Below are 115,343 nucleotides of genomic sequence, written 5' to 3' on the forward strand. Positions count from 1 at the left end.
GGTGTTGGGTTGGGGTGTGGTGATATACACAAAAGAAAATAAGCAGTGTTCCTCTACACACGTGTGTAGAGGAACACTGCTTAAAAGTCCGGCAGCGTCCTAGTCTCCCACAGAGTCCCCCCTGCAGTACAATCGGCGCTGAAAGGCTTAACTACCAGGTTCGGAATGGAACTGGGTGTTTCCCTCTCGCTATGGCCACCGAAACACTCTTCAGAATATCACCACAGATACCCTCAAAATCATACAGTGAACGCGTAACATCTTTGTAGGACAAGCCCTCGGCCTATTAGTATCGGTCAGCTCCATACATTACTGCACTTCCACATCCGACCTATCAACCCGGTGGTCTACCGGGGGCCTTACCACACAACGTGAGGGAACCCTCATCTTGAAGCGTGCTTCCCACTTAGATGCTTTCAGCGGTTATCACTTCCCAACGTAGCCAACCAGCCGTGCTCTTGGCAGAACAACTGGCACACCAGAGGTTAGTCCGTCCCGGTCCTCTCGTACTAAGGACAGCCCTTCTCAAGATTCCTACGCGCGCAGTGGATAGGGACCGAACTGTCTCACGACGTTCTGAACCCAGCTCGCGTGCCGCTTTAATGGGCGAACAGCCCAACCCTTGGGACCGACTCCAGCCCCAGGATGCGACGAGCCGACATCGAGGTGCCAAACCATGCCGTCGCTATGAGCGCTCGGGCAAGATCAGCCTGTTATCCCCGGGGTACCTTTTATCCGTTGAGTTCTGGCGCTTCCACACGCCACCAGAAGATCACTAATCCCGACTTTCGTCCCTGCTCGACATGTCTGTCTCACAGTCAAGCTCCCTTGTGCATTTACACTCAACACCTGATTACCAACCAGGCTGAGGGAACCTTTGGGCGCCTCCGTTACCTTTTAGGAGGCGACCGCCCCAGTCAAACTACCCATCAGGCACTGTCCCTGATCCAGATAATGGACCCAAGTTAGATAACCAGAACGACCAGAGTGGTATTTCAACGACGACTCCACAACCACTAGCGTGACTGCTTCACAGTCTCCCACCTATCCTACACAAATCGTCCCGATCACCAATACCAAACTATAGTAAAGGTCCCGGGGTCTTTCCGTCCTACTGCGCGTAACGAGCATCTTTACTCGTAATGCAATTTCACCGAGTCCGTGGTGGAGACAGTGCCCAAATCGTTACTCCATTCGTGCAGGTCGGAACTTACCCGACAAGGAATTTCGCTACCTTAGGATGGTTATAGTTACCACCGCCGTTTACTGGGGCTTAAGTTCACTGCTTCGCAAAAGCTAACAGTTCCCCTTAACCTTCCAGCACCGGGCAGGAGTCAGTCCGTATACATCGTCTTACAACTTCGCACGGACCTGTGTTTTTGGTAAACAGTCGCTTGGGCGTGGTCTCTGCGACCCTCAAGGCTCTTCACCCCTCAGGTCCCCCTTATCCCGAAGTTACGGGGGTATTTTGCCGAGTTCCTTCACCACGATTCTCTCGATCGCCTCAGTATTCTCTACTCATCCACCTGTGTCGGTTTAGGGTACGGGCGGCTCACAACTCGCTCACGAAGCTTTTCTTGGCACCATAGGATCACTGAATTCAACACAACATGTCTATGCATCACGCTTCACGCACACGCCAGGCGGATTTACCTACCCAACACGCCACACGCTTACCCCCGGAAACCATCACCGGGTACAGCTACCTTCATGCGTCCCTCCGCAGCTTGCCTACTACAAAATCGGTTCACACACTCACCAGAAACCAAACCCCGAAAGGAAAGGAAACCAACTCACATGCTTAGCATCATCTGATTCAACACGGACGTCGTTTCGCCGGTACGGGAATATCAACCCGTTGTCCATCGACTACGCCTGTCGGCCTCGCCTTAGGTCCCGACTTACCCAGGGCAGATTAACTTGACCCTGGAACCCTTGGATATTCGGCGGACGGGTTTCTCACCCATCATTCGCTACTCATGCCTGCATTCTCACTCGAATGCACTCCACAACCAGTCACCCAGCTGCTTCACCACACACTCGACGCTCCCCTACCCATCCAACAAAACATTGAATGCCACAGCTTCGGCGGATAACTTAAGCCCCGCTAAATTGTCGGCGCAGAATCACTTGACCAGTGAGCTATTACGCACTCTTTCAAGGATGGCTGCTTCCAAGCCAACCTCCTGGTTGTCACCGCAACTCCACATCCTTTTCCACTTAGTCACCACTTAGGGGCCTTAGCTGATGATCTGGGCTGTTTCCCTCTCGACTACGAACCTTATCGCCCGCAGTCTCACTGCCACGCTCTCACTTACCGGCATTCGGAGTTTGGCTGATTTCGGTAAGCTTGTAGGCCCCCTAGACCATCCAGTGCTCTACCTCCGGCAAGAAACACGCAACGCTGCACCTAAATGCATTTCGGGGAGAACCAGCTATCACGGTGTTTGATTGGCCTTTCACCCCTATCCACAACTCATCCGCCAGGTTTTCAACCCTGGTCGGTTCGGGCCTCCACGACGTCTTACCGTCGCTTCACCCTGGCCATGGATAGATCACACCGCTTCGGGTCTAGAGCATGCGACTCAACCGCCCTCTTCGGACTCGCTTTCGCTACGGCTACCCCACACGGGTTAACCTCGCCACACACCACTAACTCGCAGGCTCATTCTTCAAAAGGCACGCCGTCACCCCACAAAAAGGCTCCGACGGATTGTATGCGACCGGTTTCAGGTACTATTTCACTCCCCTCCCGGGGTACTTTTCACCATTCCCTCACGGTACTTATCCGCTATCGGTCACCAAGTAGTATTTAGGCTTAGCGGGTGGTCCCGCCAGATTCATGCGAAATTCCAGGAGTTCCGCATTACTTGGGAAAACACACAACGAGTGCGCAGCTTACGTCTACAGGGGTCTCACCCTCTACGCCGTACCTTCCCAGATACTTCAACTTCACCACACATTTCCACTCGCCGGCCAGTCAACAGCCCGACCACGATGCTCCCACAACCCCGCACATGCAACACCTGCCAGTTATCACACACACACGGTTTGGCCTCATCCGCTTTCGCTCGCCACTACTCACGGAATCACTATTGTTTTCTCTTCCTATGGGTACTGAGATGTTTCACTTCCCCACGTTCCCTCCAACTACCCTATACATTCAGGTAGAGGTCGCCGGACATAACTCCGGTAACTTCAAGGTTTCCCTATTCGGACATCCCCGGATCACAGCTCGTTTACCAACTCCCCAGGGCTTATCGCAGGTTACAACGTCCTTCATCGGCTCTTGGTGCCAAGGCATCCACCGATCGCACTTAGTAGCTTGTCGCCTACAAAGATGCTCGCGTCCACTGTACAATTCTCAACATACCCACAACCAAAACCCCCCAGGACACAACCATCCCAGAAAATCAAGGCCACAAGAACCCAAACCACACGGCCTGAACCCTCAAAACCCAACAGTGCGCCCCACAGCCTTCCACAAAACAAACACCACAAAACCACCACAACACGCAGCAGTCAATGGTCCTTAGAAAGGAGGTGATCCAGCCGCACCTTCCGGTACGGCTACCTTGTTACGACTTAGTCCTAATTACCAGTCCCACCTTCGACGGCTCCCCCCACAAAGGTTAGGCCACCGGCTTCGGGTGTTACCGACTTTCATGACTTGACGGGCGGTGTGTACAAGCCCCGGGAACGTATTCACCGCAGCGTTGCTGATCTGCGATTACTAGCGACTCCGACTTCATGGGGTCGAGTTGCAGACCCCAATCCGAACTGAGACCGGCTTTATGAGATTCGCTCACCCTCACAGGCTCGCAACTCTTTGTACCGGCCATTGTAGCATGCGTGAAGCCCTGGACATAAGGGGCATGATGACTTGACGTCATCCCCACCTTCCTCCGAGTTGACCCCGGCGGTCTCCAATGAGTCCCCACCATAACGCGCTGGCAACATTGGACGAGGGTTGCGCTCGTTGCGGGACTTAACCCAACATCTCACGACACGAGCTGACGACAGCCATGCACCACCTGTAAACCGACCAAAAAGGCACACACATCTCTGCATGCTTCCGGCATATGTCAAACCCAGGTAAGGTTCTTCGCGTTGCATCGAATTAATCCGCATGCTCCGCCGCTTGTGCGGGGCCCCGTCAATTCCTTTGAGTTTTAGCCTTGCGGCCGTACTCCCCAGGCGGGGTACTTAATGCGTTAGCTACGGCACAGACCACGTGGAATGTGACCCACACCTAGTACCCACCGTTTACAGCGTGGACTACCAGGGTATCTAAGCCTGTTTGCTCCCCACGCTTTCGCTTCTCAGCGTCAGGAAATGTCCAGAGAACCGCCTTCGCCACTGGTGTTCCTCCCGATATCTGCGCATTCCACCGCTCCACCGGGAATTCCATTCTCCCCTACATCCCTCAAGTCAACCCGTATCGAAAGCAGGCTCAGAGTTAAGCCCTGAGTTTGCACTTTCGACGCAATCAACCGCCTACAAGCTCTTTACGCCCAATAAATCCGGACAACGCTCGCACCCTACGTATCACCGCGGCTGCTGGCACGTAGTTAGCCGGTGCTTCTTCTACCACTACCGTCACTCACGCTTCGTCATGGCTGAAAGCGGTTTACAACCCGAAGGCCGTCATCCCGCACGCGGCGTTGCTGCATCAGACTTCCGTCCATTGTGCAATATTCCCCACTGCTGCCTCCCGCAGGAGTCTGGGCCGTATCTCAGTCCCAATGTGGCCGGTCGCCCTCTCAGGCCGGCTACCCGTCGACGCCTTGGTAGGCCACTACCCCACCAACAAGCTGATAGGACGCGAGCCCATCCCCAACCGAAAAAACTTTCCAACCCAAAAGATGCCTCAAGAGCTGAATATCCGGTATTAGCAAACGTTTCCATCCGTTATCCCAAAGTCAGGGGCAGGTTACTCACGCGTTACTCACCCGTTCGCCACTCGTGTACCCCCGAAAGGGCCTTACCGTTCGACTTGCATGTGTTAAGCACGCCGCCAGCGTTCGTCCTGAGCCAGGATCAAACTCTCCATCGAAAAAACAGAGAACCGAATCACTGACCAATCCAATCCGAAAACTGGACAATCAATCACTCAAAGAAACCCAAACGAAAGAAGAAAAACCTTCCTCCGACAAGGCCAAAAAAATGACTGTAAAGCACACTGTTGAGTTCTCAAAATTCACACCCACCAACCCCAGAACCACAAAAGACCCCAGAACCAGCGACCAAACCAACATTACTCGGCTTCCAACCCTTGTGTCAAGTTCAAAGAATCGGAACCCTCGTAGCTGATCAAGCTTGCCGATCTACTCTAGCAGACTTAGGCCCGCTTGGCAAATCAACGTTTTGTTCCTCATCCTCCCGCCGAACCCGCACAGGCGGAGCGGAAGTAGTTGGAACCGATCACTTCTGATCACACCTCAGAAAACCGCGGAACCCCTTGTCAGCAGCCTGAAATCAATCAGTACCGCCAAGATCCGGATTCCCGTTCAGCCCTCGAAGGCCTGGCCAACGTTACACAGACGAGCAACGGGTCACCAAATCGGGGCTCGGCAACCTGTTGTTGTCGCTGGTCAATCCACGATCACACCGCCGACGGTCTTTTTGCCCCGCCGCAGCACCAAGTACCGTCCAGCCAGCAGATCCGTCTCCTGGACACGGGCCTCGGCGTCAGTAGCCTTTTGGTTATTCAGATAGGCACCGCCCTCTTGGATCGCCCGGCGAGCCGCCGATTTCGAGGAGACTACGCCACTTGCTGCCAGCGCATCAGTGACCAGGGGTAGTTCTCCCTCTCTCCGAGGTAGCAAAGCCGCACCAAGCTCGTCCATCACCGCAGCCAATGTGACACCGGGCAACTCGCTGAGATCCCCACGTCCGAAGATTGCGGCAGCTGCAGCCTCAGCGGATTGGCGCTCCGCGATCCCGTGGACGAGGTCGGTGACGTCGTCGGCAAGGGCCCTTTGGGCTGCTCGCTTGAAAGGTTCCTCCACGGTCTGTCGCTCCAGTTCCTCAATCTCTTTACGAGATCGCCAGGAGAAAATCTTCAGGTAGTCGATAACCTTGCTGTCTTCGGCATTCAGCCAGAACTGATGAAAGGCAAACGGTGAGGTGAGCTGCGGATCGATCCACACAGCCCCGGACTCGGTCTTGCCAAATTTCGTGCCGTCGGACTTAGTCAGCAACGGGGTGACCAAGCCATGGACCGTTGTCCCCTCGGTGCGTCTGATGTAGTCCGCACCAGCAGTGACGTTGCCCCACTGGTCCTGCGCCCCGGTCTGCAGGGTGGCTCCGTAGCGCCGGTGAAGTTCCCGGAAGTCCATTGACTGAAGCAGAACGTAGGAGAACTCGGTGTAAGAAATTCCCGCTTCGAGTCGTCGAGCTACGACATCGCGAGCCAGCATCCGATTCACCGAGAAGTGCTTCCCGACCTCGCGCAGAAAATCCAAGACATTCATCCGGGAGATCCAGTCGTAGTTGTTGACCAGGATCGCGGCATTGTCGCCCTCGAAGGAAACGTACTTGGAGACCTGCTCGCGCAACCCTTCAACCCAGCCCCGGACGACCTCGGCATCGTTCATCACCCGCTCGCCAGTCATCTTCGGATCCCCGATGAGGCCGGTCCCACCGCCAACAAGCAGGATCGGCCGGTGCCCGGCCTCCTGGATACGCCGGGCCAACAGCAATTGGACGAGATGACCAATGTGCAGGCTTGCTGCCGTGGGGTCGAAACCGACGTAGAAGGTCACCGGCCCAGCGTCCAGATGGGCGCCGAGGGCATCAAGATCGGTGGACTGAGCGATGAAACCTCGCCAGGACAGTTCGTCGAGCAGTGCGTTCACGGTCCGCAGCCTAGCAATGGGCGAAGCTGCCGGTATCGGAACTGGCGCTACCAGCAGCAGTCTTCCTGACCGGAATACAGCTATACCGTCGCCCAGCGTAGGACGGCCGGAGCAGTCCCGAACCACCAGCTCTCAGGCCCAATGATGAGATTCATACGCCTTTCCGGGACCAGCTGAGGAAACCCTGCAGCGCCCCGTCGAGCTCGTCAAGCTGTTCGGCGACGCGCTCAGGAGCAGTACCTCCTCGCCCGTTACGGGAGGAGACCGAGCCTTCAATGGTGAGCACGTCCAGCACCTCAGGGGTCAATTCCCCAGCGATGGCGCCCAGGTCATCGGCTGGGATCTGGTCCAATTCGATGTCTCGCTCCTCACAGAACTGTACGGCCATGCCTGCGATGTCATGGGCCCGCGCAAAAGGAACACCCTGGCACACCAACCAGTCGGCCATGTCAGTAGCTAAGGAGAAACCTCGCGGCGCAGCCGCGGCCATGCGCTCGGCATCGAACTGCAGCGTCGCGATCATTCCGGCCACTGCTGGCAGATAGAGATGCAGTTGGTCCACCGAGTCAAACAGGGGCTCCTTGTCCTCTTGAAGATCTCGGTTGTATGCCAATGGCATGCCCTTCAAAGTGGACAACAAGCCACTTAGATTACCGATCAACCGTCCCGCCTTGCCACGAGCAAGTTCAGCCACGTCGGGGTTTTTCTTCTGTGGCATGATCGAGGATCCCGTGGACCATGCGTCATCCAGCTTGGCAAAACCGAACTCGGGAGTAACCCACAAGATCATGTCCTCAGACAGCCGGGACACATCGACGGCTACCTGGGCCATCACATAACTGGCCTCAGCAAGGAGGTCACGGGCCGCGGTGCCGTCGATCGAGTTCGGCACCGAGGACGTGAATCCCAGATCGTGGGCCACGGCCTGCGGATCAAGGCCCAGCGAAGTACCGGCCAGGGCTGCCGATCCGTAGGGGCTCACCGCGGCGCGATCATCGAGATCCACCAGACGATCGATATCGCGCAGCAGAGGCCACGCGTGAGCAAGCAGTTGGTGGGAAAGCAGCACCGGTTGGGCGGTCTGCAGATGGGTACGTCCCGGCATGATGGTCCCGAGATTCCTGTGGGCCTGGTCGCTCAGCGCCTGTACGACCTCGGCGATGTCGGCGGCAAGCAGCCGGATCTCCCGACGCAGCCAGCGGCGGATCAGGGTTGCTATCTGGTCGTTGCGGGAGCGGCCGGCCCGCAACCTTCCTCCCAGCTGTTGACCGACCCGCTCAATGAGCAGGCGTTCGAGTGCACCATGCACGTCCTCATCGGTCGGCGCGGGTCCTACCGCGCCACGAGCCACATCGGCACGCAGTCCCAAAAGCGCCTCGGCCATCGTCTTGTGGTCCTCGGGGCTCAGTAAGCCCGCATCTCGCAGTGCCTTGGCGTGAGCAATCGAGCCGTCCAGATCATCAAGTGCCAATCGCCAGTCGAAGTGGGTAGACACCGACAGCGCGAACATGGCCTCGGCCGGAGTACCGGTGAACCGGCCTCCCCACAAGAGACCGTCAGCATGCTGGGACGTGGATTCAGTCATGAAGTCATTCTCCCATTCCGTGGCAGCATCCATGCCGCCGCTTGTCCGATGTGTGGGTATTCCGGCCCGATGTGATCACAGCGAGATGAGTCCACTAACGGCCGACCGCCGGGATGGCCAATGAGTGGACCCGATAATTCAGTGCGTCTCGCCGTTGGCCAAAGCATTAAACATTCCTGCGAGTTCCTGTCCGCCACCGGGATCCCTGGAGATCACCACAATCGAGTCATCACCAGCTATGGTTCCCAGGATCATCGGGTTGGACACCCGGTCAATCACCGAGGCGAAGTATTGGGCCGCCCCTGGCGGAGTCTTGAGCACGACGAGATTGCCTGAGGCGATGGCCGACACCAGCAGCTCCGTACACACCCGGGCAAGTCGAGCCTCATGAACCGCATGCTCCGAGGCCATCTCCACCCCCGCGGGGGCGTAGACCAGTGCCCCAGATGCGGACCGCACCCGGACCGCACCAAGTTCCATCAAATCCTTCGACAGAGTTCCCTGGGAAACCGCCAGTCCCTCGGCAGCCAGAAATTCAGCAAGTTCTGCTTGGGAACCAATCTGATGTTCCGTGATCAATTCGATAATCCGTCCCCTGCGGGCCACGCGCGAGGCACTGCGAGCAGCATCATCGGTCATTGTTCCTCACCCTTCTCACCATGTCATCGAGGACCTCGACGAATTCCGCAACCGTCTTGGCATCCACAATGAGAGGCGGTGCAAGTCGCAGCACGTCGGGGCGGGGGGCCTGGATGATCCAGCCCGCATCAAGCATCGCATCAACGATCCGTGATCCAGTCTGGTCGCTCAGTCCCACTCCCAACAGCAACCCTCGCCCCCGCACCTCCCGGATCCCAGGGTTGCCCAGCCCAAGCAAGGATTCTTTGATAAGCCGACCCATCGCATGAGCGTTGTCTAGTAACCCCTCGGTAGCAATCGTGTCGAGCACGGCCAGTCCGGCTGCCGCGGCGATCGGGTTGCCTGCGAAGGTGGATCCATGGCTGCCCGGGGTGAACAGTTCACCTGCCGGGCCCGTCGCTAGGCAGGCACCCATCGGGATGCCGTTGCCCAGCCCCTTGGCGACGGTGATCAGATCAGCTTCCACTCCATCCGCAACGCTGGTGAGCCATTCACCGCAGCGACCGATCCCGGTCTGTACCTCATCCACCCACAGCAGTGCTCCATGCACCCTGGTGATCTCCCGGGCAGCAGTCAAAAACTCAGAATTGGCCGGTATCACACCAGATTCACCCTGGATGGTCTCCAAAATCACGGCCGCCGTCGTGTCATCGACCACCGAGGCTAACGCATCCACATCGTTGAACGGGCTGAAGACCACCTCACCGGGCAACGGCTCAAAGGGGGTGCGGTACTTGGCGGTCGAGGTCAGCGCCAGAGCCCCCATCGTGCGTCCATGGAAGGAACCGGTCATGGCGACGATTTTCGTGCGCCCGGTCAGCCTGGTCACTTTGAGGGCCGCCTCGTTCGCCTCCGTGCCAGAATTCGCGAAATAGACCCGGGATGGTTCACCGGTCAACGACACCAGCCGCTCGGCGAGTGCGATCTGGGGTGGGGAAGCATACAGGTTGGAAATATGCCCCAGAGTGCGCATCTGGGAGGCCACCGCCTCAGTGACAGCCGGATGGCCGTGACCAAGTCCGCCCACAGCGATTCCCGAGAACATGTCGGTGAACCGTTTGCCATCAGCATCCCACAGGTGGATTCCTTCCCCCTTGACGAAGACTCGCTTGGGAACACCGAAGTTGCGCATCAACGCAGACTGGTAACGTTCCAGCCATTGTGACTGTGACATGGTTCAATCCTCCTGCGGATCGTGGACCATGGTGCCGATGCCCTCATCGGTGAAGATCTCCAAAAGCAGGCAGTGCGTGATCCGCCCATCAATGATCGTTGCCCTGGAGACTCCTTGGGTGACCGCATGGAGGCAGGCCTCCATCTTGGGACGCATTCCCGACACCAGGGTGGGCATCATCTCGCGCAATTCGGCAACAGCGATCTGCGTGATGACATTGGTCGAGTTCGGCCAGTCGGCGTACAGTCCGGGGACATCAGTAAGCATGACCAATCTTTCGGCTCCAAGGGCCACCGAAAGTGCCGCAGCAGCGGTGTCGGCGTTGACGTTATATACCAACCCATCGGGTCCTGGTGCGACCGATGCAACCACCGGTACCCGGCCAGCATCAATAATGTCCAGCACCGCTTCGGGATTTACTGAAGCGACATCACCTACTTGGCCCAGATCGATCGCTTCGCCATCCAGGTCAATCGTCTTCGGCTCCGCAATGAGTAATCCTCCGTCCTCCCCCGACATGCCGACCGCGAAGGGAGCATGACGGTTAATCAGATTAACCAGTTCCCGGCCCACCTGGCCCACCAACACCATGCGGACCACGTCCATCGCATCCTTCGAGGTAACGCGAAGCCCGCCACGGAACTCGGACTTCACCTCAAGGCGTTCCAGCATGGAGCTGATCTGCGGGCCTCCTCCATGGACGACCACGGCACGAACCCCGCAACGACGAAGGAAGACGATGTCCTGAGCGAAGGCTTTCTTCAGGTGTTCGTCAACCATCGCATTGCCGCCATACTTGATGACGATGGTCTTTCCCGCATACTCCATCAACCAGGGCAGAGCCTCAATCAGCACGCTTGCCTTCTCGATCAGTGGTTCAGCATCTTGGCTGTGTGTGATTACCATCAAGACGAGTACTCCGCATTCTCCTTGACGTATCCGTACGTCAGGTCGTTGGTCCAGATCGTTGCCTCGCGCTGCCCGGCATGCAGATCCACGAGAATTTCGCACTCCCGGGGTGTGAGATCGACAAGTGAGCGGTCCTCCCCCACCCCTGAGGCCCGGCACACTTGGATCCCGTTGATAGACACATCCAGTTCGTCAACCCGGAACGCAGCCTTGGTCACTCCGATGGCACTCAGCACACGGCCCCAGTTCGGGTCGTTGCCGAAGATCGCGCATTTGACCAGATTGGAGCGGCCGATCTCCCGGGCAACCTCCAAAGCATCGGCTTCGCTCGCTGCACCGACCACTCGGATGGCAATGTCATGGCTCGCGCCCTCGGCATCGGCAATGAGCTGCCGGGCCAAAGCGCAGCACACCTTGGTGAGAGCTTGGGTGAACTGCTCGGAATCAACTCTCATCTCGGAAGCACCACTGCTCATGGCGATGACCGTGTCATTGGTGGACATGCATCCGTCGGAGTCAATGCGGTCGAAAGACTGTGCGGCTGCTCTCCCGAGAGCTGTCCGAAGAACCTGGTGGCTGATCACGGCATCGGTGGTGAGCACAACCAGCATCGTCGCCAGGCCCGGAGCCAGCATCCCAGCTCCCTTGGCCATGCCACCGATCGACCAGCCCTGGCCCAGATACTTTGCCTGCTTTGGATGGGTGTCGGTGGTCATGATGGCCTCCGCCGCGGCTGCTCCCCCCTGGATGCTCAATTGTTGGTGGGCGCTACGCACCCCGGCGAGTAGGGCATCCAGGGGTAGTCTGACCCCGATGAGGCCAGTGGAACAGACCGCAACATCAGCCGATTCACAATCGATCAGCTGAGCTGCCTCAAGGGCGGTGGCATAGGCATCTTCGTAACCCGGACGCCCGGTACAGGCATTGGCGCCACCGGAGTTGAGCACCACTGCCTGGAGATTGCCGTCCGCGACCGCGTCCCGTGACCATGCGACCGGGGCCGCGAACACCCTGTTGGTTGTGAACACGGCAGCCGCCGCAGAACTCGGGCCATGATTCACGACCAAAGCAAGATCCTTGCGACCGTTGGACTTAATGCCTGCTGCGACTCCAGCAGCGAGGAATCCCGAGGGGGTGGTAACGCTCACGGGGTGACTCCGCTTCTGTTCAAGCCGGTGGTTTCCGGCAGTCCGAGTGCAATATTCATCGATTGAATCGCCCCACCAGCGGTTCCCTTGGTGAGGTTGTCAATAACCCCGACCGCCACCATGCGACCAGCTTGCTTGTCAGCAATGACCTGTACCTGGAAGGCATTGGAGCCCAGCACCGATTTGGATACCGGCCATGCTCCCGCGGGGAGAACATGGCAGAAAGGTTCATCAGCATAGACATCGGCATAAATTTGTTGGACAGTGTCCGTGTCGTGCTCCTGCAAGGGCGCCGTCACTACGGCGATGATCCCACGCGAGATCGGTGCCAACATGGGGGTGAAGGACACCGTCGGAGCATCGGCACCAAGGTGCCGCATGTTCTGCAGTATCTCCGGAACGTGACGGTGCACTCCGCCGACACCATAAGCGCTCATTGAGTTGAACAGTTCGGATCCCAGCAGGTTTACTTTCGCAGCCTTCCCCGCTCCGGAAGTCCCTGACGCGGCTGCGACGGTCACGTCATGACCGTCTATCAGTCCGGAAACCAGGGCCGGCAGTAGACTGAGGGTGATAGCCGTCGGATAGCACCCGGGGACCGCAACTCGTTTGGTGGCGGCCAGCACATGCCGCTGACCGGGTAGTTCAGGCAACCCGTAGGGCCACCATCCGGGGTAGTCGGTGCCATAGAAGGCGTCCCAGTCTGATTTTTCGGTCAGCCGGAAATCGGGGCCACAGTCGATCACCAGCACATCTGGGCTCAGCTGCGCGACCACCGCAGCCGATGCGCCGTGTGGCAGTGCCAAGAAGACAACATCGTGACCTGAAAGATTATCGATCGTGGTCTCCACCAGCTCCCGATCGGCCAGGTCAGGCAAGGATGGGAGATGCTCCCCCAGCCGGTGCCCGGCATTCGAGTGGGCACACAGTGCACCAATCTCCAGTTGCGGGTGGGTGCTCGCCAGACGCAGGATTTCCCCGCCGACGTAGCCGGTCGCGCCAGCAATGGCCATCGAGTAAAGCATGGCATAATTATGCCTTTACTTAAATAAGTATGCAATAAGGTTCAACTGGGGAGACCAGCCATACCGCCGCGCAGCAGGCCGACTCCGGCTTCGAAGGCAGCATCGTCACGTCCGTCACCGTCACCTACGACAACCCCCAGGCTGATCATGGTGGCTCGCGTCTGCTCCTGCATGACATGGCCCAACACGAAATGGGTCCAAGCACGAGCCAGCGCACGGCTCTTACTCCGGGGCCAGGCAGGATCCAAGTGCTCGGCGATGATGTGGTCAGGGCGCACGCTGCCCAGATCACTGGACAGGGTCGAGGCAACGAGTTCGGCAGCATCGCGGTGCGCCAGCAGCGCATCGCGCAGGGATCGCGCCCATTGCATCATCATGTCGGGAAGCGGGACATCCTCGGCGATACCATGACTGACCGGGGCGAGGATCTCATCGGCCACGGCGGCCAGCAGCGCTTGCTTGTTCGTATAGTGCCAGTAGATCGAAGCGGCCTGCACCCCCAGACCGTCGGCAATCCTGCGCATCGAGAGATCCGCCAAACCCCACGTATCCAGGATCTCAAGAGCACTGGCGACGATACGCTCCTTGGTCACGGCCATGGGCACACCATATCGCTGGTAACCGTCGAATGGATCCGCCCCAGTATCGTGACGTCTCGGTGACCAAAGGTGGACCCGGACGGACGCAGTAGTCCGCAAAGACCGAAATCGATCACAGTGACCGGTCTAGGCTTGCTGCAAAGCAGCTCTTAGGCCCGTAGCACTGCTCCACATCGCTCGGCAGCCATGGCCACCGCGGCATCTCTGGCCGCTGAAGCCTCAGCAGCCTTAAGGGTACGATCCGGTGCCCGGAATCCCAGAGCGAAAGCCAGCGATTTCCTACCCTGCTCGACCTGGTCACCGATATAGACATCGAAGAGCCTGATCGATTCCAGGAGTTCGCCAGCGCCATCCACCAATGCCTGCTGCACGCTGCTAGCGGTGACGTCCTGATCGACCACCACGGCGACATCCTCCTTGGTCATCGGGAATGGAGAAATGGACGAGACCTGACCACCACGCGGAGCCAGGGCGATCAGGGCATCAAGGTTTATCTCCGTCGCACAAGCGCGTGCAGGCAAGCCAAAAGCCTTCGCGACCTTGGGGTGGAGTTCCCCGGCATGACCGACGACAACATCGCCTTCTCTGGTCGTGACGAACAATTCGGCGCATCGCCCCGGATGCCACGGGGCACGCTGTGCGTTGCGACGCCCGAGTTCCACACCAAGTGCGTCCGCTGCGACCAAAACCAAGTGAACGGCATGTCGCCAATCCGCCCGCTGGGCGGGACCCTGCCAACCCGCTGGGAGCCATTCCCCGGCCATCACCCCGGCAAGCATCCGGGGCTGGTCAGGCAGGTTCCCGGTGACCGCCGCAATCTCGTCGGGTCTGGGACGTCGGGAGACGTCCGGCATCAGAGAACCCGGTTTGTCATTGGCCAAGAACACCGACCCGCACTCGAAGACGAAGACATCATCGTTGGAGCGCGAGGTGTTGCGGGCCAATGCCACGAAAAGCCCAGGCAGCAGGGTCGTGCGCATGAACGGCTGCGTGTCGGCCAAGGGATTGGCCAGTCGCACCACGGCCCTGCGCGGATCGTTAGCCTCGCACCCCAGCTTGTCCAGTTCCTCGCCGGAGATGAACGGCAGGGTGATCAATTCGACGAACCCTGCACCGGCGACGGCGTCAAGTACCGCTGCCCGGGAGGATTGCTCGAAGGTGTACCCGCGCCCCATCAGAGGACGAGGTAGCTCGGGACGGACCACGCCGAGCCCGATCTTGCGACCGACCTCCTCCACATAGTCATAGGGGTCGACAAGATCGCTGCGCCAAGTTGGCGGCCTCAATGAAAGCCATTCGCCGGTGACCTCATCCTTGTCACCAGACACCTTGATCCCAGAGGCCCGGAACACCTCGATAACCTGTTCCTCCGAGATCGGGGCACCCAGGATCCTAGCGGGCAGATCGGCTCGGATACGGCAACCGGGCATAGCGGGGATGGAACCGACCATCGTGATTTCCTCGCGGATCTCCGCTCCCCCGAGTTCGTCCATCAGCCGTGCCGCCATGCGTGCCGCGGCCAGCGGAACGGCCGGATCGACGCCCCGCGCAAAACGCATTGAGGCCTCTGAGAGCAGCTTATGCCTGCGGAAGGATCGACCGATGGTGACCGGATCGAAATGGGCAGCTTCGAGCACGATGTCGGTAGTACCGTCAGAGAGTTCGGTGGTGGCCCCACCCATGACCCCGGCAAGACCGATCGGCCCGGAATCGTCAGTGATCAGCAGGTCCTCGGGATCGAGGTCCCTGGTGACACCATCCAAGGTCTCCAGTTTTTCCCCAGGTTCGGCAGTGCGCACCACGATAGGCCCGGACAATTTGCCCGCGTCGTAGGCATGCAACGGCTGCCCAGATTCGAGCATGACGTAATTGGTGATGTCGACTCCCAGACTGATCGGACGCATCCCCGCTGCGGAAAGCCGCGAACTCATCCACAGCGGTGAAGAAGCCTTGGAATCAAGACCGGTGAGAGAGATCGCAACGAAGTTGACACACTTGTCCGAGTCGATCCGCACGGGGTACCCCTCCACTCCCCAAGCGGGAGCGTTCGGCAGATAAGGATCGACGAAGTCAACACCGAGCCCTTGGGCAAGTTCCCGGGCCACACCGCGCATGGAAAGCGCATACCCGATATCGGGGGTAACATCGACCTCCAGCACCTCGTCCCGGACCATCAGAACATCCATCGCATCGGCGCCCAATGCGGGAGGCTCACCGCCAATTGTCTCCGGAAGGATGAGAATTCCGGAATGGTCCTTGCCGATCCCCAATTCGTCGACGGCACAGATCATGCCGTCCGAAACGTGACCGTAGGTCTTGCGAGCCGAGATCTCGAAGCCGCCGGGCAGCACCGCGCCGGGGAGTGCCACCACGACATAGTCGCCGGGGGCAAAATTGTCCGCCCCGCAGACAATCCCACGTGGATCCTGCTCCCCGACATCGACGTGACACCAGCGGATCGTCTTCCCGTTCTTATGGGATTCGGCGGCGAATTCGAGCACCTTGCCGACGACGACCGGCCCGGATACCTCCCCACCGATGTTCTCAATGCGTTCGACCTGGAGACCAGCGCGGGTCAGGGTTTCTGCAACTTGAGCGGTGGTTGTCGACGGGGGCAGCGTGACCAATTCGCGCAGCCAACTCATGGGAACCCTCATCGGGCACCTCCTCGCAAGGAACGTGAGAAACGGACGTCACCTTCGACGAAATCGCGGAGGTCGGGGGCATTGTTGCGGAACATGACGGTGCGATCCACACCCATGCCGAAGGCAAAACCCGAGTAGACCTCGGTGTCGATACCGGCCACGGCCAGCACGCGGGGGTTGACGACTCCACAGCCTCCCCACTCGATCCATCCCTCCGATTTGCAGGTGCGGCAAGGGCACTCTGGGTTGCCCACCGATTCGCCATGGCAGACGAAACATTCCAGATCCATCTCAGCACTGGGCTCGGTGAATGGGAAGTAATGGGGACGCAGCCGGGTGCGCACCTGACCGAAAATAGCCTTGGCCAGATGGTCAAGGGTTCCCTTCAGGTGCCCCATGGTGATCCCCTGGTCGATAGCGAGACCTTCGATCTGATGGAACATTGGCAGATGGGTGGCGTCGTATTCGTCGGCGCGAAAGACCTTGCCGGGGGAGACGACGTAGATCGGCAGTTCCCGTGAGAGCATCGTGCGCATCTGCACCGGCGAGGTTTGGGTGCGTAGCAGCTTGTGATCGGTTATTGGATCAACGAATAGAGTGTCGGTGAGCCCGCGCGCGGGATGGTCGGGGCTGATGTTGAGGGCATCAAAGTTCAGCCACTCGGCCTCGAGCTCCGGACCCTCGACGACCTCCCAGCCCATGGAAACGAAGACATCGGACATGCGCCGCAGCAATGCGGTCACCGGGTGCAGGGCTCCGCGCGGATGCAGGTCGGTCGGAAGGGTCACGTCGACGCGCTCGGCCAGCAAGGAGGCCTCCAGTTCGGCAGCCTCAAGATCCTTCTGTCGGAAAGCCATCGCGGAGTTCACCCGCCCCCTGGCCTGGCCGATGATTTGTCCAGCGGTCTTGCGCTGACCGGGTTCCAAGGAGCCGATCGCACGATTAGCCAAACCCAGCGGTGACCTGTCACCGGTATAGTCGTTGCGCACCTGACGCAGTTGTTCGGTGGTGGCCGCGGCATCGATCGCGGCGAGAGCCGCATCGGCGGCGGACATCACCTCGTCCGGATCCAGCGGATTGGGTGGTGTCGGATCAGCGGTGGCCATGGGCTCCCCTCGAAACGGTGTGTCAGCGTTCCCTCGCGGGTTTCCTCAACCGTCCCTTTTCCGGGACGACGCCCACGACGGCGATCAGCCGCAATCCTACGCCGGGTAATGTGCCCGGTTTACGCCTGCGGTTATCGTGGAATGATTCAGTTAACGACGCGTTGAGCAGTTGACGAAGCATACAGACAGACCGCGGCTGCAGTAGACAGATTGAGCGATTCGGCTTCGCCTGGCATAGGGATGGACACAACCCGCTCCACCCGGGTCAGGAGTTCCGCAGGCAGCCCCCACGCCTCGTTGCCCATGACCCAGGCCGTCGGCGCGCCAAGCACCCCAGCACGATCGAGCCAGTCCAAGTCTTCTCCCCTGGTATCGGCTGCAAACAACTGCATGCCGCGTCCTGTAGCCCAGTCCATTGCCTCGGCAATGCTGACATCTGACACGATTGGCAGGTGGAAGACCGACCCCACCGAAGAACGGATGGTCTTCGGATTGGTCACCTCGACCGAACCGGCGGTAAACAGCACCGCATCTGCACCGAAGGCGTCGGCACAGCGGATGACGGTTCCCGCGTTCCCTGGATCACGGACCTGCACGCAGATCATCACCAATCTCGCCTGCTCCAGCGTGGGCAACTGGACGCAGGGGTTCCGTGCCACCGCGAATATCCCCTGCGGGGTGACGGTATCGGTCAGGTGGCGGGCGTCGTCGCGGGTTATCCGTAGGATCGGTAGATCCGCATCGGCCATCGCCACCAACTCGCGATGAGCGGACAGGTCATCGACAAGCAACGCCAGCACACGCCGTGGTACCCGCAGTGCCTCCCGAACGGCCTGGGCGCCCTCCACCAGGAACTCACCACGCGCCACCCGGTGCTTGCGGGACAGTAACTGACGGGCCGAACGAAGTTGCGCCCTTGAAATGAGGGGAACCTCGTTCAGCCCGTCAAAGACCTTGGCCACGGATCAAGCCGCGGTGGGCTGGTTTGCCTTGGCGACCTCGACCAGCGCTGCGAAGGCAGCCCGGTCAGAGACTGCGAGCTCGGCAAGAATCTTGCGGTCAACCTCGACGCCAGCATTATGCAGACCGTTAATGAACCGGTTGTAGGTCATCCCCTCAGCGCGGGCAGCGGCATTGATTCGCTGGATCCACAGACTGCGGAAGTCGCCCTTCCTGGCGCGACGATCACGATAGGCATAGGTGGCCGAGTGCAGGATTTGCTCTTTGGCCTTGCGGTATAGGCGGGAACGCTGACCACGGTAACCCGAAGCCTGCTCCAGCACCTCACGACGCTTCTTCTGCGCATTGACTCCGCGCTTGACACGTGCCATCTTGTGCTCCTTGTTCGATTCGGGTGACTCAGCCGCGCTGCGACTTGGGCTTGTAGGAGCCCACCAGCTTCTTCATCTTCTTAGCGTCGGCGCCCTCGAGGACTCCGTCAACGCTCAAACGACGAGTGCGCCTAGTCGGTTTGTGCTCGTTCAGGTGCGCCTTGCCTGCGCGGGCATGCTTCAGCTTCCCGCTGCCGGTCAGCTTGAACCGCTTCTTGGCACCGGAGTGAGACTTCATCTTCGGCATGGTGCCTCTCCTTTTGGTTGAATCGTCCCGAACGACTGTCAGCCGTCGGGCTTGGGCTGCACCCGTGAGGTGACAACCCGAGGTCTATAGGTCAATGTCCGAGGTCTATAGGTCAATGTCCGGGTCGAGGTTGTCGGCTGGCCCCTTCTTCTTCTTTGGTTGAGATGCCCCGCGAGCACGCAATTCGGCCTCCACCCGCTTCTCCTCGTCAGCAGCTGCCTGACGAGCTGCGGCGCGCTGCTCACGCTGAGCGGCCTCAGCGGCACGCGCCTCGGATTTCTTTCGGGTGGGAGCAAGCACCATGTGCATGTTGCGGCCCTCTTGACGTGGAGCCTGCTCGACGGTGCCATCCTCGATCACATCCTCCGCAAGCTGACGCAGCAGATTCGTACCCAGTTCGGGACGCGACTGCTCACGACCACGGAACATGATGGTGATCTTCACCTTGTCGCCGCCTCGCAGGAACCGAACGACATGACCCTTCTTGGTCTCGTAGTCGTGGTCGTCGATCTTGGGACGAAGTTTCATCTCCTTGAGCACGGTATTCGCCTGGTTACGACGCGATTCACGTGCCTTTTGGGCGTTCTCGTACTTGAATTTGCCGTAGTCCATGAGCTTGCACACCGGAGGACGTGCGTCCGGCGCCACCTCCACCAAGTCGAGATCGTGCTCGCGGGCAAGCTGCAATGCCTGTTCCACCTTGACGATGCCCACCTGCTCACCCTGCGGCCCGACCAGGCGCACTTCCGGCACCCGGATCCGCTCGTTGATGCGGAATTCGTTGCTGATGATCCACTCCTTGTTCGCCATCTTCATCAACCGGTGCCACATGCAGAAGGCCCCCGCAAAAGCGAGAGCCTGATCACGTGGTCAACGACGCATGAAAGCGCTTCGGCGCCAGGTACCGGTGCCGGACCAATTAACCCGGAACCTGCCCGAGAGCGGCGACGGGTGGAGGATCAGCTCCTCGCTTCACGAGAACGGTACAGCGACCGATCAACACAAGGATTCTAACCCACCACCATTCCGGCACAAAACCTCGGTGCCACCACCTGGCAAGCGTTCACAGCCGACAGGCCGACAATCCAGTGACCAGGATCCCCCTGGCTCCGAGATCATGCAGATTATCCATCAGTCTCTGATGTCCCCTGACTGGCACCAAGGAACGCACCGCTACCCACCCCGGCTTCGCCAAGGGGGATACCGTTGGCGCCTCCAGCCCGGGAGTGAGCGCCGATGCCTGCTCCAACAGGTTCTCAGGGATGTCGTAATCGAGCAGGACATAGGTTCGGGCCACCTGAACCCCAGACAACCGCTGGAGCAGGTGGTCCAGGCCGACCGCGTCGATCTCGTGGTTCCCGATAGTGCGTTGGATGAGGATTCCCTCCGAGGTCAAGATCGGGTCACCAAATAGTTCCAGTCCGGCCTTGCGCAACGTGGTGCCAGTCTCCACGACGTCGGCTATCACATCTGCGACACCCAACCGGATGGAGACCTCCACAGCACCGTCCAGCGGGATCAACCGGGCGGTTATTCCCCTGTCCGCTAAGTATGCGCTGAGCAGACCTGGGTAGGAGGTCGCGATACGGCACCCATCCAGGTCGGCGAGGCTCATCGACGAACCCCCGGGAGCCGCAAAACGAAAATTAGAGCGCCCGAATCCCAATGCCATGATCTCGGTGGCAGCAGCGCACGAGTCGCGCAACATGTCGCGCCCAGTGATACCCAGGTCGAGGGTTCCCTCTCCCACGTAGATAGCAATGTCCCGGGGACGCAGATAGTAAAATTCGACGTTGTTGTCCTCATCAACGAGGACGAGTTCCTTCTGCTCGCAGCGCTGCCGGTATCCGGCCTCGCGCAACAAGGTGGTGGCGGCCTCGGACAGGGCACCTTTGTTGGGGACGGCAATCTTCAGCATGTGGCTCCGCTCAAAGGTATTGGTAGATATCCGCGGGGCTGAGCCCGAGACTCACCATCATCGTGGTGACGTGGTAAATGAGCTGGCTCATCTCCTCGGCGGCCTCCTCGCGGGACTGGTACTCGGAGGCCATCCACACCTCGGCGGCCTCCTCGACGATCTTCTTGCCGATGGCATGCGGCCCGGCATCCAACCTCTCAAGAGTTCCCGAACCCTCGGGCCGCTCCTGGGCGATCCTGACCAACTGGGCGTGAAGTTCGTCGAATGTCTTGCTCACAACTCAACCCTAGTGCAGGTGGTCGTGGCCACGGTTCCCGCGCATCAATCACGGACGGAACGCACCGCCTGCTTGATCTCGGCGACCATTCCGGGGCGAACGCTGAGCTGGGTAATCCCCCTGGCGACCAGTTGAGCCGTAGCCGCTGGGTCGCTGGCCAGGTCTCCACACACACCAACCGGGATCCGGGATAAAGCTCGGGTCGTCGCCGCAACAAGTTCGAGCACGGCCGGAGCATCCTGGCGAGCGAGGTCACGCACCTTGGCATTGTTACGATCAGCTGCCTGGGTGTACTGGGACAGATCATTGGTACCGATGGTGGCGAAGTCCAGCAGATGGGCGAATGAACCGGCCATGATGGCTGCAGCCGGAACCTCCACCATCACCCCGAGGTCAACCGGAATGACCCCTTCCTCCCGGGACACCTGGAACAGCACCTGCCGAGCCCAACGAACCTCGGCCACCGTGGTGATCATCGGCAGCAACACGCGCAGGTGTACCTGTTTGGATGCTATGGCAATAGCCCGTAGTTGATCAGCGAAAACCTCGGGATGATGCTTCATCACCCTCATGCCTCGTTCCCCGAGAGCCGGATTCGCTTCCTTGGCGCTGCCGAAGAAACCCACCGGCTTATCAGTCGAAGGATCCCAAACCCGAATGGTCACGGGACGGTTGCCCATCGTCCGACCGATCGCCACATAGGTGTCCACCTGATCGGTCACGGTGGGAGGATCGGTGCGGGTGGCGTAAAGGACCTCGGTGCGCACCATGCCCACGATGTCGGCACCTTCTCGGGCAGCCAGATCCGCGTCCTCCATGGAGCCCACGTTGCTTCCCACGATGATGCGCTGCCCGCTGAAGGTCACCGCAGCCTCCCCAGCCATCGAGCGAGCCAGTTCCGCAGCCCGGTCGCGGCGAGAGTTACGACGCGCCATCTCGCCCCGGACCGATTCATCGGGTTCGATCCACAACTCATCAGTAACCGGGTCGAAGGCAACTACCGTACCTTCAGCGATATTCTCGACCTCCGGATGACCGGTGAGCACAGGGATTCCCCTAGCCAGAGCCATCAACACTCCATGCCCACTGGCCCCGCCGAAGGTCGTGATCACTCCCAGACAGGAGTCGGCATCCAGTTGCATCGCACCAGCCACGTCCAACTCGTCCAGCAGCCACACACCGGGAGTCGCGAAACTGTGGTCACCGAGTGGACGCTCCCGGAGGGCGAGCCCGAGCAGCCGACGCAGCGACCGCAGATCCTGTCCCCGGGCACGCAGGTATTCGTCATCGAGCAGATCAAACTCCGCTGCAAGGGAACCAATGGTGGTCTCCACCGCATCCATAGCACTGAAACCGGCAGTGATACGGGCGACGATGTCATGCTGCATTTCACGGTCCGCCAGCAGGAGCCGTTGGGCCTCCAGGATCTCCACCTCCGCGCAGTGGGTTGTGCCCAGTCCTGCGAGGAAGTCGTCGACACTGCCCACCGCGGCAGTGAGCCGGTCAAGTTCTGCCTTGGGTTCTTGAGGAACATATCCGTTCTCTGCACCAGTGAGACGACGTTCCACCGGGCCTAGGACACATCGGCGTTCGGCACCCTCAACCCGTGAGCTGCGCGCCACCGGCACCGACGCCGAACTGCGAAGTGCCATGGTACGCCGGACCCGGTCAATGTCTTCCCCAAAATCGTGGGTGGCTAACTCGGCGAGCACGCCTCGGGCCGCTTCGGCCTGAGGCCCGGAGATCCGCGCCTCGAGAATCTGTCCCTCCCGCACCTCGAGAGCAGAAATCCGGCTCAGCGAATCGGCGCACACCGGCCCCTTGCCGGTGCTGGCATTGGCCAACGTCACCTCGGCATCCACGTCGCGCAGAGCCGTAACGATATTCGCGGCCGGCCGCACATGGATGCCGTGCGGGTTGCGCACCGTGACCCGCCATACCAGGCGACGCGGGCGTGGGCGAGCGGCCGGGGTGTGCGGAAGATCCAGCAGCCGCGGGGCATCCTGGTCATGGGCCAGATGAGCCGCTTTGCCAGCCAGCGCAGTATCAGCCTCTCCGGCCACAACAGTCAGTTCAGCCCCACCGGCCGCCGCCACGACCGCCGTCAGTAAGCCCTCCACGAGCGGGGCCGCAGAGACGAGGACCCGCTCCGCCAATGAGGGGTTGAGGAACTCGACGGCCAGCTCGGAGCTGAGAATCGCACTGCCGATGTCGAGCACCACCAGTACCCCATCACCGGAGTCAACCTCCTCAATGGCTTTCGAAATGGCTCCGGCGTCCGTGCCAAATCCACCGTCGGCAGTACCTGCGGCCGTCATGAGACGCGGCCCACCCTCGGAGACCATCTGTTCGGCGAGTTCGACGGCTGCTTCCGCGAGAGCATGTGAATGGGAGACAACCACGATACCGATCATGAGCTAGGCATCACCTCCGCCCCGGCAGCCATGAGCCAGCTCGCACTGGTGGCTCCGGGGTCCACTACACCAAGACTACGAGTGCCCAGGAACGCCGCCCTACCTTTCGATGCGATCATGTCGGCTGTTTGCAGGCGCGAGCTATCGGCTCGCCGGGCTGCCGCACCCCATGGATCAACGAAGTCAGCAGCAAAGGCATCCACCGCGGGAGCCAGCACATCGAAAAGGGTCTTGTCGCCGAGCATGCAACGTCCCCGTTCGGCGACACCTTCTACCCCGGCCTGAAGTGCAGCGCACCACACGGCATGACTGGGCTCCGGCAAAATGGCCAACACCCCGCAGGCCCGCAGGAAGAATGTTCCGTAGAGCGGACCGGCTGCTCCCCCAACATCGCGAATGAGAGTCATAGCGACCTGACGCAGGTATCCGGAAATACCTTGGTCAGGCTCAGGGACCAAGGCAACGACGGCGCTCATACCCCGGACCATATTTGTTCCGTGATCGCCGTCACCAATGAACCTGTCCAATTCGTTGAGCAGTCCCCTACCTGTCTCCACCCGCTCAGCAAAACAAGCCAACCACTCGTGCACCATCTCCGCACTCACCATGACAGCACCGCCGTGTCCACCGCAGCGTCCCAGGCATCCAGTAGATGCTCATCCAGCCCGGCCAGCGTGCAGGTCACCCCATCGGCATCAAGACAGGTGATAAGTTCGCCCACCAAGTGACGCACGACATTAATGTTCCGTTTCGCGAGGAAGTCCATCGCCTTCGCGTGAAAGTGGCTGACCTCAATCAGCGGTGTTCCACCCAGACCGCTGGTAATCAACAGATACGCGTCGGCAGCGGGCAGGGCCTCGACCATCGGGAAGAGCAGCTTCTCGACCGGGTTCGTCTGCGCGATGCGGCATAGCTCGGTTCCGGGTTCACCGTGGATCCCCACACCCAATTCAAATTCGTCATCCTTGGTCGTGAAGGAGGGCCCATTGTCCCCTGTCGACGGCCCGGTCACAGCCATGCCGTGAGAGACACATACAGCTGCGGCGTGCCGAGCCGCCCGGGCCACCTCCTCAAGACCTGCCCCATCGCGGGCCATAGCACCAGCAACCTTCTCCACCAGGATCGTTCCCCCAAGCCCTCTTCGCTGATCCGGGGCCAGGAAGTTCCTGCCCGCGAGGTCATCCGCGATGATGACCAAACTCACCTCATGGCCCTCGGTGGCGGCCAACTCCGCAGCCATCTCGAAGTTCATCACATCGCCCACGTAGTTCTTGACGATGAGTACGACCCCCGCACCCCCATCGGTAGCGGAGATTGCGGCAAGAATCTGTTCCGGGTTGGGTGAAGTGAAGATTTCCCCGACCGCAGCCGCGTCCAGCATGCCGGGACCGACGAATCCGGCGTGTAACGGTTCGTGTCCGGCTCCTCCCCCGGAGACGACGCCCACCCGGCCGCGCTGCCCAGCCGTCGCGGACAGCACCACACGATGGTCCTTGTCGAACACCACACGCCCTCCACCTGCGTGCACCACGCCAGCCAGGCTGTCACGAACCACGTCGTCCGGAGCCATGATCAGCTTCCTCATGAGAAAGATTCAACCACTCCACACCCCGGGCACCAACCGACACCTTCCCGAGTCGCATAGTAACCGCCGATGCATTCAGTCATGCAGGAACGCTGGTGTGGGTGTCTACGATTGACGCGTTCGCACAGGAGGTCCCATGTCCCAGTCACATCCGGCGCAGAATAAAGACGCGACCGAGCACACGAGCGGTGCTCGTCGTCCCAACCGTTCGGATGCACCGTCACGCAGACCGCCGCTGGATGCACCCCGTCCTTGGAAGACCGAGGGACTGCCCACAGATAAGTCTTCCAAGTCCGACAAGGACAAGCAGCATCGCTCGCCCCGGCGATGGATCTTCTGGGTGGTGTCGCTGTTTGCCCTATTCGCCGTGTGGGGTTTCCTCTCCTGGCAGGATGCCCGTTCCGCGCCCCCGGCCATCTCCTATTCAGAGTTCACAGCCCAGGTGAAGGCCGGCAATGTGAAGGAAATCTACTCCCGCGGTGACACCATTGAGGGCAAGCTACGCGCCGAGGCATCGCTTCCCGATGACGGGAACGAGAAAACCGCCAAGCAAGGCAACTACACCCAGTTCACCACCGAGCGCCCGACCTTCGCCCAGGACGATCTGCTCAGCAACTTGGCCCAGCACGACGCCACAGTCTCGGCGACTCCTGTGGTGGACCAGCGCGGCCCGGTGTTCAATCTCATTTTCTCACTGGTGGTGTGGGGGTTGCTGATCGGTGCGCTCGTGTGGATGCTCCGCCGAATCTCGAAGACAACCGGCGGGTTGGGTGGTTTCGGCATGCAGCGCCAAGTGAAACCGGTGGAGAAGACCAAGGTACGAGTCAATTTCGCCGACGTGGCAGGGATCGATGAAGTAAAGGACCAGGTCGACGAGATCGTTGATTTCCTCCGCAACCCCGACAAGTACCGCCGGGTAGGCGCCCGGGCACCCAGGGGAATTTTGCTCGAAGGCCAGCCCGGCACCGGCAAGACCCTACTCGCCAGGGCCACTGCCGGCGAGGCCGAGGTGCCGTTCTTCTCGGCTTCCGCATCAGAATTCATCGAAATGATCGTCGGTGTCGGTGCCCAGCGCGTGCGTCAGCTCTTCGATGAGGCGCAGAAAGTGGCTCCCGCGATCGTTTTCATCGACGAGATTGATGCCATCGGACGTGCCCGCGGTTCATCGAGGGCCTCAGGTTCCAATGATGAGCGTGAGCAGACCCTCAACCAGATCCTGACCGAAATGGACGGTTTCGACGGCACCGAGGGTGTGGTGGTCATGGCGGCCACCAACCGTTCCGATGTCCTCGACCCTGCACTGACTAGGCCCGGACGGTTCGACCGGGTGATCACCGTTAGCGCCCCCGACCAAAAGGGCCGAGAGAAAATCCTTGAGGTGCACACCCGCGAGATCCCGATGGATGCATCGGTGTCGCTGACTTCCATCGCCAAGTCCACGCCAGGGGCGACCGGAGCCGACCTGGCGAATCTCGCCAACGAAGCCGCGCTGCGTGCCGCGCGCCGGGGTGACTCTCAGGTCAACCACTCCGATTTCACCGACGCCCTGGAGACTATCCAGCTTGGCGTGGCCCGATCGGTACTCATCCCCGATGAGGAGAAGCGCCGCACTGCCTACCACGAAGGAGGCCATGCCTTGCTCGGCATGTTGCAAAAGGGGGCCGACCCGGTGCGCAAGGTCTCGATCATCCCGCGTGGCCAGGCCCTCGGCGTCACCCTGTCCACTCCGGATACCGATCGTTACGGCTACGATGAGCAATACCTGCGCGGTCGGATCGTCGGCGCGCTGGGTGGGATGGCTGCCGAGGCAGCCGTCTACGGCGTGGTCACCACGGGGGCCGAGTCCGATCTGCGACAGGCAACGGCGATCGCCCGGCAGATGGTCGGCAAATGGGGCATGTCACAGGCCGTCGGCCCGATCACCGTGCTGTTCGACGATATGGATCCCCACCAAGTTGGCGTCTCGGACGCCACACTAGCGGTGGTCGACACCGAGGTCCGCAAAATCATCTCCGAATGCCATGATCGTGCAGTGGCGATGCTTACTGAGCATCGCCCGAAACTTGATGCGATCGCCGATGCGCTGATGGAGCACGAAACCCTGGATGAGGAGCAAGTCTACCGGGTGGCGGGTATAGAACGCCACGATCCATCTTCATCCACCGGACTGAATACTCCGGTGCCCCATCAGCCAGTCCTCTGATCCAAACACGCAGTGGTGGGGTCACCCTTCGCAGTGGTAATCCCCCCACGTCAATCGAGTCAGGATGGTCAGTCGAAACTGATCCCCAGCAGGGCGTCGACAGCCGCGGCCACCTGCGCGGGTGCGGATACGTCATCGCCGTCACCGGCCAGCACTGCCGAGACCCATTCGTCGACGATGGTCAGAGCCTTCGGGGAGTCGAGATCGGTGCGCATCGCCCGGCGAAGACCGGCGATCATCGGAGCAGCCTGGGTTCCACGCGAAGCCCGGAAGGCCGCCTCCCAGGCGTCGGCCCGGCGTTGAGCAGTGCCGATGTCGGTGGCAAACCATTCCCAGTCGTGACGATAGTGGTGAGCAAGCAGGGCGAGCCTGATGACCGGGGCCGCGACGCCCTTGGCGCGCAGCCGGGACACCAGCTCCAGATTGCCCAACGACTTGGACATCTTCTGACCTTCCAGACCCACCATGCCTACATGGACATAGGCCTCAGCGAAGGGGTTACCGTCATTGGCAGCCCGCCCGATGGATGCGCACATCTCGTGGTGGGGAAAGGCAAGGTCTGCGCCACCACCCTGCACACTGACAGTTCCTGCCAAGTAGTGCTGGGCGATCGCGGTGCACTCCACGTGCCAGCCGGGTCGGCCCTGTCCGAATCTGGACGCCCAGCTAGGTTCGCCGGGACGTTCTAAGCGCCACATCAGGGCATCCAGTCGTTCTTTCTTGCCTTCCCTGTCGGGATCACCGCCCTTGGCCGCAAATTGAGCCAATTGTTCGGCATAGTCCAGATGGGAGACTGCACCGAAGTATGCATCGTGGGCAGTGCGGAAGTACCAGTCCCGGAAGCCGGGATCCTCGACCCGGTAGAGCAGACCGGACTTCTGCAAGCGGACGAGCACCGATTCGACCAGTTCCATCGCATCAGTGGCAGCCACATAGTGCTGCGGCGGCAGTACGCGCAGCGCAGTCATATCCTCACGGAAAAGGTCAATCTGAGAGGCCGCCAGCTCCCGCCAATCGACCCCGGTTCCATCGGCCCGTTCCAGCAGGGGGTCATCGATATCGGTGATGTTCTGCGCGTAGCGCACGGTCAATCCGGTATCGATCCAGACCCGCTGCAGCAGATCGAAGGTCAAATAGGTGAAGGCATGACCCAGATGGGTGGCGTCGTAGGGAGTGATGCCACACACATACAAGGTGGCCTCACCGCTGCGGGGGCCGACCCGACGCAGGGTCTGGGTCTTGGTGTCCCAGACCTGTACCTGGTCGGGAACGTCCCGGCTGGGAGGCAGGGCAGGAACCGCTACAGGCGTCCAGGCTCGCATGGTGCAAATCTAACCTCCCCGGTGATGATCGCCCGCATCGGGACGCGACAACAAATTCACTGCCCCGCCTGCCGACCCCCTGCAGACGGATACTTGCCCTTGCGCCCGGCTGCGTCCAGCAGCAGGGCGAGATAAGCTGACCGACGGATCTTGGAGGGAGAACATCTTGAACTGGGTAGAGGCCATCATTCTGGGCATTGTGCAAGGGCTCACGGAGTTCCTACCGATCTCATCAAGCGCTCACCAGTTGATCGTTGGACAGTTGTTCTTCGACGGCGCCGACCCCGGATCCGCCTTCACCGCAGTCACCCAGTTAGGCACCGAGACCGCGGTCATCATCTACTTCTGGCGCGACATCATGCGCATCATCAAAGCTTGGTGCCTCTCCTTGGTGGGAAAGGTCGATCGCCGGGATCCTGATGCCCGGATGGGCTGGTACGTGATCGTCGGTTCATTGCCCATCGGAGTGCTGGGACTGATGTTCCAAGACGCCATAGACTCCCAGTTGCGTAATCTGTGGATCACCGTGGCGATGCTTGGTGGGGTCGGCCTGCTGCTAGGAGCGGCTGATCGTTACGCAGCTTCCCGCACCGCTGCCAAATCCCTCGACCAGCTAAACTGGCGCGACGGCATCATCTACGGCCTAGCACAGGCAGCCGCCCTCATCCCAGGCGTTTCCCGCTCCGGCGGGACCATCTCTGCGGGCCTGTTCCTCGGCTATCAGCGCCCCGCAGCCACTCGTTATGCCTTCCTGCTCGCCATTCCCGCGGTTTTCGCATCGGGCCTGTACAAATTGAAAGACATCGGTGAGGACACCTGCGTGCAGTGGGGTCCAACCATCGCCGCCACGCTCATCGCAGGAGTGGTCGGCTACGCGGTGATCGCTTGGCTGCTGCGCTACATCCAGACTCATTCTTTCACCCCCTTCGTCATCTACCGGGTGGTCATCGCCTTGGTCATTGCCGGGCTCCTGCTCACCGGAACCATTTCTCCCGACACAGCGCTGGTCAATACCTGCGGAGCATGAGGTGAAACGTCGGCGGGTCGGGGGCTCCGGACTCAGCGTCGGGCGTCTGGGCTTAGGCACCATGACCTGGGGCAGTGATGTCGACGTCGAGACCGCCCGTGGTTTGCTACGTGTTCTTGTCGATGCAGGCGGGGACCTAGTGGACACTGCCCCGGCCTACGGCGGAGGACGGGCTGAGGAACTCATCGGCCGACATATGCGCTCGGACCTGCGCAGAGATGATCTGGTGATCGCCACCAAGGCCGGGTTCGGGGTACGCGGCGGGCAACAGGGAATCGACACCTCACGCCGAGCGATGCTAGACGACCTGGTCGGTTCCTTGCGCCGACTACGCACCGACCATGTCGATATCTGGCAAGTACACGCCTGGGGCCGAGCTCCCTTGGAGGAGACCCTCGCAGCTCTGGACCAAGCGGTCAATTCCGGAATGGCTCTGTACGTCGGAGTGTGCAACCACATCGGTTGGCAGATCGGCACCGCAGCAACCTGGCAGGAAGCGGTTCCGGGGCGGGCCAATCTGATTTCCGCCCAGATCGAGTACTCTCTGCTGGCCCGGCGTGCCGAGGTCGAGGTACTGCCTGCACTCGCCCACCACCGTATGGGTCTGTTTCCCTGGTCCCCGCTGGGCAGGGGTGTGCTGACCGGAAAGTACCGTTCTGGGATCCCCCGTGATTCCCGAGGCGGGCGGGACAACCTGGCCTGGTTTGTCGAGCCATATCTCGATGCCCGCTCCTCAGCAGTGGTGGATGCGGTGATGCGGGCCGCCGATGGGCTGGGCATGACGCCCGCGGAGGTCGCCCTGCTGTGGGTGCGCGACGCTCCCGGGGTCACCGCTCCCCTGCTCGGCACTCGTACCACGGAACAACTGGAGGCCTTGCTCGCCGCCGACGATAAGTCCCTTCCTCCGCCAATCACCTCGGCCCTAGACGACATCACCGGGGGCCCGCACCAGCAGCGTAGGCGCACCACCGAGTGAGTTCACCATCCCGCTATGGGGCTCGCTGTCCCACCGCCAACAGGTTCTTGATCATCTTTCGCCTTGATCGTGCTTCGCGAAACCGATCCGGTTATGAGAGCCGGTCGAACAAGTCACGAAACAGACTCACCCATTCCATCCCATACTTGAGCCTGAGACCGTCTCACGACGCAAACCAAGAGGTGATGTGACTTGTCATGGACTCGCGCATCGACTCTGCGCCCACTTAAGCCGGGAGTGGGCATTGGCTGCCCATCGACGACCACTCCAGTTTCCCAAATCTGCGGGGCAGTGCTATGTTTTTCTGGCGCTCGGGGTTCCGGGCGGTCACCGGTCCGGGTGGCGGAATAGGTAGACGCGCTAGCTTGAGGTGCTAGTGCCCGTTATAGGGCGTGGAGGTTCAAGTCCTCTCTCGGACACTTACAAAGATCAGCCTGACTAGGTAAGTCACAATTTTTCTTCCCCTTGAGGATGCTGACCAAACATATCTTGCGTATGGCTTCCTGCCTTTGAGCGCGCTTTAGCCCGTCCTCCCGGCGGAGCAGGCACCGATGCGCTGCGCAATCTCGTATACCGCCACAATGAGGCAGCGACACGGGATATCCCAGGACAGCCGAGACTTGGCCGTGAGCCCCAGACGCTGCGTTGCTACAAACGCGTTAGCTTGTTCCGAGTACCCCGCGAGCATGCCGACACGGGCGTTATGACGCCATCGAATCACTATCCCACGCAGCCTTCTACTGCTGTTTTCCCCTAGGCACTCAACATAACCTTCGTGACCCGAGAAGGCTTCCGGGCTCACGGCAGTAACGAGTCGACTGAGGCGGAGGAACCCGAACGCTGTCCCTTGAGTGCCGAGCTCGGACAGCTGACACATCTCAAGATCTGTGAGACTGTCCGGCCAGAGTTCGTCCGCGGGAACGGGAAACCGGCACCGCTTCGGGTGCTTGTGGCTTCCAGCTTCTCGGGATCAACCCCTTGCGCACGGCGCCCCAAGGATATGGTTCCTCCCTGCCGCTGGATGGTTTCCCACACTTCCTGGGCCCCGTGAGTCTCGACGAGATGGGCGAGCCTAGGATCAGCGGCAACCTGAAGTGCACAAGGGCCATTCGGGCCCTGCGTTTCGCAATATCTATCACGCAGCCCCTCCTGGACGCCCTGCCTCAGCTGCATGGCCACGCGCAGGGAGGCCGCCGATATCCGGTCCTCCCCGGCCAGGTCGGCAACGGTCCACGCCAATCGCAGCACCTTGTCCACGCCACGGGCACTCAGCAGGCCACGGTTCAACGCCCATTCCAGGGGCGACGGATCCTTCCGGTAGGGCAACTGCGAACGCAGCCACGGACCGGACACCTCACCGTTCGTCCGCCAAAGCGCGTTCCGAAGCCGCCCTGCCTGCCTTTCCCGCGCTTCCAGAACACGCGCGGCGATCACCGTGCTGGACTCGGGTTGTTCTAGGGCTCCGCACAAGAAAGGAACGATGCTGCGGCAACATGTGACCGGATGTCGATTCGGTCCACGATCGGCCCCGACAACCGTTCCTGGTATCTCCGCACCGCCATGGGGGAACAACGGCATTCGCGGCCCGTCACCCCGTGTAAACCGCAAGGGCACGGGTTCGCCGCCAGCACCAGTTGGAATCGTGCCGGATAGCGCACCATCAGAGGACGAGGGGTTGGGGTGAGGTCAATCGGTCAGGCTGACTGCGGTGCAAATGGCGTCGGCGAGCTCTTGTGGGCGACTCCACATGGGCCAGTGCCCGGTCGGCAGGTCGACCACGTCCATCTGAGTGAGCTGGGCCACGGCGCTGAACATGGGGTGGCCTTGCGCAGCCAGTTCGAGGACCTGGGCACTAGGCAGGGAGCAACAGATGAGGGTAGTGGCCACGGCGTGGCGTGCAGCGTTGGTCAACTCGACGGACGCGCGAGCGACTCCGGCGGGTTCGGGCACGGCCTTGGAGTAGAATCAGGCGAGGTGCTGGTCGTTGAGACCTTGTTGTAGTCGATGCTGGTGGCGTAGATGTCGGTAACCTTCTGGTAGAAACGACGCTCAAACAGGCGGATCTCACGGATCTCATCGAGCAGGCGGTGAAGTAGTCCTCACCGAGGAAGGTGCCGTTCTCCATACGTTGGCGGTCGATGACGTAGCCGCGGATGGCGAAATCGCGCAGCACGCTGGTGGCCCACTGACAGAACTGGGTGGCGCGCACCGAGTTAACGCGGTAGCTCGGAGCTTGTCAATTGTGTCTGCGTAAACGATGATCATTTGAATGTTTGATTACAGGTGGGGGTTGAAGCACTCGGGAAAGACCATCGCAATCTCGGCGAGAGCGGCTTCCCACCCGGTCACTGTTTGACCTTCGACGAGTTTGCCGGATGCGATACGGGACCGACCACACTCATCTTGTTCGAACACGCTCCCTCGGAGCTCCGCTCCGGGGCATTTTGCTGATGCCACCGGGACGTGAGGGAAGTTCTCTGCTCCAGTGGCCGTCTCGATGGTCGCAGTGGGGTCAGCTTGGTTTATCACCTCGCCACCGCTTCAGCTGATCCATGTCAGTGCGTGGCCTCTTTGGCCCGCCGCTGCCGATGAACCGGCGCATGTTTCCCACACCTGGACAGCTTGATGTTGCGTACCAGTGCTTTCCATCGACCTCTGAGCAATTCAAGAACAGTGGAACCGGGGACACTTCCACACCTACGACATCGCACGGTCACAAGGGACCCCGCTGCACCACCAAGATCACCCTCTTGACATTCGTTGCCACGGACTCATGAGACCACGCCCCGCGACGCGGACCAGATGCCCCCTCCCCGTGATGTACTTGGCCTTAGCCGCGATGGAGTAGCGGCCTTGCGGTCGGGGTGGGGGTAACAGAAATCGGAGGGAAGCAACATCAAGGAGCATGATGACTCACACATCTAATAAGTGGAAGGTGGCAGCAACAGCCGCGGTCACTGCCGCCCTGTCTCTCGGGCTCGTCTGTGGTACGGCTCAGGCGCGCGCCGACACCGGTTGGCAGACGCTGACAACCACAGAAGCCCGCACAGACAACCCACTGAAAGGCTTCACACCATTCAATGAGAATCTCGACAACAACGCATCCTCCTTTCCGCACACCATGGAGTGGTTCTACATGCCACTCAACGCTGTGGTGAAGGGAGAACGCAGCTACGACTGGGCAGAGTTCGAGAAGCAGCTCTCCTCTATCAAGAGCCGCGGACATCAGGCCGCACTCCGCTTCTATCTCGACTACCCAACCAAGCCCACCGGGGTTCCCGATTACCTCTTGGGACCCGGCGGCGTAGACCAGTCACGAAAATACAATTTCTACGACAACAATGGAACCAGCTTCTCCCCCGACTACAACGACCCCAGAATCCAGTCCCTGATCAAGGACTTCGTAGCTGAGTTCGGCAAGAACTATGACGGAGATCCCCGGATCGGCTACATCACCACCGGCCTCATCGGATTCTGGGGCGAGCAGCACACGTACCCGATGGACGGCAAGTCACACACAGACAATCCCAACAGCGCACAGTGGATGCCGACCCGTGAGGTGGAACTCTCCTATTACCGGGCGTGGGACGCAGCTTTCAACACCACGAAACTCCTGAACAGGAACCCCGGACAGGGCCTGGAGAACATCAAGATTGGCTTCCACGACGATTCTTTCGCAGAATCAACGCTCCCCACCATTGACTGGCACTTCATGGCCCGGATGGAGGCATACCAGTTGACCGAACGCTGGCAGACCGAGGCAATCGGAGGTGAGGTATATCCGCAAGTCCAACTCTGCGTGTTCAACGAGCCAACAGACTGCGATCATGCCGAAGACTTCAGTGAAGCCACCAAACAGACTCACGCCACATGGCTCGTGAATCACAAGGCTTTCTCGGAAGGCTACAGCGGAGCAGCACTCGAGAAAGCAACAAAGGCCCATGCCGCACTGGGATACGACCTCGCGGTCACACAAACCCGCACCGTCGCGACAGACGGAAAAACCCAGGTCAGCATCCGCCTCACCAACCGAGGCGTCGCCCCCTTCTACTACAACTGGCCACTGGAATTTTCCCTCATCAACCCCCAAGAATCCACCCCTGAATCCGCGAAAATAGTGACCTCAACCCAAGCCGACGCCAACCTTCCCTCGCTCCTTCCCGGCCAAACCACGGAAGTAACAGCCACTCTCGAAGGAAACAACGGCCTAGCAGCTCTCCGTATCCCAAACCCCATGGAAGGCGGCGCTCCCCTAAAGTTCGCAAATGCAGAACAGGACACCAAATTCTCAGGGTACCTGATACTGGGCTCCGTGTCGGCGTAGGCAAGGTGAACTGTCATCCCGGTGGCGGCTGTCAGCTTCAGCAACCCCTGACGTCCCAGCCACCGGAATTGCCTCCCTGACTGATCTGAGTAGGGTCGGGAGAGAATCGATTGGCCGGTCCTCACCCCGCAACGGGAACTCCTCCTGAACTCTCAAAAGGGACAACAGGGCCGTCACATCAGCGGCTGACGTGACGAGCATGGCCACCACTTCTCCCGCTACGTGCAGGCAACTGGTGGCCGTTCGCGTCCCGAGAACCGCGACTGCTCGCGGCATCGCCAGCACCGTGGGGCCCCAGCAACCCACAGCCCCAGCGGCCGACCTCCTTGTTCCCCCCTGAAAGGAAACCCAAGATGACAATGTGACCGTGCACCACGATGGGTAGCGCCCAGTCACACAGGCAGATTCGACTCAACGATGGATTCAGCCGAGGACACCGCTGTAGGCAGTCAAATCGAGCACCCCGTTGCCCGATAGCCCAATGACGATAACCTCACCGCCCCGAGCATCGGTTGTCGCGTAACGAAGGGCACCGGCGATGGCATGGGTCGATTCAGGTGCCGGGATGATGCCCTCGGCACGGGCGAAGGTGATGCCGGCACGAAAACAGTCCTTCTGCTCGATTGCGGTGGCACCGATTAGCCCCATGTGGACGGCATGGCTGAGCATTGGCGACATGCCGTGATAGCGCAGCCCGCTAGCATGGATGGCGGGCGGCACAAAATCGGCACCCAGCGTGTACATCTTCAGCTTGGGGGTCAGGCCGGCAACATCACCGAAGTCGTAGCGGTATTCGCCCTTGGTGATTGATGGACAGGCCGCAGGTTCGCAGGCCACGAAACGGGTTGTGGTCCCCTCGCGCAGATTCTGACCCAGCAGCGGGAACATCAGCCCTGCAGCATTCGAGCCGCCGCCCGCGCAACCGAAGACCACATCAGCCTGCTCCTCACCGGCTTGTGTCAACTGGGCGAGCACTTCCTGGCCGATGACGCTCTGGTGCAGCATGACGTGGTTGAGCACCGACCCGAGAGCGTAGTTCGTCTTTGGGTCGCGCATAGCCACTTCGACCGCCTCCGAGATGGCCATGCCAAGGGAACCGGTGGTGTCCGGAAACTCAGCGCGCATGCGCCGTCCGGCCTCAGTCAATTCGGAGGGAGAGGCATGACAGCTCGATCCGTAGACCTCCATCTGCATGTGCCGGTAGGGCTTCTGCTCGTAAGAGGATCTCACCTGCCAAGTCTCAGACTCCAACCCGAACAGTGCGCAGGCGAAGGCCAAGGAGGCTCCCCATTGCCCGGCACCGGTCTCAGTGGTGAGCCGTTCGATGCCCTCCAGCTTGTTGAAATAGGCTTGTGGCACGGCCGAGTTTGGTTTGTGCGAACCCGTGGGCGACACGCCCTCATACTTGTAGTAGATCTTTGCCTTGGTACCGATGGCCCGCTCCAAGCGCTTGGCTCTGTGCAGTGGCGAGGGGCGCCACAGCGAGTAAACCTCACGCACTGCCTGCGGAATCTCGATGAATCGCTCGGTGGAGATCTCTTGGGTGATCAGCGACATCGGGAACAACGCGGCCAAGTCCTCTGGGATCAACGGTTCATCGGTGGCCGGGTTGAGTGCCGGTGGCGTGGGTTCGGGAAAATCAGCATTCAGGTTGTACCAGTGGGTCGCGACCTGAGAGGAGACCTCAATGTCGATGGGCACAATGCCTGTTGTTGACTCGGTCACTTCGACTCCTTCTGGTGAATGGGTGGGTTTCCCGGGTAACCGAGCGTCGCCGCACCGGCCGCCGTCAGTCTAGCGAGGACCCTACCCGTCGAGGAGCGTATCAAAGCCGACGACAGGCAGCATCGCATTGATTCTCACGAGAACCACTCAGCGCTGGATCTGCCAGGATCCATCGAGACGACGCCTCACCAGGCCACGGGCTTCCAACTCGGCCAATCCGGCCATCACCTCCTGGATACCCATGCATCGAATGACAGCCAGTTCCGCCGAGGTGACTCCCCCGCGGGCAGGCATCGCCTCACGAATGCCCGTCAACCGGGCATCCAACCCGTCAAGGGCTCTGGCGACTCCCCTGATCTCCAGCATAGGCGCGCGCCCCATCGGGGCAAGAACGGCCGCCACGTCCCGCGCATCGGTCACCAGCACCGCTTTGCCGTCCCTGATCATCTGATGGCATCCGGTCGAAGAGCTGGAATGCACCGAACCTGGAACCGCCATGACCGGTCGGGACAACTCGATGGCCCAGCTCGTGGTGTTCCTGGCCCCTGATCGCATCGCTGCCTCCACCACGACGACACCTTGGCCCAATGCCGCGATGAGCCTGTTGCGGGCCAGGAAATCCATGCGATGGCATCTCACCCCCGGCGCTGCCTCGGAGATCGCCACGTGTTCGGCGCGAATCGCCTCGAACAAGTTGTGGTTGCCCCGCGGATAGGGTTCGTCCAGCCCACCTGCGTAGACACCGACGGTCGTTCCTCCGGCCGCTATCGCCCCGCGGTGGGCGGCCGCATCAATTCCGTAGGCACCTCCGGAGATAATGACATGCGCCCCGAACTCCTGACATGCTAGGCGATACGTCATGTCGGTGGCTATCGCCTCGCCATAGCGAGTCGCAGCACGAGCGCCAACGACAGCCACCCTAGGCCGACTGTCGATGAGCAGGTAAGGATCGCCTGCAACCCACAGCCCCAGTGGCGCCCCGCCCATGTCGTTCACCTGACCACAGTTGTCTAGGTCGGACAGGACTGACGGGAAGCATTCGTCGCCGGGAATCAGGAACTCCAGGCCACAATTTTCGGCGCGCTGCGCAAGATCTTCTTCGTCGGTCTCAATAGCCCGCGCCGACCACGGTGTTCTTCCCCCGCCGTGTCTCAGAGCAGCCACCGCTTCGGGAGCCGGGTGTTCCTGGAGCAGCCCGACGATGCGACGGTCTCCCGGTGTACAGGCCGCCGACAGCACCGCCCGTGCCCGGTGTTCCTCATCCCAGACCGTCATGCTGCAGCCCTCCATTCATCTTGGCGCAGGCTGAGGGCACCGGCAAGATCTTCACGATCGGGGACCTGTCTGCCCGCAAGATCGGCCAGCGTCCACGCGAGCCTGACCACTTTGTCGTATCCCCGGGCACTCAGTCTGCCCTGCCTCATCGCATCGTCAAGAAGTTCAGTTCCTTGTGGTCGAGGCATACGACGCAGTACCGAACCTGGTACCTCCGCATTGGTGCGACATTTCACCGGGGTGAGTCTGACCGACATTCGTTCTCGGGCCTCGGCCACTCGCTGTGCAACGACGGCCGTCGGGTCTCCGGACAGTGAGTCGACCAGACCCGCCAGATTGGGCATCAGCCGCAGATGGATGTCGATCCGGTCGAGGATCGGGCCGCTGAGCCGGTCGTTGTAGCGGCGAATGCTCATCGGCGCACAGGTGCATCGCCCACCTGGGACACCGCTCATCCCGCATGGACAGGGATTGGCCGCAAGAACTAGCTGAAACCGAGCCGGGTAGCGAACTTGAGCATTAGCCCGTGCGATCGTGACCTCACCGGTCTCCAGGGGCGTTCGCAACGCTTCCAGTACTCGGGGGCTGAACTCTGGCGCCTCGTCCAGAAAGAGCACTCCTCGATGGGCCAGGGAAATCGCCCCCGGAGATGCGACCCGGGAGCCGCCGCCGACCATGGCAGCCATCGATGCATTGTGGTGCGGGTTCGAGAAGGGCGGGGTGCGCACCAACCCACCGCCCACCTCAATGCCTGCCAAGGACCGGACCGCTGAGACCTCGAGAGCCGATTCATCGTCCAACGCTGGCAGCAAACCAGGAAGACGCTGGGCCAACATCGATTTGCCCACACCTGGTGCCCCATGCAAGAACACGTGATGACCGCCAGCCGCAGCAACCTCCAGCGCCCAGCAGGCTTCTGGTTGCCCCTTCACTTCGCACAGGTCACCAACCAGACGCTGTGCCGGAACATCGACCGTATCCTGCGGCATGGACCTTGCCAGGACGGGACGACCATGCAGCACCTCAACCAGATCGGCGAGATCGGCCACCGGCCACACGGTCACTCCCTCCACGAGACTGGCCTCGCGGTACTGCACTGCCGGTACCACGGCGGTGTCAAAACCCACCCGCCGAGCAGCAAGAACTCCCGGCAAGATTCCCCGCACCGGTCTGGTGCATCCGTCAAGACCCAGTTCTCCCATGAACACACACCGCCGACCCACATCGCCAGGAGCCTTCTCGTCGGCCATAAGCACCGCAGCAACGATCGCCAAATCATAATGTGAACCAGATTTCGGCAGCCAAGCCGGAGTGAGGTTGATGGTGAGTAGCTGGGAAGGCCAGCCGAGACCTGCCCCGGCAAATGCGGCACGACATCTGTCACGGGCCTCGTAGAGGGCGGTATCGGGAAGCCCAACCATCACTACCCGCGGCAAGCCACTGGTGATGGAGGCCTCGACCTCCACCGGGCGAGCATCCATCCCGAGCAGGGCAACAGACCAAGCCGATGATGTGGTCATGCGACACCGGCCAGATGGGTCATGTTGGCAGCCAGACCAGGGCGCTTGAGTATCCCGATGGCGTCCACCCGCAGGTCGGATAGTTCCAGCCCGCATTCCGAACGCCACCGGCAAGCCAGACGTCGCAGCCGCGCAATCTTCGCCGAGGTAATGGCCTCCAGGGGATCTCCGTATCCGACACCGTGGCGGGTCTTGACCTCAATGATGACCCCGATGGGTGGCGATCCGTGCACCGGCTCAAGGGCCACCAGATCAATCTCCCCCGCACTACAACGCCAGTTGCGCTCCACAATTTGCCAGCCGAGCCGCTCAAGGTACTCTGCGGCGAGATCTTCTCCCCATGTTCCGAACGACTTGCCCATCTCGTCGACCTCCTTCGTCGAGGAGATATATGGGCGGTATGGGTGAAAACGTTCAGGTTATCCACAACAGGTCATCTCGGGACCGGATGAATCACTCCCGGTCCGGGACCTCCAATTCGCGGTGCTGGATTTCCTCAATGGACACATCCCGGAAGGTCAGTACCTTGGCCGACTTCACGAAACGAGCGGGACGGTACATGTCCCATACCCAAGCATCCCCCATGGACACTTCGTAGTAGACGTCCCCGCCCTCGGTGCGCACCTTGAGATCGACCGCATTACAGAGGTAGAAGCGTCGTTCCGTCTCCACTGCGTAGGTGAAGATATCGACGACGTCCTTGTACTCGCGGTACAGGTCGAGTTCAAGCCTGGCCTCGTAGGCCTCGAGATCATCGGCGCTCATGATGGCTCAACTCTAGCCGCTCGGCGCACGTTGTCGTACGACATGCGGTGGATCGGGGTGGGGCCCAGGGATTCAAGGGCCTTCTGGTGGGCCGCGGTGGCATACCCTTTGTGCACGGCAAAACCGTAACCAGGCCACTGCCGGTCCTGGTCAATCATCCAGCGGTCCCTGGTCACCTTCGCAAGGATCGATGCCGCGCTGACGCAGGCTGCGACTTGGTCACCCTTCCAGATCGCGAGCCCAGGGACATCAAGTCCGGTGACAGGAAAACCATCGGTGATAACGAAAGAGGGTCTAGGTTCTAGCCTGAGCAGGACCCTGCGCAACCCCTGCACATCGGCTTCCTGCATCCCTAGCTCATCGCATTCCTGGTTGGTGATGAACACCACCGACCAAGCGATCGCCGATTCAATGATCCGGTCATGAAGTCGTTCACGGGTTGCGACACTCAGCTTCTTCGAATCGTCCAGTCCCTCAATAGGATGTTCTGGGTCCAAAATCACTGCCGCCGCGACGAGCGGGCCTGCACAGGCACCCCGCCCCGCCTCATCGGCGCCGGCCACCAGGGAAAAACCCGCCTGAACAAGGGCACGTTCGTATCCGTGAGCTCCTGGGCCGGGTCTAATGCTCATCGCGAGCAGGTTCCCTCCCCGAGGACGGGAGCGGCCGGGGCCTCTCCTGCGTCGGGGACCCCGGCGAAGCCGGATGGGGTCTTCAAAGTCGTCATCCTGTCAAATGGCAGGATGATTGCCTTGACCGGGCCAACGACGTTGTCGGTCGGCACAAAGCCCATCGAACCTGGTGGGCTGCCGCTGACCGGCGTCTGACACAAGTGAAGCCGAGAATCCCCGGAACGGTCTCGATGGTCCCCCATGACGAATAAGGAATTGACTGGGACGATGACATCGAAGGGCGTGTCCGAGGGATCGACCATTGTTCCGGTGGAATCGGTATAGAGATATTCCTCGACGAGTTCAACGTCGTTGACGGTGATGTTCCCATTCTGATTGCAGCACACGACATGATCACCAGGCAGCCCGATGATGCGCTTCACCAAGTATCCCTTCGAGGAATCCGGCAACAGGCCGATCCTTTCCAAGGCACCACGCACGGCATTGGTCTGAGTCGGTTGGGGACCCATCCACTGGCCGTTCGGATCCTCGAAGACGATAACGTCGCCACGTTGGTGGTCAACCATCCGCATTGCGGTGATCCGGTCACCCTGTTTGAGAGTGTTCTCCATGGACCCACTGGGCACCTCGAAGATCTGGAAGACGAAAATCCGTAACAGAGCAGTCAGGACCAAGGCTATGACCCCCGCGATGGCAACCTCACCGACGAACCCCAATCCACTACGCAGCGGACCTCTCTTACGGGAGCTGGGGGTTGTCATCTCCTGGTCTTCGCTCATCCGTCCTCCTTCGCGCCCGGCCAATCTTACGTCTTGGTCCACACATAAACCGGGCCCCGGCGCCGTGATGGCAACCGGAGCCCGACCCTGCGTGCGGCGATCAGCGACGCTCCTTGATCTTGGCGGCCTTTCCGTGCAGCCCGCGCAGGTAGTACAGCTTGGCGCGACGCACATCACCACGACGCTCGACTTCGATCTTCTCGATGATCGGCGAGTGCAGCGGGAAAGTACGCTCCACCCCGGTGCCGTAGGACACCTTGCGGACGGTGAAGGCCTCGGAGACACCGGACCCGTTGCGGGCGATCACCACACCGGCAAATACCTGGATACGGGACTTGTTGCCCTCGACAACGCGTACGTGCACCCGCACGGAATCGCCAGGACGGAACTCCGGAACCTCGGCACGGTAGGAGGCCTTGCCGAGTTCGGCGATAACAGGATTCATGTCAGTTCCTCGTCAGTGCCACAGGTCACCTCGGGTCGGTGTCGGTCAAATGGCCCAGCCCCGGACGATCCCCCTGTGGCAGGAACCGGAACAGAGCAACTTGGCAAGTATGCCATACGATGCCCGGCCAAGTCGATTCCGGAATTGCCAAGCACAGCAATGGGGCGGCAGCTCACGTGCCACCGCCCCATTGGCTCTCGATCGATCAACCGAAGAAACCATCCTTGCGGAACAGCGACGAGACGAGGTCGCGGTTCAACTGCGAGATCGAGGCCAGCGGAATGCCCTTGGGGCAGACCGCTGCACACTCACCGATATTGGTGCAACCACCGAAACCTTCGGCGTCGTGCTGCCCAATCATCGTCTCAACACGGCGGTATCGTTCAGGCTGGCCCTGCGGAAGGTTGCCCAAGTGGGAGATCTTCGCAGAGGTAAACAGCATCGCCGACCCATTCGGGCAGGCAGCCACGCATGCACCACAGCCAATGCAGGTCGCGTTATCGAAGGCGGTGTCGGCCTTCAACTTCGGCGCCGGCACGGAGTGGGCATCGGGGGCTGCACCGGTGTTCACCGAGATGAAACCACCGGATGCGATTACGCGGTCCAGAGCAGTACGGTCAACCACAAGGTCCTTGATCACCGGGAAGGCCTTCGCCTTCCATGGTTCGATAACGATGGTGTCGCCATCGTTGAAGGACCGCATGTGCAACTGGCAGGTGGTCGTGGGCACCGGCGAGTTGCCGCGACCGTGCGGGGTACCGTTGATCACGACACCGCATGTGCCACAGATACCCTCACGACAGTCGGAGTCAAAGGCCACCGGCTCAATGCCGGCGACGGTCAGCTCCTCGTTCAGCTGGTCCAGCATCTCCAAGAAACTCATGTCCTCAGCGATGTTGTCGATCTGGTAGTCGACCAGCTTGCCATTCGAAGCGCCAGCGTCCTGACGCCAAACCCTCAATGTCAGTTTCACTTGTAACTCCGTTGCTTGAGCTCGATGGCCTTGTAGACGAGTGGTTCCTTGTGCAGCACGGGTTTGGAATCCTCACCGGTCCACTCCCAGGCCGCGACATAGGCGAACTGGTCATCGTGACGCAGGGCCTCGCCCTCCTCGGTCTGGTGCTCTGTACGGAAATGACCGCCACAGGACTCGCGACGATGCAGGGCATCAATGCACATCAATTCGCCCAGCTCGAAGAAGTCGATCAGCCGACCGGCACGCTCCAAGGTCTGGTTGAAGTCCTCGGCTTCGCCGGTGACCTTCACGTCACGCCAGAACTCGGCCTTCAACTCGCGGATGAGGCCAATGGCTTTCTTCAAACCGGCCTCGGTGCGAGCCATGCCGCAATATTCCCACATGATGTGACCGAGCTCCTTGTGGAAAGAGTCGACGGTGCGCTCGCCCTTAACCGCCAAGAGCTTCTCGATACGAGCCTTCACATCATTCACTGCTTCGACGACAGCGGGATCATTGTCGGGGAGCTTGCCATCATGGTGCGAGGCAAGATAATCGTTGATCGTGTTCGGCAGCACGAAGTAGCCGTCGGCCAGACCCTGCATCAGAGCCGAAGCCCCCAAACGGTTCGCGCCATGATCGGAGAAGTTCGCCTCACCGGCCACGTACAGGCCTGGAATCGTGGTCTCCAAGTCGTAGTCGACCCACACGCCACCCATGGTGTAGTGCACCGCTGGGTAGATACGCATCGGAACCTCGTAGGGATCCTCCGCGGTGATCTGCTTGTACATGTCGAAGAGGTTGCCGTACTTGGCCTCGACCCCCTTCTTGCCCAGACGATTGATCGCATCCGAGAAATCGAGATAAACACCACGACGCACCTTGCGGTCGTTGCCATTCTCGTCCTTCTCAATGACGACCGGGCCGACGCCGCGTCCCTCGTCGCACATATTCTTCGCCTGACGTGATGCGATGTCGCGAGGAACCAGGTTGCCGAAGGCTGGGTAGATCCGCTCCAAGTAGTAGTCACGATCCTCCTCGGGAATGTCCCGGGGATCTTTGTCGCAATCTTCAGCCTTCTTAGGCACCCAAATCCGGCCGTCATTGCGCAACGACTCCGACATCAGAGTCAGCTTCGACTGGTTCGTCCCATGTTGCGGGATACAGGTCGGATGGATCTGCGTAAAGCACGGGTTGGCGAAGTAGGCACCCTTGCGGTGAGCCCGCCAAGTGGCGGTCACATTGCAGCCCATGGCATTGGTCGACAGGAAGAAGACGTTGCCGTATCCGCCAGTGGCCAGAATCACCGCATCGGCGGTGTAAGCCTCGACCTTACCGGTCACCATGTCACGAGCGACGATGCCACGTGCCCGACCGTCCTTGGTGATGACCTCCATCATCTCGTGACGGGCGAACATCTGGACGGTTCCCGCGCCAACCTGGCGTTCCAAAGCCTGGTAGGCACCGATCAACAGTTGTTGACCAGTCTGACCACGTGCATAGAAGGTGCGTTGCACCTGCACGCCACCGAAGGAACGGGTATCCAAGAGGCCGCCGTACTCACGGGCGAAGGGAACTCCCTGGGCCACACACTGGTCGATGATCCCCGCGGAGACCTCGGCCAGACGGTGGACGTTGGTCTCCCGGGCGCGGTAGTCGCCACCCTTCACAGTGTCATAGAACAGCCGGTAGACCGAGTCGTTGTCGTTCTTGTAGTTCTTCGCCGCATTGATGCCGCCCTGGGCCGCGATCGAGTGGGCACGGCGGGGCGAATCCTGATAGCAGAAGTTGAGAACGTTGTAGCCCGCTTCACCCAGTGATGCGGCAGCCGCGCCACCCGCCAAGCCGGTACCGACGACGATAATGGTGATCTTGCGCCGGTTGGCAGGGTTCACCAGGCTGGCCCGGAATTGACGGTCAGGCCACACCTTGTCAATGGGCAGCGAGGTGTCAGCCTTGGTATCACGGATCTCCGTGCCGACCGAGTAGAACTCGGCATCCCCAGCAGGAGCGTTGTTGGTCAGGGTCTCAGTCATCAGAGCGTCACCAATCCGATCGCGATGGACAGCGGGGCAGCCATGAAGCCGAAGAAGACCAGGAAGGCCACTATCACGGAACAGACCTTGATGAGCTTCTCTGAGTAAGCTCCGGTCCGGGCTCCGATGGTGCACAGTGCCGAGTAGAAGCCGTGGTACACGTGGATGCACACGGCGAGCATCCACACCGCATAGGCAGCCACGACGACCGGGGTCTGGAAGGCGAGGACCACGCGCTCGTGGGGAGCGACAGTGGTGACTCCTTCCGGGTAGCTCACCCGAATGATCTCGCAGGTGAACTGCAGCAGGTGGGCAATCACACCGAAGACGATGATGATGCCCGACCAGATCATGGTGCGCGCCGCAAAGGAGCCGGCCAGGTAGCGCTGCTTGAGGTAGCGAGCGCCGGAGACGCCCGACCCCTTGTTCCGGAAGGTCAACTTGATCGCTGCCTCAATGTGGATGAAGGCCGCAGCCAGCATAAACAAGCGAAACAGCGTCAGAAAGAATTTCTCGGGAAGGATCGGATACAGGAAGGTACGCAGCGAGTGCGAGTATTCATCAAACTCCTCGAACCCAACATTAGGAATCAGGAGCTTGGCATTGCCGAACAGGTGCATCATCAAGAACAGCACGATGATCAGACCACTGATCGACATGAGCACCTTGCGTGCCACCGTCGAACGCGCTGCCCGTTGGTGCGGGGTCCGGCTCGGATCACGAGTTGTCAGTTGGGTTGCCACGACCAGCACTCTATCGCCGGTGGTCATACCAACGTCGTACACCCCACCCTTAATTCAAGGTAGGTATCCCTAAGTGAGCAAGTCAGGTCGTCTTACCCTGGTCAGATGCTGGCTCTGCTGCCGTCGCCACCCGGCAATTCTGGTGTGGTGACCGCTGAGTAGGACTTCCGGCACTTCCAGGCCTCGCCACACGGCAGGCTTGGTGTAGACAGGAGCCTCCAGGAGATGACCGGTTCCTGCTGCATGGGATTCTTCGACCAATGAGTCCGGGTTGCCGATGACGCCCGGGACTAGCCTGGCAACTGCCTCAATGATCGCCATGGCAGCCACTTCCCCACCATTGAGCACGTAGTCTCCCAGGGAGATCTCACGCACCTCGTAGTCGGCGGCGGCCCATTCGGCAACGCGATGATCAATTCCCTCGTAACGCCCGCAGGCGAAGACGAGATCGCTGCATGCGGAGAGTTCCTGGGCCGTCTGTTGAGTGAAACTGTGTCCCGAAGGAGTGGGTATCACCAGCACCGGGCGGTCTGGCACTGGTTGCTGTTCGCGTGCGGCCCGAATGCTTGCGGTCATTGCATCCAAGGCCTCACCCCAGGGTTCCGGCTTCATCACCATTCCCGCTCCCCCACCGTAGGGGGTGTCGTCGACGGTGCGATGCCGGTCGTGTGTCCAGTCCCGTAGATCGTGGGCATCTATGGTCAGCAACCCGTCGGTGACCGCCTTGCCGATGAGGGACAGACGAAGAGCCTCGAAGTAGTCCGGGAAGATCGATACGATGTTGATCCGCATCACTGCGTCATCTCCTCTAGCAACCCACCGACATCGGCTAGTTGCAGCCACCCGCCCGTCAGGTTGATCACCGGAACCAACGCCGAGACGAAGGGCACGAGTCGTGGAGTTCCCTCAACATCGACCACCAGAAGGTCCTGGGCCGCCCCGTGGATCACCTCGCTCACCACCCCACCCAAACTGCCGTCAGCACGCAGCACTCGCAGCCCGATCAGCTGCCTGTCGTAGTATTCCTCATCCCCCTCGGGGCTCTCGTCGGCAGGGACATTGGCGAACAGCTCGACACCAGTGAGCGTCTGGGCCTCGGTGCGGTCGTCCACCGAGACGAAATGCACCTGCCAGCGACCGGAGACATTGCGCGCAGCAGCGATCTCTAGGACCCGGCCAGTAGAGGTGCGCACCTGCTGGCCGGGTACGAAACGCCGTTCGGGTTCGTCGGTGCGGATAGTGAGGGTCACATCCCCTCGCACCCCATGGGCACGTCCGACGACGGCCACCAGCACCTCAACGGTTGATGACATCATTCCTCCAGGGGTGACAAACACCGAGCGCCCCACCTCAATGGTGGGGCGCTCGGTTGACGGATCAGTGGCGAGACCGTGACGGACGATCGACATCGACGAAGTCGACTCGGACCCGCTCGTTCCCCGCCAGCGCGCCGATGACGGTGCGCAGTGCAGTTGCGGTGCGCCCCTTGCGACCAATTACCTTGCCGACATCCGAGGGATCCGTGCGGACCTCCAGGACCCGACCGCTGCGCAACTGCTTGTCACGAACCTGGACCTCGTCGGGGTTCGAGACAAGTCCCTGCACTAGGTGTTCGAGTGCCTCAGAGAGCATCAGGCCTCCTCAGCCTCATGAGCCCCGGTCTCATCAACCGGAGTCTCCTCCGGCGCCTCGGTCTTTTCAGCCTCGAGTTGCTTGCGCTTGCGCGAGGAAATGGCCTCGCTCCTTGGCTCACCGTCAGCCTCGGCCAGTGCCGCGTTGAAGCGGGCGAGTTTGTCGATGGGCTCGGGCTGCGGATCGATACCCGAAGGGGAGTCGATGCCGGTGAACTTCTGCCAGTCACCAGTACGCTTCAACAGGGCGACGACCGCCTCGGTCGGCTGGGCGCCGACACCGAGCCAGTACTGCACGCGCTCGGAGTCGATGCGGATGACCGAGGGGTCATTCTTCGGATGGTAGATACCGATCTCCTCGATGGCCTGGCCATCGCGCTTAGCGCGAGAATCGATAACAACCACGCGGTAGTGCGGGGAGCGGATCTTGCCGAGACGCTTCAGACGAATCTTGGTTGCCACTTGAGTGGTTTCTCCTGTACGAGTTCCGGGATGATCCCGGTTAGTTCGGGGCCCATCCTCGACGTGTGGGGCACGCCAACTATTGGCCATGGACAGCGTCGCCAGTGATGAGAGGGCACCTGGACGCCAGACGCCCCATCATTGTGCCAGATCACCACCGCGTTACGAAACCGGGACACGTGCTCATCCGTGGATCTGAATACCATCGGTAGAGATAGTGAACCTGCTCCCGGTGGTCTTCGACCGGCAGGTGATCCCCTCCGGGGCGGATGCACAGACACCGTCCCAGGCCGCCAGCTCACTGCCGTAGTCCAGGACCATTCCTGGCTGTTCGGTGACGTAGTTGCCCTGGGTAGTACATTCCGCGCTGATCGGCGTCTGGGGCGACCACGCGACCCAGGCGGCTCGGACCCTAGGGTTTGTGCCGCACTGTTCCATACCGGCCACCGGGACCTTCGACTGACAGCCCACGGAGCCCTCAGTGATCCCGCACAGGAAATTGCCAGAGGGCGAGACGAAATAGTAACCCTGCCCAGCACCTCCCGTGTTCCAGTAGGCCTTCTCGTTGTAGACCCTGGTGGGAGCGGAAGCCGGATCGGTGTGATCAGAGTCAGCGCTGGGGCCACTCGACGGGGATTCCGGAGTACTCGCCGTGGTGTCCGCCGGTATCGGCTCAGTGATGGACTCGGAGGGTTGGGCCGAGAGTGACGAGGTCGGTGAATTGGAGGTGACCGAGGGGATGGAGGTTTGAGCGGTACCGGAATTGTGGGGATCGACTGCTCGGATCGGACCCTTCTCCCGGGTCATCAGCGCGACACCCATGCCAATGACCAGCAGGGACAGGATGACAACGACGATGATCAGGGGGCGTCGGGGGTTATCGGATGGGGTATTCATGATCGTCTCCTCGATGAGCTCGGGATCGTATGCGGGAGCCGGAACACGCGACAGCAGATCGGCCAGATCCTTCTCGAAGTCATCCATGACCTGCTCCTTCGTGTACCTTCCTCAATCTCGCGACGGCTCGGGAGGCCGTCGATTTGATGGTTCCCGCTGGCAGCGACAACGACGCCGCGACTTCATCGTTTGTCAATCCCCAGTAGTAGCGGGCGACGATCACCTGTCGTTCGCGCTCCGACAACATCGATAGGTGTTGCAGGATCTCGTTGCGGTCATCAACCTGCCCGGTGGGATCACCGGACGAGGTCTTGACATCCAGGTAGACCGAGTCGGTTGGGACCGGCGTGCGTCCGGCCTTGCGCCATTGGTCGTTGCGGGCATTCACCATCACGGTGCGGGCATATCCGAGTGCCGTTTCCGGTCTGATCCTGTCCCACGAACGCCACAGACGTTCAAAGGTCTCCTGGATCAGATCGTCGACATCCGATGGATTTCCGCTGAGCAGGACGGCAGAACGCGCCAGGTCGCCCCAATGGATCTGGGCGAACCTCCTGAACTCGTCTGCACTCCTGCTGTTCACACCCATCAATACGTTTCTCGGTCATGAATGGTTGCATCCATGACCGAGAAACTATCCGCGGATGGGGTCGAGTTGCCCGGACAGCCCAGCTCACCGGTGAGGTAGTGCTGGACCACGGGTGCCACGAGAGCGGCCACATCCTCCCCCTAGGAAGGCCCAGGCGACAATGCACATGACCACCGATTGCCCCGCGGCCGCGCAGGCAAACCCTGCGGCATAGCCGCACAGCAGGTCGGCGCGATGCAAGCGAGTGGTCCACAACCTCTCAAGTGCCCCGTTCATCCGTTCCCGCTGCATCGAGATCGAGGTGACCAGGAACATCACCATCATCGGCAGTACCCCGAGAAGGGTCAACGCAATGTGGGGAATACTCCGTCGCCACTAGGCGGGGTCGGAACATCCACGTACACGAAGTACAGCAGCACGAGCAGCACCGCAGGAACCGCCAGCATCAGCATTATCGTGCGGCAATCGGCCACCATCTGCCGCAGGACTCGCACGGTGGTCGCCCACCAGGTCAGCAGATTCACCGCGACGCCTCCTCATCGGCCCGAACCAGGGTCAGATGGGCCCGGTCCGGGTTGTGTTCCCCGGTATTGGCGAGCAAGTCCTCGGGAGTAGTCACCATCAAGATCCTTCCCTGACGCATCAACACCAACCGATCACAGCGCAGAGCCTCATCCATCACGTGGCTGGAGACCATCAGCGTGCTGCCAGAATCGGCGAGCCGACGGAAGGCAGACCACAGCTGTTCCCTGGTCAGCGGGTCCAGCCCAACGGTCGGCTCGTCGAGAACGAGCAGTTCCGGATCTCCCACCAAGGCACAGGCCAGTGAGGCCCGCCCCGCCTGGCCACCAGACATGGCGCTCACCCGGCGCTCCAGCAGATCACCCAGTCCCACTCGTTCGGCAATCTCTCCCACCGAGCGCGGATCGGCTCGCATCAAGCGGCAGTAGTACTCCAGATTCGCCCGTAGGCTCAGGTCCACGTAGACAGAGGGCTGTTGTGTCACATAGCCGACCCGGCCTCTCAGCCGCGCATCTCCGGCCACGTGTCCCAGGACGTGCACTTCGCTGTACCCCGACGATGGCCCGCATCAAGGTCGTCTTTCCACACCCCGAGGGCCCGAGCAGTCTTACGATCTGCCCGGCAGGGATGTCCATGTTGATGCCACAGAGCACCCGGTTGCCGCCGCGGACCACCTCGAGTCCGCGGACACTCACCACGATGTCCTGTTCATCGCATGATGAATTGATCATTCGATGGACATCAGACAGCACACATCCGCCGCACAAGGATGCCAAATCACGAGCCGATGACATCGCACTACTTGCCAGGGCCGTATACGTGAAAACGGGCACGACGGTGCCACCCGAGGCGATGGGTCTCAGCGGGAGACAGGCTCCCCGCGCAGCACCACTAGAGCCGGATCATGCAGGGTGGACAGTTCCTGCCGGGGGTCAACGAACCAGCAGACCAGGTCGGCAGGTGCCCCCTCGACGAGATTCTGGGCGCCGAGCCAGGTGCGAGCATCCCAGCCGATCGCCCCCAGGGCGAAGTCGTTGCCACCAAGTTCGGCCAGCATCTGGGCCTCCTGGGCCACCCGCCCGTGTCCCAGGGTGCCCCCGGCATCGGTGCCGCAGTAGATCTGTACCCCGGCCTCGCGTGCCCTGCCCAGGGTGTCCAGACGACGAGCGTGCAGGTCACGCATATGCGCAGCATAGGTGGGGAATCTCTCGGCTCCTGCAGCTGCGAATTTCGGGAAATTCACCAAATTGGTCATGGTGGGGACCAAGGCAACATCATTGGCGGCCATCATTTCGATGACCTCGTCGCTCATGCCAGTGCCGTGCTCAATGCAGTCGATTCCCGCCGCAACCAACTCGGCTACGGACTGCTCAGCGAAACAGTGGGCAGTAACCCGGGCACCGACGGCATGGACGGCATCGATCGCCTGCTTGGCGATCTCAGCAGGCCACAGGGGGGCGAGATCACCCACCTCACGATCGATCCAGTCACCAACCAGCTTGACCCAGCCATCGCCGCTATGGGCCTGGCGGGAGACCTCCTCTACCATCTCACTGGGGTCGATCTCGATTGCGAAATTGCGGATATAGCGCTTGGGGCGGGCGATGTGACGCCCAGCTCGGATGATCCGCGGCAGATCGGCACGCTCGTCGATCCAGTGGGTATCGGCGGGAGCACCTGCGTCGCGCACCAGCAGCACCCCGGAGTTGCGGTCGATGATCGCCTGAGCCTCGGCCGTTGCATGATCCACTGCCCCGCTGGCCCCCAGGCCGATATGACAGTGGGCATCGACGAGCCCAGGGGTGATCCACACGCCGGTGGTGAGAGTCTGCGCCCCGGCCACGGGCTCGAAGGTGATCACTCCGTCGTGGATCCACAGATCCCGCCGCTCGCCATCGGGCAAGACAACACCGTTGAGATGCCAGGTACCCATCGCGCCTCCGTCTCAGAACCCTCGGGGTCCACGATTCTGCTGATCGAGCATGGCCTGCAGGTTGCCGGGTAGCTCGAAATTTTCCATTGCCGCCGCCAACTCGGTCGGATCGGTGGGTAGCGGGTGGCCTTCGACCTGCTTGGACTGGCTCTGGGCCGCGAGTTGGGCCGCACGCTTGGCAGGGTTACCCGAGACCTTGCGCCCGCCCTTGCCCTTCTTGGCATTCTGCTTGGCCTGCTTCTTTCCGCCGCCGAATCCAGGAGCACCCGGCATCCTGCCGTGGCCCATCATCTGACCCATCGATTCCATCATCTTGCGAGCCTCGACGAAACGGTTCACCAGATCGTTAACCTCATGCACCTCGACACCGGCGCCCTTGGCGATTCGGGCCCGGCGCGAACCATTGAGGATCGACACATCCGCCCGTTCCGCGGGAGTCATCGAATAAATGATCGCCTCAATGTGGTCGACCTGCTTCTCGTCGATGTCGCCGATCGCCCCCATCTGGGATGCCCCGGGCAACATGCCGAAAACCTTGGACAGCGGCCCCATACGGCGCAACTGCTTCATCTGGGCAAGGAAATCGTCGAGACCGAATTGGTTGCGCCCGGCAAGTAATTTCTCGCTGGCCGCACGGGTCATCTCCTGGTCGAAGGTCTTCTCGGCCTGCTCAATGAGGGTAAGCATGTCGCCCATGCCCAAGATCCGCGATGCCATCCGATCAGGATGGAAAACATCGAAATCGGAGATCTTCTCGCCATTGGATGCGAACATGATCGGCTTGCCGATGACATTGGCGATAGACAGCGCCGCACCACCACGGGCGTCACCGTCAAGTTTGGTGAGCACCACCCCGTCAATGCCGACTCCTTGTTCGAAGGCCAAGGCGGTGTTCACCGCGTCCTGACCGATCATCGCGTCGACGACAAATAGAGTCTCGTCGGGAGAGGTGAGCTGCTTGATCCGGGAGGCTTGGGCCATCATCTCCTCATCAACGCCCAAGCGACCCGCGGTGTCAATGACCACGACGTCGAAGAGATGGCGTCTGGCATGGTCGAGGGAATCCTTGGCCACTTGGATCGGATCGCCCACTCCGTTGCCAGGCTGGGGGGCAAAAATGCCGACCCTGGCCCGTTCGGCCATCACGGTCAGTTGCTGGACGGCATTGGGGCGCTGCAGGTCGGCGGCGACGAGCAGCGGGGAATGGCCCTGTTCCTTCAGCCATGCACCGAGCTTGCCCGCCAAGGTGGTCTTGCCTGCGCCCTGTAGACCGGCAAGCATGATCACGGTCGGGGGCTGCTTGGCGAACCGGATGTGGCGGGCCTCACCGCCCAGAATGGCGATGAGTTCCTCGTTGACGATCTTGATGACCTGCTGGGAGGGGTTGAGGGCCTTCGATACCTCGGTGCCGCGCGCCTTGGTCTTGATCGCAGCAACAAACTGCTTGACCACAGCCAGGTTCACATCTGCCTCGAGCAGCGCGATGCGGATCTCGCGGGCAGTCGCGTCGATGTCCGCCTCGGTGAGGCGTCCCTTCGAACGCAGGGACTTGAAGGTCGCGGACAGGCGGTCTTGCAGGGTGTCGAACACAGGGATCCTTCAACGATGGGTCGATGGTCTGTGTCAACGATACCGCGTGGTCATCACACCCACCCCATCAGCACAAACCACCGCGAACGACGACACCTGCCGCCATCGGGCACCAGATGTCACCCAGCCGGGAATTCAGTCGCCAAGCAGGCCATCGACGAAGTTCTCCACGTCGAAGGGGGCAAGGTCGTCGGCACCCTCCCCCAGTCCGATGAATTTGACCGGAACACCCAGTTCCCGCTGCACTTGGACGACGATGCCGCCCTTGGCTGATCCATCGAGTTTGGTGAGCACAATGCCGGACACGTCGACTACCTCCGCGAAGATGCGAGCCTGAGCTAGCCCGTTCTGTCCGGTGGTTGCATCGAGCACCAGCAGTACCTCGGAAACCGGGGCCTGCTTCTCGATCACCCGCTTCACCTTGCCCAGTTCATCCATCAGACCGACCTTGTTGTGCAGTCGTCCAGCAGTGTCGACAAGCACCACATCAACACTCTCGGCGACACCGGCCTCGACGGCGGAGAAAGCCACCGATGCGGGATCGGCACCTTCCTGGGCCGAGACGGTGCGTACCCCGACCCGTTCGCCCCAAGTAGTCAGCTGCTCGGCGGCAGCGGCACGGAAGGTATCGGCAGCACCGAAAATGACCGACTTCCCATCGGAAACCAACACTCTTCCGAGTTTGCCGACGGTGGTCGTCTTGCCGGTGCCGTTAACCCCAACCATCATCACCACAGCAGGCTTGCCCTCGGGATGGTCCAAATTCAGCGAGCGATCAAGTTCCGGGTCGACCAAGCGCACCAGTTCGACGCGCAGCCGAGCCTTCACCTGCTCGGGATCATCAACCCCATCGATGGCCATCTGCTTGCGCAGAGCGGTGACCAGTTCGGTCGTCGGCCCCACCCCCAGATCGGAGGTGATGAGGGTCATCTCAAAATCATCCCAAGTCTCCTCATCGATCCTGTCGCTGGACAGCAGGTCAGCCAATGCCCTGGCCAAAGCGTTATTGGAGGAGGCAAGACGTTGACGCAGACGAACAAAACGTGACTCTGCTGCCTCAGGGCTCTCCAGCTCCGCGCCCTGTGGCTCACCCACCTCATCAGCCGTAATCTCCTCGTGGGTCTCGGCCTCCTCTTGGACAGTGGGGCTGGGTTCCGAGTCGGGAGCAGGGAGGATTTCATCGGTGGGGGCCGCGGGTACCTCGGGAGTCCGCACCGCAGTGACTTGCTTGCGGCGTGATCCGATGACGATCGATCCGACGGCCACACCCATGACCAGGACAATGCCGATGATGACTATCCAGAAAGTCCATTCCACGCCGCCATCCTACGTGGCGACACCGCCAAGTGAACGGATCTCAGTTGGACGTACGCTGAGAGATCACCCGGGAGACCCCGTCACCACGCATGGTCACCCCGTAGAGGGCATCAGCGACCTCCATGGTTCGTTTGTGGTGGGTGATGATCAACAGCTGGGAAGAGCGCCGCAGGTCCTTGTAGATCCCGAGCAAACGTCCCAAGTTGACATCATCGAGAGCCGCCTCCACCTCGTCCAGGATGTAGAAAGGCGAGGGACGTGCGATAAACAGGGAAATGAGGAAGGCGACCGCTACCAGCGAGCGCTCCCCCCCGGACAGCAGGGAAAGCCGCTTCACCTTCTTACCCGCGGGTCTCGCCTCAACATCAATGCCGGTAGTCAGCAGATCATCGGGGTCGGTGAGTACCAGGCGTCCCTCGCCTCCGGGAAAAAGTCTGGCGAAAACCTCCCCGAAGGCCTGCTCAACATCGAGATAAGCTGCGGCGAAGACTTCCTGTACCCTCTCGTCCACCTCATCGATGATGTCTAGCAGATCCTTGCGAGTGGTGCGGAGATCTTCCAATTGGGTGGACAAGAAATCGTGGCGCTCGGTCATCGCCTCGAACTCCTCCAGAGCCAAAGGATTCACCTTGCCCAACGCATCCAGATTGCGGGTGGCAGCGCGCAACCGCTTCTCCTGTTCAGTACGCACGAAGGGAATCGGTTCCGGCACTTGGTCGTCCGAGGGACCGATCGCGCTCCCGTCCGGATGGGCCAGCACCGGGATAGGCACCTCGGGGCCGTAGTCGGCGACCAAGGTGTCGGCATCCATCGCCATCTCCTCCATCGCCCGGGTACGCAGCGCATCCAACTTCATGGTCAGTTCCAAGCGATTCAACTGATCTTGGTGTTCTCCCGACAAGATCTGCTCCAGCATCGCCGATTTTTCCCTGACAGCAGCCCGGTGATGACCGAGTTCAGCCTCCATCCGGGAACGCTGTTCCTCCAAACTGCTCCGATGTTCGTCAGCCCGGGCGCGAGCAATCGCGACCTGATCGGCGAGCCAGCGGGCACCGGTGTTGACCGCCCGGGCGATGCGGGCCTCGCGACGCATCCGTTCCGCGTGCGCGGCTGCCCGAGCCCGGGTAGCCCGTTCGTTGGCTGCGGCACGACGCAGAGAATCAGCCCGCCCGGCCAAGGAGCGCTGACGTTCCTGGGCGGTACGCAGGGCCAGTCGAGATTCCATTTCCGTGGCTCGGGCGGCCCGGGCGATGACCACTGCCCGGTCTCGTTCGCCGGGATCCGGATCGGCGATGCCGGTATCCCGTTCTGCGGCGGCCAGCCGCTCGAGCAGTCCAGCGAGCACCGTCTCGTTCTCGGCGATACCCTTCTCGGCGGCTGCTATGGCCTGCTCCGCACGTCGCGCCTCATCACGGGCGGCGGTGCCGACCTGGCCGAGCCCGCCAAGCTCATCTGCCAGAGCGCTCATCCGCGCATCGGATGCGTGGAGCGCTTCAAGGGATTCATCAAGACGCTGGGCAGCCCCTGCGACGCGATTCTCCAGTTCATTGGCCTTGGATTCCAGAAGCTGGATTCGGTGCTCGGCAGCCTCCAGTTCCGAGCGTGCGGTTTCGATCGTGGCGCCAATCTCGATCGTGGAGGGCTGCTGGGCCGATCCTCCCTGCACCTTCCAAGAGGAGACGACAACTCCATCAGAATCGACCAGTGTCATCCGGGGATGTGCCCTGGCCAGATCGAGGTGCTCGCGGGTGTCCTCGCAGAACACGACCCCGTCGAGCAGCCCAGTCAGTGCCCCACCCCATTGCGCGTCCACCTCGACCACATCAAGGGCGTGGTGGACACCTTCGGGCAACTCACAATTCGCGGCCCGGACGACTGGCGCATCAGCGAGCAACAGTGCAGCGGTACCGAGGTCCTCGGCCCTCAGCATGTCGAGAAGATCCAAACCTGTGGTCATTTCCGTCACAACCAGGGCATCGGCCATCGCCCCCAATACGGCCGAGACCGCCACCCGCCACTGTTGTGGCACTTTGATCCACTCCGATAGCGCTCCTTCGAGACCGTTCCCACCGATGGCCAACAGCACTCCAGATGCGTCGCGGCGTTGCATGCCCAGTTCCAAGGCCTCGATTCGCGCCTTCAGAGTGGCTGCCGTTGAGAGAGCCTCATGGAGTGCCTGCTGGTGCTCCTCCTGCGCCTTGGCTGCCAGGGCAAGCTCGTCGGTGGCAGCCACGTGGGCAGCATCCAGATCTGATTCTCCACCCGAGATTTTGCCAAGCATCACCTCCAAGGCGGAGAACCGATGATCTGCCTCCTCAGCCCTAACCAAGGCATCATCCCTGCGTTGACGCAACCTGGCGATCTCCTCGGTACCCGCATCAATGCGTGAATGCAGAGATGCAATACGCCCGTTGAGTTTAGCGAGTCCTTCTCTGCGGTCGGCGGCCGCACGCAGGGCTGCCGCATGGGCGAGGGAGGCCTCCTCCTCAGCACGCTCGGCCTCGTCACGCTCGGCAAGGGATTCGGCCAGCCGTTGCTCGGCAGCAGCCACCTCGGCTACAAGTTCCTTCTCCTGCTCGGCAACCTTGGCGGCCTCAGTATCTAAAGCCTCCGGATCACGGCCCTGAGCTTGAAGCGGTACTTCGGCAGAGATTCTCATCCGCTCGGCCGAGATCGACACCGTGGTGTTGACCCGTTCAGCCAGCGAGGCCAGCCCATACCAGGTTTCCTGAGCCGTGGTGATCGCCGGGCGCAGTTGCTCAAGGGCGATCTCCACCTCGGCGAGCCCTCGGCGGGCAAGGGCAAGATCGGCTTCGGCCCGCGTCCGCCGTTCCGCGAGGGCCGCCGCATTGGCCTTGTCCGATTCCACCGCAAGCATCGCTTGGGTCAGGTCATCAGCGAGCAGCCTGGCCCGCGCATCGCGTACCTCGGCCTGGATGGTGGCGGCCCGGCGGGCTACCTCAGCCTGACGCCCCAAGGGCTTGAGCTGCCTGCGTACCTCCGCGGTAAGATCAGTGAGCCGGGCCAAATTGGCGGCTGTCGATTCAAGCTTGCGCACTGCCTTTTCGCGGCGACGGCGATGCTTGAGTACCCCCGCGGCTTCCTCGACGAATCCCCGGCGTACCTCAGGAGTCGCCTGGAGTATCTGGTCGAGTTGCCCTTGACTGACAATGACATGCATCTCCCGACCCATACCGGTGTCCGACAGCAATTCCTGGACATCGAGTAGCCGCACAGGCTCGCCATTGATGGCATACTCAGATCCGCCGGTGCGGAACAGAGTCCGCGAGATGGTCACCTCGGTGAAATCAATCGGCAGGGTGCCGTCGGTGTTGTCAATAGTCAGCTTCACCTCGGCACGCCCCAGTGCCGGGCGCCCGGAAGTTCCAGCAAAGATGACGTCGGTCATCTTGCCGCCACGCAGAGATTTCGCACCCTGTTCACCCATCACCCAAGCCAGCGCGTCGACCACATTCGACTTCCCTGACCCGTTAGGGCCGACGATGGCAGTGATCCCGGGCTCGAAGTCGAAGAGCGTCGCCGATGCGAAAGACTTGAACCCCTTGATGGTCAGGTGCTTGAGATACATTTCAGGCCTTCTCGCCGGGTGATTCCCCGGCCTTCTTCCCAGTTACGGAACGGAAGGTCCATACCTTATTGACCACATAGTTAATCGGCATGGTCACCACAATGGTGATCAGCTGTGCCCAATAGGCCCGGGCACGAACCCCCTCATGGTTGTTGAACAGTGGAGAGGGCAGGTACAGCGGGGAGCCCGGATTGGTGAGCAGTAGCTTGATGACCGCACCGATGGCGGCCGCCACCGAGCCGACCACCAGGAAGGGCCAGAATTCGGCCCACCAGTTACGACGCACCGAACGCCGGAAGGTCCAGTACCGGTTCAATTCGAAATTCCATAGGTTGGCCACCAGGAAGGCAATGATCCACACCACAATGGTAAAACGCAGGGCATAGTCACCCCACAGGTTAACGACTACTCGGTTATCATTGGCCACTCCCCCATTGATCTGGGTCATGATGTAAGTGACCACGAGGTTCACCAGCACTCCGGAACCACCAACGATTCCGAAACGAAGAAACTCGGCGATCAGTTTTCGTTTTGACTGGAGTTCATCGGGCACGTGGCGCTCCTCTTGGGTTGGGCTGGCAATCGGGGCAGCGGAAGGACGAACGGTTCATGAACGGTTCCCGCACGATCGTCGATCCACACCGGTCGCACGGCTGGTCCTGACGTCCGTAGACCGACAGGCTGCGTCCGAAATAGCCAGAGGACCCATTCACGTTAACGTACAGAGAATCAAAGCTGGTGCCACCCTCGGCGAGGGCTTCACTCATCACAGTGCGGGCATGTCCCAGCAGTTCGGTGACTCGTTTGCGGGCAATGGAATCGGTGGGATGGGCGTGGTTGATCCGGGCACGCCATAGGGATTCATCAGCGTAGATGTTGCCTATTCCCGAGACGACGCGCTGATCGAGCAAGGCACGTTTGATCGTGGTGCGCTTGGCGGTAATCCGTCGGGCCACTGCCTCGGCATCAAAGTCCTCGTCAAAAGGGTCGCGGGCGATGTGGGCGATCTGCTGGGGCAGTTCTGCTCCTTGTTCACTGAGCTGCAAGCCACCAAACATACGTTGGTCGACGAACCGCACCTGGTCACCGACATCGTCGAAATCGATCAGCACGCGAGTGTGCGCCAGCAACTCAGCACCGGGATCATCGACACGGAATTGCCCGGACATTCCTAGGTGCACCAGCAGCGCATCATCATCGGTGAAGGACCACCACAAGTACTTGCCCCGGCGCCGAACTGCGGTGATCGTGCGACCCACAAGTTCCGCCGCAAATCCCTGTGCCCCGCCCGGATGGAAACGGACCAGGCGAGGATGTGCCACCTCGACGCGGGAGATCGTCCTACCCTCAAGATGTGGGGCAAGACCTCTGCGGATGATCTCGACCTCCGGAAGTTCAGGCATCCGTTGTTTCTGGGGAAGGCCGACTCGCCCTCTGCTCGGCATCCAATGCCTTGAAAGCCAATTCTGCAGCCTGTTGCTCAGCATGTTTCTTGTTGTGCCCACGGCACGGTCCGTAACGACGATCGGCGATGACCGCCCAAGCATCGAAGACCTTGCGATGGTCAGGCCCAGAATCGATGATCTCATAGTGGACCGAACCAAGCCCCATCGCCGCTGCTGTCTCCTGCAACGAGGTCTTCCAATCGAGCCCGGCCCCCAAGGTATCGGCATACATGACCAACGGATCGAACAGGTGGTGCACGTAGCGTTCCGCCTCAATGCGGCCACAGGACATGTAGATGGCCCCGATGAGGGCTTCCATCGTGTCTGCCAAGATCGAGTCCTTCTCCCAACCCTGGGTGGCGATCTCTCCTTTACCCAGCCGGATTAGCTGCCCGACGCCGAGTTCCCTGCCCACCTTGGCCAAGGAAACGGCCGACACGACATTGGCACGCAGTTTCGCGAGTTGACCCTCAGAATGACCGGGAAATGTGCGGTATAGGAAATCCGTGACGATCACCCCAAGCACCGCATCCCCGAGAAACTCGAGGCGCTCATTGTGCGGAATACCACCGTTCTCGTAGGCATAGGAACGGTGAGTCGTCGCCAACTCGAAAAGCTCGGCGTCCAAATGGATGCCGAGCTCATCGATCAACGTGTTGAATACCGGTTCACCGGCCGTGTCGTCCACGCGACCCCGGTCGCCCATGAACTTCTCCCGCGCGGGGCTCAGACGTCGAGAACCTGACGACGCTCGCCACGGGGACCATACTGGCCGCAGGCAGGGCAAGCGGTGTGAGGCAAGTGCTTAGCGCGACAGGCCGGATTCGCGCAAACGACGGTCTGCACCGCGGTTGCCTTCCACTGGGCGCGGCGGGAGCGGGTATTGCTACGAGACATCTTCCGCTTGGGAACAGCCACGATCGTTCTCCTTATTCCTGGACCCACCAGCGGTGGGGCAGCCCACGGATGGGCTGAAGCTTTCGATCCCTCGAGGGCATGACCCCGGGACGCACGCCTACCAACTTTACCTGCCGAGCATCGCCGAGGCAAAACGCGACGATTCAGTTGTCCGGGTCTCCACCAGCCAGATCAATTCCTTCGGCAAGCTTCGCCCAACGGGGATCAATTGCCTGCCCATGGTCGTGGTCCGGGTCATCGTTCAGGTCAGCACCACAGGACGGGCACAGTCCCAAACAGTCTTCCCGACACAGTGGGCTGAAGGGGAGATCGACGATGATGGCATCGCGCACCGGTCGGGTCAGATCGATATGGTCGTCGACGATGAGCAGATCCTCCTCGTCACCGGCCCCCCGTCCGGGGTGAAAGTAGAGTTCCTGGATATCGCTAACCACCCGGTCAGTGATATATGCCAGACACCGGGAGCACTGCCCCACCAACTCGGCGCTCACCGTACCCGAGGCCAGGATCCCCTCGGATACCGATTCCAGGCGGATCCTGAGATCGACCGGGGCCTCCTCTGGTACCCCCAGCACCGGACTTCCCAGACCCTCCGGGGCTGGCAGGCTCTCGGTAAGGGCAACCTGTTCACCCGACCCATGCAGCAATCTGTGGACGGAGACGACCCACGGGTCACGGAGGTCAAGATTCCTTGCGTTCACGCCATCCAGCCTAATCGGTGACGGAAGCCTCAGTTCTCGGCGATCTTCGCCAGCACCGCGGCATTGACCTTCGCAGTGACGAAGGCAGAGATATCGGCTCCGTTGTGGGCGACCTCGCGCAGCATCGAGGAAGAAATGGTCCCGTATTCGCGTCCCGCCGGAAGCAGAACCGTCTCGATACCCGACAGTTGTCGGTTGAGCTGGGACATCTGCAATTCGTAGTCGAAATCGGAACCGAAGCGCACTCCCTTCACGATGACCCGGGCATCGTGTTGTCGGCAGAAATCGACCAACAATCCTCGGATCGGCTCAACCCGCACGTTCTCGAGATTGGCGATGGCGTCGCGGGCCAGCTCGACGCGCTCGCCAAAGTCGAACAAGTAGTTCTTGGTGGTGTTGTGTCCCACCGCCACGACGACCTCGGAGAAGACCTCAGCGGCACGCGAGATGATGTCCAGATGTCCCCGGGTGATCGGGTCGAAGGAGCCCGGACACACGGCCCGCACGGGCATCATGGTTCTATTCACTGTTCCTCCTGATTTCTGGCCGGGCGTCCGAAGCAGCAGACAGTTTCACCGTAGCGGCGTTGCCAGGTGTCGGCGAATCCTCTGGGCCAGGTGATGGATTCATCGCGACACGAGCGCTCGACGATGATGATGCCGTCATCTGCCAACCACTTGGCAGCGACTTCGGCGATGATCCGGTTCACCTCCTGGGTCCCCATCACATAGGGGGGATCGGCCCACACGACATCGAAACTTGTCGCAGGCCCCGACAGGTAGGCGTTGACCGTAGAGGTGACCAGTTGTGCCCGGCCTGCGGTACTGGTCGCTGCGAGGTTCGCCCGGATCACCTCGGCAGCTCCCCGGTCCGATTCAACGAGGACCACTTGACGAGCGCCGCGCGACAACGCCTCGATGGCGATCGCACCGCTTCCGGCGAACAAGTCGAGTACCCGCAGACCGGCAAGTTGAGCATCTTGGGGGGCATCTAAATTACCGGTCCACGAGGTGAGGAAGGAGAAGATAGCCTCCCTCACTCGGTCGGTGGTGGGCCGGGTGCGATCCCCTGGTGGGACTCGCAGTGTCTGGCCTCGTGCCAATCCGGCAATAATCCTCACGCTCCTAGTTTATTGCTCGCGTCATCAGCTACACCACGGATTCCATCCGCTTCCATCCGCGTGGCGGACAGCAGGCAGGAGACAGAAGGCCTGGATTGCGGTTGAATGGACCCATGGCAGACAACAACGTCCCGATGAACGTCATCCCCGAAGACTCCTGCTGGGGCTACCTCGCATCCCAGGAGGTCGGTCGCCTCGGTGTGGTCTCCGAGGACCTTCCGGAGATCTTCCCGATTAACTACTATGTCGACGGTGAGTCCCTCATCTTTCGCTCTGCAGAGGGCTCGAAAATGGAGACCTTGGCCACCAACAACAACGTTGTCTTCGAGGTCGACAACTGGACCGACGAGGGCGGCTGGTCGATCATGATCAAGGGCACCGCCGAACGGATCACCGATGCCGATGAACTCGCCCGTGCGAAGAAGGCCCCGCTGCTCCCGTGGACCCCCACAGTGAAGGAAATCTTCGTGCGTATTCTCCCGACCACCCAGATCTCGGGTCGCACCTTCACCTTTGGCACCGCCCAACAAGACTGAAGTCCACATGGTGCGCATCGCGGTGGCCGGGCTGGGTGCCCAAGGGAGGCTGTATGCCCAGTTGATTACCGGACAGATCCCAGACCTTGAACTCGCCGCCCTATGCGCCACAAATCCGCGCTCCACCCGGGTGGAGTCACACCGGGAATTCGCCGCCACCCACGGAGTCCCACTGTTCACTAGTTTCACCGAGATGCTGGACAGCGGGACCGTGGACGCGGTGGTGATCACCACCCCCCATTGGTCCCATCCCGGTCTTGCCACCGATGCGATCACCAGGGGTATCCATGTGCTGCTGGAGAAACCTGCCGGGGTCACCTCTCAGTCGGTAGTGCGCCTGGCCGCGACAGCCGCCGCGCATCCACAGGCGAGCATCGCAATGATGTTCAACCAGCGCGCTAATCCCCTGTACCGAGATCTTCACGGGCTGATCAGTTCCGGTGCTCTAGGGCGGCTGCGGCACACGAACTGGATGATCACCCACTGGTGGCGCCCCGACGCCTACTACAACTCTTCGTCGTGGCGGGCTTCTTGGGCCGGGGAAGGCGGTGGAATACTCGTCAACCAAGCTCCCCACCAGCTCGATCTGTGGCAGTGGCTGTGCGGCAATGTTCAGCGTTGCTTCTCCCGGGCCCGCTTCGGCTTTCGACGTGACATTGAGGTCGAGGACGAGGTTAGCGCCTTGGTAGAGTTCCCCGATGGGGCCACCGGTACTCTGACCACCTGCACCAACGATCTGGTAGGCACCGACCGGTTGGAGCTTTTGTTCGATGAGGGCAAGGTCATCGTCGACGACTCGGCCGACGTTACCGTGTGGCGATACGTTGATGACGAACGCGCCATCGCCCGTAGTATTTCGCCCGCCGACGCGGCACTCGTGCCCTCGGGAGTCTTCGATCGTTCAAGCTTCCATTCGGCCACGACCACCCACTATGAATCCCCATGGGGTGTGCAGCACGCCCTAGCCCTGCAGAACTTTGCTGAGCACATCGCCGACGGCACCCCGTTATTCGCTGGACTCGCCGAGGGTCTGGCCCAAGTACGGTTGGCCAATGCCATGCACCTGTCGGCATGGACAGGCGCCGATATTGATCTCGTAAATTTCGATGACGATGCCTACGCGCAAGCTCTTGCCGAGAAGATCACTGCCGCAGGAAACCACTCACATCGTTGAGTGGACCGATCAGCCTCGTTCCATCCACTCCGCGTCGGCCATACGCAGCGTCCGGGTGACCATGTCATCGCACCAGGCACGCACATCGGGGTCGGTGTCATCGACGATCCGTTCCGCAATCTGTCTCGCCATCGCGATGAGATTGGCGTCGTCAGTAACCCTCAGCAATCTGAGCGTGGAGCGGCCTCCGGCTTGGGAGGAACCCAGGACATCGCCTTCGCGGCGTTGGGCCAGGTCGAGTTCGGCGAGGGCAAAACCATCCCGGGTAGCGGCTACCGCAGAGAGTCGTCCGGCCGCAACCGAACCAGGTTCCACGGCCGTGACCAGCAAGCACACCCCGGGGTACTGACCCCGGCCGATACGTCCCCGCAGCTGGTGAAGTTGAGAAATGCCGAATCTGTCGGCATCCATGATGACCATCATCGTGGCATTCGGAACATCCACCCCCACCTCAATGACGGTGGTGGACACCAGGACATCGAGATACCCGGCCACGAAAGCGGCCATCGTCGCATCCTTCTCCTCGACTGGCAGCCGACCGTGCAGCAGCCCGGTACGCAGCCCTCGTAGCGGGCCCTGGGACAACCGGGTGTGCAGTTCCACCACCGAAGCCAGCCCAGCACCGTCGTCATCCGCGTCGATCCGCGGAGCAACGATGAAAACCTGGTGGCCAGCGGCAACCTCCTCACGGATCCGTTGCCAGGCCCGCTCCAGCCAGCCCGGGTGAGTGCCGGTGTGTACAACACTGGTCTGCACCTCCTGGCGTCCCGCCGGGAGCTGGTCGAGAATGGAGACCTCAAGATCGCCGAAGACCGTCATGGCGATAGACCGCGGGATGGGGGTGGCCGTCAGCACCAACTGGTGCGGGGCCAGGGTGTGGCGGTCGGTGAGGATGGCTCGCTGCTCAACCCCGAAGCGGTGTTGTTCGTCGACAACAACCAACCCCAGCGATGCGAAATGCACCGTACTCCCCAGCACGGCATGGGTTCCCACGATGATTCCTGCCTCGCCGCTGGCCACTTTGGCCAGCCGTTCCCGGCGCTGGGTAGCGGTCATCGAGCCGGTGAGCAGCACGACCTCGGTCGCACTTTCCGGTGCGCCAAGTACTCTTCCCTGCCCCAGATCGCCAAGCATTTCGATAATCGAGGAGTGGTGCTGGGTGGCCAGAACTTCCGTGGGAGCCAACAGCACCGCTTGGTGCCCAGAATCGACCGCAGTGAGCATCGCACGCAGGGCCACAATCGTTTTCCCAGAGCCAACCTCCCCCTGCAGCAGCCGCTGCATGGGGGTCTCACATCTCAAGTCGGCATTAATCTCGGCCCCAACTCGTTGCTGGGAATCGGTGAGTTGGTAGGGAAGGCGCGTGTCAAAGGCTGCGAGTAGGCCGTCGGCGCGACTCGCCAGCACTGGGGCGACACGGGTGATCGCTTCGCGCCGCCGACGGGCCATGGTGACCTGAAGAGCCAAGACCTCGTCGAGTTTGAGACGCTCCATCCCCAGGTCAGGATCCCGCGCGTCGACGGGGCGATGGATTTGTTGGTAAGCGGTGGACAGTTCCGGAAGTTCCAGTTCCAAACGCAGAGCTTCGGGCATCGGATCGGGCATCCCAGCCAGGCCATCAAGAACGAAATTGGCGTACTCTCCCACCGACCAGGTAGGAATTCGCGAGGTCGCCGGGTAGATGCCGACTAACCCGGAGCGGTTCACATGGGTGACCATAGAGGCCTTCTTCTCATCTGCCGCCCCGACGATATTCCCGTCGCCGTCCAGCATGACGAAATTCGGGTGGGTCATCTGGAGTTGGCCGTTGAACTCCCCTACCTTGCCAACAAAGATGCCCTTGACTCCCATGGACAATTGCCTGGCCCAGTAATCGGCCAGGTGCGCCCGACGTGCGAAGAAGGTGACATTCAGCCTGCCGTTCCCGTCAGTGAGCAGCACCTCAAGCCGCTTGGAATGCCCGTCACGGTTGGTGCGGATTTCCTGGCGAGCAACCCGGGCCACGACTGCGACGTCCTCCCCGGGCACTACCTCAGCTAGATTCGTCGTCTGGGTGCCCAAGAAATAGCGTCTGGGTTGAAAGGTCATCAGATCGCCGACGGTGTGCAGCCTCAGGGAGCCAAGCGCCTTAGCCGTCTGAGCACCCAGAACCATCCCCAGTGGCTGGGCCAGGGCTTGAAATGCGGGTGTACGCCATGGGCTCGGTTGGGCGCTGGCCTGCTTCTTCCCATTGCGCTGTGCGGTCACGATTCCACCCTATCGTCGAGCACCGGCGTCTAAACCACAAACGTCCGCCACCACAAGGGTGACGGACGTCACTGTTCCAAGTCTGTGCGAGTTCAGCGCTCGACGCGACCAGCCTTGAGACAGCCGGTGCACACGTTCAGGCGTTTGTGAGCGCCATTGACGACCGCACGCACACGCTGGATGTTCGGATCCCAGCGGCGGTTGGTCTTCTTCTTCGACCAAGGGACATTGTGTCCGAAACCGGGACCCTTACCGCAAACGTCACACACGGCAGCCATCGAGCACTCCTGTTTGTCATGTACAGTCAAGGGGTTGAGCCTCCTTTCAGAGGCAACCTGTGAATAGTAGCCAGAAACCGCGGGCCGACTCAAATCGTGACGACAACCGGAATGATCATCGGGCGCGAACGGTAGGTGCGCGACACCCACCTGCCCACAACCCTGCGGATCACCTGCTGCAGTTTCTGGGAGTCGGTGTTCCCCTCCGCGAGAGACTCGATCAACGCCTTGCGAACATCTTCGGTGACCGAGTCGAAGACATTCGGATCCTCCAGGAAACCGCGAGCGTCGAGGGTAGGACCTGAGATGATGGCCTTGTCCGAGAGCCGCACGGCGGCAACGATCGAGATAAACCCTTCCTCGCCCAGGATCCGGCGATCGGATAGGGAGGTCTCGGTGACATCACCGACCGTCGAACCGTCGACGAAGATGTAGGGCATTTCAACCTGACCCACCCGTTGGGCCACTCCGTCGTGCAGGTCTACAACTGCCCCGTCACGGGCAACGATGACCCGCTCGGCAGGGATTCCGGTGGCCTCAGCGAGTTTCCCGTTGGCCACCAAGTGACGGATCTCACCGTGGATAGGCATCGCATTGCGCGGCTGAACCACGTTGTAGGTGTACAGCAGTTCCCCGGCCGACGCGTGTCCGGACACATGTACGAAGGCATTGCCTTTGTGCACCACGTTGACCCCGAGGCCAACCAGCCCGTTGATCACTCCGAACACGGAGTTCTCATTGCCAGGTATAAGGGAGGAAGCGAGCAGCACCGTGTCGCCGTCTCCGACCTGGATGGCAGGGTGCTCCTGGCGGGCGATACGAGCCAGTGCGGACAATGGTTCCCCCTGAGACCCGGTGGAGATGATCACCACCCGATCGTCGGGGTACTTGTCGATGTCTTCTAACTTGATGAGGATACCCGGGGGTACACCAAGGAAACCCAGTTGGTGAGCAATACCCATGTTCTTGACCATGGATCGTCCGATGTAGGCGACCTTGCGGTCATAAGCATCGGCCAAGTCCATGATCTGCTGCACGCGATGCACGTGGGATGCGAAACAGGCCACCACGAGTTTCTTCCCTGCAGTGGCGAAGACTCTCTCTAGAGCTGGTTCGATGTTCTTTTCCGGGGCGGTGAACCCGGGCACCTCTGCATTGGTGGAATCGGCCATCAGCAGGTCAACGCCCTCCAAGGAGAACCGTGCAAAACCCCGCAAATCGGTGATCCGCCGGTCCAACGGGAGTTGGTCCATCTTGTAGTCGCCAGTGTGCAGTACGGTGCCGCCCGCGGTACGCATTCCGATCGCCAGGGCATCAGGAATCGAGTGGTTGACGGCAAAGAACTCGAGCTCGAACTCGTCGAGTGAGATCCGGTCCCCCTCGGTGACGGTGTGCAGCATCGCATCCCGAGCCAAGCGGTGTTCCTTGAGCTTCCCTTCGACAAAAGCCAGAGTGAGCCGCGAGCCGTAGACTGGGATGTCGCAGCGGCACCGTAGTAGATAGGGCACCGCCCCGATGTGGTCCTCATGCCCATGGGTCAAGGCCAGGGCGACGATGTCGTCGAGGCGCTCGGACAGGAAATCGAGACCGGGAAGAATGAGGTCCACCCCGGGCTGGGCCTCCTCGGGGAACAACACACCACAGTCTACGAGCAGGATCTTGCCGTTGATCTCGAAGGCGGTCATGTTGCGACCGACGTCTCCGAGGCCACCGAGAGGAACGATTCTCAAAGTGTCGCGCGCCAGCTTCGGCGGAGTCTGCAGCTCAGTCATATCGTTTCGAAGTCTAAACCTTCCGCACCCACTGAAGCGGCATCACGAAGGTACAACCCAGGATTGAACCTAGGATTGGGTCATGCATCCAGCCTCCGTGAGACTTCCCCTGCCTGCTGAAGCTGCCGTCATCACCCGGGTGCAGCGCGCCGCTTGGGCAGTACGCCCCGCGATGGCGGAGATGCTCACCGAGGTGGATCCCGAGGAGATGACCATCGCTTGGACCGCAGCCATCCTGAGTCCACCCCTGGCGACCTACCGGCTGCTGGTCGCTACCGATACCAACGGCCAGATTGTCGGTTTCACCGCTGTAGGGCCCTGTGAAGATGAGGACGCGGAACCTACCACGGGCGCGATCACCGAGTTCTGTGTGCTCCCCGATCACTGGGGAGCGGGCCACGAAGATCGGCTGATGCACGCCGCCGTCGATACCCTGCGCGCCGATGGTTTCGAACGCGCGACATGGTGGGTGATCAGTAACGACGACATCACTCGGACTCTGCTCAATGAATCCGGTTGGGAACCCGACGGGGCTCACCAGGAGATTGGCGATGAGACCGGTAAACACCGGGTCAAGATGGTGCGCCTGCACACGGTCATCGACTGACCACCGCAGTAGTAACTCCAACAAGCTCCGGTCGCGGCGACGCACAGCTCCAGGTGCACCGGGTGATCCCACTCAGATGCCTAGGATCTCTTCGATACCCAAGGTCAATCCCGGACGTTCCATGACAGCACGTATACCGGCGAGGATGCCAGGCATGTAGGCCGAACGCTGGAAGCCATCATCACGGATGGTGAGCATTTCACCAGGATTACCCAGCACCACCTCTTGGTGGGCGAACAGTCCAGTGAGCCGCACCGAATGGACGTGCACGCCAGCTACGTCAGCACCGCGAGCGCCGTCGGTCTCGTGAGTGGTGGCATCCGGCATCACCGGGCATCCTGCCTGGCTGCGAGCCTCGGCCATCATCCGTGCGGTATTCGCCGCTGTCCCGGAGGGAGCATCAGCCTTACCGGGATGGTGCAGTTCGATGATCTCCGCAGACTCAAAGAAAGGGGCAGCCTTGGCCGCAAAAGCCATCATCAACACGGCGGCGATCGAAAAGTTTGAGGCGATCAGTGCATTCACCCCGGGATGAGCCACCAACCAGGACCGCACAGTGGCGATCCGCTCCTCACTCATTCCAGTGGTGCCCACCACGACATGCATGCCGTGCGACAGGCACCAAGATATGTTGTCCATCACAACATCGGGGTGGGTGAAATCGATGGCTACATCAGCGCCAAGCGCCGCCTCCCGGTCATCGCCCGCATCAAGGGCCGCAACGAGTTCCATGTCCGCTGCCGCGTCGATGGCCAAGCAGATCTCCTGTCCCATGCGTCCCTTGGCGCCGAATACCGCAATCTTCATCTGCTTCCCCTTCCGTTGCACCTAAGCCTAATTTCCGATCTGGCCCAACTCGAGTCCACGACCTCACCTACAGCCAAGGGGCATTGGCCGGTTCGAGGTCCCTGATGTCAGTGGCTTAAATATTGCACCAATCCCCATCCCAATCGGCTGGGTCATCACGATCGCGAGCCTCAAGGCAGCATCCCTTGGTCTGACCAGCTACACAACACGCTGCACGTCCTCGGGGACACAACTGCCCGACCGAGGAGAGCCACCCGGCATCCACAGATGCCTCCCTGTGAACTCATGAGTAGTCAGCAACAAGACACCGACGCTCCCCATCCACGGTCATCATTCCTCCATGAGGAATGATCCACTGTGGACGGGTGTGCCCAAAAGGAACACCCGCCACAACCACTGCCTGTGGGTTGTAGCGCTCGACCATGGTGAAGGCCATCTCATATTGCTCGTCGCGATGAGCCTTGCGCTGCTGATCCGATGGTCTGCACACGAAGTTCGAAGCAGGTGGGCGAGCGATGATCACGGCACCGACTGCGGCAATCAGTCCACGTTCTCCGAGTGCCCGCAGCATGAAGCCGAATTCACGTGCTGAGATCAACTCCTCGGAAGCCTCCAAAAGCAAAATCCCTCCCTCCATCACCGCTACATCCGCAGGGAACCTGCCTGCGGCGAGAATCCATTGCAATACTTCAATGCATCCTCCCCAGGTACGACCGCTGACCGAACGGGCAGGTCCAGCCCAGACCCATGGCTCGGTTGCCTCCCGCTTGCCGAAACTGGTCAAGGCACGTGGGTCGGTCCAGTCGAAACCGAAGTCCTCCGACTCCCCGGGGTCGGTGATCTCCAAAGGCTCCGAGCCCAGCAGTGCAGCCCGTAGGGATCTCGCATGAATCTGGTCGACATCGGGACCCGGACCGAGATGCACCTGGGTGGATCCGCCATAGAACCCCGGAATGCCGTTGGTCCACAACCAGTTCAGCAGATTGGTATTGTCGCTGTAGCCAAGCACCGGCTTGGGATCATTGCGGGCCAGCCGGACATCCAGGTGGGGAACGACGGTGATCTGGTCTTCCCCGCCGATGGTCGCGATGACGGCTCGGATCCCAGGATCAGCAAAAGCCGCATTGAGGTCATCAGCCCGGTCCTTCGCCGAAGCTCCCAGCTTCCGGGTCGTGGGGTATTCCACTGGAATGAGTCCGGTCACGGCTTCAAGACGGCTGAGCGCCTGCTCGTGAACCTCCGGTCCAATGGCGGGGGCCGCGAGTGACGGGGAAAGAACCGCAATCCGGTCACCCGAGGTGGCCTTAGGGACGGACATGAACTCCATGCATCAAGTCAACCACAGTCCTCACAACGTGAGGGGCCCCAGCCAGCGACCGGAGCCCCTCATCAGGCGACCATTACTCGGACTTGGCGTCCGTGGAATTCTCACCTTCAATGACCGGAACCAGCGACAGCTTGCCGCGATCGTCGATGTCGGAGATCTCCACCTGCATCTTCTGGCCGACCGAGACGATGTCCTCGACAGACTCGACCCGATGGCCACCGTTCAGCTGGCGCATCTTCGAGATGTGCAGCAAACCGTCCTTTCCGGGCAACAGGGAGACGAAGGCGCCAAAGGTCGTCAGCTTCACCACGGTGCCAAGGTACCGCTCGCCCTTCTCCGGCGTGGTCGGGTTCGCGATGGCATTGATCATGGTACGGGCCGATTCGGCGGACTCCCCGTTGGCGGCACCGATGTAAATAGTCCCGTCATCCTCGATGGAAATGTTGGCACCGGTGTCATCCTGGATCTGATTAATTACCTTGCCCTTGGGGCCGATCACCTCGCCGATCTTGTCGACCGGAATGTGCACGGTGATGATCCGCGGCGCGAATTCACTCATCTCATCGGGAGTGTCGATGGCCTCGTTCATCACGGCCAGGATGGTATGCCGGGCATCGCGGGCCTGGAGCAGGGCACTGGCCAGTACATCGGCAGGGATGCCGTTGAGCTTGGTGTCGAGTTGCAGGGCGGTGACGAAATCCTTGGTACCAGCCACCTTGAAGTCCATGTCACCTAGGGCGTCTTCGGCACCCAAGATATCGGTCAGGGCGAGGTAACGAGTCTGTCCGTCGATTTCTTCACTCATCAGGCCCATTGCGATACCGGCGACGGGAGCCTTCAGTGGTACACCGGCATTCATCATGGCCAACGACGAAGCACAGACCGAACCCATTGAGGTGGATCCGTTGGAGCCGATTGCCTCAGAGACCTCACGGATGGCGTAGGGGAATTCGTCGCGGGACGGTAGCACCGGCACCAGGGCACGCTCGGCAAGTCGACCGTGACCGACTTCACGGCGCTTTGGCGAACCGACCCGGCCGGTCTCACCGGTGGAATAAGGCGGCATGTTGTAGTTGTGCATGTACCGCTTGTTGGTCACCGGTGACAGGGTGTCTAGCTTCTGCTCCATATCGAGCATGTTCAAGGTGGTAATGCCCATCACCTGAGTTTCACCGCGCTGGAACAAGGCCGAACCGTGCACCCGCGGGATGATACCGACCTGGGCTGACAGCGGACGGATGTCCTTGGGACCGCGCCCGTCGATGCGCAGACCATCGGTGAGCACCCTACGGCGGACGATCTTCTTGGTGAGGGCCTTGAAGGCAGCCGACACCTCGAGTTCACGCTCGGCGAATTCAGGTCGGGTGATGAGTTCCTCGGTGATGCGCTGACGCAGCGCATGGGTGGCGTCGTCACGCTCCTGCTTGCCGACGATGGTCATCGCCTCGGCGAGTTCGGTGGCAGCCAGCTCGGTGACGGCCTCCAGCATGTCCTCCTCGTATTCCTTGAATACTGGGAAGTCGTAAGTTTCCTTGTTAACCTGGGCGGCCAACTCGAGCTGAGCGTCGCACAGTACCCTGATGAAAGGCTTGGCGGCCTCCAGACCACCCGCAACGATCTCTTCAGTGGGGGCCGTGCGTCCCGAAGCCACCAGATTCCAAGTGGATTCAGTGGACTCGGCCTCGACCATCATGATCGCCACATCACCGTCGGCGAGCACCCGCCCTGCGACCACCATGGAGAAGGTGGCGCGGGAATCCTGATCATGGGTTGGGAAGCACACCCACTGGTTGTCGATGAGGGCAACCCGAACCCCACCGATCGGCCCGGAGAAGGGCAGACCGGCGATCTGGGTGGACATCGATGCGGCATTGATGGCTACGACGTCGTACATGACCGCAGGGTTGAGAGCCAGTATGGTCACGACGACCTGGACCTCGTTGCGCAGGCCCTTAACGAAAGAGGGGCGTAGCGGGCGGTCGATCAGCCGACAGGCCAAGATGGCCTCCTCCGAGGGACGTCCCTCGCGACGGAAGAAAGAGCCGGGGATACGCCCGGCGGCGTACATCTTTTCCTCGACGTCAACGGTTAGCGGGAAGAAGTCGATCGACTCGCGTGGGGTCTTCTGCGCGGTAGTCGCCGACAGCAGCATGGTGTCGCCGTCCAAGTAGACGGCTGCGGCGCCATCGGCCTGCTGAGCCAACACACCAGTCTCGAAGCGCATAACATGTCGGCCAAATTTGCCGTTGTCGATGATGGCTTCAGAATATTTGAGGTTCTCACCCTCCATGGAATTGTCCTTTCTCGCCGGTCACCCGGCTCGGCTGGCCGGTCTCCCGGCACATGGTGCCCTCGGATCCCGCGGAAGTGACCCGATTTGCACCTCTCGAGGGGCACGGTGCCTGCCTCGAGGGAGTCAGGCCCGACAGGTTGCCGGACCGTGGCGGCACGCACCCGACGTCCAGCGCCGGTCTTCGATCGAGGCCAGCGGGGTATCGTCCTGCGATGACCCGCTTGCCACTACCGAGGACCAACCTGTCGTTCGGGAGCACGTCGGCGACGCATCCGCACCGGTGGCGGCGAGGATAAAGTCACCCGCGGCCAATCATGCCCGTTGAACCCGGTGTTTGCACGTCGCAGCGCCGGGTGCGGCAACCGGACACGCGAAAAAGGAGCCGCCCGTGGACGACTCCCTCTCGGCTGAAAACTGGTTCAACGACGCAAGCCGAGGCGTGCGATCAGCTCACGATAATGGTTGATGTCCTCCTTGGCCACATAGTTGAGCAGCCGACGACGCTGCCCGACCATCAGCATCAGACCACGACGGGAATGGTGATCACCCTTATGCTGCTTGAGGTGCTCGGTCAGGTGCGAGATGCGCTTCGACAGCAGCGCGATCTGTACGTCGGGCGAGCCGGTGTCACCAGGATGAGTGGCGTATTCCTCAATGATCTTCTTCTTGGTCTCTGCATCCATTGGGTCAACCTTTCTCTCGCTGCGCGGCGCCTCCGTGCTGGTTGCGGTGGAGGCTCTTGGACATCCGCGGCCGATCTGACGGCAACTAGGAAAACTAGCACGAGCAGCGGATAACTGACGAATCGCCGGTTCAACCGATCCGCAACATCTCGCGGGTCCCGGCAACATCGTCGCTCATCTGGGCGATCAACGCTTCGATGGAGTCGAAGCGCACCATGCCGCGCAGCCGTGCGACGAAGTCGACGGTGATTTCTACCCCGTACAGGTCGAGATCGGTGCGATCCAGCACATACGATTCGATGCGTCGTTCCATCCCGTCAAAGGTCGGATTAATGCCGACGGATATCGCAGCAGGCATCGGATTGCCGGGATCGTCCACCCTAGTCAACCAACCTGCGTAGACACCATCAGCCGGGACAGCCATGTCATCGACGGCCACCAGATTCGCCGTGGGAAAACCGAGATCGCGACCACGCTGGTCGCCCATGACAACCACTCCCCTGGCTCGGAACCAACGCCCGAGCAGTTCAGCTGCCTGCTCGACGTCTCCTTCTACAAGGTAATGGCGGACCAGAGTCGAGGAGATGTCGGCATTCCCACAGCGATGCAGGTCGATGATCTCCACCTGGAAACGTTCTTCCCCCAGCCGGGCCAGGGTCCCGGCGGTGCCCGAGGCTCCGGCGCCGAAGGTGAAATTCCTGCCCACCATGACCAGCTTCGGGGCCAGCGGTACGAGAACCGCGTTCACGAAACGTTCCGGGGCCCAAGTCATCAGATCCGAGGTGAACTGTACGACCCTCACCTGATCGGCTCCGGCAACCTTGAGCGCCTCGATCCGGTCAGCCAGCGACATGAGCAACTGCGGGGCACGGTCAGGTAGGATTACCTTCATCGGGTGCGGCCAGAACGTCACAACGATCAGTTGCGGTGCGGTGAGGGGGCTGATCTCGGCGGCGCGGTCGCGGGCCCTAGCAAGAAGATCCTGATGCCCACGATGGACACCGTCGAAATTCCCGATGATCACTACACTGTCCCTGCTCAACCCATCACTCCTGCACACGCTCACGATTCTGGCCCGATCAGCCTAACCGGAGGCTCTCGACAACCGGAACGAATGTTGCCACCCAAGGACAGGCAAGCAATAAAAGCCGTGCAATGAGCGATAAACCGGGGCAAGGAAGAGCAGTAACACACAAAATTCACGGCCACAACAATTCTTTCCAGAAAATTGTGCACCGTAGGCGGTGAATCTATGCTGGCCTCGTGGAACTCGTCATCTCGTCGGCCGTCATCTTCACGATGGTCATGGACCCCTTGGGCAATGTGCCCCTCTTCCTGACTGCCCTGCGTAACACCGCCGAGGACCGCAAGAAGAGGGTTTTGGTCCGCGAATTGCTTATCGCCTTGGTACTCATGCTGCTGTTCTTGGTGGGTGGCCGGGGTTTCATGCGTCTGTTCCACGTCGAGGCACCCTCGTTGACGGTGGCCGGCGGCGTGGTGCTGCTGCTCATCGCCCTGCGGATGATCTTCCCCACCCCAGAACGCAGTCTCCGGGAGCGGATCGACGACGAGCCATTTATCGTACCCTTGGCGGTACCCTACGTGGCCGGTCCCTCCCTACTGGCCATGGAGGTGGTCCTCGTCTCTGGGAACCCTGGGGCTATCGGCCAATACCTGATCGCTCTATTACTGTCATGGGCGGTCTCAGCGGTGGTGTTGTTCTTCTCTGCATCGCTGCACAAGGTCATCGGCGAGAAAGCACTCACCGCAGTGGAACGCCTGATGGGTCTGGTGCTGGTGATCATCTCCATCCAGATGATGCTCAGCGGAGTGGCAGAATATTTCTCGCTGCGCTGAACCCGGCCCACGAAGCCACCATCGGGCATCATCGCGTCCTCAGCCGACCAGGACACTCACCGCTTTGGAGGTCCCGTTGTCGGGCCGGTACAGTCCCAACAACTCACCGTCAGCGGACAGGACGCCAGTCGGATCAGCCACCACCTCGAAACTCAGGCGCCGCCCGTGCCGAACATGATCGGCATCGACATCATTCACCACGCACACCGGGAATGACGCCCTGGCCACCTGGTCCATGGTCATCGGTGTCGTGGTGGCCTCAATCGCATCCAACGCGATGGCCTCATCAACTGGGTACCCCCCGATACGAGTGCGACGCAGACTAGTGAGATGCCCCCCAACCCCCAATTGCTCTCCCAGATCACGGGCGAGGGCTCGCACATAGGTTCCCGAGGAGCATTCCACCTCGACATCGAGATCGAGGAAACCAGCATCGGTTCGCGAAGAGGTCACCTCGAATCGTGACACCATGACCGGGCGCGGCGGTAGTTGCACCTGCTCCCCGGCCCGCACCAAGGCATGGGCCCGTTTTCCGTTCACCTTTATCGCTGACACCGAACTGGGCCGTTGCTCGATCGCGCCCCGCAGCCCGGCCATCACTTGTTCGACAGCATCGTGATCCAGCCCATCGGCGACACGTGTCTCAAGGATCTCCCCCTCGGCATCGTCGGTGGTGGTCGTGGCACCGAGCCTGATCGTCGCTGTATAGGCCTTGTCATATAGAGCCAAGTACCCCAGCAGCCTGGTGGCCCGACCGATGCCCACGATTAGCACTCCGGTCGCCATCGGGTCCAGAGTTCCAGCGTGACCAACCTTCCGAGTCCCAAAAATCTTGCGAATCCGCCCCACCACTTGATGAGAGGTCACTCCTTGGGGCTTGTCGACGACCAGCACTCCCACCGGAGTCACTTCTGGTCGTCCTCGTCATCGCGACGGTAGGGATCCGCATCCCCCGCATAACTGGCACCTTGGCGACGGACCGCAAGTTCTGCATCGGCCGCCTGCACTTGAGCCAGCAGGTCTTCCATCGCCCGGCCAGTTTCCTCCGAAGCATCAAGCACGAAGCTCAACGCCGGGGTAAAACGCAGCCCAAGCTGCTGACCGATGGCGCTTCGCAGCATTCCCCTCGCCGATTCAAGGGCCGCCGCCGTATTGGTCACGTGCCCGGGTGCATCGGTCTCCCGACCGTCCAGGGAACGCCCCAAGTCGGTGTAGAAGACGGTGGCCTCCCGACCGTCGCCGGTCAGTCGCACGCCGGTGATGGTGACGAAGCCCAGACGCGGGTCTTTGATCCGTCGTTCCAACATCCGGGCGATAATCTTAGCGATCTGTTCCTCGGTACGTGCGATGCGTGGATTGGTCATTGTTCCTCCCGGAAACGACGGTGGGCGGGGTCGCAAGGCCCCGCCCACCGGTTATTCGGTCATCAGTCGCGCGGCTTCTCGACCATCTCATAGGTCTCAATCACGTCGCCGACCTGGATGTCATTGAAATTGGCGAGTGTCATACCGCACTCGTAACCTTCGCGAACATCGGTCACATCGTCCTTCTCACGCCGTAGCGAAGCAATCGAGGACTCATTGACGACCACGCCGTCGCGCACCAGGCGTGCCTTGGCGTTGCGCTTGATGTGCCCGTCGGTAACCAGACATCCAGCGATGTTGCCAAACTTGGAGGAGCGGAAGATCTCCCGGATCTCGGCAGAACCCTGACTCTTCTCCTCGTAGACCGGCTTGAGCATGCCCTTGAGGGCTGCCTCGATCTCGTCGATCGCATCGTAGATGACGGTGTAGTACCGGATGTCGACGTTCTCCTGATCGGCCAAGCGTGCAGCTTGCACGGTAGGGCGAACGTTGAAGCCGATGATCACCGCGTGCGGCATGGAAGCCGCTGCCAGCGAGACATTGGTCTCGGTGATGGCACCCACGCCACGGTCGATGACTCGCAGCGACACCTCATCGGATACCTCGACCTTTGACAGCGCGTCTTCCAAGGCCTCCACCGAACCTGCGCCATCGCCTTTGAGGATGAGGGTGAGTTCGGAAGCCTCGCCTTTCTCCAGCTGTTCGAACAGTTCCTCAAGTGTCTTCCGACGCGAAGACTGGGCCTGCAGCGCAGCGCGACGGTTCGCATCCCGCTTCGCGGCGATCTGACGGGCGACCCGGTCATCCTCGACGACCATGAAAGAGTCACCGGCCCCGGGCACCGATGTGAGACCCAGAACCTGGACGGGCATCGACGGCGGAGCTTCCTCCACCTGGTCACCCAGATCATTGATCATTGCCCGGACACGACCGTGGGCCGACCCTGCGACGATTGAGTCGCCTTTACGAAGCGTACCGCGCTGGATGAGCACGGTCGCCACCGGTCCACGACCTTGATCGAGATGGGCTTCGATGGCCACGCCCTGGGCATCCATCGTCGGGTTTGCCCGCAAATCCAGGGCCGCATCGGCGGTGAGCACGATCGCCTCCAGCAGCTGATCCAAGCCCTTTCCGGTGATGGCCGAGACATCAACGAACATGGTATCGCCGCCATACTCCTCGGGGATAAGCCCGAATTCCATCAGTTGACCACGAACCTTATTCGGGTCAGCACCCTCTTTATCGATCTTGTTGACCGCCGCGACGATTGGCACGTCGGCTGCCTTCGCGTGGTTGAGAGCTTCGATGGTCTGCGGCATCACGCCGTCATCGGCCGCCACTACGAGAACCGCGATGTCAGTTGATTTCGCACCACGGGCACGCATGGCAGTAAAAGCCTCATGGCCAGGGGTATCGATGAAAGTGATAGGCCGTTGCTGATCATCCACTGCAGTGGTGATCTGATAAGCGCCGATGGACTGGGTAATACCACCGGCCTCCTTGGCCTGCACATTGGTGTGGCGCAGGGCGTCCAACAGCTTGGTCTTGCCATGGTCGACGTGACCCATGATGGTGACCACCGGCGGACGATCCGCCAAATCCTCATCGCCACCGATGTCCTCACCGTACTCAAGGTCGAAGCTCTCTAGCAGTTCCCGGTCCTCGTCCTCCGGAGAGACGACTTGGATCTTGTAGTTGAGCTCGGCACCGAGGATCTCAAGAGTCTCATCTGGGACTGACTGAGTAGCAGTGATCATCTCGCCCATGTTGAACAGAACCTGCACCAGCTGGGCTGCATCGACGTTGATCTTCTCGGCCAGATCGGTCAGCGAGGATCCGCGACGCAGCCGGATAGCCTGCCCGTCGCCCTGACGGATGCGCACGCCGCCGATCGTCGGCGCCTGCATGTCGTCGAATTCCTGCCTGCGTTGCCTGCGTGACTTGCGCCCACGACGCCCGCCGCCTCCACTGCGTCCGAAGGCACCCTGGGTTCCGCCGCGGCCACCACGACCACCGCGCCCAGCCGGTGCACCCGCGCCGCCACCGGGATGGCCACCGGGGCTACCGCCAAACCCGCCACGACCACGATTACCGCCACTGGAACCACGGCTACGGCCCGCGGGTGCGGGATTGGCACCAAGATTAGGATTGGCATGCTTGGGCATCATCGCCGGGTTAGGACGGGGCATTCCACTGGTGCCACCGGGACGCGGCATCCCTGCGGGACGTGCACCACTGCGGTTTGCTTCACCGGAACGGGCTCCCTCACGTCCCTGCTGTTGACGCCCGGTACCGCCCCCCCGGCGTTGTTGCCCCATGCCCTGGGAAGACGCGAATGGATTGTTGCCTGGACGCGGGGCACCGGGACGACGAACACTGCCCGGAGTGGGGCGTGCTCCACCCGAAGAACGAGGCCCGGGAATAGGAGCCGAAGGACGCGGCCCCGGAGCCGGGGCACCCGGCCGCGGAGTCTGACCCTGGGTACTTCCCGGACGAGGCCCGGGAGTAGGAGCCGAAGGACGCGGCCCCGGAGCCGGGGCACCCGGCTTGTCAGAAGCGGGTTTCGTCACTAAGGGCTTCTCGGCGGCCTGGGCACGCGGAGCACTCGGCCGCGAAGCACCCGGTTTGGGTACAACAGGATTCGACTTCGGAGCTGCAGGACGCGGTGCCGGTCCAGGACGCGGGGTCGGTGTGGGACCGACCTGGACCCTGGAGGATTCGGTCTTCTCCTGCGACGGTGCCGCGGCAGACTTAGCAGCCGTCTTCGATGTCGGGGCCTTGTCGGCCGCCTTCTTGGGGGTGGACTCGCCTGCCCCCTTCAACTTCTCCTGCATGCGGCGCACAACGGGCGCCTCGATCGTCGAGGATGCCGAGCGAACAAATTCGCCCTCCTCCTTGAGGATCTTGAGCAGTTCCTTGCTTTCCAGCCCGAGCTCCTTCGCGAGCTCGTAGACACGGACCTTGGCCACTGATCTCCTTCAGGTCCAGGCCCGGGGCCGGGACCACTAGTTGTGCATGATGCTCATTGGCGCGTACTCATCGAGTGGTCATGAGCGTTTGCCCACCTTCTGTTGAGCGTGATCACGGCGATCCCCCATAACCGACCTGCGAGCTCACCGGGAGCCCGCCACGATGTAACGGCCGCACGGTATGCAGCCGACCCGGGACGGATTGAGGTTCTTCGGGATCCTCCCGAAGACACGCAGATGACACTTTATAGCTGATTCACGCCCAAGCCCAATTGGACACGTGAAACACTGCGAACAATCGGACCATTCCACTGCGGCCGGATTCTGCCTCGCATCCGAGCGGAAGAATCTGGTCAAGACCGGTCAAGACCTTCCATCTCAAGCCAATCGACCAAGCCACAGACTTCGACGCTGGTGCGTAAGGAACGGGAAAAACCAGCCCGGGCACCGATCAAGCACTGCGGGTCGGCATGCAACCAAGCTCCGCGACCGGGCAAGCGCCGAGCGGGATCGGGGGTGAGTACTCCATCGAGAAGCACAAATCTGTGCAATTCATCGATGTCAGCCACCTTCCGACACCCTACGCAGGTGCGCCGCGGCCTCACTGCGAAGCTGCGGTCTCGGCGTCGGAACGAATGTCGATGCGCCAACCAGTAAGCCGGGCCGCGAGCCTAGCATTTTGCCCCTCACGGCCGATGGCCAAGGACAGCTGGTAGTCGGGAACAACAACCCGGGCGGTGCGTGCGGAAGCATCGATCACGGTCACCGAAGACACCTTCGCCGGAGACAAGGCGTTAGCCACGAAGGCCGCGGGATCCTCGTCCCAGTCGACGATGTCGATTTTCTCCTCGTTCAGCTCGTGCATCACCGCACGTACCCGCTGACCCATAGGCCCGATGCAGGCACCTTTGGCGTTGATCTCCGGATTGCGGGAACGAACCGCGATCTTCGAGCGGTGGCCTGCCTCGCGGGCGATCTCCTTGATCTCCACTTGACCCTGCTCGATCTCCGGGACCTCCAGGGCGAACAGCTTCTTCACCAAATTCGGGTGAGTGCGTGAGACTACCACCTGCGGTCCGCGCAATTCGCGACGTACTTGAACGACATAGACACGTAGCCGCTTGCCGTGGGGATATTGTTCCCCCGGCACCTGTTCGGCCAGCGGGAGGATAGCCTCGGTGTCACCCAGATCCACGCGCACCGCTTGGGTGTTGCGATCTTGCCGGATGACCCCGGCGAGAATGTCCCCCTCCGATGCCAAGAACCGACCGTACTTTTGTTCATCCTCGTGTTCACGTAGTCGCTGCACGATCACTTGGCGAGCCGTCGAAGCTGCCACCCGGCCAAAATCGGAGGGGGTGTCGTCGGCATAGCCAATGATCTCACCCTCCTCGTTGCGTTCAGGGACCATCACGGCGACCCGTCCTGCCTTGGTGTCGATTTCGAGGCTGGCCCCGGAATGGGCCCCCTCTGTCTTGAGGTAGGCGTTGAGCAGGGCGTCTTGGAGAGCCTTGAGCAGGTAGTCGAAGGGGATGCCCTTCTCACGCTCAATGAGCCTCAGCGGTGAAAGATCGATCTCCATCACTCATCCCTTTCTTCGATGTCGTCGTCGATGTGGCGGTTCATCTCGACCTGGACGATCGCCTCGGCGATTTCGGTGAAATCCAGGACGACAGGGAGTTGGTTGACCTCGATAGTCACGGATGTCTCATCAGCCGATGAGACTCGACCTGTAGTGATCACGCCCTCGGTCGTGGTGATGCGCACCAATCGTCCAATGCGACGCGCGTAATGGGCTGGGCGCGACAGCGGGGTCGTCACGCCACGGGTACCGACTTCGAGAGTGTAGGGGCTCTCGCCCATGGCACCGGCATCGTCGAGGACCTTGGAGACTGCCCGAGTCGCCTGGGCCACTTGGTCCATGTCGGGACCCGCATGATTGGGGCCGTCTCCATCAATGGTCACCCTGACCACACGCCGTTTCCCGGCCTTCGTGATCTCCAAGCGATCCAACTCGAGATCCAAGGCTTTGAGGACTCCCGTCAACAGTTCTGCGATGTCGTCGTGCGTCATGTCAGATCCTCTTGTCGTGTCGAGTTGCCGTCGGCCGCCCCGGAGGAAGACCGATCCCCTAGTGTACTTCACGTGATCCGTCCGTCCCGCCGCGCGCTGCTGGTCGGCGCCTGTACCATGCTTGCTTCGACGGTCGTCAGTTGCGTGCCCGATCCCCGGATCCGACGCTATTCAGGGCAGCGCTCCACCGCGATCCCCGGCGAATTACCCGAACTGGTGAGCCGATTGCATCTCGTCGCGGCCAGATCCACCGTCGTGGACCATCCGTGGGCAAGTGAATTGGCCACCCTGTTCACCATCCATGCAACGGTGATCGCCCGCAGCAACCCCTTGGGTGGGGTTCAGGCAGATCCCACTCCGCGCCCCGGACTCGACCGCGTGGCGACACCAGATGAGGAGACCTCGGCCACCTGGGATCAAGTCGTCTCCGACTGTACCGAGATCGTTCCCCTTACCCGTTTCCTTGCCCGCGACGCGGGCACCAGCATGGGGCTGCTTTACGGTTCGACAGGGCTCGTGGCGCAGGTGGTGTCCGGCAACGACCTCACCGCGCTACCACCACCGGTGGTCGGCAACACGGTTCCCATCACGCTGAGTGGGGATCTGGCAACCGACAGTGCCGGGATTTTACTCGCCCGTCAGGACGAACTGATCTTCGTCCTCGAAGCCGTTCTTGGCCATCTAACCGATCCTGCCAGGCGGGACTTGGTGGCGGGCTGGCTCGGGCAGGCGCACAAGGACCGGGATGAGATGATCGTGGATCTCAGCACCACCGGGATCACCCTGTCGGCCAGTGCCCCGGATCAAGAACTGGCCTTCGATCCCTCCGCCGCCAGCACCCACGACCAACAGATCGGCGCCCGCGAAGCAGCGATTATGGCTGCTTGGCTACGTTTCCATGCCGCGAACCCCAGTCTGCTGCCGGAGCATCATCATCTGGCAGGAGTCCACGCCGTACGTGCCATGGAACGTGGGATTCCGCTGACCACTTGGCCCGGTTGGGTGTGAACCGGTGGAACAGAGACGAACAATGGATTTTTTGGCTGAGCTCTGGAACCAAGTGGGCATCACCCTCCCCCAGCTCGTCGCTACCGGCATCGCATCGGTGGTTTGTTACTTGGTGCTAACGGCTGTTCTGCGCACGGTTGGCCAGCGTTTGTATGCGAATCGGTCCGGAACTGGGCTAGCCGTGGTCCTGGTGCTCGGCGCGGTCACCGGAAGGGCAATGCTTGGGCCACGCCCCACGCTGATGGTGGGGCTGGCCGCGCTGGGATCGCTGGTGGTGATGGAGCGGTTCTTCGGCACTGCAAGACGCTCTGGACTCATTGGCCACCGACGAGCGGTGGTCCTGTTCGCCCAGGGATCACTCGTGCACGATCAGATGCACCGCTACCACGTCACCGAAAGCATGTTGAGGCAGCGGCTGCGCACCGCTGGGGTCGGTTCCTTGGACGATATCCGGGGCATCGTGCTGGAGACCGACGGAACCATGTCGGTCATCCAACAGGGCAAGGAATTCGATCCACGGCTGCTCACCGGTGTCCGTGGCGCGGAACTACTCCTCGACGACTGACTTTTCTTCCCACCCGAGGGGATACCCGGGGTTATCAGCCGCGGCCGATCTCGGTGAGTATTTCACTCACTGCGATGTTCGCTGCCACCCGGCGCGCTCGTCCGGAGGCCCGGTCCCGTATCTCAATCTCACCATCGGCGAGGGCCCGTCCGACGACAACGCAGGTCGGCATGCCGAGCAGCTCGCTATCAGTGAACTTCACCCCGGGGGTGGCCTTACGGTCATCCAGCAATACCCGGACACCCCTGGCATCCAGATCAGCCGCGAGTTTCTCCGCGGTCCCGGCCAGTTCCTCCCCCTTGCCCGCGATAATGATCATTACATCGAAGGGCGCGAGCGCGCGTGGCCAGCACAGGCCCTTGTCGTCGCAGTTCTCCTCTGCGATCACGGCCACGGCACGGGAGACGCCGATGCCGTAGGAGCCCATCATGACGATGTTGAGTTTCCCATCGTCGTCAAGCACCTTCAGCCCCAAAGCTTCGGCGTATTTGGTTCCGAGCTGGAAAATATGGCCCATCTCAATGCCACGAGCCAGCCGCAGCGGCCCCGACCCATCGGGGGCCATGTCCCCTTCGCGGATCTCGGCGACATCGATGTGCCCATCAGGGGTGAAATCGCGGCCCATTGTCAACCAGGCCACATGCTTGTCATATTCGTCGGCACCGGTCAGCCAACTGGTACCGTTCACCACATCCGGATCGACCAAGTAGCGCACCGCATTGGCCGGGGTCTCGACTCCCTCATGCAACGAACCAATGCCCAGTGCACCCGGACCGATGTATCCCTTGACCAATTGCGGGTGGGCAGCAAAGTCATCCTCGGTGAAGGCCTCGGCCACCGCCGGGGCAACAGCCACCTCTAGACGCTTCTCGTCGACCTGTCGATCGCCGGGCAAGCCAATGGCCAACGCCTCGGTCCGACCGTCGGGATGGGTTAGCTTAAACACGACATTCTTCAGGGTGTCGCTGGCCCGCCACCCACGGTCGGAACGGGGGAACAGCTGGTTTGCCTGGTCGACCAAGGTCTCGATGGTGGCAGCTCCGGGGGTGGGATGAAACACTGGCAACGGCACTCTGGAAGCATCGACCTCCGGAGCCAGCGGCCGGTTGACCGCCTCGACATTTGCCTCATAACCGCCGGGCGAACGAACGAAGGTGTCTTCACCGTTGTCGGAGACGGCCAGGAATTCCTCAGACGCCGACCCACCCATGGCCCCGGCATTCGCCTGGACGATGACGTAGTCGATACCCAGACGGTCGAAGATCCGGATGTAGGCCTCCCTGTGAGCGAGATAAGATGCATCGAGACCCGCCTTGTCGAGATCGAAGGAATAGGAATCCTTCATGACAAATTCGCGACCGCGAAGCAGCCCAGCCCGAGGCCTGACCTCGTCACGGTATTTGGTTTGGATCTGGTAGAGGGACAATGGCAGGTCCTTGTAGGATTTCACCTGATCCTTCACCACCAAGGTGAATATCTCCTCATGGGTAGGCCCGAGTAACATATCGGCGCCCTTGCGGTCAACCAGACGGAAGAGGTTGTCGCCGTATTCGCTCCACCGGTTGGTAGTTTCGTAGGGCTCACGGGGAAGCAACGCGGGAAGCAGCACCTCCTGGGCGCCGATCGCATTCATTTCCTCGCGGATGATGGCCGATACCTTGTGGAACACGGCCAAACCAAGAGGCAACCATGAGTAGACGCCCGGAGCAGCACGACGGATGTAGCCTGCTCGTACCAGCCAGCGATGGCTGGGCAACTCGGCATCGGCGGGATCCTCGCGCAGAGTATGCACGAACAGCTTGCTCATTCGGGTGATCATGTGGTTCTCCTCGCAAAGGCGTGCCCGTCCAAGGGTAGCCGATCAAACCTACTGCGCTCAGCACGGAGAAGCACGGACAAAAAGAATTAGGAAGGACGGCTCAATGATTCCCGGCAGGCATCGCGAACGACGACCCGAGCAACGGGCCGCGACGCGAGTCGTGCAGGTCCAAGTTACCGCCCGGTTGCTGACGACCTTCGGACTTGCTGTCACCATGGTGGGCCTCGGACGGCTCATCACGGCCACGATCACCCAACAGCAGGTGACACAGCCAGTGGCGATGTCACTAACAGGAGTTGGGTTGGCTATGGTCACCACTTGGTTCTCCTCCTGGGTAACCGGACGAGCAGTGGCAAACCATCAGGCGAGCATCCGTCAACTTGCCCTGATCAAGCTTTTCGATCTGGGACCTGTCGGCTCGCTTGATGACGAGCCGGACGGGTCGGGAGCGATGGTTTCGCTGCTGACCGATGGCATCGAGCGGTTGTCTAAGTGGGAACAGGGTTTCCGGGGTCCGATGCTGGGGGCGATGGTTTCACCGATTGTGGTCCTTGGAGTCCTCGCCGTTGCCATTGATCCGCTCTCGGCACTGGTACTCGCCTGCTGTGTCCCCTTCATCCCTTTAACGGTCGGTGGTTTCCAGCGTGCCTTCCGCAAGGTTTCTGGTGAGTCCCGCCGCGCCAAGGCCCACCTCGCATCCCGCTTCATGGAGGCCATCCAAGGTCTGGTCACGCTCACCGTACTGGGGGCCACCGCCGTCATGGGCCAACGTCTGGCCGAGGCCGGTGAGCGCAACCGCCGACACACGATGTCGCTGCTGGCCCGCAACCAGCTTGTCCTACTGGTAGCCGATCTAGCTTTCTCCTTGTTCATGGTCAGTGCCAGCGGCGCGATCGCCTGGTGGCGGTTGTTGACCGGGCAGATCGATGCCGGCGGGGCTCTGGGCATCGTGTTGCTTGGCGTACTGTTGTGTGCGCCGATGGAAATGATCGGCGGATTCTTCTACATCGGCATGTCCGGACGTGCTGCTTCCCGTCGAATCGATGCACTGCTGGATATCCCCAGTACCTCGGGTACCACCGCCATCGGAGAATCCACCGGGTTGGCAGATCAGAGCATGATCGCGATCCGCGGCCTCAACTTCGCATATCCCGGACGTTCCCCGGTGCTCATCGATCTTGACCTCGATGTGCCCCGGGGACACCGAATCACGATTCTCGGAGCTTCAGGTTCCGGCAAGTCAACCTTGTTATCCCTTCTGGCTGGCGACTTGGTGCCGGACGACGCGTCGCTGAAAATCAACGGAGTGCTCTTGGCCCCCAAAACCCGGGACCTGATTCGATCAACCAGCGCCCTGGTCAACCAGCACACCTGGTTGTTTCGGACCTGTTTAGCAGAGAATCTGCGGGTCGGCGCCCCAAAGGCTGATGACCGGGAACTGTGGGATGCATTGGATGCAGTCGGATTGGCCGACTGGGCCCGTCGGCTCCCCGCCGGTCTAGACACCCAGGTCGGAGAACAAGGGGTTGCAGTCTCCGGGGGCCAGGCCCAACGACTCTCGCTGGCCCGGGCCATCGTCTCGGGTCGGCAATTGCTGTTGCTAGACGAACCGACCTCTCAGGTGGATCTGGAATCGGAGCGGGTGATCATGGAAGCCATCAACTCCCTGACCGATCGAACCATCGTCATGACCACCCATCGGGCAACCGCCATCCGCCCGGCCGACCGGCTGCTAACCATGGTCGACGGCCACCTTGAGGAGACCCATCAATGAAAGACCCCGTCGTCACCTGGTTACTGCGTGTGTCTCGGCCAGTGTTGCGCCCGTTGGGTGCTGCCGTCCTTTTCCGGCACCTCGACCAGATCTGTGCGGTTGCCCTGTTGTCAATCTGCGCCGCGGCGGTGACGGGGATCGCCGCTCGCTTCGCGGGCGCAACGGTCTCCCATCTGCTGGTTACCAGCATGACCGAGTTGGTGGTGGTTCTGGTCATCCTTTCGGCAGCCAAGGGGCTGTTTCGTTACTTGGAACAGTTCTGCGGGCATCTCGTCGCCTTCAAGGCCCTGGAACTATTACGCATTGAGCTCTACCAGACCCTGGTGCCGCAGGCGACAGTCATCCGGCGTCAACGGGGTTCGGGCGATGTCCTGGTCCGAGCCACCAAGGACATCGACCGGATCGAAGTGTTCTTTGCCCATACCTTCCCGCCAGCGACCACGGCGGTAACCATTCCGATCGCTGGTGTCGGGGCTATCGCTGCGGCGGGCGACTGGAGGATCGCCGCATTCGTCGCCATGATGCTACTTCTCAGCGGGATGTTGATTCCCCGCATCGGCGGTAGACGGCAACGCATCACCGCGGAGCAGATTGCCCGGGTCCGCGGCCGCTTGGCCCAGCACGTCACAGATTCGGTGCAGGGAATAACGGAGGTGACCGGCTACGGGCACGTCCCCGACAGGCTCGCCGCCATGGAGCACATCGACGAACAAATCATCTCCCTCAGCACCTCCGGTGTCGCAGCATGGCGGGACTCACTGAGGCTCGGAATCCAGCAACTGACGCTCATCATGACGGCATGGTTGGGGACCACCAGTCATCTCGATCCGGTTCTTGTGGCTGTGATCACGGCAATTTCCTGGCGATGCTTCGATGCGACGGCGCCGCTGGTCGGCTTTGCCGACGAATTGCCCACGACGATGGCCGCTGCTGCACGAGTTCACGCCTTGGCGACGGCCCCGGCCCATCCGCCCGCTGTCGCTGACCCGCTGCCTCTGCCGCTGGGCGCCTTATCGGTGCATTGGCAACAACTGAGCCACACCCATTCCAGCCGCACCGTGACCCGGGAACCAGCACTGGTCGATGTGGACATCGAAATTCCCGGGGGTGAGCACGCATGTCTGGTCGGGACATCGGGCTCCGGTAAATCAACCCTGCTGGAGCTGGCCTTGCGGTTCGACGACCCGAGTAACGGCCAGGTCATTGTCGGTGGGGTTGACCTGCGCAGGACAAACCCAGCAGATCTGCACACCCGAGCACAACTGGTCTCCCAATCCAGTTTCCTGTTCAATACCGGCATCCGCGACAACCTCACCCTGGGGCTCGGTTATGTGCCAGATTCCCGGTTGTGGGAGGTCCTCGAAATCGCGAGCATCGCTGATGAGGTCCGAGAGCTGCCCCACGGCCTGGACACCCGGATCGGAGAACACGCGACCACGTTGTCGGGTGGTCAGCGCCAGCGGATCGCCTTGGCCAGAGCCCTATTACATTCCCCCGACCTGCTGCTGCTCGACGAATTCACGGCCCACCTGGATCCAGATCTCGCAGACCGGGTGCGAAACAATCTGCGGTGCGCACTTCCGGACACGACCATCATTGAAGCCACACATACCATGCGAGGGCTGGCCGATGCCGACCGGGTTATCGTGTTGGAACGTGGTCACGTACGCCCTGATCTGGTCGAAGACTTCTTGCGCCGCGCCGAACAGTGATCACTCCGAGGGAACCTGCTCACGCACGTATGCATCAAAAGCGGCCGGATTGCGGGACTGAAGGTAGACCCGTCCCGGGCCTAAGAAATCGAAAACATACCCCTCACCGGATTTAAGTGAGTTCCACAAACCACTCGCCGAAGCTTTCCGCAGTTGGAACCTCATGCCGAGGTCATAGGCGACCACATGACCAGAATCGATCACCACCTGCTCCCCAGGAGCGAGATCACACACGTCCAGGGCACCATAGACCGAGAGGAGCACTTCTCCCTGTCCCCAGGCACGCAGCCCAAAACCTCCCTCGCCACCAAGCAAATTGGCGATCCCGCCCCAGTGGGTGTCCGTGACAACCCCGTGGGAATTCCCAAGCCAAGCACCCCGGGTGAGGAAGAAGGCACGGTCCGGGCTGATCGGGAGGGACAGCACGTCCCCGGGCAGCACGCTGGTCAGATCCACCCAACCACCTTGAGGCGGGGCGGTCATCGTCGTGGTGAATGTGGAAGCTCCTGCGAAAATTTCACGTGACAGGCCGCTCAACAGCCCACCTTCGGCGCGAGCATCAATGCTCATGCCCGGACTATGGGCCATCATCGCTCCTGACAGGATGTGCACCGGCTCGGTGGGGGCCAGCAGCACCCGTGCGACGGCGAAGGATGGGTTGTGCCTGATGTGGACTTGCATGCCCCCAGTGTGCGGCACCAAGGAAGGTTCAGTACAAGATGGTGGCGAATTCCCCCACCTGCCGGAATCCCAGGGCCGTGTAAAGGGCGCGCGCCGGGGCGTTGAAATCGTTGACGTACAGGGAGACAATCGGATGCATCCGGCGGGCGATGCGCACCGCTTGGGACATGGCTGCCTCCGACAGGCCACGCCCCCGCAGTTGCGGGTGCAGCCACACTCCCTGGATCTGGCAGTGGCTGCCACAGGCGGCCCCAACATCGGATTTAAACCACACCCGGTTGCCATGCACTGCACCCATCGCCCTCCCGGTATGGATCAGATTGCGCACGTAGTGCCGGTAGGTACTGCCAATGCCCATCGGGGAGATTCCGACCTCCTCGGTGTACATGGCAACGGCGGCGTCCAGATAGGGACCGTAGTTCTGTTCGGTGATGGTGTGCACCCGCGGGTCCCCGGGAACCACCGGGTCCTCATCAATGACCAGGAGCGGCTGGTGAGCGCGGATCTCACGGACCTGTCCCCAAGCTCGTCCCCAGTGCTCCACCAGACTCGCGTGCAACCCCATTACCTGGGTGGCATCCCCCATGATGGAGGCAGTTGCCCGGCGGGATCCGATGATCCTGGCGAAAGTATCCAAATCGCCGGGGCCGATATTGATCGGTACCAGGTTCGCTCCCGCGTGGCAGGCACTAATCAGCTTGCCCTCATCGAAGCGTCCGTAGATCGCGCAGCCCAGTACCGCGGGATCCAGACCCACATTGCGGATGCGTGAGGCAACGAACAGGTTGCGGACCGGATCAGTGGCGAGCAGCGCATCCAGTTCCGGGACGTCGCGGTTGCCGAGAACCCTAATGGTTTCGGTCAACTGATGACCACATCGGGGGTGCCGGAGGAAGTGAAGGAATCGGCGATTTTGTTCGCCTCGGTGATAAGGGTCTCCACGATCTGGTTTTCCGGCACCGTGGCGATGACCTCGCCCTTCACGAAGATCTGACCGCGCCCGTTACCTGAAGCCACCCCGAGATCCGCCTCGCGAGCCTCACCAGGGCCATTCACCACACACCCCATCACCGCGACCCGGATCGGTACCGCGAAATGTTTCAGTGCTTCGTTGACATCGGCGGCCAAGGTGTAAACGTCGACCTGAGCCCGGCCACAAGAGGGGCAGGAGACAATCTCAAACTGGCGCGGACGCAAGTTGAGTGACTCGAGAATCTTGATGCCAACCTTGACCTCTTCCACCGGCGGTGCAGACAGGGAAACCCGGATGGTGTCTCCGATCCCCTCGGCGAGCAAGGCGCCGAAAGCCACCGAGGATTTGATGGTTCCCTGGAAGGCGGGCCCGGCCTCGGTGACTCCCAAGTGCAATGGATAGTCACATGCCGAGGAAAGCCTGCGATAAGCCTCCACCATGATCACCGGATCGTGATGCTTGACCGAGATCACGAAATCGTGGAAATCAACTTCCTCGAAGAGCTTCGCCTCGTTGAGAGCCGATTGCACCAAGGCCCCAGCCGGGTCCGATTTGTACATGACCATGAGTCGCTTGTCCAAGGATCCAGCGTTGATCCCGATGCGCAGCCCGGTACCATTCTGGCGCGCAGCGATGGCGATGTCAGCGATCTTGTCGTCGAAGGCCTTGATGTTACCCGGGTTGACCCGGACCCCAGCGCATCCTGCATCAATAGCTGCAAAGACATAGCGGGGCTGGAAGTGAATATCTGCAACGACGGGGATCTTCGATTTCGCAGCGATCGCAGGAAGAGCATCCGCGTCATCCTGGGAGGGAACCGCGACTCGCACGATGTCGCAACCAGCAGCGGTGAGTTCCGCGATCTGTTGCAGAGTGGCATTGATGTCCGAGGTGAGTGTGGTGGTCATCGACTGCACCGAGACCGGCGCATCACCACCAACCCAGCGGTCGCCGACCCGGACCTTTCGGGTGACCCTGCGCGTGGCTAGTACTCGCGGGCTCTCCACGGCCGGGGTTCCCAGATTGATGCTCATCGACTTCACTTCCTCAGATCAATTGCATGTCCAGACTAGCCGGGTCGACGGCTGTACACCCAGAACTGTGACCAGCCTCAGCAAACCCGATAGCTCAGGCCACTAGGTCCACACCGGGGTCACCGGTTGCCAAGATCAATCCGTCGATCTCCAGGGGCTGCCAAGCGACGATACGGCCGACACCGGTCCAGTTGAGCCGACTGGGATCACTGATGAGTTTCGCATCGCAAATGATCACGACGTCACAGCCGATGTCCACGACACCCTGGACGGCATCGCTGCCGGTACGGACCTCGACCTCGGGAAGTTCCCAATCAAGGATGCCTGCATCAGTGGCCATCTCCCGATGCCGGGAGCGATAGAGAAGCTCCGCGTACTCGTCAGTGATCCCCAAGCGCAGCGGAGTGAAATCCATGACGAGTTCAGCGAGCCGATCGGGGTCTGCGCCGTCATCGACCAGCCCATCAATCATGAAATCACCACGGTGGGCGCCAATGTGGGCAAGGATCTCGACGCCCCGGATGGAGCGAGGACCGATGACGATGACACTGATCACCCGCTCAGTCTTGCACCAATGCCGGAACCCGCCAACCGGTAGGGTTGGTTCAACCCCGACGAGGAGAACGATGAACACCAGCCACATGCCCACCTTGGAGATCGAGTCCTTGGAGCAGTGGGACATCCACGTCAGCGGCGTCGGGGCAATCACTGGTTGGGTGGTGCAGTCCGTGGACCTCACCGAACGCTCCGCCGACCTGACCCGGCTCGATCCGCACGCGGCGATTTTCCTGGGCTGTCGATTCGCCGATGGCGTTATCGAGGACCTCCAGGAGCGGGGAGCCCTGATCTTCCCTACCCTGCCCGATCTTCCCTTCGACCCCTACCGGGCGCGACTGTGGTCGGCCACCGGCCTGTACGGAGAGCTGAGCACTGGTGCTGTCTACGCCAATACCACCGATGCCCAGATCTACGCCTGGTATACCTCCCGCCCTAAGCCCACCCCGCTGGAGGACACCCTGGCGATGAGCCTGCATGACCACGCCATCACCGATGCACTGCTGGAGTACTTGGCCGATATCGCTCCCGGCGACACAGTGGGGATCATGGGCGGTCATGCCCTGCAACGCGACTCCGACGGTTATCTCGGCGCTGCCCGGCTGGCTTCCCGGTTGTCCCGGGCCGGGTGCACAATCCTCACCGGGGGTGGGCCAGGAGCCATGGAGGCAGCCAATCTCGGCGCCCACCTCGCGGGACAACCAGCGGTCCTACGCCAGGCCATCAACCATTTAATGACCTTCCCTGATTTCATCGCCGACCCGACGATGTGGGTGGCCTCCGCCCTGGAAGTGCTCGCATCTACCCATCCCACGGGACGCTCAGTAGGCATCCCGACGTGGTTCTATGGCCACGAACCGACCAATGTCTTCGCATCGGTGATCGCCAAGTATTTCTCCAACGCCCTGCGTGAAGACATCCTGTTGGCCCAGTGCCGTGGCGGCATCGTCTACCTTCCCGGAGCCGCAGGTACCGTCCAGGAAGTCTTCCAAGCCGCCACCGCCAATTACTACGCTGCCGATCCCTCGGGGGTGGTGCCCATGGTCTTCGTCGGCGTCGAGTACTGGACCGAGACACTGCCGGTGTGGCCGCTCATCTCCCTGCTGGGGCGCGAGCGCACCCTGGGCGAACGGATCAAACTAGTCGGCGAAGTCGACGAGGCCGCCGATCATCTACTCGAGCTGCGGACCGACCGCGGCATCGACGTGACCCGCTCGTCCTAACCACGATCACTGTCCGGTTGAATGCCATCCATAACTGAGAAACCACACCGTGGGATGCATGACGCATCAACGCCCTCAGACAAACTCGGCTTCTGCACTATCTAGGTTCGCAGCCAACTGCCCACAGGCACCGTCGATGTCCGAGCCGCGGGTATCGCGTACCGTCACTGGAACCCCGGCGCATTCAAGGTGGGCGACAAATGCTTTCTCGTCCTCGCGTCGTGAGGCAGTCCACCTGGATCCCGGCGTGGGGTTGAGCGGAATCAGGTTCACGTGGAACCAGCCGAAGTCACCACGGGATTTTAGGCGTTTGGCCAGCAGATCCGCCCGCCATGATTGGTCGTTGATATCCTTGATCAGGATGTATTCGATGGACACCCTGCGACGGGTCACCCGGGCATGGTTCCATGCCGCGTCGAGCACAGCGTCGACATTGAAATGCTTGTTCAACGGCACGATTTCATCACGCAGTTCGTCGTCGGGTGCGTGTAGTGAAACGGCAAGGGTCACTGGAAGCCCCTCGGTGGCCAGTTGCTCCATCCGTGGAACCATGCCGACGGTAGACACAGTGATGCCGCGTGCCGAGATTCCCAGCCCGTCGGGAACCGGGGCGTGAATAGTTCGGATCGCGTTAACCACCGCCCGGTAGTTGGCCATCGGCTCGCCCATACCCATGAAGACGACGTTGTTGATCCGACCTGGCCCCCCGGGTAACTCGCCTGCCCCCAGTCGTCGGGCCGCATCGTGCACCTGCCATATGATCTCTGCAGTGGTCAGATTACGTTGCAGCCCACCTTGACCTGTGGCACAGAACGGGCAGGCCATCCCGCACCCTGCCTCGGAGGAGATGCAGATCGTGGTGCGTCCCGGATAGCGCATGAGAACCGATTCGATGAGGGCTCCATCAAAGGCCCGCCATCCCGTCTTGACGGTCATACCCTCATCCGCAATGAGGTCCCTGAGGTTAGTCAGCAGGGTCGGGAACCACTTCTCAGCAACTTGGTCCCGGACCTCTCGTGGCAGATCGGTCCAACTCGACGGGTCATTCGACGAACGAGCGAACCAATTGGTGGAAATCTGCCTTGCCCGGAACTTGGGCAGGCCGGCCCCGACGACTGCCTCGACACGCTCATCGACCCCCATGTCCATCCAGTGTCCGGGGGGCTTGGGACGCCTGGGATTGAATTTTCCGGTGAAGTCGATCGGTTCCGTCACGATCATCCAACCAACAACAACATCGACAACCAAGCAAGCGGGGCGGCAATCAGCAGGGAATCCAGCCGGTCCATCGCTCCCCCGTGCCCGGGGATCACCCGGCCCATGTCCTTGATACCTGCCTGACGCTTGAGCATCGACTCGATCAAGTCACCGACGGTCGCCGCAATAGATAGCAGCACGCCGATGATGATCCCGGCCCACCAGCTGGCACCAATCATCAGCGGGGCGATGATGGCACCCACCAGACCGGTGATGGCGACAGCTCCCAGGGTTCCCTCCCAAGTCTTACTCGGGGAGATGTGGGGCACCATCCTGCGGCGCCCCGCCAAGGAACCTACCGCATAGGCGGCAGTGTCGGAGCCGGGCACCAGCAGGAAGTAGAGGATCAACCGTAAATGGCCCTCGGGTTGAACCAACAACAGCATCAGCGTGGATAACAGCATCGGCAAATAACCAATGATGAACAGTGAGGCCGATGCGTCGCGCATGAATCCTTCCACCGGCCCCCGCAGCCTCACGACGAGACATGCGATGACCATCAAGGTGAGCGCGGCGAGCACCGTCCCGAATCCGGCAGTCATTCCCCATCGCAAAGCAACGATGTAGCCGATGGCTAGGGTCAGCGGCGAACCGATAGCAATCGGCGTGAAAGCGGCATGCATCCGGCGCCTGCTAAAGGCTCGGGTCAGTTCAAATCCACCGGCCAGGGCACAGGCGATCAGGAAGGCGATGAACCCCCAGTGCCATAGCAGCAGGGACCCTAGGATCCACGCGTACAAGATGATGGCCGAGGCGATCGCCACCGGCAGATTCCTGCCGGTGGTGCGTCGCCTTGGTTCGGCGGGAACACTGACCACCATTGCCTCCGGTAGGGTGGACGCGGGACGGGCTGGCATCCCTCTGGCTGGACCTCCGGTGGGTTCCCCGCGTCTGGCGGGCCCCCGTTCGTCCGACATCTCAGACCGCCATCAGCTCGGCCTCTTTGGCCTTCAGTAACTTGTCGATCTCCTCGGTGGCCTTCTTGGTCTCATCATCGAGGCGCCTCTCGGCCTTCTTGGCCTCGTCCTCGCCGACCTCCTTGTCCTTCTCAGCCTTCTTGATCTGGTCGATGGCGTTGCGTCGCACACCGCGGATGGAAATCTTGGCATCTTCGGCCTTAGCCTTGACGATCTTGATGTACTCTTTGCGGCGCTCCTCAGTGAGCTCGGGCAACACAACGCGGATGGACTTCCCGTCGGAGGCCGGATTCACTCCTAAATCGGAATCCCGGATGGCCTTCTCGATGGCATTTAGCGCAGATGCATCGAAGGGGTTGATCAACATTACGCGTGGCTCCGGCGACTGGAAGGTAGCCAGTTGCTGCAGCGGCGTGGGAATGCCGTAGTATTCGGCCTGGATCTTGTCGAACATGGCGGGAGTGGCGCGCCCGGTGCGCACCGTGGCGAAGTCCGAACGAGCGAAGTCGATGGCACTGCTCATCTTCTTCACTGCTTGGTTGAGAATATCGTCGATCACGTGTTTGCCTTCCGGAATAGTGATGGTGATTCTGGCTGGTCAGGGGTGGACCCAAGTGCCGATGCGCTCGCCGGCCACTGCCCGACCAATGTTCGACTCATCGTCGAGACCGAAGAAGAGCATGTCCAGGTGGTTGTCACGAGCCAGGGAGATGGCCGTGGCATCTGCGACCTTGAGCCCAGCGGTGAGGAATTCATCGTAGGTGAGCTCCTCGAAACGTTTCGCATCCGGGTTCGTCTTGGGATCGGAATCGTAGACCGCATCCACGCCATTCTTGCCCATCAACAGGATCTCAGCCGCGATCTCCAAGGCCCGCTGCGCTGCGACCGTGTCGGTGGAAAAATAAGGCATCCCCGAGCCTGCACCAAAGATGACCACGCGCCCCTTTTCCAAATGGCGTTCGGCACGGCGCGGGATGTAAGGCTCGGCGACCTGCCCCATCGTGATAGCCGACTGCACCCGGGTGGGTGCTCCTTCCTTTTCCAGGAAGTCTTGCAGGGCCAGCGAGTTCATTACGGTTCCCAGCATGCCGATGTAGTCGGCACGATCTCGGTCCATGCCACCACGTTGCAGTTCGGCCCCACGAAAGTAGTTGCCGCCACCGACGACGACAGCCACTTGGGTGCCATTGGCGATTAGGCTGGCGATCTGTTTGGCGACCGATCGCACGACAAGAGGATCGACGCCGAGCCGTCCCCCACCGAAGGCCTCCCCGGAGAGCTTGAGCAGTACACGCTTGTAGGGTTCGGTCATCGACAAACCTCCGAGGCTCGAAGTGGTTGGCGACCACTCTAGCGACGTACGAGCCTCCAAGACCATTTGGTACCTCCTTACGCCCGGGCAAGAGGAAGGGGCGGTCCTGCAGGACCGCCCCTCACCAAATGCCAGTAATCAGGCGCCGACAACGAAACGCACGAAGCGTTTGATGGTCACACCCGCATCCGCGGCAAGCTTGCCAACGGTCTTCTTGTCGTCGGAGATCGACTGCTGTTCGAGCAGGACGGTCTCTTTGTAGAAGCCATTCACGCGGCCCTCGACGATCCTCGGGATGATCTTCTCGGGCTTGCCCTCCTCAAGGGCGGTCTCCTCGGCAATCCGCTGCTCGCGCCCGACAACCTCGGCCGGAACATCTTCACGAGAAACGTAATCGGGACGCATTGAGGCGATCTGCAGGGCGACACCGTGGACGAACTCGGCGTTGTCGCCCTCGTACTCGACCAGGACACCAACCTGCGGAGGCAGATCCTGGGCACGACGGTGCAGGTAGGTGTGGACGTTGCCGTCGAAACGGGCGACGTTCGCCAGCACCAGCTTCTCGCCGATCTTGGCCTCAAGGGCCGCCACGGCGTCGGCGATGGTGGTGTCACCCAACGGCAGAGCCAGGGCGGAATCGGCATCGGAGACCTTCGCGTCCTCCACGGCGGTAACGATCGCATCGGCTAGGTCGACGAACTCCTGGTTCTTGGCGACGAAATCGGTCTCGGAGGAGAACTGGATCAACGACGAGCCCTTGGCTGCGACCAGACCATTGTTCGCCGAGCGGTCCGAACGCTTGGCGGCCTTGGCTGCACCCGACACACGGAGCAACTCGACGGCGCGCTCAAAGTCGCCCTCGGCCTCGGTGAGAGCCTTCTTTGCGTCCATCATGCCGGCGCCAGTCATGTCGCGCAGTTTTTTCACATCAGCGGCGGTGATAGCCATTGCTGTTTCCTGTCTTGTGGGAAGTGGTGTCGGGTCAGTTGGTCTCGCTGGAGGAGGAATCGACATCCTCAATGGCCTCGGCTTGCTCAGAAGCTCCGAGGAGTTCGCGCTCCCAGTCTGGCATGGGCTCGGCGGCCGGCTGATCCGGGGAAGTGACGCCACCGGTGGAGCGGGCAACCAGACCGTCGGCGACGGCGTCGGCGATGATACGGGTCAGCAGGGACACCGAACGGATGGCGTCGTCATTACCTGGTATTGGGTGATCGACCTCGTCGGGATCGCAGTTGGTGTCCAAAATGGCGACGACCGGGATGTGCAACTTGCGGGCCTCGTCAATGGCCAAATGTTCCTTCTTGGTGTCGACTACCCACACAGCCTGGGGAAGCCCAACCATGTCACGGATGCCACCGAGGGACTTCTCCAACTTGTCCTTCTCGCGGCGCAGACCGAGCAGTTCCTTTTTAGTGAGCCCCCCCGGAACGACGTTCTCCAAGTCCATCGACTCAAGTTCCTTGAGACGAGCGGTGCGCTTGGAGATGGTCTGATGGTTAGTCAGCATGCCGCCCAACCAACGCTGGTTCACGTAGGGCATACCGACCCGAGTGGCTTGCTCGGCAATAGACTCCTGGGCCTGCTTCTTGGTACCGACGAACAGTATCTGCCCGCCACGGGCAACCAAGGAAGAGACGTAGGCATAAGCGCGATCAATGTAGGTCAGCGACTTGCGGACGTCGATGATGTAGATGCCGTTTCGCTCGTTGAAAATGAAACGCTTCATCTTCGGGTTCCAACGACGAGTCTGGTGTCCGAAGTGGACACCGCTCTCCAAGAGCTGGCGCGTGGTCACGACGGCCATGGTGGTCCTTTCCTACCGGACTTCCGAGCATTCGTGCCCGGGGAATCCGGCCATTCGGGTGGGCATCAGCCCACGTGGTTCGACGAATCCCAGGCTCTCCCGGGTTTCCCTGATGCATCAGAACCAAGCGCCGACATGTGTGGTGACACATGTGCGGACCGTGCCCAGTTCCCCGGATGTGACATCCGAAAATATGCATGCGACGTCAACTCGCCGAAACGAGCTGCCCGGTCATCATATGCCCCGGCTGACGATCCGGCAATCCGGTGCAGTCCGAGCTCATGGTTGTGCACAGACCCTCGGTGATCTGAACATCCGGGAACCTCGACGACGATCCTCAGGGCATGAGAAAACTGCTGCTCATCATCGTGCTGGCAGGCCTGCTGTGCACATCTGACATTTCCGAGGCTCACGGTAATCCCGCATCGCCGGGACGGGTGATTCCTGTTGCGGGCAAGATACTGCGTCGTTTCCAGATGGGCGAGTCCGACTGGTCCCCCGGTCATCGGGGAGTGGATCTCGCCGGTATCGAAGGGCAGCAGGTGGTCTCCCCCGAATCTGGGGTGGTCTCATGGGTCGGACGGATCAACGGGGTGCCGATGATGTCGATCCAGCACCCCGACGGCACGCGTTCTACCTTCCAGCCGGTCACCACCTCACTCGCCACCGGTGCGGTAGTCTTCGCCGGCCAACCGGTAGCCATTCTCGTCACCGGCCACTGCGACGGTAGTGATGTCTGCCTTCACTGGGGAGTCCGCCGCGGGGAAACCTATCTGGACCCCCTCGTCTGGCTGGGTGGGGACACACCCCGGGTACGTTTGCTGAGCGCCGACGCCACTCCACGCGTCACCCCGCCGTTTGGTGGCACCGGCATCATGCCGACCGGTGATCTCCCGGTGCCGGGCCCGATCACCTCAGGATTCGGGCCACGGACCAATCCGATCAGTGGCCGTCAGGAGTTCCACGACGGTGTCGACATCGGGGCGAACTGCGGTACCCCGGTAGCCACCTTGTGGGCTGGGATTGTGCGACGGGCGACCACGGTGGGCGGTTTCGGGTTGCGGGTGGAGGTGGACCACGGCAATGGTCTATCCACGTCCTATTCCCACTTAGAACGAATCGATGTGTCAGGTGGGCAGCAACTCACTGCGGGCAGCATCGTAGGTGCAGTCGGCACGACCGGATACTCAACCGGCTGCCATCTGCACTACTCAATGGTGCGCAACGACATCACCGTCGATCCCCTGGGGGTGCACTGAATACCGTCATGTTGCAAGGCAGCAAGCCCAGGACCCCGGCTATGGATTAACCCGGTGGATCGGATGGTCAAGCACGAGGATGGGCCTGGTCGAAGACCTGACGCAGCCGCTGGGAAGTGACGTGGGTATAGATCTGAGTGGTTGCCAGGGATGCATGTCCAAGCATTTCCTGGACGCTACGCAGATCCGCACCGCCCTCCAGCAGATGGGTCGCCATTGCATGCCGCAACCCATGAGGCCCGGTATCTGGAGCATCGGGTATCGCGCGCATCGCCTCGTGCACCACCCGACGCACCACCCGCGGATCGATTCGTGCTCCCCGGCGCCCGAGAAACAGTGCGGCCCCGGAACTGGGAGTCACCCACTCCCCTCGTCGGGTACACCAGGCATCGACTGCGTCGAGAGCTGGGGCACCCACCGGGACCGCGCGTTGTTTGTTGCCCTTGCCCACAACGCTCACCAAGTTTCGTTCCCGATCCAGATCGCCCAAGTTGAGCCCGCACAACTCCGACACACGCAATCCGGAGCTATAGAGCAGCTCGAGGATTGCCACATTACGTGCCCCTGCGGGAGTCTCGTCGATGCTCGCCGCGTCGAGAACTGCGACCATTAGTTCGGCGGTGTCGTTGCGGGTGAGGGTGCGCGGGAGTCTGCGCGGTATTTTCGGTGATTTGAGCCCCGCTGCCGGGTCGATCGTCACGAGTTGGTTACGTCGGGCCCAGTCAAAAAAGGTCCTGATCGCCGATGCTCGGCGTTGCATCGAGGTGGAGGCCGAACCGTTGCGTCGTTGGGCAGCAAGCCAGGTCCGCAGATCAACGAGGGCGATCCGGTCAATGCGAGTGATGCCCCGGGCAACCATCGCCTGAAGCATGGCGATCAGATCGCTGCGATAGGCCCGAACGGTGTGGGCCGATCTATCCCGTTCCAAGCTGAGGTGTCGGCAGAACTCGTCGATCACCTGGGTCGCCCATACGGGCAATTCTTCCATCTCATCGTCCTGCACCACTCCATTGTGCCGCCACCACCACCCAAGTTCCCACGTACCCCGAGCAGACCTCGGGTTATGGCGGCACAGGGGTGGATATAGATTTAGGCCACCAACACATCGCGTGTCGGCGAGGAAGGATGGTGGAACATGGCGACCCCGCAAGAGTGGGCGGCCAAAGGGCGGATTCTACGGATCACCCGGTGGGACGAACCCGTGATGCATACCCCCACCCGACCCGTCACCGATTTCGGTCCGGAATTGCATCAGCTGGTGGCTGACATGTTCGCGACAATGATCGCCGCCGACGGGGTCGGGCTGGCCGGACCCCAGGTCGATGCTGACCTGGCGGTATTCACCTTCTGCTGCCCCGACGGTAACGACCGGATCCGCCACGGAGTGATGTGCAATCCGATGGTCACCCTGCCGGAGGGCCGGGATCGTCATCTAGATGCCACCGAGGAAGGATGCCTGTCGTGGCCGGGGTCCTATCAACCGCTAGCCCGCCCGGACAAGGCGGTGTGCGAAGGGGTTGATGAGAACGGCAATCCGGTACGCATCGAGGCCACCGGGTTATTGGCCCGCTGTGTGCAACACGAGACCGACCACCTCAACGGCACTGTTTTCGGCGACAGGCTGTCCAAACGTTCACGCAAGTTGCTCGACGAACAGAAACAAGCGCATGCCCACCTCTACCCCGACGACTGGCCGATTACCCCGAAAGGCTGAGCCCATCCACTCCATAGGATCGATCCTCCGGGTTCCTTGCCCGCACCACAGCCCCGCAACCGATACAATGCTGCGATCGGTGCCGGGTGGAGAAGTTCACGATACTTCTGGAACGTTGGCTCAGCTCGCGCACCCACAAGGCGTGCGGTCCTGTTCAGTCATCCCGGGCAACGGTGATGCGCCAGATGATAGCCAGCCAATAGGCTATGGCTGTGCCCAAAGATTACGATCTCATTCGTCGCGACGGGCGGGACATCGCCCGCATCGCAGCCCGCGGTCGCGCCGTTCTGGCCAACCCGCTGATCAATTTCGGCACTGCCTTCACCGCCGAGCAGCGCCGCGATCTCGGACTATCCGGTCTGTTGCCTGATGCGATCATATCCGCTGACGCCCAGATGCGGCGGGTCTACAAGCAGTATGCACGCGAGCCGACGGATCTAGCCAAGTACATCTACCTCACCTCCATGCAGGATCGGAACGAGATCCTCTTTTACCGGTTGCTCACCGAGAACATTGAGGAGATGCTGCCGATCGTCTACACCCCGACCATCGGCAAGGCCATCCAGGAGTACTCCCACTGGTTCCACAAACCACGCGGTCTCTACCTCAACATCGACAATCCCGACGGAATCGCCATCGCCCTCGCTGCCTCCGGGAAAGGCCCCGAGGAGGTGGACCTGGTCGTCGTCACCGACTCCGAGGGCATCCTGGGCATCGGTGACCAGGGCGTGGGCGGGGTCGCCATCGCCGTGGGCAAGCTATCGGTCTACGTAGCAGCAGCCGGAATCCACCCCAACCGTGTTCTTCCGGTGGTGCTAGACACCGGGACCGACAACCTCGACCTGCTCAATGACCCAGCTTATCTGGGTGTACGCCATTCCCGGGTGCGCGGAGAGGCATATGACTCCTTTATCGATCGGTTTGTCACAGAGATCACGGCCGCCTTCCCCAATGCCATGATCCACTGGGAAGACTTCGCCGCGGCAAACGCCCACCGAATCCTGAACCGCTACCGTGACGAGGTATGTTCCTTCAACGACGATATCCAGGGCACGGCGGCAGTCGTCGTCGCGGCGGTGCTGTCCGGGATCCGGGCCAATCATTCGAGCCTCGCCGAGCAACGAATCGTCATTCACGGCGCTGGTTCGGCGGGCATCGGCATCGCAAACCTGTTGGTGGATCTCATGGTGGCCGAGGGAATGGATCCGGAAAAGGCCAAATCCAGGTTCTGGGGGCTCTCCTCCCGGGGTCTGTGCCTGCGTGGCGGCCAGTTGCGAGACTTCCAGGAGCCCTACGCACGTGACCCCGCCGAACTCACCGACTGGGTACTTGATATCCCAGGCCGTCATGAACTGGCCGATGTGGTGCGCAATGTGCACCCCACGATCCTGATCGGCGCATCTGCCCAGCCGGGAGCCTTCACCGAGCAAGTCATCAAGGAGATGGCCGCGCACTGCGAGTGGCCGGTCATCATGCCGTTGTCCAATCCCACATCACGGGCGGAGGCCACCCCTGTGGATCTGCTCGAATGGACCAGGGGAAGGGCGCTCATTGCCACAGGCTCCCCTTTCACTCCGGTGCAACACGACGATCAGATGCACACCATCGCCCAGGCGAACAATGCCCTGATCTTTCCGGGTATCGGTCTGGGTGTGGTGACCTGCAAAGCTGAACAGATTTCCGACTCGATGCTGGCGGCAGCCGCCCGGGCAGTCGCGGATGCGGTCACCGACCGGCGCAGGGGAGCCTCCCTATTACCGGCAATGCACCAACTGCGCGCGATCTCAGCGCGTGTCGCTGTGGCAGTGGCCCAGCAAGCGAACAAGGAGGGACTGGCCCGGCGCCCACTGGACAATCCGATCCAACAGGTCTATGACGCGATGTGGCGGCCAGACTATCCCGAGATTGAGGTGGTCTCCCCCGAGGAACTTGATGCCGGGGGTGCAAGTTCATAGCAGGCGACGGCTGCGGCCGTGGCGACGTTGAGGGAATCGATACCAGCGGCCATCGGAATCCGGACCGCCAGATCCGCCCGGGCAAGCCATTCGCGTGAGATTCCCGCCCCCTCGGTGCCTAGCACCAACGCGATCCGCCGGTCCAACGAACGCACCTGGGCTGCGTAATCGCCCAAGTCCACTGCGTCATCGCCCAGTGCCATGGCTACTGTCTCGAAACCGGCCCTGTGCAGCACCGACAGGTCGTGGCTGGCCAGGCGTGTCCAAGGTAGGGAGAAGACCGCTCCCATGGAGGTCTTGATCGCCCGGCGGTACAACGGATCGGCACACCTGGGAGCAAGAATCGCACCCTGCCACCCGAGAGCCGCTGCGCAGCGGATGATCGCCCCCACATTGGTGTGATCGACGATGTCTTCCAACACGACGACCCTGTCCATCACCAAGATCTGCTCCAAGGTCCACGCTTCGCGCCGATACATTGCACCCAATGCGCCACGGTGCACATGGAAGCCAGTCACCTGCTCGGCGAGTTCCTCGCTGACTAGATAGACCGGAGCATCCATCCCGATCAATAGGTCGCTCAACCCGGCCAGCCATCGCTCGGCAAGCATCAGTGATTTCGGGACATGCCCAGTCTCAACTGCGCGACGAATTACCTTGGCTCCTTCAGCGATAAATATACCCCGACCCGCCTCAAGTCGGCGGCGCAGCGACGACTCCCGAAGGTGCACGTAGTCGGCGAGTCGTTCATCGCCGGGATTGGTGATCTCGATGGTGTGCACGAGGCCCCATGCTACGTGAATCGTCCGTATTGTGTGGTCCATGGCTTCAGGCAGACACTTCAAGGTCGACTGGTTCCTGACAGCGATTGTCGTCTCCGCGGTGGTCGCGTCCTTCCTCCCTGCCCGCGGGATAGGCGTTCCAGTCATGGACTGGACCACCAAGGTGCTGATCTTCATATTGTTTTTCCTCTATGGGGTGCGCCTCAAACCCTCGGAGACTTTGGCTGGCTTGAAGCATTGGAAGCTGCACGCGGTGATCCTGTCATTCACCTATGTGATCTTCCCCATACTGGGCATCCTGCTCGGATTGATGGAGCCCTGGCTTATCTCCGGTGATGTGCACCGCGGTTTTCTGTTTCTGTGTCTGGTGCCCTCGACGGTGCAGTCCTCGATTAACTTCACCTCGATCGCCCGGGGCAATGTCGCTGGAGCCATCGTCTCGGCCTCGGTGTCGAATCTGCTGGGGGTATTCGTCACCCCCCTGTTGGCACTGTGGCTGATGACCACTACCGGTCTGACCCTCGATCCTTCCTCGGTGGTGGATATCGCCTGCCAGATCCTGCTGCCCTTCATGCTCGGGCAGTTCTCCCGGCGGGTAACGGCCGATTTCGTCGCCCGTCACCCGCAGTTGAAGCTCGTCGACCAGGGATCCATCGTCCTGGTGGTCTACAAGGCATTCTCCCAAGGGGCCCGAGAAGGACTGTGGCAGCGCACCGGTATCGGTGATCTGGTGGCGATCGTGGTGATCACCGGGGTATTGCTGATGCTGATGCTGTGGCTCACTTGGCAGACACCGGCCTGGCTGGGATTCAATCGGCGCGACCAGATCACCATCCAGTTCTGCGGAACCAAGAAGTCGCTGGCAACGGGTGTACCGATGGCCTCGGTAATGTTCCCTGCAGCCAGTGTGGGAACCATCGTTCTTCCACTGGTGATCTTCCATATGGTCCAGTTGATGGTCTGCGGAGCCCTTTCAACTCGTTACGCAGCCCACGACGAGGACTGGCACGAAACGACAAACCGCTGACCACAGATATCCGGGCACGAGGCACCGAAAGTCACCAGCGTTCCGGGCGGGTACTACTGCTGGGCGCGACGAGCAGGGTGGAAGGCGCGGGCGCTCCACCTGTCGTCGGTCCTGGTCACCTCCAAGGGGATGCCGTAAGCACCCGAGACGTTCTCCGAAGTGATCACCTCGCGAACTGGACCTTGGGCATATACCTTGCCGTCGGTCAGCAGCAGAGCGTGAGTGATGCCTGAAGGGATCTCCTCCAAGTGATGGGTCACCAACACGACGGTGGGCGCATAGGGGTTGGCACAAAGCCGACCAAGAATCCCCACCAGTATCTCCCTGCCGCACAGGTCGAGCCCGGCACTCGGTTCGTCGAGCAACAACAACTCAGGATCGGTCATCAGTGCCCGGGCGATCTCTACCCGCTTGCGTTCTCCCTCGGACAGGGTGCCGTAGGTGCGATCGCCGAGTTCACCGACCTGCATCAGCCGCATGAGTTCCATAGCCCGGTTCTGGTCCATGGCCTCGTAGGATTCTCGCCAGCGTCCGAGCATCCCGTAGGAGGCCGACATAATGATGTCTCGAACCTTCTCCGACGCTGGGATGCGATGGGCCATGGCAGAGGAGGCCAGTCCTATCCTGGGTCGCAACTCGAAGACATCGACTGCCCCCAAGTACTCCCCCAGCAGGCTGACCACCCCTTGGGTGGGGTGCATTTGCGCGGCGAGTAGGGACAACATGGTCGTTTTCCCGGCACCATTGGGGCCGACGACGACCCATCGCTCAGATTCGGATACTTTGAAATCGACCTCGTCGAGTAGCAGTTTCGCGCCTCGGCGCACGCTCACCCGATCCAATTCCGCCACGGTCACCATATCTGAAACCTTATCTCCCAGCGACGCCGGTCGCAGGTACCGCACCAATCAGGCCCCGGTGGAATGCAGCCCCCCGTCAACGTGGAGCATCGTTCCGGTGGTCATCGGGAACCAGTCGCTGAGTAAGGCGACAACGGCCTTCCCGACCGCGGTGGCATCCTTCGGGTCCCATCCCAGCGGCGCTCGTTGTTCCCACACGGCATTGAAATCGGTCGATCCGGGAATCGCCTTCTTGGCGATGGTGTCAACCGGGCCGGCAGCCACCAGATTGCAGCGGATACCGTCCGGGCCAAGATAACGGGCCAGGTACCTGTTGGTCGATTCGAGGGCGGCCTTCGCCACGCCCATCCAGTCGTAGGTGGGCCAGGAGACCGTGGCATCGAAGGTGAGTCCAACGACGGACGATCCGGTGGACAGCAGATCACGCACCGCCATAGTCAGTGACTGGAGGGAGTAGGCAGAAGTGTGCACCGCAGTGGCAACATCCTCCCAGCCAGTGGTGAGGAAGGCTCCGCCCAAGGCGGTAGCAGGATTCGCATAGGCGACCGAGTGCACTACCCCGTCGAGGTGGTCGAAGCCATGCTCGCGCAGCACCCCGGGCAAATCGGCCAGTGCCTGGGGGTCGGTCACGTTCAAGTCCAGCACCGCGGGTACCGGATCCAGCTTCTTGACCACCCGGTTGGTCAGGGACATGCCCCGGCCGAAATTTGACACGATCACCTCCGCGCCCTGTTCCTGGGCGATACGCGCCACTGCATAGGCAATCGAGGTATTCATGGTCACACCAGTGACCATGATCTTCTTGCCGTCAAGGATTCCCATTGTTCAGTCACCCATTCCCATTCCACCGTCAACCGGGAGCACCGCCCCAGTAATGTATCCAGATTCGTCATCGACCAGGAAGGCGACCGCGCGTGCGATGTCGCCCACCTCACCCATGCGCCCTACAGGTACCTTCGCGAGGTACTCGGTCCGCATCTTTTCATCAAGTATCTCGGTCATGTCGGTGGCGATAAAGCCGGGCGCGATGACATTACAGGTTATGCCCCTCCCACCCAGTTCACGGGCCACCGAGCGAGCCATACCGATGAGTCCTGCCTTGGTTGACGCATAGTTGACTTGCCCTATGGATCCCATCGTTGCCACCACCGAGGAGATGACCACGATCCTGCCGAACCTGGCCTTGACCATTGGGCGGCTCGCGCGGCGGATGACATTGAAGGCACCGGTGAGGTTCACATCCAGCACCTGCGACCAATCCTCATCCCCCATCCTCATCAACAGGCAGTCACGGGTGATGCCGGCATTGGCGACCAAAACCTCTACTGGGCCGAGTTCCTTCTCAACTCGGGCGAATGCCGCGTCGACTGCGACCGGATCAGCGACATCACAGGCAAGCGCCATGACCCCGCCGGGCGCCTTGCCGGAAGAAGACAAACCGATGACGCGGTAGCCGCGTTCCACGAGGGTAGTCCCGATCGCTGCGCCGATGCCGCGTGAGGCCCCGGTGACCAGAGCGACGCGTCCGGAAGTGTTGGTGGCATTGTTCACCCCTCGAAGCTATCTTGAGGGCTGCGCTTATGCGCGGGACACGCGCACAAATTCCGTTACCCACCCTTGTCGGGTTCCCACCGCACCCGTTGGAGGTTTCGATGCCCGCCACCCAACCGATTGATGCTGGTTTGGATCTGCTGGCCTGCCCGGTATGCTCAGGGGCCTTGTCAAGGGATGATCGAGTGGTTCGTTGTCCACATGGTCACAGTTTTGACATCGCCAGGCAGGGTCAGCTGAACCTATTGGGCCGGAGTTCTCCGCCCAATGCCGACACAATGGAGATGGTGGCTGCGCGGGCCCGTTTCCTGGACAGCGGAGCCTATGGACCGATCATGGAGACACTGGTTACGGCCTGTGCGAATATCCCTGGACCAGTGGTCGAAGTCGGAGCGGGAACAGGGCACTACCTGCGTCGTCTGCTCTCCGGGCGCGAATACCCACACCTGGCGGTGGATGTCTCTGCGATGGCAACTCGCTGGGCGGCACGCCATGGCTTGGCTTCTGTGGTGGCTGACACATGGGCAGGGCTACCTCTTCGTGACGCCACCGTCGGGCTCTTGGCATGCATCTTCGCGCCACGCAATCCATCCGAGTTCGCCCGTATCCTGCGCCCCGGGGGCAGCCTGGTGGTGGTCACCCCCACCGTCGATCATTTGGTAGAGCTACGACGCTTGGGTGGGCTGCTTGAGATCACCGCGGACAAACTGGACCGCCTTGACGCAGCCCTGGGCATCGAAGGCATCAAACTTACACAACGGACCGGGGTACGTTTCCCCTTGCACCTAGGTTGCGACGAAGTGGCTGATCTGGTGGGAATGGGCCCCAACGCATTCCACACCGCCCGCACCGCTTGGCCTGCTCTCGACACGACGGCATCGGTCAGCATCTCGGTGTTTACCCGGCGCTGAGCCGGGCGATCAAGTTTCGGTAGCTGGACGATGCGCTCCTCCTCTACTGCGGAAAGACACCCCGGCCTCCTTGAGCATGCCCTGCACGAAGCCGTAGGAGCGCCCCGAGGACTCTGCCAACTGGCGGATGGTCTCACCCGCCCGGTACCGCTCGACGAACTCTGACATGAGCTGCTGGCGCTGCTCCCCGCTGATGCGTTGACCCTTGGTGATTCTGGCCATGACCACACCTCAATTCTGCCCACCGGTATGACATGAGAATACGTGAGTGAATCGGTTTTGGTCAGGGTTTCTGCCCCCTATATCAGAATCTGATAAATGATCATGGCGTCCATCAGGCAAAGCATCGAAAAATGTGCGGTTCAGGCCAGGGTGACCAATTCGGCGTAATCATCACTCCACAGGTCTTCCACACCGTCGGGCAGCACGATGACCCGGTCGGGTTGGAGCGCCTGGACCGCTCCTTCATCATGTGTCACCAACACCATCGCCCCTTGATAAGAGCGAATTGCGGACAGCACCTGTTCCCGGGAGATGGGGTCAAGGTTGTTGGTCGGTTCGTCGAGCAACAAGACATTGGCCGCTGAAACAACCAATGTGGCCAGGGCCAGCCGAGTCTTCTCTCCACCAGACAGCACCCCTGCAGGCTTGTGGTCGTCGTCGCCGGTGAACAGAAAACCACCAAGCACCGCCCGGGCTTGGGTCTCGTTGAGCCCGGGTGCTGCATCGGCCATATTCTCCAGCACGGTGCGCGATGGGTCAAGCAGGTCGTGCTCCTGGGCGAAGTAACCAAGTTTGAGTCCGTGTCCGGCCACAACTTCCCCAGTGTCCGGGGGCTCCACACCTGCCAGGATACGCAGCAAGGTCGTCTTCCCGGCACCATTGAGGCCGAGAATTACGACCCGCGAACCCTTATCGACAGCGAGATCGACGGCAGTGAACACTTCGAGTGAACCGTAAGTCTTGGACAACCTGGTGCCGGTCAACGGGGTTCGCCCACACGGTGCCGGAGTCGGGAATTTGATGTTGGCCACCTTGTCATGAACGCGTTCGGGCTCCACGTCGGCGAGCAGTTTCTCGGCACGGCGGGTCATATTCTGGGCTGCTGCGGCCTTGGTGGCCTTGGCCCCGAATTTTTCGGCCTGGGCGATCAGTTGGGCTGCCTTGCGTTCTGCATTCATCCGCTCGCGTTTGCGTCGCTTTTCATCGGCCTCGCGCTGCACCAAGTACTGCTTCCAGCCCATTGAGTAGAGGTCCATCGATGCCCGGTTGGCATCAAGGTGGAAGACCTTGGTGACTGTCTCGGAGAGCAGTTCGGTGTTGTGGGAGATCATGATGACCCCGCCGGGATAGGTCTTCAAGAAGTCGCGAAGCCACACCACCGAGTCAGCATCAAGGTGATTGGTTGGTTCGTCGAGCAGCAGAGTGTCGGCATTCGAGAACAGGATGCGGGCCACCTCGACGCGTCGGCGTTGCCCGCCCGAAAGTTCGCGCATCGGTTGACCGAGCACTCGGTCGGGCAGATTCAGGTTGGCGGCAATCCGTGCCGCTTCAGCCCTAGCACCGTATCCCCCGGCCGCGGTCAGTTGAGCCTCAGCCTTCGCATAGTCGGCCATGGCTTTCTCCAGGGCATCACCGCGGGCGATGGACATGGCGGTCTCCGCGAGGGCCAGTCGTTCTAGGATGCGTGGAAGGTTGCGCACCGACAGGATGCGCTCCATAGAGATCTGCTCAGGATCGTTCTCCCCCGGGTCCTGCGGCAGGTAGCCGATCTTGCCCGAGCGCGATACCTTCCCTGCTGCGGGGATCAGCTGCCCGGCCAGGATGCGCATAGTGGTGGTCTTCCCGGCACCGTTGCGGCCGACCAAGCCAATCTTGTCGCCGGGGTTGACGCGGAATGTCGTGGGTTCGAGCAGCAGCCGCGCCCCGGCGCGAACCTCGAGATCTGTGGCCTGCAACATGTCTGTATCATTGTCGCGGGCCACAACCGATCACCACAAAACTGTGAGGCAACCGCTGCTGTCGATGCTTTGGCTCAGCCACGCCATGGTGTCAGCAAAGTGAACAACTCTCAGCCCAAGGTGGATAAGCACAGGCTGGCCACAATGAAGACCACGACCATCGTCGCCGCGATGAGTCCGGTATGGGTATCAAGTACCACGCGCGACGATGACCCGACCGTGGTCCAGTGCGCACCCAGTGCCCACCAACCGATCGTCCATGCCAGGAAAGCTAGTGCTGCAACCCAGAACTGCCACGCACGGGTGGCGAAAGCATTGAGCACCGAAGTGCAGGTAAGCACCCCGCAGAGCACCGACACAACCTTCGTAAGCAGGACAACCATGACCCCACCGTACGCTACGTTCCTAGGCAACACATTTCACGGAATGACAGGTACATGAGCGACTTCTTACTCCAACCGACGAACATCCTAGATTCAGCCTCTACACGCATGGATGAACTCCGCGTCAGCGCCGGCAAGGCAGATGCTTACGTCGAGGCTGGGCCAGGCTCCTTGGGGCAATGGGATGGGAGGATGTTCGCCGTCGCCTTGCGCGACCACGATAGTGCGGTATCAACCGCACGTAGAAACATCCAACGTGGTGAGAAGCTGCTCAATGCGGTCGCGAAGAACTTGGCAGATGCTCAGGACCGTTACGACACGACTGAACAGGACAACACTGTGACGGTCAATGACATCTTCTCCCAGCTGGGCTCCTCAACCAGTAGTGGTGCATCGCTTGCGCAGGCGGGCAGCGGCAGCGAGTTCGGTTCCGCCCTGCCCGGCGACAGCATCCCGCCCGCCGAGGAGTTCTCTGGGATACCAGAGTGGGCGCAAATGGTCGTAGAGCTCGGTGGCTCCTTGGTCTCCCCGAGCTACTGGATGGGGAAGGTGCTCGAGTGGACCATCGGAGTCAATCCCATTGATTGGTTCGTCGAGCAGTTCACCGGGGATTGGAAGGGGGTGACCAAGGCCGGAGACGCTTTTTCGAAGGTATCGGAGTACTGGACCGCGATGGGTTCGGCAATCACCAATGACTGCGGCGTGCTGTTCCGCGGATGGCAAGGAGATGCGTCGGATTCGGCACAGTCCTACTTCCGCGAACTCATCGAAGCACACAACCAGCAGGCATCACCCTTGTCTAAGCTCGGGGCAGAGTACGAGAGCTGCGGGAAAGGCATGTATTTTGCAGCCAAGGGCATCGGAGCTCTGTTGGGGACCCTTCTCGACATGGTGGCTGGTGCAGCGATCCTAGCTTCAGCTATCGCAGTAGCGACAGCCTCGGGAATCGGCGCGCCCGCTGCTGCAGCTATGTCCACCGCCCTGCTCGCCTGGCTGGATGCAATACTTGGTGTATGGGCAACGGTTCTTACGATCCAAGGTGTCACCGTGGGTGCCGCCTATACATTTGTCGGGCTCGTTGGCGGTTACCTCGGAACGATCCACCCCGTTGAGCAAGTGGAGATGCCCAGTGAAGGATGATGAAAGCACTCGACCCGCCAAAGAGACGTGGGAGATGCAGAACCGGAACGCGCCAGGGGCTTTGGATGACGATCACCCGTTTGCGGCTCTGGTCGGTCATGACCCAACCTTGATGAAGGCAATGAATGATGCGCTACGAGTCCTCCAGGCCAACACCACCGACCAGCGGCTCAAAGATTCCATCGGAGAAGCCGCCTCCGGACGGTTCTCCTTCACCGAGCTGTTAGCTGATTCCAACTTCTCCGAAACTTACACCATCCCAGCAGATTCCTGTCGTGAAGCAATTGCAGAGCGTCGTGACAATATGTCTGAAGAAGAACAAGAATTGATGGCTGACGCCGTTCGCAACCACGTTGATCGTTTAGCTCGCGAGCATGAACTGGAACACGAGGTGCGTAAGGCGTTCGGGAATTTAGCGGACTGAACTGCGTCAGTCGAATTGTGCGATGCAGGTCAGCCCGTCTAAGTGAACTACCCGCTCAAGCTTCTTACTGCCGACTCAGATCATGAAACCCAGCGCTTGAAGTTGTTCGCGTCCATCATCGGTGATCATCTCGACCGACCACGGCGGCAGCCACACCCAGTTGACCGTCACCGAGGTGGCGAGTTGTCCCAGTACCGCTTGAGTTTCGTACTCGATCTGGTCGGTCAGCGGGCAAGCGGGCGAGGTTAGGGTCATGTCGAGGGTGACATTGGTCTCCTCGTCGATGTGGACGTCATAGACCAAACCCAGGTCCACGATATTGACCATCAACTCGGGGTCGTATACCTCCTTCAGCGCCTCCAGCAGGACGGCTTTTTTCTCCTCTGCTGAGGCTTCGGCCCAGGTGCCGACAGAATTCACCTCGGGAAGCTGGTCACGGACTAGATCAGAAGGGTTTGTCATCTCACTCCTCGTCATTGGGCGGTCGGGGAAAGCTCAGCACCGGCGCGCGCTAAGGCGTCGCGCAACGCGGACCAGCCGAGCATGGCACATTTCACACGCGCCGGGAATTGGGCGACCCCGACGAAAGCAATGCCGTCCTCCAGTCGGTCTTCATCGCCGGGGACCTTTCCTTGGCCCTCCATCATGGTGCGGAACTCCTCGAACAGCGCCATCGAGTCGGTGATGTCGCGACCGATCAGCAGGTCGGCCATCACTGAGACAGATGCTTGGGAGATTGAGCATCCTTCGGCCTCGTAGGAGATGTCGGTGATGGTGTCACCATCAATGGCAGCACGCAGGGTGATCTCATCGCCGCAGGAGGGATTCACGTGGTGTACTTCGGCTCCGTATGGCTCGCGCAGACCAGCGTGGTGCTTCTCATGGTAGTGATCCAAGATGATGTCCTGATACATCGCTTCGATGCTCATCACAGGCTCCTCAAACGGGTTCTTCCGGTGAAGAAATCATGAGCCCAGTCGAGAGTCTCGATCAAGGCATCGACGTCTTCTTTGGTGGTGTACAGGTAACCGGAGGCACGCGAACTGGACTGGATGCCCAGCCGACGATGCAGCGGAGCCGCGCAGTGATGCCCACCGCGCACCGCGACACCACGGGAGTCAAGCAGTTGCATCAGGTCATGGGGGTGCACCCCGTCAACGGTGAACGACACTGCCCCTCCTCGATCAGCCATCTCGGTGGGCCCCATGACGTGGATGAAGTCGAGGGACGCCATACCTTGAAGTATCCGGGCGGTGATCTCCTGCTCGTGGGCATGGACATCGGCCATACCGAGCCCGGCCAGGTAATCAACAGCTGCCCCAAGGCCAACAGCCTGGGCGATCGGTGGAGTACCTGCCTCGAAGCGGTGCGGTGGTGGCGCGTAAGTGGACCCTTCCATCCGCACGATCTCAATCATCTCTCCGCCGCCGAGGAAGGGCGGTAGCTCGGCGAGCAGGGCGCCCCGGCCCCACAGCACCCCGATTCCAGTGGGGCCACACATCTTGTGTCCGGTGAACACAAGAATATCGGCTCCCGATGCGCGGGCATCGCATGGCGCCTGCGGTACCCACTGGGAACCGTCGACCACCATCACTGCGCCAACAGCATGGGCTTGATCGGCAATCGACTGGATCGGATTGACGGTACCCAGCACATTGGAGGCCCAGGTTAACGAGACGATCTTTGTCCGCTCGCCGATCAGCCCCTCGGCATGGGCCTTGGCCAAGTCGAGACGTCCGTCCTCAGTGATGTCGAACCATCGCAGTCTTGCCCCAGTGCGCTGGCAGGCCAGCTGCCAGGGAACAAGATTCGAATGATGTTCCATCACCGACACCACGACCTCATCCCCGGG

At 61.1% G+C, this 115,343-nt stretch carries 110 protein-coding genes, 1 tRNA gene, 3 rRNA genes and 2 pseudogenes (1 of these 116 running past the window's edge); 21 read left to right on the forward strand and 95 right to left on the reverse strand.

Annotated elements, in window-relative coordinates:
* Positions 1–86: 86 nt before the first annotated feature.
* The 22 genes from rrf to HMPREF1531_RS11380 form a co-directional block, all read right to left on the reverse strand.
* A 5S ribosomal RNA gene (gene rrf / locus HMPREF1531_RS11275) occupies positions 87–203 on the reverse strand.
* A gap of 63 nt (positions 204–266) precedes the next feature.
* Positions 267–3,331 (reverse strand): 23S ribosomal RNA (locus HMPREF1531_RS11280).
* 205 nt (positions 3,332–3,536) lie between these two features.
* Positions 3,537–5,056, reverse strand: a 16S ribosomal RNA gene (locus tag HMPREF1531_RS11285).
* Together the 16S, 23S and 5S rRNA genes form the textbook arrangement of a ribosomal RNA operon.
* Positions 5,057–5,594: 538 nt before the next feature.
* Positions 5,595–6,860: a tyrosine--tRNA ligase gene (gene tyrS, locus HMPREF1531_RS11290; protein ID WP_016670085.1), complete on the reverse strand. Its 1,266-nt coding sequence runs from the start codon at positions 6,858–6,860 to the stop codon at positions 5,595–5,597.
* A gap of 151 nt (positions 6,861–7,011) precedes the next feature.
* Positions 7,012–8,445: an argininosuccinate lyase gene (argH, locus tag HMPREF1531_RS11295; protein ID WP_036899509.1), complete on the reverse strand. Its 1,434-nt coding sequence runs from the start codon at positions 8,443–8,445 to the stop codon at positions 7,012–7,014.
* Between the two features lie 138 nt (positions 8,446–8,583).
* Positions 8,584–9,084, reverse strand: a complete 501-nt coding sequence (locus HMPREF1531_RS11300; RefSeq protein ID WP_016670087.1) for an arginine repressor — start codon at positions 9,082–9,084, stop codon at positions 8,584–8,586.
* Positions 9,074–10,258 (reverse strand): acetylornithine transaminase, encoded by a 1,185-nt coding sequence (locus HMPREF1531_RS11305; RefSeq protein ID WP_016670088.1) that lies wholly within the window; start codon positions 10,256–10,258, stop codon positions 9,074–9,076. The genes HMPREF1531_RS11300 and HMPREF1531_RS11305 overlap by 11 nt, the downstream gene beginning before the upstream one ends.
* Positions 10,259–10,261: 3 nt before the next feature.
* Positions 10,262–11,164 (reverse strand): acetylglutamate kinase, encoded by a 903-nt coding sequence (gene argB, locus HMPREF1531_RS11310; protein ID WP_016670089.1) that lies wholly within the window; start codon positions 11,162–11,164, stop codon positions 10,262–10,264.
* Positions 11,164–12,315, reverse strand: coding sequence for a bifunctional glutamate N-acetyltransferase/amino-acid acetyltransferase ArgJ (argJ, locus tag HMPREF1531_RS11315; RefSeq protein WP_016670090.1), 1,152 nt, complete (start codon positions 12,313–12,315; stop codon positions 11,164–11,166). Before argJ ends, argB begins: the two co-directional genes overlap by 1 nt.
* Complete coding sequence (gene argC, locus HMPREF1531_RS11320) at positions 12,312–13,340, reverse strand: N-acetyl-gamma-glutamyl-phosphate reductase (protein WP_016670091.1); 1,029 nt, start codon at positions 13,338–13,340, stop codon at positions 12,312–12,314. Before argC ends, argJ begins: the two co-directional genes overlap by 4 nt.
* 41 nt (positions 13,341–13,381) lie before the next feature.
* Positions 13,382–13,939, reverse strand: a complete 558-nt coding sequence (locus HMPREF1531_RS11325) for a TetR family transcriptional regulator (RefSeq protein ID WP_016670092.1) — start codon at positions 13,937–13,939, stop codon at positions 13,382–13,384.
* Between the two features lie 149 nt (positions 13,940–14,088).
* Positions 14,089–16,596 carry a phenylalanine--tRNA ligase subunit beta gene (gene pheT / locus HMPREF1531_RS11330; RefSeq protein WP_016670093.1) on the reverse strand — a complete coding sequence of 836 codons (2,508 nt, stop codon included), beginning with the start codon at positions 16,594–16,596 and terminating at the stop codon, positions 14,089–14,091.
* On the reverse strand, positions 16,593–17,690 hold the full coding sequence (gene pheS, locus HMPREF1531_RS11335; protein WP_016670094.1) for a phenylalanine--tRNA ligase subunit alpha: 1,098 nt from the start codon (positions 17,688–17,690) through the stop codon (positions 16,593–16,595). The genes pheT and pheS overlap by 4 nt, the downstream gene beginning before the upstream one ends.
* Positions 17,691–17,836: 146 nt before the next feature.
* Positions 17,837–18,652, reverse strand: a complete 816-nt coding sequence (locus HMPREF1531_RS11340; protein WP_016670095.1) for a TrmH family RNA methyltransferase — start codon at positions 18,650–18,652, stop codon at positions 17,837–17,839.
* A gap of 3 nt (positions 18,653–18,655) precedes the next feature.
* Positions 18,656–19,021 (reverse strand): 50S ribosomal protein L20, encoded by a 366-nt coding sequence (gene rplT, locus HMPREF1531_RS11345; protein WP_016670096.1) that lies wholly within the window; start codon positions 19,019–19,021, stop codon positions 18,656–18,658.
* 28 nt (positions 19,022–19,049) lie between these two features.
* A complete protein-coding gene (gene rpmI / locus HMPREF1531_RS11350) occupies positions 19,050–19,268 on the reverse strand; it encodes a 50S ribosomal protein L35 (RefSeq protein WP_016670097.1) in 219 nt (72 codons plus the stop codon).
* A gap of 105 nt (positions 19,269–19,373) precedes the next feature.
* Complete coding sequence (infC, locus tag HMPREF1531_RS11355) at positions 19,374–20,084, reverse strand: translation initiation factor IF-3 (protein ID WP_156860326.1); 711 nt, start codon at positions 20,082–20,084, stop codon at positions 19,374–19,376.
* A 247-nt stretch (positions 20,085–20,331) separates the two neighbouring features.
* The gene (gene hisG / locus HMPREF1531_RS11360; RefSeq protein ID WP_016670099.1) at positions 20,332–21,186 is read right to left on the reverse strand and encodes an ATP phosphoribosyltransferase; all 855 of its coding nucleotides are present in this window, start codon (positions 21,184–21,186) and stop codon (positions 20,332–20,334) included.
* Positions 21,187–21,196: 10 nt separating this feature from the next.
* Positions 21,197–21,463 carry a phosphoribosyl-ATP diphosphatase gene (locus HMPREF1531_RS11365; RefSeq protein ID WP_016670100.1) on the reverse strand — a complete coding sequence of 89 codons (267 nt, stop codon included), beginning with the start codon at positions 21,461–21,463 and terminating at the stop codon, positions 21,197–21,199.
* Between the two features lie 44 nt (positions 21,464–21,507).
* Complete coding sequence (gene dhaM, locus HMPREF1531_RS11370) at positions 21,508–23,877, reverse strand: dihydroxyacetone kinase phosphoryl donor subunit DhaM (RefSeq protein ID WP_016670101.1); 2,370 nt, start codon at positions 23,875–23,877, stop codon at positions 21,508–21,510.
* Positions 23,874–24,485, reverse strand: a complete 612-nt coding sequence (gene dhaL, locus HMPREF1531_RS11375) for a dihydroxyacetone kinase subunit DhaL (RefSeq protein ID WP_036899406.1) — start codon at positions 24,483–24,485, stop codon at positions 23,874–23,876. Before dhaL ends, dhaM begins: the two co-directional genes overlap by 4 nt.
* Positions 24,479–25,462, reverse strand: a complete 984-nt coding sequence (locus HMPREF1531_RS11380) for a dihydroxyacetone kinase subunit DhaK (protein ID WP_036899409.1) — start codon at positions 25,460–25,462, stop codon at positions 24,479–24,481. Before HMPREF1531_RS11380 ends, dhaL begins: the two co-directional genes overlap by 7 nt.
* Positions 25,463–25,598: 136 nt before the next feature.
* On the opposite strand from HMPREF1531_RS11380, the gene ftsH reads away from it, so the two are divergent.
* Positions 25,599–27,665: an ATP-dependent zinc metalloprotease FtsH gene (gene ftsH / locus HMPREF1531_RS11385; RefSeq protein WP_016670104.1), complete on the forward strand. Its 2,067-nt coding sequence runs from the start codon at positions 25,599–25,601 to the stop codon at positions 27,663–27,665.
* Positions 27,666–27,733: 68 nt separating this feature from the next.
* On the opposite strand, the gene mshC is transcribed toward ftsH, so the two are convergent.
* Positions 27,734–28,987, reverse strand: coding sequence for a cysteine--1-D-myo-inosityl 2-amino-2-deoxy-alpha-D-glucopyranoside ligase (mshC, locus tag HMPREF1531_RS11390; RefSeq protein ID WP_016670105.1), 1,254 nt, complete (start codon positions 28,985–28,987; stop codon positions 27,734–27,736).
* 166 nt (positions 28,988–29,153) lie between these two features.
* Between mshC and HMPREF1531_RS11395 the strand changes: the two genes are divergently transcribed.
* From HMPREF1531_RS11395 to HMPREF1531_RS11405, 3 genes are all read left to right on the forward strand, one after another.
* Entirely contained in the window at positions 29,154–30,014 is an 861-nt protein-coding gene (locus HMPREF1531_RS11395) for an undecaprenyl-diphosphate phosphatase (RefSeq protein ID WP_016670106.1), read from the forward strand.
* 1 nt (position 30,015) lies between these two features.
* Positions 30,016–30,990 (forward strand): aldo/keto reductase, encoded by a 975-nt coding sequence (locus HMPREF1531_RS11400; RefSeq protein WP_016670107.1) that lies wholly within the window; start codon positions 30,016–30,018, stop codon positions 30,988–30,990.
* Between the two features lie 333 nt (positions 30,991–31,323).
* Positions 31,324–31,409 (forward strand) — tRNA-Leu (locus tag HMPREF1531_RS11405).
* 379 nt (positions 31,410–31,788) lie between these two features.
* Here HMPREF1531_RS11405 and HMPREF1531_RS11410 read toward each other — a convergent pair.
* From HMPREF1531_RS11410 to rhuM, 4 genes and pseudogenes are all read right to left on the reverse strand, one after another.
* Positions 31,789–32,424 carry a hypothetical protein gene (locus HMPREF1531_RS11410; protein ID WP_016670108.1) on the reverse strand — a complete coding sequence of 212 codons (636 nt, stop codon included), beginning with the start codon at positions 32,422–32,424 and terminating at the stop codon, positions 31,789–31,791.
* 20 nt (positions 32,425–32,444) lie between these two features.
* Positions 32,445–32,651 carry an ATP-binding protein gene (locus HMPREF1531_RS14210; protein WP_084669402.1) on the reverse strand — a complete coding sequence of 69 codons (207 nt, stop codon included), beginning with the start codon at positions 32,649–32,651 and terminating at the stop codon, positions 32,445–32,447.
* Between the two features lie 25 nt (positions 32,652–32,676).
* Complete coding sequence (locus HMPREF1531_RS11415) at positions 32,677–32,940, reverse strand: hypothetical protein (protein WP_016670109.1); 264 nt, start codon at positions 32,938–32,940, stop codon at positions 32,677–32,679.
* A pseudogene (rhuM, locus tag HMPREF1531_RS14460) lies at positions 32,898–33,199 on the reverse strand (RhuM family protein). Before rhuM ends, HMPREF1531_RS11415 begins: the two are co-directional and overlap by 43 nt.
* 696 nt (positions 33,200–33,895) lie before the next feature.
* Between rhuM and HMPREF1531_RS11420 the strand changes: the two are divergent.
* A complete protein-coding gene (locus HMPREF1531_RS11420; protein ID WP_084669403.1) occupies positions 33,896–35,314 on the forward strand; it encodes a DUF4832 domain-containing protein in 1,419 nt (472 codons plus the stop codon).
* A 423-nt stretch (positions 35,315–35,737) separates the two neighbouring features.
* Here HMPREF1531_RS11420 and HMPREF1531_RS11425 read toward each other — a convergent pair whose 3' ends face one another.
* From HMPREF1531_RS11425 to rsmD, 32 genes and pseudogenes are all read right to left on the reverse strand, one after another.
* A complete protein-coding gene (locus HMPREF1531_RS11425) occupies positions 35,738–37,039 on the reverse strand; it encodes a TrpB-like pyridoxal phosphate-dependent enzyme (RefSeq protein WP_016670112.1) in 1,302 nt (433 codons plus the stop codon).
* A 147-nt stretch (positions 37,040–37,186) separates the two neighbouring features.
* Positions 37,187–38,314, reverse strand: coding sequence for a DNA-processing protein DprA (locus tag HMPREF1531_RS11430; RefSeq protein ID WP_016670113.1), 1,128 nt, complete (start codon positions 38,312–38,314; stop codon positions 37,187–37,189).
* Entirely contained in the window at positions 38,311–39,834 is a 1,524-nt protein-coding gene (locus HMPREF1531_RS11435; protein WP_016670114.1) for a YifB family Mg chelatase-like AAA ATPase, read from the reverse strand. Before HMPREF1531_RS11435 ends, HMPREF1531_RS11430 begins: the two co-directional genes overlap by 4 nt.
* Positions 39,831–40,196 carry a YraN family protein gene (locus tag HMPREF1531_RS11440; RefSeq protein WP_016670115.1) on the reverse strand — a complete coding sequence of 122 codons (366 nt, stop codon included), beginning with the start codon at positions 40,194–40,196 and terminating at the stop codon, positions 39,831–39,833. Before HMPREF1531_RS11440 ends, HMPREF1531_RS11435 begins: the two co-directional genes overlap by 4 nt.
* Positions 40,197–40,287: 91 nt before the next feature.
* Positions 40,288–40,599: a DUF2469 domain-containing protein gene (locus tag HMPREF1531_RS11445; protein WP_016670116.1), complete on the reverse strand. Its 312-nt coding sequence runs from the start codon at positions 40,597–40,599 to the stop codon at positions 40,288–40,290.
* Positions 40,596–41,231: a ribonuclease HII gene (locus HMPREF1531_RS11450; protein WP_016670117.1), complete on the reverse strand. Its 636-nt coding sequence runs from the start codon at positions 41,229–41,231 to the stop codon at positions 40,596–40,598. The genes HMPREF1531_RS11445 and HMPREF1531_RS11450 overlap by 4 nt, the downstream gene beginning before the upstream one ends.
* Positions 41,228–42,010, reverse strand: coding sequence for a signal peptidase I (gene lepB, locus HMPREF1531_RS11455; protein WP_016670118.1), 783 nt, complete (start codon positions 42,008–42,010; stop codon positions 41,228–41,230). Before lepB ends, HMPREF1531_RS11450 begins: the two co-directional genes overlap by 4 nt.
* Before the next feature lie 100 nt (positions 42,011–42,110).
* A complete protein-coding gene (gene rplS, locus HMPREF1531_RS11460) occupies positions 42,111–42,455 on the reverse strand; it encodes a 50S ribosomal protein L19 (RefSeq protein ID WP_016670119.1) in 345 nt (114 codons plus the stop codon).
* A gap of 205 nt (positions 42,456–42,660) precedes the next feature.
* Positions 42,661–43,428, reverse strand: a complete 768-nt coding sequence (locus HMPREF1531_RS11465; protein WP_016670120.1) for a succinate dehydrogenase/fumarate reductase iron-sulfur subunit — start codon at positions 43,426–43,428, stop codon at positions 42,661–42,663.
* Positions 43,425–45,446, reverse strand: coding sequence for a fumarate reductase/succinate dehydrogenase flavoprotein subunit (locus tag HMPREF1531_RS11470; protein ID WP_016670121.1), 2,022 nt, complete (start codon positions 45,444–45,446; stop codon positions 43,425–43,427). Before HMPREF1531_RS11470 ends, HMPREF1531_RS11465 begins: the two co-directional genes overlap by 4 nt.
* Entirely contained in the window at positions 45,446–46,189 is a 744-nt protein-coding gene (locus HMPREF1531_RS11475; protein ID WP_232210276.1) for a succinate dehydrogenase cytochrome b subunit, read from the reverse strand. The genes HMPREF1531_RS11470 and HMPREF1531_RS11475 overlap by 1 nt, the downstream gene beginning before the upstream one ends.
* 69 nt (positions 46,190–46,258) lie before the next feature.
* Positions 46,259–46,981, reverse strand: coding sequence for a tRNA (guanosine(37)-N1)-methyltransferase TrmD (gene trmD / locus HMPREF1531_RS11480; RefSeq protein ID WP_036899414.1), 723 nt, complete (start codon positions 46,979–46,981; stop codon positions 46,259–46,261).
* Positions 46,981–47,598, reverse strand: a complete 618-nt coding sequence (rimM, locus tag HMPREF1531_RS11485) for a ribosome maturation factor RimM (RefSeq protein WP_016670124.1) — start codon at positions 47,596–47,598, stop codon at positions 46,981–46,983. Before rimM ends, trmD begins: the two co-directional genes overlap by 1 nt.
* Complete coding sequence (locus HMPREF1531_RS11490) at positions 47,567–47,821, reverse strand: RNA-binding protein (protein WP_016670125.1); 255 nt, start codon at positions 47,819–47,821, stop codon at positions 47,567–47,569. The genes rimM and HMPREF1531_RS11490 overlap by 32 nt, the downstream gene beginning before the upstream one ends.
* Positions 47,821–48,282 carry a 30S ribosomal protein S16 gene (gene rpsP, locus HMPREF1531_RS11495; RefSeq protein WP_016670126.1) on the reverse strand — a complete coding sequence of 154 codons (462 nt, stop codon included), beginning with the start codon at positions 48,280–48,282 and terminating at the stop codon, positions 47,821–47,823. The genes HMPREF1531_RS11490 and rpsP overlap by 1 nt, the downstream gene beginning before the upstream one ends.
* A gap of 183 nt (positions 48,283–48,465) precedes the next feature.
* Positions 48,466–49,266, reverse strand: a complete 801-nt coding sequence (locus tag HMPREF1531_RS11500) for a hypothetical protein (protein ID WP_016670127.1) — start codon at positions 49,264–49,266, stop codon at positions 48,466–48,468.
* Positions 49,259–49,768 (reverse strand): SigE family RNA polymerase sigma factor, encoded by a 510-nt coding sequence (locus tag HMPREF1531_RS11505; RefSeq protein WP_016670128.1) that lies wholly within the window; start codon positions 49,766–49,768, stop codon positions 49,259–49,261. Before HMPREF1531_RS11505 ends, HMPREF1531_RS11500 begins: the two co-directional genes overlap by 8 nt.
* An 84-nt stretch (positions 49,769–49,852) precedes the next feature.
* A complete protein-coding gene (locus HMPREF1531_RS13090; RefSeq protein ID WP_016670129.1) occupies positions 49,853–50,092 on the reverse strand; it encodes an ABC transporter permease in 240 nt (79 codons plus the stop codon).
* A gap of 20 nt (positions 50,093–50,112) precedes the next feature.
* Complete coding sequence (locus HMPREF1531_RS13095) at positions 50,113–50,292, reverse strand: hypothetical protein (RefSeq protein WP_016670130.1); 180 nt, start codon at positions 50,290–50,292, stop codon at positions 50,113–50,115.
* Complete coding sequence (locus HMPREF1531_RS11515; protein ID WP_269593322.1) at positions 50,289–50,813, reverse strand: ATP-binding cassette domain-containing protein; 525 nt, start codon at positions 50,811–50,813, stop codon at positions 50,289–50,291. Before HMPREF1531_RS11515 ends, HMPREF1531_RS13095 begins: the two co-directional genes overlap by 4 nt.
* Before the next feature lie 64 nt (positions 50,814–50,877).
* Positions 50,878–51,084, reverse strand: a pseudogene (locus HMPREF1531_RS14465) (hypothetical protein); the annotation flags it as partial.
* Positions 51,085–51,149: 65 nt separating this feature from the next.
* A complete protein-coding gene (locus tag HMPREF1531_RS11520; protein WP_016670132.1) occupies positions 51,150–52,223 on the reverse strand; it encodes an amidohydrolase family protein in 1,074 nt (357 codons plus the stop codon).
* 12 nt (positions 52,224–52,235) lie between these two features.
* The gene (ffh, locus tag HMPREF1531_RS11525; protein ID WP_016670133.1) at positions 52,236–53,813 is read right to left on the reverse strand and encodes a signal recognition particle protein; all 1,578 of its coding nucleotides are present in this window, start codon (positions 53,811–53,813) and stop codon (positions 52,236–52,238) included.
* Between the two features lie 135 nt (positions 53,814–53,948).
* Positions 53,949–55,130: a signal recognition particle-docking protein FtsY gene (gene ftsY / locus HMPREF1531_RS11530; protein WP_016670134.1), complete on the reverse strand. Its 1,182-nt coding sequence runs from the start codon at positions 55,128–55,130 to the stop codon at positions 53,949–53,951.
* Positions 55,131–55,170: 40 nt separating this feature from the next.
* Entirely contained in the window at positions 55,171–58,719 is a 3,549-nt protein-coding gene (gene smc / locus HMPREF1531_RS11535; protein WP_016670135.1) for a chromosome segregation protein SMC, read from the reverse strand.
* A 1-nt stretch (position 58,720) separates the two neighbouring features.
* The gene (locus tag HMPREF1531_RS11540) at positions 58,721–59,272 is read right to left on the reverse strand and encodes a GtrA family protein (protein ID WP_016670136.1); all 552 of its coding nucleotides are present in this window, start codon (positions 59,270–59,272) and stop codon (positions 58,721–58,723) included.
* Positions 59,262–60,122 (reverse strand): bifunctional DNA-formamidopyrimidine glycosylase/DNA-(apurinic or apyrimidinic site) lyase, encoded by an 861-nt coding sequence (mutM, locus tag HMPREF1531_RS11545; protein ID WP_036899420.1) that lies wholly within the window; start codon positions 60,120–60,122, stop codon positions 59,262–59,264. The genes HMPREF1531_RS11540 and mutM overlap by 11 nt, the downstream gene beginning before the upstream one ends.
* On the reverse strand, positions 60,115–60,870 hold the full coding sequence (rnc, locus tag HMPREF1531_RS11550; protein WP_016670138.1) for a ribonuclease III: 756 nt from the start codon (positions 60,868–60,870) through the stop codon (positions 60,115–60,117). The genes mutM and rnc overlap by 8 nt, the downstream gene beginning before the upstream one ends.
* A gap of 20 nt (positions 60,871–60,890) precedes the next feature.
* On the reverse strand, positions 60,891–61,082 hold the full coding sequence (gene rpmF / locus HMPREF1531_RS13430) for a 50S ribosomal protein L32 (RefSeq protein WP_016670139.1): 192 nt from the start codon (positions 61,080–61,082) through the stop codon (positions 60,891–60,893).
* A 143-nt stretch (positions 61,083–61,225) separates the two neighbouring features.
* The gene (locus HMPREF1531_RS11555) at positions 61,226–61,783 is read right to left on the reverse strand and encodes a YceD family protein (RefSeq protein WP_016670140.1); all 558 of its coding nucleotides are present in this window, start codon (positions 61,781–61,783) and stop codon (positions 61,226–61,228) included.
* A gap of 29 nt (positions 61,784–61,812) precedes the next feature.
* On the reverse strand, positions 61,813–62,289 hold the full coding sequence (gene coaD, locus HMPREF1531_RS11560) for a pantetheine-phosphate adenylyltransferase (protein WP_036899530.1): 477 nt from the start codon (positions 62,287–62,289) through the stop codon (positions 61,813–61,815).
* A 17-nt stretch (positions 62,290–62,306) separates the two neighbouring features.
* The gene (gene rsmD, locus HMPREF1531_RS11565; RefSeq protein ID WP_016670142.1) at positions 62,307–62,903 is read right to left on the reverse strand and encodes a 16S rRNA (guanine(966)-N(2))-methyltransferase RsmD; all 597 of its coding nucleotides are present in this window, start codon (positions 62,901–62,903) and stop codon (positions 62,307–62,309) included.
* Positions 62,904–63,016: 113 nt separating this feature from the next.
* On the opposite strand from rsmD, the gene HMPREF1531_RS11570 reads away from it, so the two are divergent.
* Positions 63,017–63,439 (forward strand): pyridoxamine 5'-phosphate oxidase family protein, encoded by a 423-nt coding sequence (locus HMPREF1531_RS11570; protein ID WP_016670143.1) that lies wholly within the window; start codon positions 63,017–63,019, stop codon positions 63,437–63,439.
* 7 nt (positions 63,440–63,446) lie between these two features.
* A complete protein-coding gene (locus HMPREF1531_RS11575; protein WP_016670144.1) occupies positions 63,447–64,613 on the forward strand; it encodes a Gfo/Idh/MocA family protein in 1,167 nt (388 codons plus the stop codon).
* A 9-nt stretch (positions 64,614–64,622) separates the two neighbouring features.
* Here the strand turns inward: HMPREF1531_RS11575 and HMPREF1531_RS11580 are convergent, their stop codons facing one another.
* The 3 genes from HMPREF1531_RS11580 to HMPREF1531_RS11590 all read right to left on the reverse strand — a co-directional run bounded on the left by HMPREF1531_RS11580 (position 64,623) and on the right by HMPREF1531_RS11590 (position 68,910).
* The gene (locus HMPREF1531_RS11580; RefSeq protein ID WP_156860340.1) at positions 64,623–66,767 is read right to left on the reverse strand and encodes an ATP-dependent DNA helicase RecG; all 2,145 of its coding nucleotides are present in this window, start codon (positions 66,765–66,767) and stop codon (positions 64,623–64,625) included.
* A gap of 185 nt (positions 66,768–66,952) precedes the next feature.
* Positions 66,953–67,138, reverse strand: a complete 186-nt coding sequence (rpmB, locus tag HMPREF1531_RS11585; RefSeq protein WP_036899423.1) for a 50S ribosomal protein L28 — start codon at positions 67,136–67,138, stop codon at positions 66,953–66,955.
* Between the two features lie 89 nt (positions 67,139–67,227).
* Positions 67,228–68,910, reverse strand: a complete 1,683-nt coding sequence (locus HMPREF1531_RS11590) for a ribonuclease J (RefSeq protein WP_016670147.1) — start codon at positions 68,908–68,910, stop codon at positions 67,228–67,230.
* Positions 68,911–68,992: 82 nt separating this feature from the next.
* On the opposite strand from HMPREF1531_RS11590, the gene HMPREF1531_RS11595 reads away from it, so the two are divergent.
* Positions 68,993–69,517, forward strand: a complete 525-nt coding sequence (locus HMPREF1531_RS11595) for a GNAT family N-acetyltransferase (RefSeq protein ID WP_016670148.1) — start codon at positions 68,993–68,995, stop codon at positions 69,515–69,517.
* A 72-nt stretch (positions 69,518–69,589) separates the two neighbouring features.
* Here the strand turns inward: HMPREF1531_RS11595 and dapB are convergent, their stop codons facing one another.
* The 5 genes from dapB to HMPREF1531_RS11620 all read right to left on the reverse strand — a co-directional run bounded on the left by dapB (position 69,590) and on the right by HMPREF1531_RS11620 (position 75,669).
* Entirely contained in the window at positions 69,590–70,324 is a 735-nt protein-coding gene (gene dapB / locus HMPREF1531_RS11600) for a 4-hydroxy-tetrahydrodipicolinate reductase (protein WP_016670149.1), read from the reverse strand.
* Between the two features lie 283 nt (positions 70,325–70,607).
* Positions 70,608–71,651 carry a S66 family peptidase gene (locus tag HMPREF1531_RS11605; RefSeq protein ID WP_016670150.1) on the reverse strand — a complete coding sequence of 348 codons (1,044 nt, stop codon included), beginning with the start codon at positions 71,649–71,651 and terminating at the stop codon, positions 70,608–70,610.
* A gap of 73 nt (positions 71,652–71,724) precedes the next feature.
* Positions 71,725–73,941, reverse strand: coding sequence for a polyribonucleotide nucleotidyltransferase (locus HMPREF1531_RS11610; protein ID WP_016670151.1), 2,217 nt, complete (start codon positions 73,939–73,941; stop codon positions 71,725–71,727).
* Positions 73,942–74,363: 422 nt separating this feature from the next.
* Entirely contained in the window at positions 74,364–74,627 is a 264-nt protein-coding gene (rpsO, locus tag HMPREF1531_RS11615) for a 30S ribosomal protein S15 (protein WP_016670152.1), read from the reverse strand.
* A gap of 130 nt (positions 74,628–74,757) precedes the next feature.
* Positions 74,758–75,669, reverse strand: coding sequence for a bifunctional riboflavin kinase/FAD synthetase (locus HMPREF1531_RS11620; protein WP_036899425.1), 912 nt, complete (start codon positions 75,667–75,669; stop codon positions 74,758–74,760).
* A gap of 221 nt (positions 75,670–75,890) precedes the next feature.
* On the opposite strand from HMPREF1531_RS11620, the gene HMPREF1531_RS11625 reads away from it, so the two are divergent.
* Complete coding sequence (locus HMPREF1531_RS11625) at positions 75,891–76,484, forward strand: MarC family protein (RefSeq protein ID WP_016670154.1); 594 nt, start codon at positions 75,891–75,893, stop codon at positions 76,482–76,484.
* A gap of 39 nt (positions 76,485–76,523) precedes the next feature.
* Here the strand turns inward: HMPREF1531_RS11625 and truB are convergent, their stop codons facing one another.
* From truB to rimP, 6 genes are all read right to left on the reverse strand, one after another.
* Entirely contained in the window at positions 76,524–77,393 is an 870-nt protein-coding gene (truB, locus tag HMPREF1531_RS11630) for a tRNA pseudouridine(55) synthase TruB (protein WP_016670155.1), read from the reverse strand.
* Positions 77,390–77,848, reverse strand: a complete 459-nt coding sequence (gene rbfA / locus HMPREF1531_RS11635; protein WP_016670156.1) for a 30S ribosome-binding factor RbfA — start codon at positions 77,846–77,848, stop codon at positions 77,390–77,392. Before rbfA ends, truB begins: the two co-directional genes overlap by 4 nt.
* A gap of 62 nt (positions 77,849–77,910) precedes the next feature.
* The gene (gene infB, locus HMPREF1531_RS13435) at positions 77,911–80,817 is read right to left on the reverse strand and encodes a translation initiation factor IF-2 (RefSeq protein WP_016670157.1); all 2,907 of its coding nucleotides are present in this window, start codon (positions 80,815–80,817) and stop codon (positions 77,911–77,913) included.
* Positions 80,818–81,170: 353 nt separating this feature from the next.
* Positions 81,171–81,422 carry a YlxR family protein gene (locus HMPREF1531_RS11645; RefSeq protein ID WP_084669406.1) on the reverse strand — a complete coding sequence of 84 codons (252 nt, stop codon included), beginning with the start codon at positions 81,420–81,422 and terminating at the stop codon, positions 81,171–81,173.
* Positions 81,419–82,399 carry a transcription termination factor NusA gene (gene nusA, locus HMPREF1531_RS11650; RefSeq protein WP_016670158.1) on the reverse strand — a complete coding sequence of 327 codons (981 nt, stop codon included), beginning with the start codon at positions 82,397–82,399 and terminating at the stop codon, positions 81,419–81,421. Before nusA ends, HMPREF1531_RS11645 begins: the two co-directional genes overlap by 4 nt.
* Entirely contained in the window at positions 82,399–82,890 is a 492-nt protein-coding gene (rimP, locus tag HMPREF1531_RS11655; RefSeq protein WP_016670159.1) for a ribosome maturation factor RimP, read from the reverse strand. Before rimP ends, nusA begins: the two co-directional genes overlap by 1 nt.
* 72 nt (positions 82,891–82,962) lie before the next feature.
* Between rimP and HMPREF1531_RS11660 the strand changes: the two genes are divergently transcribed.
* Both HMPREF1531_RS11660 and HMPREF1531_RS11665 read left to right on the forward strand, forming a co-directional pair.
* Positions 82,963–83,898 (forward strand): hypothetical protein, encoded by a 936-nt coding sequence (locus tag HMPREF1531_RS11660; protein WP_016670160.1) that lies wholly within the window; start codon positions 82,963–82,965, stop codon positions 83,896–83,898.
* A gap of 22 nt (positions 83,899–83,920) precedes the next feature.
* Positions 83,921–84,463 carry a DUF421 domain-containing protein gene (locus HMPREF1531_RS11665; protein WP_016670161.1) on the forward strand — a complete coding sequence of 181 codons (543 nt, stop codon included), beginning with the start codon at positions 83,921–83,923 and terminating at the stop codon, positions 84,461–84,463.
* Positions 84,464–84,497: 34 nt separating this feature from the next.
* On the opposite strand, the gene HMPREF1531_RS11670 is transcribed toward HMPREF1531_RS11665, so the two are convergent.
* On the reverse strand, positions 84,498–86,270 hold the full coding sequence (locus HMPREF1531_RS11670; RefSeq protein ID WP_198011101.1) for a proline--tRNA ligase: 1,773 nt from the start codon (positions 86,268–86,270) through the stop codon (positions 84,498–84,500).
* Positions 86,271–86,385: 115 nt separating this feature from the next.
* Between HMPREF1531_RS11670 and HMPREF1531_RS11675 the strand changes: the two genes are divergently transcribed.
* Both HMPREF1531_RS11675 and HMPREF1531_RS11680 read left to right on the forward strand, forming a co-directional pair.
* Positions 86,386–88,056 (forward strand): ABC transporter ATP-binding protein/permease, encoded by a 1,671-nt coding sequence (locus HMPREF1531_RS11675; protein ID WP_016670163.1) that lies wholly within the window; start codon positions 86,386–86,388, stop codon positions 88,054–88,056.
* Complete coding sequence (locus HMPREF1531_RS11680) at positions 88,053–89,768, forward strand: amino acid ABC transporter ATP-binding/permease protein (RefSeq protein WP_016670164.1); 1,716 nt, start codon at positions 88,053–88,055, stop codon at positions 89,766–89,768. The genes HMPREF1531_RS11675 and HMPREF1531_RS11680 overlap by 4 nt, the downstream gene beginning before the upstream one ends.
* On the opposite strand, the gene HMPREF1531_RS11685 is transcribed toward HMPREF1531_RS11680, so the two are convergent.
* The 4 genes from HMPREF1531_RS11685 to HMPREF1531_RS11700 form a co-directional block, all read right to left on the reverse strand.
* Entirely contained in the window at positions 89,769–90,449 is a 681-nt protein-coding gene (locus HMPREF1531_RS11685; RefSeq protein ID WP_016670165.1) for a TIGR00266 family protein, read from the reverse strand.
* Positions 90,450–90,477: 28 nt separating this feature from the next.
* Complete coding sequence (locus HMPREF1531_RS11690; RefSeq protein WP_016670166.1) at positions 90,478–91,314, reverse strand: GNAT family N-acetyltransferase; 837 nt, start codon at positions 91,312–91,314, stop codon at positions 90,478–90,480.
* Positions 91,311–92,456, reverse strand: coding sequence for a flavodoxin-dependent (E)-4-hydroxy-3-methylbut-2-enyl-diphosphate synthase (ispG, locus tag HMPREF1531_RS11695; protein WP_016670167.1), 1,146 nt, complete (start codon positions 92,454–92,456; stop codon positions 91,311–91,313). The genes HMPREF1531_RS11690 and ispG overlap by 4 nt, the downstream gene beginning before the upstream one ends.
* Before the next feature lie 94 nt (positions 92,457–92,550).
* Positions 92,551–93,012: a hypothetical protein gene (locus HMPREF1531_RS11700; protein WP_016670168.1), complete on the reverse strand. Its 462-nt coding sequence runs from the start codon at positions 93,010–93,012 to the stop codon at positions 92,551–92,553.
* 70 nt (positions 93,013–93,082) lie between these two features.
* Between HMPREF1531_RS11700 and HMPREF1531_RS11705 the strand changes: the two genes are divergently transcribed.
* Positions 93,083–94,234 carry an LOG family protein gene (locus HMPREF1531_RS11705; protein ID WP_016670169.1) on the forward strand — a complete coding sequence of 384 codons (1,152 nt, stop codon included), beginning with the start codon at positions 93,083–93,085 and terminating at the stop codon, positions 94,232–94,234.
* A gap of 75 nt (positions 94,235–94,309) precedes the next feature.
* Here the strand turns inward: HMPREF1531_RS11705 and rlmN are convergent, their stop codons facing one another.
* The 6 genes from rlmN to rpsB all read right to left on the reverse strand — a co-directional run bounded on the left by rlmN (position 94,310) and on the right by rpsB (position 99,524).
* Complete coding sequence (rlmN, locus tag HMPREF1531_RS11710; RefSeq protein ID WP_016670170.1) at positions 94,310–95,455, reverse strand: 23S rRNA (adenine(2503)-C(2))-methyltransferase RlmN; 1,146 nt, start codon at positions 95,453–95,455, stop codon at positions 94,310–94,312.
* Positions 95,452–96,348: a phosphatidate cytidylyltransferase gene (locus tag HMPREF1531_RS11715; protein ID WP_198011102.1), complete on the reverse strand. Its 897-nt coding sequence runs from the start codon at positions 96,346–96,348 to the stop codon at positions 95,452–95,454. Before HMPREF1531_RS11715 ends, rlmN begins: the two co-directional genes overlap by 4 nt.
* A gap of 61 nt (positions 96,349–96,409) precedes the next feature.
* Entirely contained in the window at positions 96,410–96,964 is a 555-nt protein-coding gene (frr, locus tag HMPREF1531_RS11720) for a ribosome recycling factor (RefSeq protein WP_198011106.1), read from the reverse strand.
* 42 nt (positions 96,965–97,006) lie between these two features.
* On the reverse strand, positions 97,007–97,720 hold the full coding sequence (gene pyrH, locus HMPREF1531_RS11725; protein ID WP_036899545.1) for a UMP kinase: 714 nt from the start codon (positions 97,718–97,720) through the stop codon (positions 97,007–97,009).
* A gap of 138 nt (positions 97,721–97,858) precedes the next feature.
* A complete protein-coding gene (gene tsf / locus HMPREF1531_RS11730; RefSeq protein WP_016670174.1) occupies positions 97,859–98,668 on the reverse strand; it encodes a translation elongation factor Ts in 810 nt (269 codons plus the stop codon).
* A 34-nt stretch (positions 98,669–98,702) separates the two neighbouring features.
* Entirely contained in the window at positions 98,703–99,524 is an 822-nt protein-coding gene (rpsB, locus tag HMPREF1531_RS11735; protein WP_016670175.1) for a 30S ribosomal protein S2, read from the reverse strand.
* A gap of 344 nt (positions 99,525–99,868) precedes the next feature.
* Between rpsB and HMPREF1531_RS13110 the strand changes: the two genes are divergently transcribed.
* Positions 99,869–100,783, forward strand: coding sequence for a peptidoglycan DD-metalloendopeptidase family protein (locus HMPREF1531_RS13110; RefSeq protein ID WP_016670176.1), 915 nt, complete (start codon positions 99,869–99,871; stop codon positions 100,781–100,783).
* 67 nt (positions 100,784–100,850) lie between these two features.
* On the opposite strand, the gene HMPREF1531_RS11750 is transcribed toward HMPREF1531_RS13110, so the two are convergent.
* Positions 100,851–101,771, reverse strand: a complete 921-nt coding sequence (locus tag HMPREF1531_RS11750; RefSeq protein WP_016670177.1) for a tyrosine recombinase XerC — start codon at positions 101,769–101,771, stop codon at positions 100,851–100,853.
* Between the two features lie 147 nt (positions 101,772–101,918).
* Between HMPREF1531_RS11750 and def the strand changes: the two genes are divergently transcribed.
* Positions 101,919–102,497, forward strand: a complete 579-nt coding sequence (def, locus tag HMPREF1531_RS11755; RefSeq protein ID WP_016670178.1) for a peptide deformylase — start codon at positions 101,919–101,921, stop codon at positions 102,495–102,497.
* A 206-nt stretch (positions 102,498–102,703) separates the two neighbouring features.
* Positions 102,704–104,452 carry an NAD-dependent malic enzyme gene (locus HMPREF1531_RS11760; protein ID WP_016670179.1) on the forward strand — a complete coding sequence of 583 codons (1,749 nt, stop codon included), beginning with the start codon at positions 102,704–102,706 and terminating at the stop codon, positions 104,450–104,452.
* Here HMPREF1531_RS11760 and HMPREF1531_RS11765 read toward each other — a convergent pair.
* A complete protein-coding gene (locus HMPREF1531_RS11765) occupies positions 104,392–105,276 on the reverse strand; it encodes a TrmH family RNA methyltransferase (protein WP_016670180.1) in 885 nt (294 codons plus the stop codon). The two genes, HMPREF1531_RS11760 and HMPREF1531_RS11765, sit on opposite strands and share 61 nt — an antisense overlap.
* Here HMPREF1531_RS11765 and HMPREF1531_RS11770 point away from each other — a divergent pair.
* A complete protein-coding gene (locus HMPREF1531_RS11770) occupies positions 105,275–106,261 on the forward strand; it encodes a bile acid:sodium symporter family protein (protein WP_036899438.1) in 987 nt (328 codons plus the stop codon). The two genes, HMPREF1531_RS11765 and HMPREF1531_RS11770, sit on opposite strands and share 2 nt — an antisense overlap.
* Positions 106,262–106,314: 53 nt before the next feature.
* Here the strand turns inward: HMPREF1531_RS11770 and HMPREF1531_RS11775 are convergent, their stop codons facing one another.
* The 3 genes from HMPREF1531_RS11775 to HMPREF1531_RS11785 are packed head-to-tail and all read right to left on the reverse strand — an operon-like array spanning position 106,315 to position 108,672.
* Positions 106,315–107,121: an ABC transporter ATP-binding protein gene (locus HMPREF1531_RS11775; RefSeq protein ID WP_016670182.1), complete on the reverse strand. Its 807-nt coding sequence runs from the start codon at positions 107,119–107,121 to the stop codon at positions 106,315–106,317.
* 48 nt (positions 107,122–107,169) lie between these two features.
* The gene (fabI, locus tag HMPREF1531_RS11780) at positions 107,170–107,943 is read right to left on the reverse strand and encodes an enoyl-ACP reductase FabI (protein WP_016670183.1); all 774 of its coding nucleotides are present in this window, start codon (positions 107,941–107,943) and stop codon (positions 107,170–107,172) included.
* A 3-nt stretch (positions 107,944–107,946) separates the two neighbouring features.
* Positions 107,947–108,672 (reverse strand): beta-ketoacyl-ACP reductase, encoded by a 726-nt coding sequence (locus tag HMPREF1531_RS11785; RefSeq protein WP_016670184.1) that lies wholly within the window; start codon positions 108,670–108,672, stop codon positions 107,947–107,949.
* 101 nt (positions 108,673–108,773) lie between these two features.
* On the opposite strand from HMPREF1531_RS11785, the gene HMPREF1531_RS11790 reads away from it, so the two are divergent.
* Positions 108,774–109,583 (forward strand): putative RNA methyltransferase, encoded by an 810-nt coding sequence (locus HMPREF1531_RS11790; RefSeq protein ID WP_016670185.1) that lies wholly within the window; start codon positions 108,774–108,776, stop codon positions 109,581–109,583.
* Positions 109,584–109,592: 9 nt separating this feature from the next.
* Here the strand turns inward: HMPREF1531_RS11790 and HMPREF1531_RS11795 are convergent, their stop codons facing one another.
* From HMPREF1531_RS11795 to HMPREF1531_RS11805, 3 genes are all read right to left on the reverse strand, one after another.
* A complete protein-coding gene (locus tag HMPREF1531_RS11795; protein ID WP_016670186.1) occupies positions 109,593–109,805 on the reverse strand; it encodes a helix-turn-helix domain-containing protein in 213 nt (70 codons plus the stop codon).
* A gap of 140 nt (positions 109,806–109,945) precedes the next feature.
* On the reverse strand, positions 109,946–111,544 hold the full coding sequence (locus HMPREF1531_RS11800) for an ABC-F family ATP-binding cassette domain-containing protein (protein ID WP_016670187.1): 1,599 nt from the start codon (positions 111,542–111,544) through the stop codon (positions 109,946–109,948).
* A gap of 110 nt (positions 111,545–111,654) precedes the next feature.
* Complete coding sequence (locus HMPREF1531_RS11805) at positions 111,655–111,927, reverse strand: hypothetical protein (protein WP_016670188.1); 273 nt, start codon at positions 111,925–111,927, stop codon at positions 111,655–111,657.
* Between the two features lie 108 nt (positions 111,928–112,035).
* Here HMPREF1531_RS11805 and HMPREF1531_RS11810 point away from each other — a divergent pair, with 108 nt between their 5' ends.
* Both HMPREF1531_RS11810 and HMPREF1531_RS11815 read left to right on the forward strand, forming a co-directional pair.
* A complete protein-coding gene (locus tag HMPREF1531_RS11810) occupies positions 112,036–113,067 on the forward strand; it encodes a hypothetical protein (protein WP_036899442.1) in 1,032 nt (343 codons plus the stop codon).
* Entirely contained in the window at positions 113,057–113,491 is a 435-nt protein-coding gene (locus tag HMPREF1531_RS11815) for a hypothetical protein (RefSeq protein ID WP_036899444.1), read from the forward strand. Before HMPREF1531_RS11810 ends, HMPREF1531_RS11815 begins: the two co-directional genes overlap by 11 nt.
* A gap of 75 nt (positions 113,492–113,566) precedes the next feature.
* Here the strand turns inward: HMPREF1531_RS11815 and HMPREF1531_RS11820 are convergent, their stop codons facing one another.
* The 3 genes in view from HMPREF1531_RS11820 to HMPREF1531_RS11830 are tightly spaced (at most 11 nt apart) and all read right to left on the reverse strand, a layout consistent with a single transcriptional unit that may run on beyond the window.
* Positions 113,567–113,953 carry a metal-sulfur cluster assembly factor gene (locus tag HMPREF1531_RS11820; RefSeq protein WP_016670191.1) on the reverse strand — a complete coding sequence of 129 codons (387 nt, stop codon included), beginning with the start codon at positions 113,951–113,953 and terminating at the stop codon, positions 113,567–113,569.
* An 11-nt stretch (positions 113,954–113,964) separates the two neighbouring features.
* A complete protein-coding gene (gene sufU, locus HMPREF1531_RS11825; RefSeq protein WP_016670192.1) occupies positions 113,965–114,420 on the reverse strand; it encodes a Fe-S cluster assembly sulfur transfer protein SufU in 456 nt (151 codons plus the stop codon).
* A protein-coding gene (locus HMPREF1531_RS11830; RefSeq protein ID WP_036899451.1) for a SufS family cysteine desulfurase crosses the window boundary here: on the reverse strand, positions 114,420–115,343 show its 3' portion. It continues 330 nt past the right edge of the window; the window shows 924 of its 1,254 coding nt (coding positions 331–1,254); its start codon lies beyond the right edge, outside the window — the gene reads right to left on this strand; its stop codon occupies positions 114,420–114,422. Before HMPREF1531_RS11830 ends, sufU begins: the two co-directional genes overlap by 1 nt.

Source organism: Propionibacterium sp. oral taxon 192 str. F0372 (assembly GCF_000413315.1).
Taxonomy (GTDB): Bacteria; Actinomycetota; Actinomycetes; order Propionibacteriales; family Propionibacteriaceae; genus Brooklawnia.

Bases quoted from the DNA above. Each gene is read 5' to 3' on its own strand.
- argH (WP_036899509.1), bottom strand. From the start codon at position 8,445: ATGACTGAATCCACGTCCCAGCATGCTGACGGTCTCTTGTGGGGAGGC.
- HMPREF1531_RS11300 (WP_016670087.1), bottom strand. From the start codon at position 9,084: ATGACCGATGATGCTGCTCGCAGTGCCTCGCGCGTGGCCCGCAGGGGA.
- HMPREF1531_RS11305 (WP_016670088.1), bottom strand. From the start codon at position 10,258: ATGTCACAGTCACAATGGCTGGAACGTTACCAGTCTGCGTTGATGCGC.
- argB (WP_016670089.1), bottom strand. From the start codon at position 11,164: ATGGTAATCACACACAGCCAAGATGCTGAACCACTGATCGAGAAGGCA.
- argC (WP_016670091.1), bottom strand. From the start codon at position 13,340: ATGCTTTACTCGATGGCCATTGCTGGCGCGACCGGCTACGTCGGCGGG.
- HMPREF1531_RS11325 (WP_016670092.1), bottom strand. From the start codon at position 13,939: ATGGCCGTGACCAAGGAGCGTATCGTCGCCAGTGCTCTTGAGATCCTG.
- pheT (WP_016670093.1), bottom strand. From the start codon at position 16,596: ATGAGGGTTCCCATGAGTTGGCTGCGCGAATTGGTCACGCTGCCCCCG.
- pheS (WP_016670094.1), bottom strand. From the start codon at position 17,690: ATGGCCACCGCTGATCCGACACCACCCAATCCGCTGGATCCGGACGAG.
- rplT (WP_016670096.1), bottom strand. From the start codon at position 19,021: ATGGCACGTGTCAAGCGCGGAGTCAATGCGCAGAAGAAGCGTCGTGAG.
- rpmI (WP_016670097.1), bottom strand. From the start codon at position 19,268: ATGCCGAAGATGAAGTCTCACTCCGGTGCCAAGAAGCGGTTCAAGCTG.
- infC (WP_156860326.1), bottom strand. From the start codon at position 20,084: ATGAAGATGGCGAACAAGGAGTGGATCATCAGCAACGAATTCCGCATC.
- hisG (WP_016670099.1), bottom strand. From the start codon at position 21,186: ATGCTGAAGATTGCCGTCCCCAACAAAGGTGCCCTGTCCGAGGCCGCC.
- dhaM (WP_016670101.1), bottom strand. From the start codon at position 23,877: ATGATCGGTATCGTGGTTGTCTCCCATTCACATGCTCTCGCGGAAGCA.
- dhaL (WP_036899406.1), bottom strand. From the start codon at position 24,485: ATGGTGAGTGCGGAGATGGTGCACGAGTGGTTGGCTTGTTTTGCTGAG.
- HMPREF1531_RS11380 (WP_036899409.1), bottom strand. From the start codon at position 25,462: ATGAGGAAGCTGATCATGGCTCCGGACGACGTGGTTCGTGACAGCCTG.
- ftsH (WP_016670104.1), top strand. From the start codon at position 25,599: ATGTCCCAGTCACATCCGGCGCAGAATAAAGACGCGACCGAGCACACG.
- mshC (WP_016670105.1), bottom strand. From the start codon at position 28,987: ATGCGAGCCTGGACGCCTGTAGCGGTTCCTGCCCTGCCTCCCAGCCGG.
- HMPREF1531_RS14210 (WP_084669402.1), bottom strand. From the start codon at position 32,651: ATGGTGCGCTATCCGGCACGATTCCAACTGGTGCTGGCGGCGAACCCG.
- HMPREF1531_RS11420 (WP_084669403.1), top strand. From the start codon at position 33,896: ATGATGACTCACACATCTAATAAGTGGAAGGTGGCAGCAACAGCCGCG.
- HMPREF1531_RS11430 (WP_016670113.1), bottom strand. From the start codon at position 38,314: ATGACGGTCTGGGATGAGGAACACCGGGCACGGGCGGTGCTGTCGGCG.
- HMPREF1531_RS11435 (WP_016670114.1), bottom strand. From the start codon at position 39,834: ATGACCACATCATCGGCTTGGTCTGTTGCCCTGCTCGGGATGGATGCT.
- HMPREF1531_RS11440 (WP_016670115.1), bottom strand. From the start codon at position 40,196: ATGGGCAAGTCGTTCGGAACATGGGGAGAAGATCTCGCCGCAGAGTAC.
- HMPREF1531_RS11445 (WP_016670116.1), bottom strand. From the start codon at position 40,599: ATGAGCGCCGATGATCTCGAGGCCTACGAGGCCAGGCTTGAACTCGAC.
- HMPREF1531_RS11450 (WP_016670117.1), bottom strand. From the start codon at position 41,231: ATGAGCATTAGACCCGGCCCAGGAGCTCACGGATACGAACGTGCCCTT.
- lepB (WP_016670118.1), bottom strand. From the start codon at position 42,010: ATGAGCGAAGACCAGGAGATGACAACCCCCAGCTCCCGTAAGAGAGGT.
- rplS (WP_016670119.1), bottom strand. From the start codon at position 42,455: ATGAATCCTGTTATCGCCGAACTCGGCAAGGCCTCCTACCGTGCCGAG.
- HMPREF1531_RS11470 (WP_016670121.1), bottom strand. From the start codon at position 45,446: ATGACTGAGACCCTGACCAACAACGCTCCTGCTGGGGATGCCGAGTTC.
- trmD (WP_036899414.1), bottom strand. From the start codon at position 46,981: ATGCGGATCAACATCGTATCGATCTTCCCGGACTACTTCGAGGCTCTT.
- rimM (WP_016670124.1), bottom strand. From the start codon at position 47,598: ATGTCGATCGTCCGTCACGGTCTCGCCACTGATCCGTCAACCGAGCGC.
- HMPREF1531_RS11490 (WP_016670125.1), bottom strand. From the start codon at position 47,821: ATGCTCTCTGAGGCACTCGAACACCTAGTGCAGGGACTTGTCTCGAAC.
- HMPREF1531_RS11500 (WP_016670127.1), bottom strand. From the start codon at position 49,266: ATGGATGACTTCGAGAAGGATCTGGCCGATCTGCTGTCGCGTGTTCCG.
- HMPREF1531_RS11505 (WP_016670128.1), bottom strand. From the start codon at position 49,768: ATGGGTGTGAACAGCAGGAGTGCAGACGAGTTCAGGAGGTTCGCCCAG.
- HMPREF1531_RS13090 (WP_016670129.1), bottom strand. From the start codon at position 50,092: ATGATGGTGATGTTCCTGGTCACCTCGATCTCGATGCAGCGGGAACGG.
- HMPREF1531_RS11520 (WP_016670132.1), bottom strand. From the start codon at position 52,223: ATGGGTACCTGGCATCTCAACGGTGTTGTCTTGCCCGATGGCGAGCGG.
- smc (WP_016670135.1), bottom strand. From the start codon at position 58,719: ATGTATCTCAAGCACCTGACCATCAAGGGGTTCAAGTCTTTCGCATCG.
- mutM (WP_036899420.1), bottom strand. From the start codon at position 60,122: ATGCCTGAACTTCCGGAGGTCGAGATCATCCGCAGAGGTCTTGCCCCA.
- rnc (WP_016670138.1), bottom strand. From the start codon at position 60,870: ATGGGCGACCGGGGTCGCGTGGACGACACGGCCGGTGAACCGGTATTC.
- HMPREF1531_RS11570 (WP_016670143.1), top strand. From the start codon at position 63,017: ATGGCAGACAACAACGTCCCGATGAACGTCATCCCCGAAGACTCCTGC.
- HMPREF1531_RS11575 (WP_016670144.1), top strand. From the start codon at position 63,447: ATGGTGCGCATCGCGGTGGCCGGGCTGGGTGCCCAAGGGAGGCTGTAT.
- HMPREF1531_RS11580 (WP_156860340.1), bottom strand. From the start codon at position 66,767: ATGGTTCTGGGTGCTCAGACGGCTAAGGCGCTTGGCTCCCTGAGGCTG.
- rpmB (WP_036899423.1), bottom strand. From the start codon at position 67,138: ATGGCTGCCGTGTGTGACGTTTGCGGTAAGGGTCCCGGTTTCGGACAC.
- HMPREF1531_RS11590 (WP_016670147.1), bottom strand. From the start codon at position 68,910: ATGACTGAGCTGCAGACTCCGCCGAAGCTGGCGCGCGACACTTTGAGA.
- HMPREF1531_RS11595 (WP_016670148.1), top strand. From the start codon at position 68,993: ATGCATCCAGCCTCCGTGAGACTTCCCCTGCCTGCTGAAGCTGCCGTC.
- dapB (WP_016670149.1), bottom strand. From the start codon at position 70,324: ATGAAGATTGCGGTATTCGGCGCCAAGGGACGCATGGGACAGGAGATC.
- HMPREF1531_RS11605 (WP_016670150.1), bottom strand. From the start codon at position 71,651: ATGGAGTTCATGTCCGTCCCTAAGGCCACCTCGGGTGACCGGATTGCG.
- HMPREF1531_RS11610 (WP_016670151.1), bottom strand. From the start codon at position 73,941: ATGGAGGGTGAGAACCTCAAATATTCTGAAGCCATCATCGACAACGGC.
- rpsO (WP_016670152.1), bottom strand. From the start codon at position 74,627: ATGGATGCAGAGACCAAGAAGAAGATCATTGAGGAATACGCCACTCAT.
- rbfA (WP_016670156.1), bottom strand. From the start codon at position 77,848: ATGACCAATCCACGCATCGCACGTACCGAGGAACAGATCGCTAAGATT.
- nusA (WP_016670158.1), bottom strand. From the start codon at position 82,399: ATGGAGATCGATCTTTCACCGCTGAGGCTCATTGAGCGTGAGAAGGGC.
- rimP (WP_016670159.1), bottom strand. From the start codon at position 82,890: ATGACGCACGACGACATCGCAGAACTGTTGACGGGAGTCCTCAAAGCC.
- HMPREF1531_RS11665 (WP_016670161.1), top strand. From the start codon at position 83,921: ATGGATTTTTTGGCTGAGCTCTGGAACCAAGTGGGCATCACCCTCCCC.
- HMPREF1531_RS11670 (WP_198011101.1), bottom strand. From the start codon at position 86,270: ATGAGCAAGCTGTTCGTGCATACTCTGCGCGAGGATCCCGCCGATGCC.
- HMPREF1531_RS11675 (WP_016670163.1), top strand. From the start codon at position 86,386: ATGATTCCCGGCAGGCATCGCGAACGACGACCCGAGCAACGGGCCGCG.
- HMPREF1531_RS11680 (WP_016670164.1), top strand. From the start codon at position 88,053: ATGAAAGACCCCGTCGTCACCTGGTTACTGCGTGTGTCTCGGCCAGTG.
- HMPREF1531_RS11685 (WP_016670165.1), bottom strand. From the start codon at position 90,449: ATGCAAGTCCACATCAGGCACAACCCATCCTTCGCCGTCGCACGGGTG.
- ispG (WP_016670167.1), bottom strand. From the start codon at position 92,456: ATGAGCATCAATCTGGGAACCCCGGCCGTGGAGAGCCCGCGAGTACTA.
- HMPREF1531_RS11705 (WP_016670169.1), top strand. From the start codon at position 93,083: ATGAACACCAGCCACATGCCCACCTTGGAGATCGAGTCCTTGGAGCAG.
- rlmN (WP_016670170.1), bottom strand. From the start codon at position 95,455: ATGATCGTGACGGAACCGATCGACTTCACCGGAAAATTCAATCCCAGG.
- HMPREF1531_RS11715 (WP_198011102.1), bottom strand. From the start codon at position 96,348: ATGCCAGCCCGTCCCGCGTCCACCCTACCGGAGGCAATGGTGGTCAGT.
- pyrH (WP_036899545.1), bottom strand. From the start codon at position 97,720: ATGACCGAACCCTACAAGCGTGTACTGCTCAAGCTCTCCGGGGAGGCC.
- tsf (WP_016670174.1), bottom strand. From the start codon at position 98,668: ATGGCTATCACCGCCGCTGATGTGAAAAAACTGCGCGACATGACTGGC.
- rpsB (WP_016670175.1), bottom strand. From the start codon at position 99,524: ATGGCCGTCGTGACCACGCGCCAGCTCTTGGAGAGCGGTGTCCACTTC.
- HMPREF1531_RS13110 (WP_016670176.1), top strand. From the start codon at position 99,869: ATGAGAAAACTGCTGCTCATCATCGTGCTGGCAGGCCTGCTGTGCACA.
- HMPREF1531_RS11750 (WP_016670177.1), bottom strand. From the start codon at position 101,771: ATGGAAGAATTGCCCGTATGGGCGACCCAGGTGATCGACGAGTTCTGC.
- def (WP_016670178.1), top strand. From the start codon at position 101,919: ATGGCGACCCCGCAAGAGTGGGCGGCCAAAGGGCGGATTCTACGGATC.
- HMPREF1531_RS11760 (WP_016670179.1), top strand. From the start codon at position 102,704: ATGGCTGTGCCCAAAGATTACGATCTCATTCGTCGCGACGGGCGGGAC.
- HMPREF1531_RS11770 (WP_036899438.1), top strand. From the start codon at position 105,275: ATGGCTTCAGGCAGACACTTCAAGGTCGACTGGTTCCTGACAGCGATT.
- HMPREF1531_RS11765 (WP_016670180.1), bottom strand. From the start codon at position 105,276: ATGGACCACACAATACGGACGATTCACGTAGCATGGGGCCTCGTGCAC.
- HMPREF1531_RS11775 (WP_016670182.1), bottom strand. From the start codon at position 107,121: ATGGTGACCGTGGCGGAATTGGATCGGGTGAGCGTGCGCCGAGGCGCG.
- fabI (WP_016670183.1), bottom strand. From the start codon at position 107,943: ATGGGAATCCTTGACGGCAAGAAGATCATGGTCACTGGTGTGACCATG.
- HMPREF1531_RS11790 (WP_016670185.1), top strand. From the start codon at position 108,774: ATGCCCGCCACCCAACCGATTGATGCTGGTTTGGATCTGCTGGCCTGC.
- HMPREF1531_RS11795 (WP_016670186.1), bottom strand. From the start codon at position 109,805: ATGGCCAGAATCACCAAGGGTCAACGCATCAGCGGGGAGCAGCGCCAG.
- HMPREF1531_RS11800 (WP_016670187.1), bottom strand. From the start codon at position 111,544: ATGTTGCAGGCCACAGATCTCGAGGTTCGCGCCGGGGCGCGGCTGCTG.
- HMPREF1531_RS11805 (WP_016670188.1), bottom strand. From the start codon at position 111,927: ATGGTTGTCCTGCTTACGAAGGTTGTGTCGGTGCTCTGCGGGGTGCTT.
- HMPREF1531_RS11810 (WP_036899442.1), top strand. From the start codon at position 112,036: ATGGATGAACTCCGCGTCAGCGCCGGCAAGGCAGATGCTTACGTCGAG.
- HMPREF1531_RS11820 (WP_016670191.1), bottom strand. From the start codon at position 113,953: ATGACAAACCCTTCTGATCTAGTCCGTGACCAGCTTCCCGAGGTGAAT.
- sufU (WP_016670192.1), bottom strand. From the start codon at position 114,420: ATGAGCATCGAAGCGATGTATCAGGACATCATCTTGGATCACTACCAT.